This window comes from Lentzea flava, from assembly GCF_014648475.1.
Classification (GTDB): domain Bacteria; phylum Actinomycetota; class Actinomycetes; order Mycobacteriales; family Pseudonocardiaceae; genus Lentzea; species Lentzea flava.
The window spans coordinates 1-108,979 of sequence record NZ_BMRE01000019.1 but is presented as its reverse complement, the minus strand read 5'-3'; the positions used below and the strand labels follow the sequence as shown (position 1 = coordinate 108,979).

General features: G+C 66.7%; 131 protein-coding genes, 2 tRNA genes and 3 pseudogenes (1 of these 136 cut by a window edge). 59 read left to right on the top strand and 77 right to left on the bottom strand.

From position 1 onward, the window contains the following. Nucleotides 1-67, bottom strand: the 5' end (the start) of a protein-coding gene (locus IEZ09_RS22465; protein ID WP_189255699.1) for an NsdA family TPR-like regulatory protein. Its footprint begins 1,112 nt before the window's first position; only the first 67 of its 1,179 coding nucleotides appear in the window; it begins with the start codon at nt 65-67; the stop codon falls past the left edge of the window. Between the two features lie 147 nt (nt 68-214). Further along, a complete protein-coding gene (locus IEZ09_RS22460; RefSeq protein WP_189255698.1) occupies nt 215-613 on the bottom strand; it encodes a helix-turn-helix domain-containing protein in 399 nt (132 codons plus the stop codon). Between the two features lie 152 nt (nt 614-765). Between IEZ09_RS22460 and IEZ09_RS22455 the strand changes: the two genes are divergently transcribed. The 5 genes from IEZ09_RS22455 to IEZ09_RS22435 are packed head-to-tail and all read left to right on the top strand — an operon-like array spanning nt 766 to nt 4,693. Further along, nucleotides 766-1,047, top strand: coding sequence for a helix-turn-helix domain-containing protein (locus IEZ09_RS22455; RefSeq protein ID WP_189255737.1), 282 nt, complete (start codon nt 766-768; stop codon nt 1,045-1,047). Next, complete coding sequence (locus tag IEZ09_RS22450; RefSeq protein WP_189255697.1) at nt 1,044-1,382, top strand: WhiB family transcriptional regulator; 339 nt, start codon at nt 1,044-1,046, stop codon at nt 1,380-1,382. The genes IEZ09_RS22455 and IEZ09_RS22450 overlap by 4 nt, the downstream gene beginning before the upstream one ends. Next, nucleotides 1,379-1,708 (top strand): hypothetical protein, encoded by a 330-nt coding sequence (locus IEZ09_RS22445; RefSeq protein ID WP_189255696.1) that lies wholly within the window; start codon nt 1,379-1,381, stop codon nt 1,706-1,708. Before IEZ09_RS22450 ends, IEZ09_RS22445 begins: the two co-directional genes overlap by 4 nt. Then, the gene (locus tag IEZ09_RS22440; RefSeq protein ID WP_229812837.1) at nt 1,705-2,532 is read left to right on the top strand and encodes a hypothetical protein; all 828 of its coding nucleotides are present in this window, start codon (nt 1,705-1,707) and stop codon (nt 2,530-2,532) included. The genes IEZ09_RS22445 and IEZ09_RS22440 overlap by 4 nt, the downstream gene beginning before the upstream one ends. Next, nucleotides 2,525-4,693: an FtsK/SpoIIIE domain-containing protein gene (locus IEZ09_RS22435; protein ID WP_189255695.1), complete on the top strand. Its 2,169-nt coding sequence runs from the start codon at nt 2,525-2,527 to the stop codon at nt 4,691-4,693. The genes IEZ09_RS22440 and IEZ09_RS22435 overlap by 8 nt, the downstream gene beginning before the upstream one ends. A gap of 211 nt (nt 4,694-4,904) precedes the next feature. Here IEZ09_RS22435 and IEZ09_RS22430 read toward each other — a convergent pair whose 3' ends face one another. From IEZ09_RS22430 to IEZ09_RS22420, 3 genes are all read right to left on the bottom strand, one after another. Then, nucleotides 4,905-5,162 carry a hypothetical protein gene (locus tag IEZ09_RS22430; RefSeq protein ID WP_189255694.1) on the bottom strand — a complete coding sequence of 86 codons (258 nt, stop codon included), beginning with the start codon at nt 5,160-5,162 and terminating at the stop codon, nt 4,905-4,907. 212 nt (nt 5,163-5,374) lie between these two features. After that, the gene (locus IEZ09_RS22425; protein ID WP_189255693.1) at nt 5,375-5,632 is read right to left on the bottom strand and encodes a hypothetical protein; all 258 of its coding nucleotides are present in this window, start codon (nt 5,630-5,632) and stop codon (nt 5,375-5,377) included. Continuing rightward, nucleotides 5,629-5,961: a hypothetical protein gene (locus IEZ09_RS22420; protein ID WP_189255692.1), complete on the bottom strand. Its 333-nt coding sequence runs from the start codon at nt 5,959-5,961 to the stop codon at nt 5,629-5,631. Before IEZ09_RS22420 ends, IEZ09_RS22425 begins: the two co-directional genes overlap by 4 nt. A 50-nt stretch (nt 5,962-6,011) precedes the next feature. Here IEZ09_RS22420 and IEZ09_RS22415 point away from each other — a divergent pair, with 50 nt between their 5' ends. Next, nucleotides 6,012-7,274 (top strand): NsdA family TPR-like regulatory protein, encoded by a 1,263-nt coding sequence (locus IEZ09_RS22415; RefSeq protein ID WP_189255691.1) that lies wholly within the window; start codon nt 6,012-6,014, stop codon nt 7,272-7,274. On the opposite strand, the gene IEZ09_RS22410 is transcribed toward IEZ09_RS22415, so the two are convergent. Further along, entirely contained in the window at nt 7,249-8,823 is a 1,575-nt protein-coding gene (locus IEZ09_RS22410) for a tyrosine-type recombinase/integrase (protein WP_189255690.1), read from the bottom strand. The genes IEZ09_RS22415 and IEZ09_RS22410 overlap by 26 nt on opposite strands. Before the next feature lie 136 nt (nt 8,824-8,959). Next, nucleotides 8,960-9,035: transfer RNA gene (locus tag IEZ09_RS22405), tRNA-Arg, on the bottom strand. Nucleotides 9,036-9,186: 151 nt separating this feature from the next. On the opposite strand from IEZ09_RS22405, the gene IEZ09_RS22400 reads away from it, so the two are divergent. After that, nucleotides 9,187-10,023 carry a hypothetical protein gene (locus IEZ09_RS22400; RefSeq protein ID WP_189255689.1) on the top strand — a complete coding sequence of 279 codons (837 nt, stop codon included), beginning with the start codon at nt 9,187-9,189 and terminating at the stop codon, nt 10,021-10,023. A gap of 10 nt (nt 10,024-10,033) precedes the next feature. Further along, nucleotides 10,034-10,771, top strand: coding sequence for an FkbM family methyltransferase (locus IEZ09_RS22395; RefSeq protein ID WP_229812836.1), 738 nt, complete (start codon nt 10,034-10,036; stop codon nt 10,769-10,771). A 64-nt stretch (nt 10,772-10,835) separates the two neighbouring features. Here IEZ09_RS22395 and IEZ09_RS22390 read toward each other — a convergent pair whose 3' ends face one another. Then, entirely contained in the window at nt 10,836-14,030 is a 3,195-nt protein-coding gene (locus IEZ09_RS22390) for a penicillin acylase family protein (RefSeq protein ID WP_189255688.1), read from the bottom strand. Between the two features lie 440 nt (nt 14,031-14,470). Between IEZ09_RS22390 and IEZ09_RS22385 the strand changes: the two genes are divergently transcribed. After that, the gene (locus IEZ09_RS22385; protein WP_109631945.1) at nt 14,471-15,118 is read left to right on the top strand and encodes a response regulator; all 648 of its coding nucleotides are present in this window, start codon (nt 14,471-14,473) and stop codon (nt 15,116-15,118) included. Between the two features lie 55 nt (nt 15,119-15,173). Here IEZ09_RS22385 and IEZ09_RS47495 read toward each other — a convergent pair whose 3' ends face one another. Continuing rightward, on the bottom strand, nt 15,174-16,673 hold the full coding sequence (locus tag IEZ09_RS47495; protein ID WP_189255687.1) for a tetratricopeptide repeat-containing diguanylate cyclase: 1,500 nt from the start codon (nt 16,671-16,673) through the stop codon (nt 15,174-15,176). Nucleotides 16,674-16,717: 44 nt separating this feature from the next. After that, nucleotides 16,718-17,350 carry a 5,6-dimethylbenzimidazole synthase gene (gene bluB, locus IEZ09_RS22375; RefSeq protein ID WP_189255686.1) on the bottom strand — a complete coding sequence of 211 codons (633 nt, stop codon included), beginning with the start codon at nt 17,348-17,350 and terminating at the stop codon, nt 16,718-16,720. An 84-nt stretch (nt 17,351-17,434) separates the two neighbouring features. On the opposite strand from bluB, the gene IEZ09_RS22370 reads away from it, so the two are divergent. Then, entirely contained in the window at nt 17,435-17,791 is a 357-nt protein-coding gene (locus tag IEZ09_RS22370; protein WP_189255685.1) for a hypothetical protein, read from the top strand. Here the strand turns inward: IEZ09_RS22370 and rpsR are convergent. From rpsR to rpmB, 4 genes are read right to left on the bottom strand one after another with little or no spacing between them, the layout of a single operon-like run. Beyond that, complete coding sequence (rpsR, locus tag IEZ09_RS22365; protein WP_189255684.1) at nt 17,739-17,972, bottom strand: 30S ribosomal protein S18; 234 nt, start codon at nt 17,970-17,972, stop codon at nt 17,739-17,741. The two genes, IEZ09_RS22370 and rpsR, sit on opposite strands and share 53 nt — an antisense overlap. Beyond that, on the bottom strand, nt 17,972-18,265 hold the full coding sequence (rpsN, locus tag IEZ09_RS22360; protein ID WP_189255683.1) for a 30S ribosomal protein S14: 294 nt from the start codon (nt 18,263-18,265) through the stop codon (nt 17,972-17,974). The genes rpsR and rpsN overlap by 1 nt, the downstream gene beginning before the upstream one ends. 1 nt (nt 18,266) lies before the next feature. Then, a complete protein-coding gene (rpmG, locus tag IEZ09_RS22355) occupies nt 18,267-18,434 on the bottom strand; it encodes a 50S ribosomal protein L33 (protein ID WP_189255682.1) in 168 nt (55 codons plus the stop codon). Continuing rightward, on the bottom strand, nt 18,434-18,664 hold the full coding sequence (gene rpmB / locus IEZ09_RS22350) for a 50S ribosomal protein L28 (RefSeq protein ID WP_239566680.1): 231 nt from the start codon (nt 18,662-18,664) through the stop codon (nt 18,434-18,436). Before rpmB ends, rpmG begins: the two co-directional genes overlap by 1 nt. Before the next feature lie 64 nt (nt 18,665-18,728). On the opposite strand from rpmB, the gene IEZ09_RS22345 reads away from it, so the two are divergent. The 3 genes from IEZ09_RS22345 to rpmF are packed head-to-tail and all read left to right on the top strand — an operon-like array spanning nt 18,729 to nt 20,022. After that, nucleotides 18,729-19,613, top strand: coding sequence for a GTP-binding protein (locus IEZ09_RS22345; protein WP_189255680.1), 885 nt, complete (start codon nt 18,729-18,731; stop codon nt 19,611-19,613). Next, nucleotides 19,610-19,861 carry a type B 50S ribosomal protein L31 gene (locus IEZ09_RS22340; protein WP_086666239.1) on the top strand — a complete coding sequence of 84 codons (252 nt, stop codon included), beginning with the start codon at nt 19,610-19,612 and terminating at the stop codon, nt 19,859-19,861. Before IEZ09_RS22345 ends, IEZ09_RS22340 begins: the two co-directional genes overlap by 4 nt. After that, entirely contained in the window at nt 19,861-20,022 is a 162-nt protein-coding gene (rpmF, locus tag IEZ09_RS22335; protein WP_071812574.1) for a 50S ribosomal protein L32, read from the top strand. Before IEZ09_RS22340 ends, rpmF begins: the two co-directional genes overlap by 1 nt. A 6-nt stretch (nt 20,023-20,028) precedes the next feature. Here the strand turns inward: rpmF and IEZ09_RS22330 are convergent, their stop codons facing one another. Continuing rightward, complete coding sequence (locus IEZ09_RS22330) at nt 20,029-20,682, bottom strand: histidine phosphatase family protein (protein ID WP_189255679.1); 654 nt, start codon at nt 20,680-20,682, stop codon at nt 20,029-20,031. A 74-nt stretch (nt 20,683-20,756) separates the two neighbouring features. Between IEZ09_RS22330 and IEZ09_RS22325 the strand changes: the two genes are divergently transcribed. From IEZ09_RS22325 to lepB, 9 genes are all read left to right on the top strand, one after another. Then, nucleotides 20,757-21,077, top strand: coding sequence for an EthD family reductase (locus IEZ09_RS22325; protein WP_189255678.1), 321 nt, complete (start codon nt 20,757-20,759; stop codon nt 21,075-21,077). Beyond that, the gene (locus IEZ09_RS22320; protein WP_189255677.1) at nt 21,074-21,889 is read left to right on the top strand and encodes a 3-hydroxyacyl-CoA dehydrogenase family protein; all 816 of its coding nucleotides are present in this window, start codon (nt 21,074-21,076) and stop codon (nt 21,887-21,889) included. Before IEZ09_RS22325 ends, IEZ09_RS22320 begins: the two co-directional genes overlap by 4 nt. A 10-nt stretch (nt 21,890-21,899) precedes the next feature. Then, nucleotides 21,900-23,060 carry a GNAT family N-acetyltransferase gene (locus tag IEZ09_RS22315; RefSeq protein WP_189255676.1) on the top strand — a complete coding sequence of 387 codons (1,161 nt, stop codon included), beginning with the start codon at nt 21,900-21,902 and terminating at the stop codon, nt 23,058-23,060. Next, the gene (locus tag IEZ09_RS22310) at nt 23,060-23,845 is read left to right on the top strand and encodes an SAM-dependent methyltransferase (protein ID WP_189255675.1); all 786 of its coding nucleotides are present in this window, start codon (nt 23,060-23,062) and stop codon (nt 23,843-23,845) included. The genes IEZ09_RS22315 and IEZ09_RS22310 overlap by 1 nt, the downstream gene beginning before the upstream one ends. Before the next feature lie 37 nt (nt 23,846-23,882). Continuing rightward, on the top strand, nt 23,883-24,860 hold the full coding sequence (locus IEZ09_RS22305; protein WP_229812835.1) for a nucleotidyltransferase domain-containing protein: 978 nt from the start codon (nt 23,883-23,885) through the stop codon (nt 24,858-24,860). Between the two features lie 19 nt (nt 24,861-24,879). Beyond that, the gene (locus tag IEZ09_RS22300) at nt 24,880-25,491 is read left to right on the top strand and encodes a trimeric intracellular cation channel family protein (RefSeq protein ID WP_189255674.1); all 612 of its coding nucleotides are present in this window, start codon (nt 24,880-24,882) and stop codon (nt 25,489-25,491) included. A gap of 69 nt (nt 25,492-25,560) precedes the next feature. Further along, on the top strand, nt 25,561-26,259 hold the full coding sequence (locus IEZ09_RS22295) for a response regulator transcription factor (RefSeq protein WP_189255673.1): 699 nt from the start codon (nt 25,561-25,563) through the stop codon (nt 26,257-26,259). A 2-nt stretch (nt 26,260-26,261) separates the two neighbouring features. Next, nucleotides 26,262-27,647: a sensor histidine kinase gene (locus IEZ09_RS22290; protein ID WP_189255733.1), complete on the top strand. Its 1,386-nt coding sequence runs from the start codon at nt 26,262-26,264 to the stop codon at nt 27,645-27,647. A 10-nt stretch (nt 27,648-27,657) separates the two neighbouring features. Then, nucleotides 27,658-28,464, top strand: coding sequence for a signal peptidase I (gene lepB / locus IEZ09_RS22285; RefSeq protein WP_189255740.1), 807 nt, complete (start codon nt 27,658-27,660; stop codon nt 28,462-28,464). A 71-nt stretch (nt 28,465-28,535) separates the two neighbouring features. Here lepB and IEZ09_RS22280 read toward each other — a convergent pair whose 3' ends face one another. The 3 genes from IEZ09_RS22280 to IEZ09_RS22270 are packed head-to-tail and all read right to left on the bottom strand — an operon-like array spanning nt 28,536 to nt 31,701. Then, nucleotides 28,536-29,444, bottom strand: a complete 909-nt coding sequence (locus tag IEZ09_RS22280) for a carbohydrate ABC transporter permease (protein WP_229812834.1) — start codon at nt 29,442-29,444, stop codon at nt 28,536-28,538. After that, nucleotides 29,441-30,397: a carbohydrate ABC transporter permease gene (locus IEZ09_RS22275; RefSeq protein WP_229812833.1), complete on the bottom strand. Its 957-nt coding sequence runs from the start codon at nt 30,395-30,397 to the stop codon at nt 29,441-29,443. Before IEZ09_RS22275 ends, IEZ09_RS22280 begins: the two co-directional genes overlap by 4 nt. Continuing rightward, a complete protein-coding gene (locus tag IEZ09_RS22270) occupies nt 30,394-31,701 on the bottom strand; it encodes an ABC transporter substrate-binding protein (RefSeq protein ID WP_189255672.1) in 1,308 nt (435 codons plus the stop codon). The genes IEZ09_RS22275 and IEZ09_RS22270 overlap by 4 nt, the downstream gene beginning before the upstream one ends. A gap of 240 nt (nt 31,702-31,941) precedes the next feature. Between IEZ09_RS22270 and IEZ09_RS22265 the strand changes: the two genes are divergently transcribed. The 8 genes from IEZ09_RS22265 to IEZ09_RS22230 all read left to right on the top strand — a co-directional run bounded on the left by IEZ09_RS22265 (nt 31,942) and on the right by IEZ09_RS22230 (nt 39,810). Further along, complete coding sequence (locus tag IEZ09_RS22265) at nt 31,942-33,939, top strand: beta-galactosidase (protein ID WP_229812832.1); 1,998 nt, start codon at nt 31,942-31,944, stop codon at nt 33,937-33,939. Nucleotide 33,940: 1 nt separating this feature from the next. Continuing rightward, a complete protein-coding gene (locus IEZ09_RS22260) occupies nt 33,941-34,738 on the top strand; it encodes a DeoR/GlpR family DNA-binding transcription regulator (RefSeq protein ID WP_189255671.1) in 798 nt (265 codons plus the stop codon). Then, nucleotides 34,735-35,820, top strand: coding sequence for a galactose-1-phosphate uridylyltransferase (gene galT, locus IEZ09_RS22255; protein ID WP_189255670.1), 1,086 nt, complete (start codon nt 34,735-34,737; stop codon nt 35,818-35,820). Before IEZ09_RS22260 ends, galT begins: the two co-directional genes overlap by 4 nt. A 74-nt stretch (nt 35,821-35,894) precedes the next feature. Next, nucleotides 35,895-37,397 (top strand): S1C family serine protease, encoded by a 1,503-nt coding sequence (locus IEZ09_RS22250; RefSeq protein WP_189255669.1) that lies wholly within the window; start codon nt 35,895-35,897, stop codon nt 37,395-37,397. A gap of 167 nt (nt 37,398-37,564) precedes the next feature. Further along, a complete protein-coding gene (locus tag IEZ09_RS22245; RefSeq protein WP_189255668.1) occupies nt 37,565-38,251 on the top strand; it encodes a response regulator transcription factor in 687 nt (228 codons plus the stop codon). Next, on the top strand, nt 38,236-39,135 hold the full coding sequence (locus tag IEZ09_RS22240) for a sensor histidine kinase (RefSeq protein WP_189255667.1): 900 nt from the start codon (nt 38,236-38,238) through the stop codon (nt 39,133-39,135). Before IEZ09_RS22245 ends, IEZ09_RS22240 begins: the two co-directional genes overlap by 16 nt. A gap of 5 nt (nt 39,136-39,140) precedes the next feature. Next, the gene (locus IEZ09_RS22235; protein ID WP_045311897.1) at nt 39,141-39,641 is read left to right on the top strand and encodes a MogA/MoaB family molybdenum cofactor biosynthesis protein; all 501 of its coding nucleotides are present in this window, start codon (nt 39,141-39,143) and stop codon (nt 39,639-39,641) included. Further along, nucleotides 39,628-39,810: a hypothetical protein gene (locus IEZ09_RS22230; RefSeq protein WP_189255666.1), complete on the top strand. Its 183-nt coding sequence runs from the start codon at nt 39,628-39,630 to the stop codon at nt 39,808-39,810. The genes IEZ09_RS22235 and IEZ09_RS22230 overlap by 14 nt, the downstream gene beginning before the upstream one ends. Nucleotides 39,811-39,984: 174 nt before the next feature. Here the strand turns inward: IEZ09_RS22230 and mscL are convergent, their stop codons facing one another. The 4 genes from mscL to IEZ09_RS22210 all read right to left on the bottom strand — a co-directional run bounded on the left by mscL (nt 39,985) and on the right by IEZ09_RS22210 (nt 42,008). Beyond that, on the bottom strand, nt 39,985-40,431 hold the full coding sequence (gene mscL, locus IEZ09_RS22225; RefSeq protein WP_189255665.1) for a large-conductance mechanosensitive channel protein MscL: 447 nt from the start codon (nt 40,429-40,431) through the stop codon (nt 39,985-39,987). Next, the gene (locus IEZ09_RS22220; RefSeq protein ID WP_189255664.1) at nt 40,431-40,985 is read right to left on the bottom strand and encodes an SAF domain-containing protein; all 555 of its coding nucleotides are present in this window, start codon (nt 40,983-40,985) and stop codon (nt 40,431-40,433) included. The genes mscL and IEZ09_RS22220 overlap by 1 nt, the downstream gene beginning before the upstream one ends. Before the next feature lie 71 nt (nt 40,986-41,056). Further along, nucleotides 41,057-41,347, bottom strand: coding sequence for an FmdB family zinc ribbon protein (locus IEZ09_RS22215; RefSeq protein WP_189255663.1), 291 nt, complete (start codon nt 41,345-41,347; stop codon nt 41,057-41,059). A gap of 94 nt (nt 41,348-41,441) precedes the next feature. Continuing rightward, nucleotides 41,442-42,008 carry a 5-formyltetrahydrofolate cyclo-ligase gene (locus tag IEZ09_RS22210; RefSeq protein WP_189255662.1) on the bottom strand — a complete coding sequence of 189 codons (567 nt, stop codon included), beginning with the start codon at nt 42,006-42,008 and terminating at the stop codon, nt 41,442-41,444. 38 nt (nt 42,009-42,046) lie between these two features. Here IEZ09_RS22210 and IEZ09_RS22205 point away from each other — a divergent pair, with 38 nt between their 5' ends. The 5 genes from IEZ09_RS22205 to IEZ09_RS22185 all read left to right on the top strand — a co-directional run bounded on the left by IEZ09_RS22205 (nt 42,047) and on the right by IEZ09_RS22185 (nt 45,844). Next, complete coding sequence (locus IEZ09_RS22205; RefSeq protein ID WP_189255661.1) at nt 42,047-42,931, top strand: UTP--glucose-1-phosphate uridylyltransferase; 885 nt, start codon at nt 42,047-42,049, stop codon at nt 42,929-42,931. Between the two features lie 30 nt (nt 42,932-42,961). Beyond that, complete coding sequence (gene glp / locus IEZ09_RS22200) at nt 42,962-44,185, top strand: molybdotransferase-like divisome protein Glp (RefSeq protein WP_189255660.1); 1,224 nt, start codon at nt 42,962-42,964, stop codon at nt 44,183-44,185. Continuing rightward, a complete protein-coding gene (locus IEZ09_RS22195; RefSeq protein ID WP_189255659.1) occupies nt 44,182-44,835 on the top strand; it encodes a GNAT family N-acetyltransferase in 654 nt (217 codons plus the stop codon). The genes glp and IEZ09_RS22195 overlap by 4 nt, the downstream gene beginning before the upstream one ends. Before the next feature lie 155 nt (nt 44,836-44,990). After that, entirely contained in the window at nt 44,991-45,713 is a 723-nt protein-coding gene (sepX, locus tag IEZ09_RS22190) for a divisome protein SepX/GlpR (protein ID WP_189255658.1), read from the top strand. 58 nt (nt 45,714-45,771) lie between these two features. Then, a tRNA-Ala gene (locus IEZ09_RS22185) sits at nt 45,772-45,844 on the top strand. Between the two features lie 75 nt (nt 45,845-45,919). Here the strand turns inward: IEZ09_RS22185 and IEZ09_RS22180 are convergent. From IEZ09_RS22180 to IEZ09_RS22125, 12 genes are all read right to left on the bottom strand, one after another. Next, a complete protein-coding gene (locus IEZ09_RS22180) occupies nt 45,920-47,146 on the bottom strand; it encodes a site-specific integrase (protein WP_189255657.1) in 1,227 nt (408 codons plus the stop codon). Nucleotide 47,147: 1 nt separating this feature from the next. After that, nucleotides 47,148-47,336, bottom strand: a complete 189-nt coding sequence (locus IEZ09_RS22175) for a helix-turn-helix transcriptional regulator (RefSeq protein WP_189255656.1) — start codon at nt 47,334-47,336, stop codon at nt 47,148-47,150. Then, on the bottom strand, nt 47,333-48,673 hold the full coding sequence (locus tag IEZ09_RS22170; protein ID WP_229812831.1) for a replication initiator: 1,341 nt from the start codon (nt 48,671-48,673) through the stop codon (nt 47,333-47,335). Before IEZ09_RS22170 ends, IEZ09_RS22175 begins: the two co-directional genes overlap by 4 nt. Before the next feature lie 86 nt (nt 48,674-48,759). Further along, complete coding sequence (locus IEZ09_RS22165; protein WP_229812830.1) at nt 48,760-49,551, bottom strand: hypothetical protein; 792 nt, start codon at nt 49,549-49,551, stop codon at nt 48,760-48,762. A 9-nt stretch (nt 49,552-49,560) separates the two neighbouring features. Continuing rightward, nucleotides 49,561-49,746: a hypothetical protein gene (locus IEZ09_RS22160; protein ID WP_189255655.1), complete on the bottom strand. Its 186-nt coding sequence runs from the start codon at nt 49,744-49,746 to the stop codon at nt 49,561-49,563. Then, a complete protein-coding gene (locus tag IEZ09_RS22155) occupies nt 49,746-50,066 on the bottom strand; it encodes a WhiB family transcriptional regulator (protein WP_189255654.1) in 321 nt (106 codons plus the stop codon). The genes IEZ09_RS22160 and IEZ09_RS22155 overlap by 1 nt, the downstream gene beginning before the upstream one ends. Next, nucleotides 50,063-50,530, bottom strand: a complete 468-nt coding sequence (locus IEZ09_RS22150; RefSeq protein ID WP_189255653.1) for a hypothetical protein — start codon at nt 50,528-50,530, stop codon at nt 50,063-50,065. The genes IEZ09_RS22155 and IEZ09_RS22150 overlap by 4 nt, the downstream gene beginning before the upstream one ends. Before the next feature lie 56 nt (nt 50,531-50,586). Beyond that, nucleotides 50,587-51,951, bottom strand: a complete 1,365-nt coding sequence (locus IEZ09_RS22145; protein ID WP_189255652.1) for an FtsK/SpoIIIE domain-containing protein — start codon at nt 51,949-51,951, stop codon at nt 50,587-50,589. 80 nt (nt 51,952-52,031) lie between these two features. Continuing rightward, nucleotides 52,032-52,172: a hypothetical protein gene (locus IEZ09_RS22140; RefSeq protein ID WP_229812829.1), complete on the bottom strand. Its 141-nt coding sequence runs from the start codon at nt 52,170-52,172 to the stop codon at nt 52,032-52,034. A 49-nt stretch (nt 52,173-52,221) separates the two neighbouring features. Continuing rightward, nucleotides 52,222-52,473 (bottom strand): hypothetical protein, encoded by a 252-nt coding sequence (locus tag IEZ09_RS22135; RefSeq protein WP_229812828.1) that lies wholly within the window; start codon nt 52,471-52,473, stop codon nt 52,222-52,224. An 11-nt stretch (nt 52,474-52,484) separates the two neighbouring features. Then, nucleotides 52,485-52,697, bottom strand: a complete 213-nt coding sequence (locus IEZ09_RS22130; RefSeq protein ID WP_189255650.1) for a hypothetical protein — start codon at nt 52,695-52,697, stop codon at nt 52,485-52,487. Nucleotides 52,698-52,892: 195 nt separating this feature from the next. Continuing rightward, nucleotides 52,893-53,282 (bottom strand): hypothetical protein, encoded by a 390-nt coding sequence (locus IEZ09_RS22125; RefSeq protein WP_189255649.1) that lies wholly within the window; start codon nt 53,280-53,282, stop codon nt 52,893-52,895. Between the two features lie 117 nt (nt 53,283-53,399). Here IEZ09_RS22125 and IEZ09_RS22120 point away from each other — a divergent pair, with 117 nt between their 5' ends. The 3 genes and pseudogenes from IEZ09_RS22120 (at nt 53,400) to IEZ09_RS46640 (ending at nt 55,368) form a co-directional block, all read left to right on the top strand. Beyond that, entirely contained in the window at nt 53,400-53,768 is a 369-nt protein-coding gene (locus tag IEZ09_RS22120; RefSeq protein ID WP_189255648.1) for a GntR family transcriptional regulator, read from the top strand. 225 nt (nt 53,769-53,993) lie between these two features. Continuing rightward, nucleotides 53,994-54,140, top strand: a pseudogene (locus IEZ09_RS48300) (hypothetical protein); the annotation flags it as partial. A gap of 169 nt (nt 54,141-54,309) precedes the next feature. Continuing rightward, complete coding sequence (locus IEZ09_RS46640) at nt 54,310-55,368, top strand: NsdA family TPR-like regulatory protein (RefSeq protein WP_502255047.1); 1,059 nt, start codon at nt 54,310-54,312, stop codon at nt 55,366-55,368. Here IEZ09_RS46640 and IEZ09_RS22110 read toward each other — a convergent pair. The 5 genes from IEZ09_RS22110 to IEZ09_RS22090 form a co-directional block, all read right to left on the bottom strand. Next, entirely contained in the window at nt 55,365-56,282 is a 918-nt protein-coding gene (locus IEZ09_RS22110; protein WP_229812825.1) for an aminoglycoside phosphotransferase family protein, read from the bottom strand. The genes IEZ09_RS46640 and IEZ09_RS22110 overlap by 4 nt on opposite strands. A gap of 115 nt (nt 56,283-56,397) precedes the next feature. Then, on the bottom strand, nt 56,398-57,231 hold the full coding sequence (locus tag IEZ09_RS22105; protein ID WP_189255647.1) for a helix-turn-helix domain-containing protein: 834 nt from the start codon (nt 57,229-57,231) through the stop codon (nt 56,398-56,400). 20 nt (nt 57,232-57,251) lie between these two features. Further along, nucleotides 57,252-58,103 (bottom strand): Scr1 family TA system antitoxin-like transcriptional regulator, encoded by an 852-nt coding sequence (locus IEZ09_RS22100; RefSeq protein WP_268247640.1) that lies wholly within the window; start codon nt 58,101-58,103, stop codon nt 57,252-57,254. A 20-nt stretch (nt 58,104-58,123) separates the two neighbouring features. Then, nucleotides 58,124-58,408: a hypothetical protein gene (locus IEZ09_RS22095; protein WP_189255645.1), complete on the bottom strand. Its 285-nt coding sequence runs from the start codon at nt 58,406-58,408 to the stop codon at nt 58,124-58,126. 122 nt (nt 58,409-58,530) lie between these two features. Then, nucleotides 58,531-59,733: a helix-turn-helix domain-containing protein gene (locus tag IEZ09_RS22090; RefSeq protein ID WP_189255644.1), complete on the bottom strand. Its 1,203-nt coding sequence runs from the start codon at nt 59,731-59,733 to the stop codon at nt 58,531-58,533. Between the two features lie 78 nt (nt 59,734-59,811). Between IEZ09_RS22090 and IEZ09_RS22085 the strand changes: the two genes are divergently transcribed. Further along, on the top strand, nt 59,812-60,519 hold the full coding sequence (locus IEZ09_RS22085; RefSeq protein WP_189255643.1) for an HAD family hydrolase: 708 nt from the start codon (nt 59,812-59,814) through the stop codon (nt 60,517-60,519). Between the two features lie 347 nt (nt 60,520-60,866). Here IEZ09_RS22085 and IEZ09_RS22080 read toward each other — a convergent pair whose 3' ends face one another. Then, the gene (locus IEZ09_RS22080) at nt 60,867-61,175 is read right to left on the bottom strand and encodes a hypothetical protein (protein WP_189255642.1); all 309 of its coding nucleotides are present in this window, start codon (nt 61,173-61,175) and stop codon (nt 60,867-60,869) included. Nucleotides 61,176-61,526: 351 nt separating this feature from the next. Here IEZ09_RS22080 and IEZ09_RS22075 point away from each other — a divergent pair, with 351 nt between their 5' ends. Beyond that, complete coding sequence (locus IEZ09_RS22075; RefSeq protein WP_189255641.1) at nt 61,527-62,114, top strand: Uma2 family endonuclease; 588 nt, start codon at nt 61,527-61,529, stop codon at nt 62,112-62,114. A 172-nt stretch (nt 62,115-62,286) separates the two neighbouring features. Here the strand turns inward: IEZ09_RS22075 and IEZ09_RS22070 are convergent, their stop codons facing one another. The 6 genes from IEZ09_RS22070 to IEZ09_RS46635 all read right to left on the bottom strand — a co-directional run bounded on the left by IEZ09_RS22070 (nt 62,287) and on the right by IEZ09_RS46635 (nt 67,914). Continuing rightward, entirely contained in the window at nt 62,287-64,038 is a 1,752-nt protein-coding gene (locus IEZ09_RS22070; RefSeq protein WP_229812824.1) for a recombinase family protein, read from the bottom strand. Nucleotides 64,039-64,223: 185 nt separating this feature from the next. Beyond that, the gene (locus tag IEZ09_RS22065) at nt 64,224-64,472 is read right to left on the bottom strand and encodes a hypothetical protein (RefSeq protein ID WP_189255640.1); all 249 of its coding nucleotides are present in this window, start codon (nt 64,470-64,472) and stop codon (nt 64,224-64,226) included. Nucleotides 64,473-65,077: 605 nt separating this feature from the next. Further along, nucleotides 65,078-66,286, bottom strand: coding sequence for a replication-relaxation family protein (locus IEZ09_RS22060; RefSeq protein WP_229812823.1), 1,209 nt, complete (start codon nt 66,284-66,286; stop codon nt 65,078-65,080). After that, the gene (locus tag IEZ09_RS22055; RefSeq protein WP_189255639.1) at nt 66,271-66,447 is read right to left on the bottom strand and encodes a hypothetical protein; all 177 of its coding nucleotides are present in this window, start codon (nt 66,445-66,447) and stop codon (nt 66,271-66,273) included. Before IEZ09_RS22055 ends, IEZ09_RS22060 begins: the two co-directional genes overlap by 16 nt. A 412-nt stretch (nt 66,448-66,859) precedes the next feature. Then, nucleotides 66,860-67,687 carry an ATP-binding protein gene (locus IEZ09_RS22050; protein ID WP_189255638.1) on the bottom strand — a complete coding sequence of 276 codons (828 nt, stop codon included), beginning with the start codon at nt 67,685-67,687 and terminating at the stop codon, nt 66,860-66,862. Beyond that, nucleotides 67,684-67,914, bottom strand: a complete 231-nt coding sequence (locus IEZ09_RS46635) for a hypothetical protein (RefSeq protein ID WP_229812822.1) — start codon at nt 67,912-67,914, stop codon at nt 67,684-67,686. Before IEZ09_RS46635 ends, IEZ09_RS22050 begins: the two co-directional genes overlap by 4 nt. 18 nt (nt 67,915-67,932) lie before the next feature. Here IEZ09_RS46635 and IEZ09_RS46630 point away from each other — a divergent pair, with 18 nt between their 5' ends. Both IEZ09_RS46630 and IEZ09_RS48295 read left to right on the top strand, forming a co-directional pair. Next, a complete protein-coding gene (locus IEZ09_RS46630) occupies nt 67,933-68,181 on the top strand; it encodes a hypothetical protein (protein ID WP_229812821.1) in 249 nt (82 codons plus the stop codon). Between the two features lie 10 nt (nt 68,182-68,191). Continuing rightward, a complete protein-coding gene (locus tag IEZ09_RS48295; protein ID WP_229812820.1) occupies nt 68,192-68,689 on the top strand; it encodes a hypothetical protein in 498 nt (165 codons plus the stop codon). Nucleotides 68,690-69,831: 1,142 nt separating this feature from the next. Here the strand turns inward: IEZ09_RS48295 and IEZ09_RS22040 are convergent. Further along, complete coding sequence (locus IEZ09_RS22040) at nt 69,832-70,227, bottom strand: hypothetical protein (protein ID WP_189255637.1); 396 nt, start codon at nt 70,225-70,227, stop codon at nt 69,832-69,834. Nucleotides 70,228-70,375: 148 nt separating this feature from the next. Between IEZ09_RS22040 and IEZ09_RS22035 the strand changes: the two genes are divergently transcribed. From IEZ09_RS22035 to IEZ09_RS21985, 11 genes are all read left to right on the top strand, one after another. Next, a complete protein-coding gene (locus IEZ09_RS22035; protein WP_189255636.1) occupies nt 70,376-71,152 on the top strand; it encodes an ESX secretion-associated protein EspG in 777 nt (258 codons plus the stop codon). A 99-nt stretch (nt 71,153-71,251) separates the two neighbouring features. Beyond that, entirely contained in the window at nt 71,252-71,656 is a 405-nt protein-coding gene (locus IEZ09_RS22030; protein ID WP_189255635.1) for a hypothetical protein, read from the top strand. 20 nt (nt 71,657-71,676) lie between these two features. Further along, a complete protein-coding gene (locus IEZ09_RS22025) occupies nt 71,677-72,234 on the top strand; it encodes a DUF3558 domain-containing protein (RefSeq protein ID WP_189255634.1) in 558 nt (185 codons plus the stop codon). A 32-nt stretch (nt 72,235-72,266) separates the two neighbouring features. Further along, nucleotides 72,267-73,727: a hypothetical protein gene (locus IEZ09_RS22020; RefSeq protein ID WP_189255633.1), complete on the top strand. Its 1,461-nt coding sequence runs from the start codon at nt 72,267-72,269 to the stop codon at nt 73,725-73,727. A gap of 124 nt (nt 73,728-73,851) precedes the next feature. Continuing rightward, a complete protein-coding gene (locus IEZ09_RS22015; protein WP_189255632.1) occupies nt 73,852-74,382 on the top strand; it encodes a YbaB/EbfC family nucleoid-associated protein in 531 nt (176 codons plus the stop codon). Continuing rightward, nucleotides 74,379-74,681 carry a type VII secretion target gene (locus IEZ09_RS22010; protein WP_189255631.1) on the top strand — a complete coding sequence of 101 codons (303 nt, stop codon included), beginning with the start codon at nt 74,379-74,381 and terminating at the stop codon, nt 74,679-74,681. Before IEZ09_RS22015 ends, IEZ09_RS22010 begins: the two co-directional genes overlap by 4 nt. Beyond that, nucleotides 74,678-75,772, top strand: coding sequence for a WXG100-like domain-containing protein (locus IEZ09_RS22005; RefSeq protein ID WP_189255630.1), 1,095 nt, complete (start codon nt 74,678-74,680; stop codon nt 75,770-75,772). Before IEZ09_RS22010 ends, IEZ09_RS22005 begins: the two co-directional genes overlap by 4 nt. Next, nucleotides 75,769-76,686 carry a DUF6346 domain-containing protein gene (locus IEZ09_RS22000; protein ID WP_189255629.1) on the top strand — a complete coding sequence of 306 codons (918 nt, stop codon included), beginning with the start codon at nt 75,769-75,771 and terminating at the stop codon, nt 76,684-76,686. The genes IEZ09_RS22005 and IEZ09_RS22000 overlap by 4 nt, the downstream gene beginning before the upstream one ends. A 92-nt stretch (nt 76,687-76,778) precedes the next feature. Continuing rightward, nucleotides 76,779-77,411 carry a hypothetical protein gene (locus IEZ09_RS21995; RefSeq protein WP_189255628.1) on the top strand — a complete coding sequence of 211 codons (633 nt, stop codon included), beginning with the start codon at nt 76,779-76,781 and terminating at the stop codon, nt 77,409-77,411. Between the two features lie 182 nt (nt 77,412-77,593). Next, a complete protein-coding gene (locus tag IEZ09_RS21990) occupies nt 77,594-78,040 on the top strand; it encodes a hypothetical protein (RefSeq protein WP_189255627.1) in 447 nt (148 codons plus the stop codon). 88 nt (nt 78,041-78,128) lie between these two features. Next, nucleotides 78,129-78,626: a hypothetical protein gene (locus tag IEZ09_RS21985; RefSeq protein WP_229812819.1), complete on the top strand. Its 498-nt coding sequence runs from the start codon at nt 78,129-78,131 to the stop codon at nt 78,624-78,626. An 11-nt stretch (nt 78,627-78,637) separates the two neighbouring features. On the opposite strand, the gene IEZ09_RS21980 is transcribed toward IEZ09_RS21985, so the two are convergent. The 6 genes from IEZ09_RS21980 to IEZ09_RS21955 are packed head-to-tail and all read right to left on the bottom strand — an operon-like array spanning nt 78,638 to nt 81,965. Further along, a complete protein-coding gene (locus IEZ09_RS21980) occupies nt 78,638-79,540 on the bottom strand; it encodes a DUF5753 domain-containing protein (protein ID WP_189255625.1) in 903 nt (300 codons plus the stop codon). Between the two features lie 2 nt (nt 79,541-79,542). Further along, nucleotides 79,543-80,502 carry a Scr1 family TA system antitoxin-like transcriptional regulator gene (locus tag IEZ09_RS21975; protein ID WP_189255624.1) on the bottom strand — a complete coding sequence of 320 codons (960 nt, stop codon included), beginning with the start codon at nt 80,500-80,502 and terminating at the stop codon, nt 79,543-79,545. Nucleotides 80,503-80,538: 36 nt separating this feature from the next. After that, nucleotides 80,539-80,841, bottom strand: coding sequence for an HC3 family zinc finger protein (locus IEZ09_RS47945; protein WP_189255623.1), 303 nt, complete (start codon nt 80,839-80,841; stop codon nt 80,539-80,541). A gap of 4 nt (nt 80,842-80,845) precedes the next feature. Continuing rightward, nucleotides 80,846-81,301, bottom strand: a complete 456-nt coding sequence (locus tag IEZ09_RS21965; protein ID WP_189255622.1) for a hypothetical protein — start codon at nt 81,299-81,301, stop codon at nt 80,846-80,848. Between the two features lie 2 nt (nt 81,302-81,303). Next, nucleotides 81,304-81,654 (bottom strand): hypothetical protein, encoded by a 351-nt coding sequence (locus IEZ09_RS21960; protein WP_189255621.1) that lies wholly within the window; start codon nt 81,652-81,654, stop codon nt 81,304-81,306. Continuing rightward, nucleotides 81,651-81,965: a hypothetical protein gene (locus IEZ09_RS21955; protein WP_189255620.1), complete on the bottom strand. Its 315-nt coding sequence runs from the start codon at nt 81,963-81,965 to the stop codon at nt 81,651-81,653. Before IEZ09_RS21955 ends, IEZ09_RS21960 begins: the two co-directional genes overlap by 4 nt. Before the next feature lie 310 nt (nt 81,966-82,275). Between IEZ09_RS21955 and IEZ09_RS21950 the strand changes: the two genes are divergently transcribed. From IEZ09_RS21950 to IEZ09_RS21940, 3 genes are all read left to right on the top strand, one after another. Beyond that, nucleotides 82,276-83,118, top strand: coding sequence for a DUF5753 domain-containing protein (locus IEZ09_RS21950; protein WP_189255619.1), 843 nt, complete (start codon nt 82,276-82,278; stop codon nt 83,116-83,118). A 12-nt stretch (nt 83,119-83,130) separates the two neighbouring features. Then, nucleotides 83,131-83,349, top strand: a complete 219-nt coding sequence (locus IEZ09_RS21945) for a DUF397 domain-containing protein (protein ID WP_189255618.1) — start codon at nt 83,131-83,133, stop codon at nt 83,347-83,349. Between the two features lie 117 nt (nt 83,350-83,466). Further along, the gene (locus tag IEZ09_RS21940) at nt 83,467-83,811 is read left to right on the top strand and encodes a hypothetical protein (protein WP_229812818.1); all 345 of its coding nucleotides are present in this window, start codon (nt 83,467-83,469) and stop codon (nt 83,809-83,811) included. A gap of 7 nt (nt 83,812-83,818) precedes the next feature. Here the strand turns inward: IEZ09_RS21940 and IEZ09_RS21935 are convergent, their stop codons facing one another. The 5 genes from IEZ09_RS21935 to IEZ09_RS21915 form a co-directional block, all read right to left on the bottom strand. Further along, nucleotides 83,819-84,283 (bottom strand): NUDIX domain-containing protein, encoded by a 465-nt coding sequence (locus tag IEZ09_RS21935; RefSeq protein WP_189255617.1) that lies wholly within the window; start codon nt 84,281-84,283, stop codon nt 83,819-83,821. Nucleotides 84,284-84,378: 95 nt separating this feature from the next. Further along, nucleotides 84,379-87,597: a type I restriction endonuclease subunit R gene (locus tag IEZ09_RS21930; RefSeq protein WP_189255616.1), complete on the bottom strand. Its 3,219-nt coding sequence runs from the start codon at nt 87,595-87,597 to the stop codon at nt 84,379-84,381. Further along, complete coding sequence (locus IEZ09_RS21925) at nt 87,597-88,811, bottom strand: restriction endonuclease subunit S (protein ID WP_268247639.1); 1,215 nt, start codon at nt 88,809-88,811, stop codon at nt 87,597-87,599. The genes IEZ09_RS21930 and IEZ09_RS21925 overlap by 1 nt, the downstream gene beginning before the upstream one ends. Before the next feature lies 1 nt (nt 88,812). Continuing rightward, nucleotides 88,813-90,396, bottom strand: a complete 1,584-nt coding sequence (locus IEZ09_RS21920; RefSeq protein ID WP_229812816.1) for a class I SAM-dependent DNA methyltransferase — start codon at nt 90,394-90,396, stop codon at nt 88,813-88,815. A gap of 56 nt (nt 90,397-90,452) precedes the next feature. Then, nucleotides 90,453-92,321 (bottom strand): helix-turn-helix transcriptional regulator, encoded by a 1,869-nt coding sequence (locus tag IEZ09_RS21915; protein ID WP_229812815.1) that lies wholly within the window; start codon nt 92,319-92,321, stop codon nt 90,453-90,455. 205 nt (nt 92,322-92,526) lie between these two features. Between IEZ09_RS21915 and IEZ09_RS21910 the strand changes: the two genes are divergently transcribed. Beyond that, a complete protein-coding gene (locus IEZ09_RS21910) occupies nt 92,527-93,951 on the top strand; it encodes a Fis family transcriptional regulator (RefSeq protein WP_189255613.1) in 1,425 nt (474 codons plus the stop codon). A 101-nt stretch (nt 93,952-94,052) separates the two neighbouring features. Further along, a complete protein-coding gene (locus tag IEZ09_RS21905) occupies nt 94,053-94,550 on the top strand; it encodes a DUF6933 domain-containing protein (RefSeq protein WP_189255612.1) in 498 nt (165 codons plus the stop codon). A 34-nt stretch (nt 94,551-94,584) separates the two neighbouring features. Here IEZ09_RS21905 and IEZ09_RS21900 read toward each other — a convergent pair. From IEZ09_RS21900 to IEZ09_RS21885, 5 genes and pseudogenes are all read right to left on the bottom strand, one after another. Continuing rightward, nucleotides 94,585-95,302 (bottom strand): annotated as a pseudogene (locus tag IEZ09_RS21900) (DUF2637 domain-containing protein). Continuing rightward, nucleotides 95,299-95,499, bottom strand: a complete 201-nt coding sequence (locus IEZ09_RS21895; protein WP_189255611.1) for a hypothetical protein — start codon at nt 95,497-95,499, stop codon at nt 95,299-95,301. The pseudogene IEZ09_RS21900 and the gene IEZ09_RS21895 overlap by 4 nt, the downstream one beginning before the upstream one ends. Beyond that, nucleotides 95,496-96,326, bottom strand: coding sequence for a recombinase zinc ribbon domain-containing protein (locus tag IEZ09_RS47490; protein WP_268247641.1), 831 nt, complete (start codon nt 96,324-96,326; stop codon nt 95,496-95,498). Before IEZ09_RS47490 ends, IEZ09_RS21895 begins: the two co-directional genes overlap by 4 nt. Before the next feature lie 57 nt (nt 96,327-96,383). Next, nucleotides 96,384-97,037: pseudogene (locus tag IEZ09_RS47485) on the bottom strand (recombinase family protein); the annotation flags it as partial. Between the two features lie 287 nt (nt 97,038-97,324). Continuing rightward, nucleotides 97,325-97,480 (bottom strand): hypothetical protein, encoded by a 156-nt coding sequence (locus IEZ09_RS21885; protein WP_189255609.1) that lies wholly within the window; start codon nt 97,478-97,480, stop codon nt 97,325-97,327. Between the two features lie 167 nt (nt 97,481-97,647). Here IEZ09_RS21885 and IEZ09_RS21880 point away from each other — a divergent pair, with 167 nt between their 5' ends. Continuing rightward, nucleotides 97,648-97,950 carry a hypothetical protein gene (locus IEZ09_RS21880; RefSeq protein WP_189255608.1) on the top strand — a complete coding sequence of 101 codons (303 nt, stop codon included), beginning with the start codon at nt 97,648-97,650 and terminating at the stop codon, nt 97,948-97,950. A 64-nt stretch (nt 97,951-98,014) separates the two neighbouring features. Here IEZ09_RS21880 and IEZ09_RS21875 read toward each other — a convergent pair whose 3' ends face one another. The 14 genes from IEZ09_RS21875 to IEZ09_RS21810 all read right to left on the bottom strand — a co-directional run bounded on the left by IEZ09_RS21875 (nt 98,015) and on the right by IEZ09_RS21810 (nt 108,153). Further along, nucleotides 98,015-98,551 (bottom strand): hypothetical protein, encoded by a 537-nt coding sequence (locus tag IEZ09_RS21875; RefSeq protein WP_189255607.1) that lies wholly within the window; start codon nt 98,549-98,551, stop codon nt 98,015-98,017. A 96-nt stretch (nt 98,552-98,647) separates the two neighbouring features. Further along, nucleotides 98,648-99,397: a peptidoglycan-binding domain-containing protein gene (locus IEZ09_RS21870; RefSeq protein WP_189255606.1), complete on the bottom strand. Its 750-nt coding sequence runs from the start codon at nt 99,395-99,397 to the stop codon at nt 98,648-98,650. Nucleotides 99,398-99,471: 74 nt separating this feature from the next. Then, nucleotides 99,472-99,765 (bottom strand): hypothetical protein, encoded by a 294-nt coding sequence (locus tag IEZ09_RS21865; RefSeq protein ID WP_189255605.1) that lies wholly within the window; start codon nt 99,763-99,765, stop codon nt 99,472-99,474. 648 nt (nt 99,766-100,413) lie between these two features. Next, nucleotides 100,414-102,633: a hypothetical protein gene (locus IEZ09_RS21860; protein WP_189255604.1), complete on the bottom strand. Its 2,220-nt coding sequence runs from the start codon at nt 102,631-102,633 to the stop codon at nt 100,414-100,416. Continuing rightward, nucleotides 102,611-103,177, bottom strand: a complete 567-nt coding sequence (locus IEZ09_RS21855; RefSeq protein WP_189255603.1) for a hypothetical protein — start codon at nt 103,175-103,177, stop codon at nt 102,611-102,613. Before IEZ09_RS21855 ends, IEZ09_RS21860 begins: the two co-directional genes overlap by 23 nt. Beyond that, entirely contained in the window at nt 103,132-103,869 is a 738-nt protein-coding gene (locus tag IEZ09_RS21850) for a hypothetical protein (RefSeq protein WP_189255602.1), read from the bottom strand. Before IEZ09_RS21850 ends, IEZ09_RS21855 begins: the two co-directional genes overlap by 46 nt. Beyond that, complete coding sequence (locus IEZ09_RS21845) at nt 103,866-104,858, bottom strand: hypothetical protein (protein WP_189255601.1); 993 nt, start codon at nt 104,856-104,858, stop codon at nt 103,866-103,868. Before IEZ09_RS21845 ends, IEZ09_RS21850 begins: the two co-directional genes overlap by 4 nt. A gap of 130 nt (nt 104,859-104,988) precedes the next feature. After that, nucleotides 104,989-105,228, bottom strand: coding sequence for a hypothetical protein (locus IEZ09_RS21840; RefSeq protein WP_189255600.1), 240 nt, complete (start codon nt 105,226-105,228; stop codon nt 104,989-104,991). Between the two features lie 99 nt (nt 105,229-105,327). After that, entirely contained in the window at nt 105,328-105,609 is a 282-nt protein-coding gene (locus tag IEZ09_RS21835) for a hypothetical protein (RefSeq protein WP_189255599.1), read from the bottom strand. A gap of 149 nt (nt 105,610-105,758) precedes the next feature. Further along, nucleotides 105,759-106,256, bottom strand: coding sequence for a phage tail tube protein (locus IEZ09_RS21830; RefSeq protein WP_189255598.1), 498 nt, complete (start codon nt 106,254-106,256; stop codon nt 105,759-105,761). A 93-nt stretch (nt 106,257-106,349) separates the two neighbouring features. Beyond that, nucleotides 106,350-106,781 (bottom strand): hypothetical protein, encoded by a 432-nt coding sequence (locus IEZ09_RS21825; protein ID WP_189255597.1) that lies wholly within the window; start codon nt 106,779-106,781, stop codon nt 106,350-106,352. After that, nucleotides 106,778-107,098 (bottom strand): hypothetical protein, encoded by a 321-nt coding sequence (locus IEZ09_RS21820; RefSeq protein ID WP_189255596.1) that lies wholly within the window; start codon nt 107,096-107,098, stop codon nt 106,778-106,780. Before IEZ09_RS21820 ends, IEZ09_RS21825 begins: the two co-directional genes overlap by 4 nt. A gap of 3 nt (nt 107,099-107,101) precedes the next feature. Next, entirely contained in the window at nt 107,102-107,284 is a 183-nt protein-coding gene (locus IEZ09_RS21815; RefSeq protein ID WP_189255595.1) for a hypothetical protein, read from the bottom strand. Nucleotides 107,285-107,610: 326 nt separating this feature from the next. Then, nucleotides 107,611-108,153 (bottom strand): hypothetical protein, encoded by a 543-nt coding sequence (locus IEZ09_RS21810; protein WP_189255594.1) that lies wholly within the window; start codon nt 108,151-108,153, stop codon nt 107,611-107,613. Between the last annotated feature and the right edge of the window lie 826 nt (nt 108,154-108,979).

Sequence of the window (108,979 nt, the reverse complement as noted above, 5' to 3'; positions counted from 1 at the left end):
GCCCTAGCTCCTCCCGGACCCCTTGCAGCTTCGTCAGTGGCGGGTCTCCGCGCTTCCGTTTCGCCATCTTCGTTGCTTCCCCCGACCTCTTTGAGCTGGGCACCTAACTCGACCTAACAGGGTCTGTGTTAGCTCCAAGCAATTATTTCGACCCCCCTTTCGGCGGTCTGCTGTTGCCATGACAGCGACACAGAAACCACCGAGCGGGACGGACTTACTCGTCCTTCCTTCGCGAGTTCTTACGGGCTTTGCTCGCAGACTCGTCAAGGCGGCTGGTGAGCGCTCCTACTTGAGCGCGGAGGCCGCGAAGTTCGCGAATGACCGTGTTCAGCAACGGGACCAATGGATCCTCGGCCGGTTGGTCAGTCGGATCGGTCGCCGGTGGAGTCTTCCTTTGCAACACCGCAATGAGATGTTGCGGGTGCCATTCGAGCGCGATGGACAGCGCTTCGAGGGTGCGCGGGTTTCGCCGTCGCTGGATTCGTCCCTGTTGGATCTCGCGAACGATCGCGAGCGAAACGCCGGATCTCTCGGCAAGTTCCTTCTGCTTCATAGCCAGCTCGCCAGCGCGGGCATTGATTGCCTCCGCGACTGCCGACCAGTCCTCTTCCACGTACGCCTCCGTGCTCCGCCTCAGCGCTGACGTTAGCGCGCAGATCGCACTTCAAACGATCAAAGCGCTGACATCAGCGGCAATCTGAGGTGAATTGACGCCAATGTCAGCGCCTTCGAAGAAGAAATCACTCTTTGAAAGGCACCCACGCCATGAGTGCAACAAGTGATGCGGGAAGTAACCCGCCGCTGTTCTACACAGTCTCGGAAGCAGCACGAATGTTCCGGGTCGACGCCCAGACGGTGTACCGGGCGATCCACGATGACGCCTTCCCCGCCGTGCGACTGCGTACCCGGTACGTCATTCCCGCACGGGCGGTCGAGGAACTGATCCAGCGGGCCGCCGATTCGGGCGGTGTGGTCGACATCGCGGAGATGGTCGCGGAGCGGCGTGCCGCTCGCGAATTCGAGCAGAAGTCCGGGGGTGCGTGGTGAGCCCGGAGGACTACTACGAGGTGGTGGCGGCCGAGCTCGACCGCTACGCGAAGGTGCCGGACGAGGTCCTGCTGGAGATCGTGACGCGGGACGGTGCGTGCATGTGGCTTCGGGCCAACGAGGACGGCCCCGAGTGGGAAGACGAGGAGATCACCGACAGGGATGCGGCCGCGCGGTTGTGCGCGGACTGCCCGATCCGGGGCGTGTGCTTGGAACTGGAGTTGCGCACGGCCGGTGAGAACACCGTTGGCGTGTGGGGCGGGCTGTCGCAGGAAGACCGCCGCCAGGTGTTCCAGGCGTGGCGTGCTCGCCGTGAAGGTGGTGAGACGTCATGACGATCAACCTGACGCCAACGCAGATCCTTGCGGCTATCGGTGTGGTCGTGGTGCTGGTGTGGGTCTGGCGGGCCAGTGTCCGACGGGCGAAGGCCACGGCGAACGCGGCTCGTGCCGGGGCACGGTTGCTCTCGCTCACTGGGCGGGTGTTGCTGATGACCGGGGCCATCGTGGGCGTGCAGTGGGTAGTGATCACGCACCGGGGCGACACCGTGGTGTTGCTCGTGGTGCTGGGCCTGCCCGCGCTCTTTGCGGCGTACACGCTGACGAAGGCACTCACGATCACGACGCACGACAGCCCGCGTGGTCGAGGTGATCGGCGATGAGGACGCTGGAAAGGGTTAGGGAAGGGGTGGCCGCCTTCGGGCGGCCACCCGCCGCCCCGGCGGCCGCGAGGCTGGCCGCTGATGCGGCGGAGGCGGCCGAGCTGCGGGTGTACGCGACGCACCCGGACGTGATCGCGTTGCGGGTCGAGCGGGTGCGCGCTCAGGTGGACCGGTTGTGCTGGTCCGGGATCGTGCTTGGTCTCGGGTTCACCATGACCAACGTCCAGAGCTTTGCGGCGGCGGGTACGGCGGTGTGGTCGTTGCCGTGGCTGGCGGCGTGGTTGCTCGATCCCACGGTGTCGCTGGTGTTGCTGGCGATTCTGCGGGCGGAGCAGGTGACCGCGCGGTACCGGGTGCGCACGGGTCCGTGGACGAGGCGGGCGAAGTGGTTCACGCTCGCCGCCACGTACGTCATGAACACCTGGCACTCGTGGGTGGCCGGTTCGGTCTCGGGTGTGGTGCTGCACTCGGTTCCGCCGCTGGTGGTGTTCGTCGCGGCGGAGGCGGTCACGGACCTGCGAGACAAGCTGACAGAGGCTGTTGCGGCAGCGTTCACAGAGGCCTCGGAACGGCCTGTGGAGGTCACCGCGGAGTTGCTCCCGGCGACCGTTCACAAACCTGCAAAACCCAGGCAGCACAACAAGAACACGCGACGAAGGGTGTCGTTTGAGGACTACCTGAGGGTGGCGCGTGAAGCCTGGTCGCCTGGTGTCGTGGTGAGCCCTGTGTGGGTCCGTGGTGTCACTGGTTGCTCGCGTGGGCTGTCGTCCCGGTTGGCGGCGACGCTGGCGGCCGAAGTGGACGGCGGAGGCGATCATGTCTGATCAAGATCAACTCCGTGCCGGCCGAGATGTTGATCTTCCTGTCCGGCAGGTGGTCGAGGCCGAGTTCGTGAACGACGCACCACCCGTGCCGCGTCCGTCGTGGCGTCAGCAGTTCATGAACGCGTGGCGGCGTTCACCGCGCGTGCCGTTGTGGGCGAAGGACCGCGTTCACGCGGTGCAGGCCGCGAAGGATGTCACCGTGACCGTCGTGCGTTCACCGTTCCGGTTCCTCGGGGCGGTGGTGCGCGGTCTGGTGGTCGCGGTGCGGTGGTGGCGGTCTTGGGTGACGGTGCGGGACTACCGCGAGGCGGCCGAGCAGTCGGAGAAGCTTGCCGACAAGTTCGCCGACATCCGCGCACTAACGCTGTTCCGGTGGAAGGTCACTGGCGCCACGGTCGCCGCCGTGGCGGTCGCGGGCATGGTCGGCTGGTTGCTCTACGGGCCGCGTGCTCTGTGGCTCGCCGTGGCGGTCGTGGCGGTGGCGCTGGCGGTGCTCGGTCGCCGCCGCGATGGCAGCCCCGGACGGCGGGCAGTGCTCGCCGGGCCGCGCACGTTGACGTGGACGATGGACCCTCAGGTGCTCGTGGACGCGTTCCGGGACGCCAAGCTCATCGGGAAGGACGAGACGCTGCGCCTGGTCCACCGCGCCACTCGCCAAGGCGAAGGCTGGGCGGTCACGGTCGACCTTCCCGCCACACGCAAGGCGGTCGACGTCGTGAAGAACCGGGACGCACTGGCGTCCGCCCTAGCGGTCGACGAGATTCAGCTCAGCGTGGAGCGCGTCCGGGGCAACGGCGGTCACGCTGGACGCGTAGCGATGTGGGTAGCTGATGAGGACCCCTACAGTGCCCCGCCGATCCGGACACCGCTGCTGATGGTCGAGCGGTGGGACGCGTGGCGGCCGGTGCCGTTCGGCACCGACGCCCGCGCCCGCCGAATCGACCTGCCGTTGGTGTGGACGTCGGTGCTGATCGGCGCAATCCCCAGGCAGGGCAAGACAATGGCCGAACGGCTGGCAGCCGCGGGAATGATCTTGGACCCGTATGTGCGGCTCTATGTCGCGGACTTCAAGAACGGGAAGGACTGGAAGGCCGCCGAACAGGTCGCCCATCGGTTCATGGCGGGAGATGACTCCGAGTACGTGCTGAGGTTCGTGGATTGGCTCGTGGAGCTGGTCGCGGATGTGCAGGCGCGCTACCGGCGGATGCAGGACCTGGACGACGTCACATGTCCGGAGTCGAAGGTGACCCCGGCGATGTCACGAGACGTCGCACTGGGGATGCCGATCACCGCGCTGGTGGTGGACGAGGTGCAGATCCCGTTGGAAGACAGGACACCTGTGGAGGTCCAGGGAAAGAAGATGACCGCAGGGGAGTACTGCGGAGAGTTGTTGATGTGGCTGGCGAAGAAGGCCCCGGCGGCCGGGGTGATCCTCGTACTGGCGACGCAGCGGCCGGACGGCAAGACGATCCCGTCCGGCTTGCGGGCGGTGCTCGGGTCGCGGTTCGCGTTGCGGGTGATGGACTGGCGCGACAGCAACATCATCCTCGGCGAGCAGATGAACACCCGAGGCTACGACTCAAGCCGTCTCCTACCCTCTCACAAGGGCGTCGGCATCCTGCGCCCTGATGGCGAAACCCAGGCCGGTGCAGACGTGCTGGCGCTGACGGTGCGCACGTTCTACATGCCCAACGAGGACTGGCGGGAGATCTGCCAACGCGGACGGGCGTTGCGCGAGGCGGAAGGCACGCTCACCGGACACGCGGCCGGACAAGAGGCACAGCCGGTGCTCGACCACGCGGCCGTGGCGAAGGCCATCGGCGGCGGCGCACCCGCACCCGCCGATGCCGAACGCGTCGACGAGATCGAGATCGAGATCGAGCTACCGGAACCGCTGGCGTCCGTTGTGGACTACCTCAACGAGGACGGGCGTGACTTCGTACCGTCAGCCGAGCTTGCCGACGCTCTCGGGGTCGAGCTCACCGCGTTCGGCCGTGACATGGCCAAGCTCGGTTGCGGCTCGACCCGTGACCGGGTACCCACCGACGACGGCGTGAAGCAGGTACGCGGCTACGCCGTCGCCGACATCCGCACGGCGGCCGAGCGGCACCGCGACGCGGCCGTGATCGAGGGCGAGGTGATCGACCATGACGACCGCTGACCCGTCACAACCCGTCCCAGCGGACCCGTCACCCGTCACACCCCCCGGTGGCAGGCAAACCCGGTCCTCACCAGCGGAAACGGGTCACCGTGACGGGTGTGACGTGTGACGGATAACCCGTCACAACCACGGAAAACGGCCGTGTGCCGCACCATCTCGATACAGGCGCGGCACACGGCCGACCCGTCACTACGTGGATCGTGCGCTGACGTCACGGCATTTGTTCTTCAAGTGCCGTGCCGCCGCCGAGCACTTCCGCCTCGGCAAGGTAGAGGCGTCCGAGATCTATGAGCAGCGTGCCCAGTTCGTTGTAGTGCTTGGCCCGCTCCGGGTCCGGAAGCAGACCGCAGGTGCGCATCAGGCTCCGTGCAAGCGTGTCACTGAAATGAGGATGAGTCTTCACGACCTCTCGGGCCAACCGCTCCAGCGAAACGCGGAGCAAGTCCTCAGTCAGGATTTCCGCAGCCACAACAGCATCTCCATCTCTTCCTCGCGCCGACCCCAGTGAGGCTGAGGCCACTTCTCTTACGTCACAACGCATCCCCAACGCCTCCCCGCTTGGCGAAACGGGAGCCGTGATGGTGCGATGAGAGATGCCGACGCGGCGACGCGAGCCGCGTCGGCTCTCCCTGACCAACCTCGGACGGGGGTGAGACGGAGCCCCAGAGGCTGGTGGCTATGTCACGACGGCAACCGCTTCGGGAGTCCAACGACCTGCTCGGCCTGGTTCTCGGCAGCATCAACGATCGTCGGCTGTGCTGACTGCTTGCGGTCTTCAGCGTGGTTGATCAGAAGCTTTCCGAGCCCGAGCAGGATCTCGCCGAACTCCTGCTGTCGCTCGGGTGTCAGGGTGCCCATGACGAAGTCGAACAGCACGTTGGGCATGAGTTTGGAGATCTTCCCGAACTGGGTGATCAGGTCTGTGTCGTCGAGCGTCACGCGGTAACCCCTCCCGCAAGCCGTGACTCGTCAAGCCTGTGCTTGCCGACCGATACGGGCGATCGGATGGCGGGCAACTCCTGAGTGTCCGCAGTGCGTGCCGTCGGTAAGGGGATGGGAACGTCATCCTGCGGCCCGTGTCGGCGCTCCAGGTCGTCGAGTGCGTCCTGAACGTCCGCGCGCGTCCACGTGGCCTCCTGAGCGGCGTTCACGGCCTCCTCGGCAGCCTCCCGCGCCTGTCTGACGTACTTGCGGCCGAGTACCACCGTGTATGCGGGCGGCAGCAGCAGCCACACCACGAACAGCACGATCCCGGTTGCGTCCCACACCACTGTCCACCGCCCTTCCTGACGTTCCAACCGCAGACATCAGCGTCTCCGTGAGCGCGTTGGGTGTAAATGACCTGGCTGCGACCTCTGGCGACATTTCGCGACCTATACTGATCGGCGCTGACATCAGTGAGACGGAAGGTCAGCCGATGAGTTCGAGCGATGAGCGGCGGCAGCCACAGACGTTGTTCGGTGAGTTGCTGCGCCAGCGGCGGCAAACGGCCGAAGAGTTCAGGGATGAGGCAATGCGGTTCGCGCGTGAGCGCGGGTCGAGCGCGACGATCAGCGCGCGACACGTCCAACGCCTTGCTTCTGGCCGTCGCGCGGATGGCCGACCCCTTGGATTGCCTCAGCCGCCGCTACGCCGACTGCTTGAAGACATGCTGAGCGTGCCAATTGAGCGCCTTCTTGAGCCTGTGCCGGAAACAGCGCCTGCCGTCGCAGATCAGGATCTCGGATTGCAGGCTCGGCTAGCCGCCGGACGGAATCTTGATTTGGAGACCGTCGACCTTCTGCGGCAAAAGCTCGACATCACACGGGTGATTGACCGTCGGCTTGGGGCGTCGGCATTGCTTGGCGAGCTTCGCGCGCAGATAGACCAGATGGAACAAGCAAAGCGTCACGTACTCAATCAATCGGTTCGTTCGAGCTTGGCTGAAGTGATCGTTGACGCGTCGGCGTTGGCTGGGTGGCAATCGCTCGATCAAGGTTTCGTAAGTGAATCGTGGGACCACTATGACACCGCGCAGACGGCAGCGAGGGAAGCGCGTTCGCCCGCGCTTGAAGCCTATGCCTGTGCAGGGCAGGCCGTTGTATTGCTGGACATCGGGGAAGTGGCCGCGGCCGTCGAGTTGACGGAGTATGCGCGCTCTATCGCCAAGGGGAAAGTCCCCAGCCTCCTACTTTCGTGGCTGACTGCGGGCTACGGCGAGGCTTGTGCGGCGAGCAGGGAGCATCAAAAGTGCATGCGTGCGTTCGATGAAGCGCTACGCATCATGCCTGCTGACATTGACAACTCAGAGACGCCGTACCTCGTGTTCGATTCAACTCATTTGGCGCGCTGGCGTGGCAGTGCGCTTGCTCGACTAGGGGCACGAGAGGCAATCGATGTGCTATCCGAGGTGCTGAATAAGCTTGATCCAACGTTCGCGCGTGCGGAGACCGCGCTGAGGGTCGACCTCGTTCAGGTGTTCACCGCGACAGGCGGGAAAGATGAGGCAACCGCACACGCTAAGCGTGCGCGGTTGCTCGCGACACAGATACGTTCTGAGAGGCAGCGGAAGCGGCTTACTTCGTTGCTCGCTTCCGGCTGATGCTGACGACATCGGCAATGTCCGGGGCTTCGTCAGGGCCGAGAACGATGGCACGTTTACCGCGACTGACTTTGATGAGTCCGGCTGCTTTGAGTTCGGAAACCGCGCGGTGCGCGGTCCCGGCTTTAACGCCGTATCGCGCCTGAAGCTCGATGTTCGTCGGGATCGGGTCACCTGGCTTAAGGGCGCCGCAAGCGATTGCGCCTCGAAGATCGACGAAAATCTGCTGGTAGGGAGCATCATCCGCTGATGGCAGCGTGGTTGTGACAGTGTTCGTGTCCGATACCTGAATCGGAGGTTTGGGCATCCGTGTGGTGAAGTTTCCCGCCGCCCGCTGATCGGCCTCCGAGACCCAGGCGGAGTAAACGCGCAGTGTCGTTGCACCTCCGCCGCCGTGGCCCAGGCGTCCAGCAACTGTACGAACGTCAACGCCAGCGGAGATCAGTTCTGTTGCCGAGTAGTGGCGCAGCTCGTGAATGTTCATGTCCCAGCCAAGACGCTTGCACATGCGCCGGTATCGTCGGGTGACGGTATTCGGCTTGAGCCACGTACTGTGATCCGCAGACGATGAGAAGACGCGGCCGTTCTTCTTGAGCTTTGCTCCGAACTTCGCGGCTTCTGATTGCCGATGTTCGATGTACACGCGCAGCAGAGACACGGTCTCGGGATCGAGCGCGATTCGACGTTGTTGGTGAGTCTTTGTGTCCTCTTCCCACGTTTCGGTGCCGTCTTGCCCGATGGCTGTATTGATCGGAAGAACAGCGTTGTCGAGGTCGAGAAGGTCGAGCCGAAGCGCGCATAGCTCGCCGCGTCGCGCTCCCGTCGTCATCGCGACCCAGATGAGCATTCCCCAGGAGATGTCTTTGAACGCCTCATTGACGATCGCGGCTGCCTGCTCCGGGGTTGGCGGACTCGGGTTTGGCTTGACGGGCTTTGGTGCCTCTGCCTGACCGATGGGGTTCACCTTGATCCAGCCCCATTTGAATGCCCGCTTGAGTGCGCCACTGAGGCAGAAGTGGACCTGGCGGATCGAACTCTTTCCCAAGGGCCTGCACTTCACGTGCGGCTTGCATCCTCGCTTTTCGCAGTCATGCTCACCCTTGGCCCTGTGTTCGAGGATCTTCTTGCCGCCACAGTGAAACCTGCATGTGCGCAGAATGGTGTAAAACGAGTCGATTAGCTCGCCGTCCAGCTTGCCTACCTGCTCGGTGCCGATGAGTGGCCGGATGTGGTTGTCAATGTATCCCTCGTAGCCCTTGCGGGTGCTGCGCTTGACGTCGAGCCGTTCGAGGTACTTGTCCATCAGTTGGTTGACGGTTGCTTTGGTTTTCGGGTTTCGTTGTTCGTTGATGTCGTTGATTATTCGCGTGCGTTCGTCTTCGGCTTCCTTCTGGGCCTTCGGTCCTTTCGGGATGGTTTTCGTGATGACGTGCTCGCGGCCGGTCAGGGGGTCGATACCGGCGTACACCCGGATCCTCAGCGAGCCGCTGGGGAGGGTGTCGATGCTGCCGCGTACGCGCTGCTTGTCGCCTGCCTTGCGAGTGCCCATGACCGGAACGTACGCCCGTTCATGTCATGAGTCATGTCACACGAGGGAGGGAAGATCGTCTTCAGTGCTCGCTGAAGCGAAGAGCCTCTGACCTGTTTTGGCAGGTCAGAGGCTCTTTCGATCACCCGGCGAAAGGTGGTGCCCCAGGCAGGATTCGAACCTGCGACACACGGTTTAGGAAACCGATGCTCTATCCCCTGAGCTACTAGGGCTGGCACCAGCAGTCTAGCGGGGTGCCGCCACCGAGTTGACCAGCGCCCCCGCTCACGCACCGTGAGGGGCCAGATGACCTCCCTGCGGCCGTTGGGGGGAAGTGAGGCAGGCCACCTTCTGCCGTGGGGAATCGTCAGGTAGGGAGCGGGCGTGAGCAGACCCTGGCCCGACTTCCGTCCTGGACCGCTTGGCGCCATCAAGGCTTGGTGGCGGCGGCGGGTGCCTCGGCGTGCCGAGGACTTCACCTTCGTGCCGCCGGCCAGCAGTCATCAGCAGGAGTTCGAGACGCCCTTGCCCAGTGCGGTGTACGGGCTGGACTTTCAGGTCAAGTTGACGATCGTGTGGCGGTTGGACTTGGCCACCGGGTTGCGGCACAACTCGCCGCGGAGTGCTGCCATCCACCACGTTTTGCAGCGGGCCAAGGAGATCAGCGGCAAGGCGATGTTGGTGCACCATGCGGCGTTGCAGCATCAGCTCGGCGATGAGCTGGCCACTGAGCGGCAGGTGCCTGGGACGCATGTGTGGGCGCGGGCCGAGCAGGTCAAGGTCAGCGTTGACGACGAGGATCTGGAGATGGCTCGGAAGCACATCGAGCTGTTGCGGAACTCCACGTTCAAGCTGGCCGAGCGGGATGTCGAGCGGGCTGAGATCCGGTATCTCCGGGACGAGGTGTTGACGGACGTTGGCACGGCGACGATTTGGTGGCTGCAGCGCAACGGGTACCAGGTCGAGGAGGCTGTGAAGCTGTCGGGGCACCTCGCTGAGCTCGTGCAGATCGCGCAGCGGGAGCCGGCCACGCACTGGGCCGAGTCGTTGGTCAGCAGTGTGGAGAAGGCCCTGCCTGAGCTGGAGGACCGGCATCGGCGGGATTTGCGGCAGCATCTGGCCAAGGCGCTCAGTGTTTACGGCGGGTCGCGGGTGGCGGCTGAGTTCGCTGATCAGATCGGGTTGCCTGCGGGCGAACAGCACACCAACGGGCACGTCTAGGCTGGTTCGGGTGTTGACCGAACTTCGCAGTGCCGCGGTGGTTGCCGGGTTGCGGGCGCTTGCCCGGCTGACGCCCTATGCCGAGCCGGAGCTGATCGGGCTCCGGAAGATCGTCAAGGCTGGTGACGTCTGTGTTGACGTCGGGGCGGCTTTGGGGCTCTACACGGTCACGTTGTCCAGGCTCGTTGGTCCACAGGGGACTGTGCACAGCGTTGAGCCGCTGGTGTTCGCGCATCCGGCGCTGTCGTACCTGTTGCGGCCTCGGGAGGGGCGCAACATCAGGCGGCACTCGGTTGCTCTGGGGGCGCAGGAGCAGGGGCGCGAGGTCATGAGCGTGCCGGTGCGACACGGGAGTCCTGTCACCGGGCGGTCGTTCCTCACCGCGGGGGCCAACGGGCTGGGGTCCAACGAGGAGTTCGACGAGCACCTCGACGTGGTGGTCAAGACGGACACGCTCGATCATTTTGTCGAGGTCAACGGGATCTCGCGGCTCGACTTCGTCAAGGCGGACGTCGAGGGGGCCGAGCTGCGGGTGCTCGAGGGCGCGAAGGAGACCATCGAGCGGTTCAAGCCCGCGTTTCTGCTGGAGATCGAGGAACGGCACGTCGAGCGGTTCGGGTACCGGGCCGGGGACGTGGCGGACTTCCTGACCGAGCGCGGGTATCGGATGAGCACGTGGCACGGCGGTGAGTGGGTGCCGGCGAACCGCATCGGCGAGTCCACCAGGAACTACCTGTTCCGGGTGTGAAAGGCCCGAGAAAAGTAGAGGACGCCGACCCCTGGGGGTGGATCGGCGTCCTCATCTCGAAGGTCTACAAGCTGTAGACCTCAAGCTCGTACAGGGAGTATCCGTAACGCGTGGCCCGTTGGGTACCCGTCATTCGGAGGTATCTCGCGTCCTGTGCCGTGAACGCTACGACATCATCGCCGCCGTCGCCAGCACTTGTGGCGAAAACGTTCCGCCAGGTGGTTCCGTCATTGGAAAGTTCGATGCGGTACCCGCTGGCGTAGGCCGATTCCCAGTGCAACACTGCGCGACCGATCCGTTGCACAGAGCCAAGATCTACCTGGATCCATTGGTTGTCGCTCCAGTCGCTCGCCCAGCGGGTCGACGGGTTTCCGTCCAGCACGTGTGCCGGCGGGAGGTTGTTCCAGCCGGTTTCGTGGGACGACGCGGTGGCGACGCCGCGTGCTGCCAGGTTGGTGATGTTCTGGCTTCTGCGGGACGGGAACTGCACGACCTGCTGGAAGGTCGGGCGGTTCTGCCAGTGGATCTTGTCCTGGGTGATGCCGCCCATGGCGCGGTGGATGATCGTGTCGGCGCACCACTGGTCGCCTGCCGTGCAGTCCGCGTCGCCGGGGTAGACCTGGTTGGCGGGCTTGGCTGCTGCCTGCGTCAGCGAGGTGACCAGGGCGGTCCGGCAGCCGGACAACGTGCCGCCGCCGCAGTAGGTCTGCGGGAAGGCGCCCTGGACCGGGTCGCCCAGGACCTTGCGCAGGTCCTTGTCCACGTAGCCCCACCAGCCGTACTGGAACGAGGAACCCTTGTGCGGTGCGGCGCCGTGCGTGTCGGACGGGGCCTCGTCCACCTGCTGGGCGCTCACCAGGGCGTTGTACAGATCATTGCCCAGTGATGTTTTGAACTGCGCCTCGACCAGGAGCGGCCACCACGCATCAAGGATCCTGATCGCGTCGGCGTGGGCGTAGGTCTTGCTGCCCTTCGCGGTTTCCTTCCGCAACGAGCCGGAGCGCTGCCAGTCCTTCAGCTTCTGCACGACCGGTGCGAGCGTTGCGTCCAGAGGTGCCGACTCGAGCACGCGCAGCAGTTCCGGCAGCACCTCCTGGGCGCGCAGGTCGGCCACCGCGGCCTCGGCCATCACGCGGGTCAGCGAGGCACGCGTGACCTTCTGGCCGGAGGCGATCAGGGCCTTGACCCGGACGTCCAGCAGGTCACCGCGGTGCACGGCGCTGTGGCCGAAGCCGCCGAAGGTGAAGTCCTTCGCCTGCTTGTTGTTCCACGAGATGTAATAGTCCTGGTTGATCGAGTTCGGGTGGCCCTCGAACGGCATGTACGACGCGACGTTCTCGTTGCCGTCCCAGCCGACCCACTCGTACTCGGCGCGCCCCCACGTCGGCAGGTTCGGGTCCACAGTGGACCGTCGCACCGGGTTGAGGCCCGAGTTGAAGTACGCCGCGTCGCGCGAGTCCACGTAGAACCAGTTGAAGGCGTAGCCGATCTTGTTGGCCGCGCGCTGGAAGTCCGCGGCCGAACGGATCGCGGACGGGTCGTTGAGCTCCTGGAAGCCGATGATCGAGTCGACCTCGTGCATGTACGTCGAGCGCAGCGTCGTGTACGCCACGACCTTGCCGCCGACCGTCGCGCGGCTCGTCACCAGGCCGTACTTGGTCCGCCACATCACCAACGTGTAGGAGCCCGCCGGGGTGCCGTCGGCCACCGTCGGCTTCCACGCGTTCTTGCGCTCCAGGCGTTCCATCGGCAGGCAGGCGCCGTGGAACAGGTAGGAGGTGGAAGCCTTCGTCGCCGGCGAACCGTCGGGGTTGCACAGCTCCACGGCGTACGTGTCGATGATGTCCTGCGCCGACGAGGTCGCGCTCCACGAGTAGTCGACACCGCGGCCGAGCTGCACGTACATCGAGACGCCCGCGAACGAGACACCGCGCGAGCGAATGCCGGGACCGTTGAGCTCCTGCAACAACAACAGCTGCGGCGCGAAGTAACCGGTCTGCGGTCCCCACACGGCGACCGGGTTGCCGGAGTCGGTGTGCGCACCGGACACGGCCAGAGCGTTGGACATGCCGTGCTTCTTGTTCAGCAGGTCGGCAGGCAGAACGCCGTCGGAGAAGATCCCGGAAGCCTTCGCCAGGTCACCGGAAGCGGGCACGGCGACGGAAGCACCGGTGCCGCCCACCTCGTCGTAGACCATGCGCTCTGGCGTGATGCTGCCGGAGTCCGGCAGAGCCACGCCCTGAGGAGAAGCGGGAGAGGCGCCGTACGGGAACGACTGTCCGTTGTGGAGGGTCAGCACGGCCTCGGGGTCGTTCTGCGCCCGGAAGGCCTGCCACACCTGCTCGCCGACGGCAGCGCCGTACTTGTTCTGCGCGGCCAGCTTCACCAGCGCCGACTGCACCTCGCCGCCACCGCCGGCACCGAACAGGCCGCCGACGACCGAGGCGATCGCCACCATGTCCGTCGCCTTGAACGGCTGGATGTCGTTCCAGTTCGTGATCGAGTCCGCGTGCCCGGTCAGCACGTACTCGCCGGGGAAGTTCCGCGCCGCCACGGACTGCGTGATGTAGGCGTTGATCCCGGAGATGTAGTCGTTGACGTCGGCCAACGCCTGACGCCCCCGCTCGCCGTTCTTCGCCGCCGCGGTGTCGATCTGCTTCTGCAGGTCGGCCTCGGTGTACGGGATCTGGTTGTAGAAGCTCTGCTCCAGCGCCCGGTTCGACGGCGCGCCACCGGCGAAACCGGAGAGCTGCCCGCGGCCGAGGTGGCGGAACAGATCCATCAGCCACAGGCGGTCCTGCGCGGCGGCGAACCCGGCGCCGAACATCGTGCCGGACCTCGTCGTGCCGGTGATGTGCGGCATGCCGATCTTCTTGTCCCGCACGATGGTCACGTCCGAGCGCGGCTTGATCGTGCTCTCGACCTGGTCGGACGGCACACCGAACGAGGCGTCGTTGAAGAAGTTCGTCAGCTGGTCGTTCGTGAGGCCGCTGTAACCGGAGACCAGGGCGTCGTACTTTCCGAGCTGGTCGGCCGAGTGCGCGGGCCTGGTGCCGAACGCCTTGTGCCCGAGGATCTCGGCCAGGGTCGCGTTGCCGTTGTTGCCGGGCGGCACGATGTCGCCGCACTGGCCGAGGCAGTAGTCGTCGGCGGCGAACGCGACGGTCCGCGTCTCGGCGTGCGCCGACGGAACGATCATGAGGGAGGCGGTGACGGCGGCGGTGGCCAACAGGGACGTCACCGGATTGGCTCTCCGCATGGCGCGAAGCTCCTCTCCGAGGAGTGCAGGGATGTTGTGACGCAGGTTACTTTCCAGTAGTCCTATCGCGAAAGACCTTCGCGTTTGCTGTAGCGGTCCTGTGACTTCTGTATCGATCCTGAAGAGATCCAGAAGTCCATATGGGAAGAAACGATGGGCAGTTTCCGATTCTGCGGTCCGTATCCGTGTTTCTGGTACGACATTCCACTCAGTGGGATTTCGATGTTTGGTCACTCAGGGTCTCGATGATGCCCCCTAAGCCCTGGTGGCATGCCTACGCAGCGAAGTCGGCGCGCAATTCCGGTAACTGTGAACGTCGCTCGCCATCTCGAAAAACCGTTACCACATGATGAGATAACTGAGAATTAACGTGACCTTCGACTTGCGTACGCGAAGATCACGAACATGAGGGAGCACGGAACGCCAATGCGGGAGGCGTCGTGATCAAGGTTCTGCTGGCCGACGACGAGGACCTCGTCCGTTCCGGCCTTCGCATGATCCTGAGCAGCGTCGGGGACATCGAAGTCGTCGCCGAATGCGATGACGGACACCTGGTGGCCGACCTGGCCCGCCAGCACCGTCCTCACGTGGTCCTGCTCGACATCCGGATGCGCACCTCGGACGGGCTCGTGGCACTGCGGAGGCTGCGGACCCTGCCCGACCCACCACGGGTCTGCATCCTGACCACGTTCGACGTCGACGAATACGTTTCGGAAGCCTTGAGACTCGGTGCGGCGGGCTTCCTGCTCAAGGACACCGAACCGGAACAGCTCGTCAAGGCCGTGCGCGACCTGGCGCGCGGTGGTGCGGTTCTCGACCCTGGTGTGGCGGCACGGGTCCTCGCGGCCGTTGCGGACGGCGAGCGGATGGCCGAGCCGGCACGCAGGCTCCTCGCGAGTCTGTCCGAACGCGAGCGCGAGGTGCTCGTGCTGATCGGCCAGGGCATGTCCAACGCGGAGATCGGCGGCACCCTGCACCTGTCGGAGGCGACGGTGAAGGGCTACGTCTCGTCGGTGCTCGGCAAGATCGGCGCGGTCAACCGCGTGCAGGCCGCCCTGGTGGCCTACCGCGGCGGCCTGATCGCTTGACGATGAAGGGCTCCTTCATCCACCTGACGTGGATGAAGGAGCCCTTCATCGAGAACTAGTTGCCCGAGACGATCTCGGGGATCTCGTCCACCGAGGGCTCGACCTCCACGCGGTTGCGGCCGTGGCGCTTGGCGCGGTACAGCGCCATGTCCGCGGCCGCGAACAGCTGGTCCAGTTTGGCCGGTCCCGCCGCGACACCGATGCTCACCGTCGGGCGGCGGACCGAGCCGAGCACCATCGTCCAGTCGTGGCCGTCGACGGCCGCGCGGATCCGCTCGGCCACGTTCGGGCCCACGTCCATGTTCGGCCCGGTGTCCCCGAGCAGCACCACGAACTCGTCACCCGCCCAGCGCGCCACCAGGTCGTCGGCCCGGCATTCCCGCCGCAGCAACGCCGCGATCTCGCGCAACGCCGCATCGCCTGCTGCGTGGCCCGCGTCGTCGTTCACGCCCTTGAACCAGTCCACGTCGACCAGCACCAACCACGGCACCCGGCCGCGCGCCGCCGTCGACTCGAGCAACGCCTGCGCCGCGCGTTCCAGCCCGAGCCGGTTCGCGAGGCCCGTCAACGGATCCCGCGCCGCCGCCTCCTGCGCGGCCACCGCGAGCCGTTGCGCCTGAACGGCCACCCGGCGCTGTTCCAAGGCCTGGCCGAGGCCTTCCTGCAACGTCTCGGTGGCCGTGCGCGACGCCGCCATCGACCGGCGCAACGCCTCGGCTTCTCCCACCGCGTCACCCAGCTCGTGACAGATGTCCGCCAGCTCCGTGGAGAACCGCAGCAGCAGTGACGTGTCGTTGATGCGTTCCGCGTTGCACACGGCGCGGGACGCGAGCGTGCGCGCCTCGTCGAGGTCGCCCTGCTCACGCCGGACGACGGCGAGCACCCAGTTGCCGACCGAGATGCCCCACAGGTCGTTCGCGTCCAACGACAACCGCAGCGTCTCGGCGCCCGTCTCCTCCGCCTTCTCCAACTGGCCGACACCGGCCAGTGAACGGCCATAGGCACCCATGAGCGCCCGGCGCATGACCTCTTCCTTGACCAGCCCCAAGCCTTCTTCGAGGTACGCCAGCGCTTCCTCGAAGATCGCCGGCGCCGCCGCGGGAGGCCCGGAGCAGGCGCGGAAGTTCAGCGAACCACCGAGCCGCTGCAGGCAGTGCGCCAGCGTGTCGGTGTTGCCGGCGCGGCGAGCGACCTGCACCGAAAGCCGCAGCATGTCGAGCGCGGCCCGGCGGTTGCCGATGCCCTCCATGAGATAGCCGAGCGAGCCCATCGTCTGCGCCACGGCAGGGCTGTCGGCCCGGTCGGCGTCGAGGTCGGTCCAGCCCTCGGCAGCCAGTTCCAGGGCGAGTGGAATACGCCCGAGCCGCCACGCCATGACGGCGCGGTTCACCAGCACCGCCGACCGGACCCAGCGGTCCGCGCCGGGGGACACCTTGGTGACCACCTCGTCGAAAAGACTGTTCGCCTCCGGCAAGCGGCCAGCGTTGAGCAACGCGCGGACCTCCCGGTCCAGCCGCGGAATCTGGCCCGCTACCAGCGGATCACGCTGCTCCACTCGTTCATCGACTCCGTTCCGACTCGCCGAGCGGCCTGCACAGGCTACCGGGACGGTCGCGCCCCGTACCGATCGTGGTGCAGGACGTCATCGAGGGGTAGTCGGTTGCGCCAACCGTGACGTTCCAGATCGGGCGTGTCGGGCAGGGATCGGACCGGTCCCACGCACAGCCACGCCACCGGACGGACCCTCGTGGGGATGTCCAGCAGGCGGCGCAGCACATCTTCCCGATAAAAGCTCACCCACCCAACCCCGAGGCCCTCCTCGGTCGCGGCGAGCCACAGGTTCTGGATGGCCAGACACACGGAGTAGAGGCCGGCGTCCGCGATCGCGTGCCTGCCGAGCACCGCGGGCGAGCCACGGTCGGGGTCGTAGGTGACGACGATGCCGAGAGACGACTCCATGACTCCCTCGACCTTGATCCGGGAGAACACCTCGGCCCGTTCCTGATCCAGCTGAGCCGCGAAGACCGTGCGTTCGGCCTGAACGTGGTCGCGGAAAGCGCGCCGAATCGATTCATCACGCACCAGCACGAAGTCCCACGGCTGGGAAAGGCCGACGCTCGGCGCCGCGTGGGCCGCCGTCAACACACGTCGCAGCACGTCTGAAGGGATTTCCGCACCGGTGAACTCGGCACGCGTGTCCCTGCGCCGGTGCACTACTTCGTACAGGTTCATTCGTGCGATCGTGCCTCACTCGAAAGCACCAACTTCACGCTGGAGAGGTGGCGCTGATCTCATCTGAGGCGATAGACCGATCGGATGCGAAGAATGCGAGGTGGTTACGGCTCCGCGCTCGGATTCGGCGGCGGAGTCGGCGTGACCACGTTCACCGGTGCCTGGCCGCTGCTGGCCCTCGTCCTGCTCGCCGCCGTCGTCGTGATCGTGTCGCTGCGCACGACGCTCGTCGGCGCGGGCTTGGCCGCACTGCAGTGCTGGGGCCTCTACGCGACCTTCTTGGTCGGTGTTCGTGGTGACCTGACGGTCGACGAACACACGACCTGGGTGCTCGCGTTGCTGGTGCAGCTCGCCGTGCTGGCCTTCCTGGCCAGCACGGCGGTCCGCGTCATCGCCCTTGTGACGGGTACGGCAGCAGGGCCATCTCCCGTGCGTTCTTGATCGCGGTGGCGACCTGGCGCTGCTGTTGCGGCGTCAGGCCGGTCACCCGGCGGGACCGGATCTTGCCCCGGTCCGAGATGAACTTGCGGAGCAGCGTGACGTCCTTCCAGTCGACGACGGTCACGCCTTCCTTCGTGAGCAGGTTCTGCCTGCGCTTCACCGGCCTCTTGCTGTCGCGCATCACCAGCTCGCCTTCGAGACGCCGGGAAGTTCGCCCCTGTGGGCCATTTCCCGCAGGCGGATCCGGGACAGTCCGAACGCGCGGTTGAACGCACGCGGCCGTCCGTCCACGGCGTCGCGGTTGCGCAACCGGGTGGGCGACGCGTCCCGCGGCAGCTTCTGCAGGCCGCGCAACGCTTCTTCGCGCGTCTCCGGGTGCCGCAGCATTTCCTTCAACTGCGCACGACGTTCCGCATAACGCGCGACGACCTCGCGGCGGCGCTTGTCCGCGGCGATCTTCGACTTCTTCGCCACGTCAGCGCTCCTCTCGGAAGTCGACGTGCTTGCGCGCCACCGGGTCGTACTTGCGCAGCACCAGCCGGTCCGGGTCGTTGCGGCGGTTCTTGCGGGTCACGTAGGTGTAGCCGGTGCCGGCGGTCGACCTCATCTTGATGATCGGGCGGACGTCGTTCCCCTTGGCCATCAGACCTTCACCCCCTGCGCGCGCAGCCGGGCCACGACGGCCTCGATGCCGAGCTTGTCGACCGTCTTGATGGCCTTTGTGGACAGCGTCAGCGTCACGAACCGGTTCAGCGACGGCACCCAGTACCGCTTGCGCTGGACGTTCGGGTTCCACCGGCGCCGCGTCTTGCGTTGCGAGTGCGAGACGCGGTTGCCGAAGCCCGGCTCACGGCCGGTCAGCTGGCAGCGCATGCGCACCTCCTCAGATGTTGAGCAGCGTTTGAAACGACATTCGTTTTCAACTACGGTAGCCTACATGGAAACCGTTGTCGTTATGGTGGCGGGGCTGGTCGAGCACGACGTCGCCGTGCGGGTGTGGCGGGACCGGCCCGGTTCGGTCCTGGTGCGACACGTCGCGACGCAGACGTGCGTGCGGCGCTGGGTCGACGGCATCGCGACCGAGGTCGAGCTGCTGCACAACTGCGTGTCCTGCACCGTGCGCGAGGACCTGCGGGAACTGCTCGGCACGTTCGCGGGGCACACGGTCGTGCTGCACCTCGACCCGTTGCTGGAGCCGGACGTGGTGCGCCGCGACCTCGGCGTCGACGTGGAGTGCGTGATCACCGTGCTCGACGCGGAGACGTGGCTGGACGACGCGCTCGGCGACGCCTCGATGGTCAGCGACGGGCGCACCGTCGCGCAGGTCGTCGTCGCGCAGGCCGAAGCGGCGGATGTTCTTGTGCTGCAAGGAGATGCGGACGAACGGACGCTGGCCGTGCTCGACCGGCTGGCTCCCGGTGCCCACCGCTGCACGCCCGACACGGTGGTGGTGCGCAGGAGCAAGCGTCCGCGGATGATCCCGCTCACGCCCGAGTGCGGTGTCTCGACGGCGGTTTTCACGGCGGACCGGCCGTTCCACCCGGCACGGCTGAACGAAGCGCTCGACACGCTGCTCGACGGCACGGTGGTGCGCTCGCGCGGCCGGCTCTGGGTCGCGGACGAGCCGGACATCGCGCTGCACCTGGAATCGGCGGGTGGCGGGATGCACGTCGGCGAGGGCGGCCCGCGCGACGGCAGGACCACCCAGATCGTGGCGATCACGGTGGGAGAGCCGGACGACATCACCGCGGCGTTCGCAGGCGCGCTGCTGACCGACGACGAACTGTCCTTCGTGGACTCGATTCGAAAGTTGAAGATATGAAGCCCGGCATCCACCCCGACTACCACCCGGTGGTCTTCCAGGACGCGTCCACCGGCAAGACGTTCCTGACCCGCTCGACGGCGACGTCGTCGCGCACGATCGAGTGGGAGGACGGCAACTCCTACCCGCTGCTGGTCGTCGACATCACCGCCGACTCGCACCCGTTCTGGACGGGCACGCAACGGCTCGTCGACACCGCGGGCCGGGTCGAGAAGTTCAACCGCCGCTACGGAAAGCGAGAGCGCTGATGGCCGTCCCCAAGCGCAAGACGTCGCGCTCGAACACCCGCCACCGCCGCTCGCAGTGGAAGGCCACCGCGCCGGACCTCGTGCGCGTGAGGACGTTGGACGGCAAGGAGCTTCTGGTTCCGCGCAGGTTGGTCGCCGCCTACAAGCGCGGGCTCCTCTGAGTGCGGTCACCGCACCTCTGGGAGCTGGACCGTCCCGTCCGGTGAGTCGCGCCACTGGTCGAAGGGGCGGTCCAGCTTCCATCCCGTGCCGTCGTGGTCGAGCACGCGGTTCTCGCACGTGTCCACGTTGGACAGCGACTCGAACAGGTCGATGCTCCAGCCGAACAACCTGCGGCACAGCAACCTGATCGTCAGACCGTGCGACACGACCAGCACGGTCTTCGGGTGCTGATCGTCCTTGAGCAGCCGCACTTCCAACCCGTCCAGGAACGCCGCCAGCCGGTCGTCCACGTCCGCGCCGGACTCGCCGTTGGGCAGCCGGAAGAAGAAGTGCCCGAACGCGTGCCGCTGGTGCTTGAGCATCTCCTGCTGCACCGGGTCCTGGAGGTTGCCCCAGTCCTGCTCGCGCACCCGCGGCTCGGTCACGACGCGCTCGGTGGAGATGCCGAGCAGCTCGAACGTCCGGCGCGTCCGCTTGTACGGCGACACGTAGGCCGCGACCGGCCCCTCGCCGATGAGCTCCTTGATCGTGGCGCCGGCCGCCCGAGCCTGCTGTTCGCCCAGCTCGGTCAGCGGGAGGGCGTGGTCGGGGATGCGGCAGTAGGCGAGCTCGTCGACGTTGCCGAGGCTCTGGCCGTGGCGCAGCAGGATGATCCGCACTCCTCCATCGTGCCCCAGCCGGGCGTTCCGCCCGGGCGTTACAGTGCTGGGCGAGTCGAGGAGGATGCCGTCACATGATCAAGTACATCGCGCTGTACAAGAAGCCCGCCGACCCCGAGGGCTTCGACGAGAAGTACTTCGGCACGCACCTGCCGATCATCGACTCGGTGCCGGGACTCGTGCGCGCCGAGGTCGCCAAGGTGCAGCGGGTGTTCCTGGCCGGGTTCCTGGGCGACACCGAGCCGTACCTGATCGCCGAGCTGTACTTCGAGTCGGCCGAATCGATGAAGGCCGCCGTCAAGACGCCCGAGTGGGCCTCGTCCGGCGCCAACCTCACCGAGATCGGTGGCATGGAGCTCGTCGCGATGTTCAGCGCCGAGGTGATCGAGTCGTGAAGGCCGTCGTCATCGGCGGCGGCACGATGGGTGCGGGCATCGTCCACGTCCTGCTCGCCCACGGCCACGAAGTCACCCTCTCGGAAGCCGACGCCGAACGCGCCGAACAGGGCAGGCTCGCCGTCAAGCGCTCGCTCGACAAGGCGCAGGAGAAGGGCAAGCTCGCCGACGCCGAGGCGGTGTTCGCGAACCTGAGCACCGGTGAGCTGCCGGCGGACGCGGAACTCGTCGTCGAGGCGGTGCCGGAGAACGTGCCGCTCAAGCAGAAGGTCCTCGGTTTCGCCGCCGAGAAGTGCCCGAACGCGATCCTCGCGACCAACACGTCGTCGCTGTCGATCGCGGAGATCGCCGCGGCACTGCCCGGCGAACGCGTGCTGGGCATGCACTTCTTCAACCCCGTCCCGGTGCAGCAGCTCGTCGAGCTCGTGCACCACGACGGCGTCGACCCCGCGAACGTGGCCAAGGCGCGAACCTGGGCCCAACAGTGGGGGAAGACCGTCATCGAGGTGCGGGACGCGCCGGGCTTCGCGACCTCGCGCCTCGGTGTGGCCGTGGGCATGGAAGCGATCAGGATGCTGGAGGAGGGCGTCGCCTCTGCGGCGGACATCGACACCGGCATGAAGCTCGGCTACCGCTGGCCGATGGGGCCGCTGGAGCTCACCGACCTGGTCGGACTCGACGTCCGGCTGGCGATCGCCGAGCACCTCGCGGCGCAACTGGGGCCCCGGTTCGAGCCGCCGCAGCTGCTGCGCGACAAAGTCGCACGTGGAGAGCTGGGCAAGAAGACGGGTCAGGGCTTCTTTTCCTGGTAGATAGTTGTCCGTGCACATCCGGGAGTACACCGAGGACGACCTCGACGCGGTTTTCCGCCTGCGCAAGCTCGCGTTCAACGCGTCCGAACGGCCGGAACGACTGGCCCGGCCGGGCACCCGCGGGCTGGTCGCGGAACTCGACGGCAAGGTCGCCGGAGTGCTCGGCATCGGCGAGTACGCGCAGTTCTACGGCGGCGTCGCGGTCCCCATGGGCGGGATCGGCGGCGTCGCCGTCGACGGTGCCACGCGTGGCCGTGGCGTCGCGGCCGCGTTGCTCGACGCCGCCCTGCCCGTGATGAGAGAGCACGGCCAGTCCATCTCCGTGCTCTACGCGACCGTGCCCACGCTGTACCGGAAACGCGGCTGGGAGCGCGCCGGGCTCTTCGAGTGGGTCGAGCTGCCGATGGACCGGGTGCTGGCCGCTCCGCGACCCACCGAGTTCCTGCCGTCGCGCCCGGCAGAAGAGAGTGATCTTCCCGCCCTGCACGACTGCTACCTCGAGGTCGCGCGGACGATCGACGGCATGGCCGACCGGCGCCCGCCGCGGATCGACCTCGCGAAGGTCCTCGAACTGGACCTGGTGAGCGTGCTGCCCGGTCCGAACGGCCTGCGCGGGTACCTGACGGCGCAGCGCGAGTCCAGCGATCGCGACATGGGCGGTCTCGAGGTGTACGACCTGATCGGTGTCGACGCCGAGGCCCAGCTGAACCTGCTCGCGTCGCTCAAGTCGTGGGAGGGCACGCTCGAGGCGATCAACCTGCGGATCACCGACCCGGCGACGCTCAACCTGCTCGGTGCGACCCCGATGCGGTACCCGGTGCGGACCTCGACCTGGATGCTGCGCGTCGTCGACCTGCCGGCCGCGGTGGCCGCCCGCGGCTGGCCGCGCCTCGCGAACGCCGCGGTGGACCTGGAGATCATCGACGAGCACGCGCCGTGGCACGCGGGTACGCGGCGCATCGTCGCCGAGGACGGCACCGTGCGCGTCGAACCCGGTGGCACCGGCGCGGTCAGGATGCACGCGCGGGCGCTGGGGCCGTGGTTCTCCGGCGCGCAGAACACGCATGCGTTGCGGCGCGCGGGTTTGCTGGAGGGCGACCCGACCGACGCGGCGGTGCTCGATCAGCTCGTCGGCGCGTCCGGCGTCCCGCGGCTCGCGGACTTCTTCTGATGACCGACGTCTACCACGAGGTCATGCGCACGATCTGGGACCACAACCTGCACTTCGGTCTCTGGACCTCCGAAGAGGACGAGTCCTCGAACCGCGTCGCCGCCGAACGCATGACCGCGCTGCACATCGACAAACTCGGTGCCCGGCACGGCTGGCGGGTCCTCGACGTGGGCCGTCGCGTCGGCACCTCCGCGTTCCGCTTGGCGGAGGCCTCACACGCGGACATCGTGTCGGTGTCGCCGTGCGCGGAACACGTCCGCCTCGCCAACGTCCGCGCGGAGGCGTTGTTCGTCGACGACCAGGTCCGGTTCGTGCACGGAGATCCGCACGCGATGCCGTTCTGCGCCGACACGTTCGACGGCGCGTGGGGCGTGGAGACGTTGCCGCACCTGGGGGATCGGGTCGGCGTCCTGCGCGAGCTGGCGCGCGTGGTGAAGCCGTCCGGTGTGGTCGTGGTGTCCGACTTCGTGCAGCGGCGGCCCGTGCCGAAGGAGGTGCTGGACGAGTTGCAGCCTGCCCTGACGACCTACGACATCGACGAGCTGCCGACGTTCGCCGGATACCCGAAGTTGTTGGCCGCGGCGGGTTTGCACGTCGTGGAACTGCTGGACCTGACCGCGGAGAGCCGCAAGACCCTGCTGCGCATGCGGGACGGGGCACAGCGGCACTACGACGCTCTTGTTGCCGCGCACGGAGAAGAGGCGCGGCAGTACCTCGACCAGCTGTTGTCGCCCGTTGCGCTGCAGCCGTCACTGGGCTACGTGCTGGCGGTCGCGCGAGTCTGAGTTCGTCCGCGCGGCTCCGCCAAGTAACAATGGAGCCATGTCGGGGGACGACGTGAGGCACGCCTACGGCGACAACATGGGTTGGCGTCTGAAGGGCTACGCGAAGCGGCGCAGCGGACCACCGGTCAGCGTGCGGGAGATCTCCCGCGCGCAGTTCCTCGAGATCCGGCCGCTGTTCGACGCCGAGGACAACCCGTGGCTCGTCGACCTGCACGAGGTCGGCCCGGACATCTGGCACCGCGTGGAACAGGTGCTCGGCCCGCTCGACCCCGGCCAGGACTACTACGTCACCGGGTATCCGCTGGACTGGGACAAGGACCCGGTGCAGGTCGCCCGCGACCTGATCGACGAACGGTATCCGCTCGCGACGGCGGCGTTCCTCGGCGGCAGCGTCGCGGCCGGGAACTACACGGCGAACTCCGACCTCGACATCATCGTGATCGTCGACGACCTGCCCTGCGCGTTCCGCGAGACGCTGGAGCACCGCGGCTGGCCCGTGGAGCTGTTCTGTCACACGATCGAGTCGTTCCAGGACTTCGTGGCCCGCGACATCCAGGACCGGCGCCCTCCGCTGCTGCACATGTGTGCCGAGGGGTTCCTCATGCTCGACGCCGACGGCACAGGGCAGCGCATGCGAGCCGAGGCGCGCGCTCTGCTGGACATCGGCCCGCCGATCCCGACCGCCACGGAGCTGGAAGACCGCCGGTACGGCGCGACCGACCTGCTCGAGGACCTGATCGGCGCGCGGGACGACGACGAGCGGCTGTTCGTCGCCGCCAGGCTGCTGACCTGCGCGGGTGAGCTGGCGCTGGTCGTGCAGAACAAGTGGCTGGGACACGGCAAGTGGTTGTTGCGCCGGCTCCGCGAGGCGAAGGCCGACGAGCTCGTGGACGCGTACCGGGCGCTGGTCCGGGGCGAGGGCGCCGAGTGGTTCATCGAGGTCGTGGAGCACGTTCTGACGTCGGCGGGTGGGCGCATGGAGGTCGGTTACCGCCGGGAGGCGTCGCCCCGATAGGGCCGTAGTCTTCCTGTTCGTGCTGCTCATCGTCCTGGAACTGATCGGGATCGCCGTGTTCGCCGCGTCCGGTGCGGTGGCTGCCGTGCGGGCCCGTCTGGACGTGTTCGGCGTGATCGTCCTCGCGCTCACCACGGCGTTGGGCGGCGGCATCATCCGCGACGTGCTGCTGGGCGTGCACCCGCCGACGAGCCTGCGGAACTGGCCGTACCTCCTGGTCGCCGGCGGTACGGGGCTGATCGTCTTCTGGTTCCACCCGCAGGTCGCGAAGCTCCGCCGGTCGGTGCTGCTGCTGGATGCCGTGGGCCTCGGCCTGTTCGTCACGTCCGGCACCACCACCGCGTTGGCCCTCGGTGCCACTCCGTACGCGGCGTGCCTCATCGGGATGACGACGGGCATCGGCGGTGGCGCGGTCCGTGACCTGCTCCTGCGAGAAATTCCACTGGTCCTCAGGAGAGAGATCTACGCCGTGGCGGCGCTGGCCGGCGCTGTCGTCGTCGCGGTGGGTGAGTGGATCAAGGTGCCGAAAGACCTGGTCGCGCTGATCGGTGCGTCAACAATCATCACCATCAGCCTGATTGCGCTGTGGCGGAAGTGGAACGCACCGGTCGCTCGGGGCCTCGAAGGTTAACGCCGAACTCACACCCGCAGTTGAGGACCTTCTCAGGCGCCTCTCAGGACCCTCAGCAACACTGCCCCTATGCGCATCCTCGTTGTCGACGACGATCGGGCGGTCAGGGAGTCACTCCGCCGGTCGCTCCAGTTCAACGGCTACCAGGTCGAGACCGCCGGAGACGGCATGCAGGCCCTGGAGTCCGTGAACGCGGCCAGGCCGGACGCCATGGTGCTCGACGTGATGATGCCGCGGCTGGACGGGCTGGAGGTGTGCCGGCGGCTTCGCAGCACCGGCGACGACCTGCCGATCCTCGTGCTGACCGCGCGGGACGCCGTGAGCGACCGCGTGTCCGGGCTGGACGCCGGGGCCGACGACTACCTGCCCAAGCCGTTCGCGCTGGAGGAGCTGCTGGCCCGGCTGCGCGCCCTGCTGCGCCGTGCCGCGCAGGACAACGACGCCGCCACGCAGCAGTCCGCGGCCGTGCTCAAGTTCGCCGACCTGGAGCTGGACCCGTCCACCAGGGACGTCCGCCGCGGCGACCGCTCCATCAGCCTCACCCGCACCGAGTTCGCGCTGCTCGAGCTCCTGCTGGCGCACCCGCGCCAGGTGCTGACCCGCAGCCGCATCCTGGAGGACGTGTGGGGGTACGACTTCCCGACCTCGGGCAACGCACTCGAGGTCTACGTGGGCTACCTGCGTCGCAAGACGGAGGCCGAGGGGGAGCCGAGGCTGATCCACACGGTGCGCGGGGTGGGCTATGTCCTCCGGGAGACGCCTCCGTGATCATCGTCGAACCCCAGGGACGGCTGCAGAGGGCGTCGCTGCGGGCTCGGGTCACCTGGCTCGCGGCGTTCTGCGTCGCAGGAGCCGTCGCGTTGGTCTCGTTCGGCGCGTACATGATCGTCCGCAAGAGCGTGTACGACGCGCTCGACGAGGGCCTGCGCTCGCGTGCCGTCACGGTCGCGACCGGCTTCAAGGTCACCTCACCTGACGAGGTCCAGAACTACCCGGCGGCGTTCCTCGCCGCCGGTGACGTGAAGATGGGCCTGCTGCAGGCCAACACCGGGAAGATCCTCTACCCGAAGACCGGCGAGCCGCCGCCCGTGGTCGAGGAGGCCTGGGAGGTCGCGCAGGGCGAGCGTCCCGAGTACATCTGGACCGACCACAAGACCGAGACGCGGGTGATCGCCGTCCGGTACGGGTCGGAGCAGGCGATCGTCATCGCGCAGTCGATGCAGCCGCAGCGAACGACGCTGGCCAAGCTCAGCGTGGTCCTGCTGCTCATCGGCGGTGCGGGCGTGCTGCTCGCGGCCATCGCGGGCACGGCGGTGGCGCGCACCGGTCTGCGTCCGGTGCAACGGCTCACCGAGGCCACCGAACGCGTCGCGAACACCGGTGACCTGACGCCGATCCCGGTGTCGGGCGACGACGAGCTCGCGCGGCTGACGCACAGCTTCAACGCGATGCTCGGCGCCGTCGCCGAATCCCAGGAACGGCAACGCCGCCTGGTCGCCGACGCGGGCCACGAGCTGCGCACGCCGCTGACGTCGATGCGCACCAACCTGGAACTCCTGTTGGCATCGGAACGTCCGGATTCGCCCACGTTGTCCGAAGAGGACAAGCGGGAGATCCAGTCCGACGTGCGCGCCCAGCTCGACGAGCTGACCACGCTGATCGGTGACCTGGTCGAACTCGCCCGCGAGGACGCGCCCCAGGTGGTGCACGAACCCGTCGACCTCGTCGAGGTGGTAGAACGGGCGTTGGACCGCGCGCGTCGCCGCGCCTCGAACGACGTCACGTTCGACGTGCAGCTGCAACCGTGGACACTTCTGGGTGATTCCAGTGCTCTCGAGCGCGCGGTGCTGAACCTCCTCGACAACGCGGTGAAGTTCAGCCCGTCGGGCTCAGCGGTGCGGCTGACCCTGCGTCAGGTGGGCGACGGCAGCGCCGTGGTGGAGGTGGCGGACGCGGGCCCAGGCATCGCGGATGCCGATCTACCTCACGTTTTCGAGCGGTTCTACCGCTCGTCCGAGGCGAGGACCCTTCCGGGTTCCGGCCTGGGACTCGCCATCGTGAAGCAGGTGGCACAACGGCACGGCGGCACGGCCACCGCGGGCAGAGCGCCCGAGGGCGGTGCCCTGTTCACGTTGCGCCTACCCGGACGTCCGTAAGGTGGGGCGTGTGAGTCATCGCGTGAACGACGATTCTTCGTCGACCTGGGAGACGACGCCTCCCGCCGGAGACGGTCCTGCGCGCTCCTCGTCGTACTCGTACGACGACGACCCGGCGCCGAGGTTCTCCAAGAAGAAGGCGAAGAAGAAGCAGCCGTTCTGGAAAGAGCTGCTGGTCATCTTCAGCGTGGCGCTGCTGCTGACCGTCGTCATCCAGACGTTCATCGCGCGTGTGTTCGTCATCCCGTCGGCCTCGATGGAGACGACCCTGCACGGCTGCACGGGCTGCGTGAACGACAAGGTGCTGGTCGAGAAGATCACGTACCTGTTCCGCGACCCCCAGCCGGGCGACGTGATCGTCTTCCGCGGCCCGCCGAACTGGACGGGCGGCAAGCAGCCCCCGAACTTCGTCACGGGCACGCTGCAGGACCTGGGCTCGATGGTGAACCTGTCCGAGCCCAGCGGCACGGACTTCATCAAGCGCGTCATCGCGGTCGGCGGCCAGACCGTCGAGTGCTGCGACGACCAGGGCCGCGTGCTGGTCGACGGCAAGCCGCTGGACGAGCCGTACCTGAACTTCGGTGGCGGGCCGCGGCAGCAGGACTCGTTCGAGAAGGTCACCGTGCCCGCGGGCAAGCTGTGGGTGATGGGCGACAACCGCAACAACTCGTCGGACTCGCGCAAGCACGGCGACCCGACGCCTGCCGACGGCGCGATCCCGATCGACAACGTCGTGGGCAAGGCCCGCGTGATCGTCATCCCGGTGGGCCGCTGGGGCACGATCTCCGACTACAACCCGCAAACGGGCGGCAAGTAGCCCCCTCGCTCGAACGATGAAGGGCTCCTTCATCCACCTCACGTGGATGAAGGAGCCCTTCATCGTTCGAATCAGCCCTTCGTGGAGCCCAGGGTCAGGCCGCCGACGAACTGGCGCTGGAGCACGAAGAACACCACCAGGGTGGGCAGTGCGACCAGCAGTGAGCCCGCCGCGATCAGGTTGTTGTCGGTGAAGAACGTGCCCTTGAGGTTCTGCAACGCCGACGTGACCGGCATCTTGTCGCCGTCCTGGATCAGCACCAACGCCCAGAGGAAGTCGTTGTAGATCCAGGTGAACTCCAGCGTCGCCAGCGCGGCCAGCACTGGCCGGCACAGCGGCAACGTCAGCTGCCAGTACTGACGGAACACCGACGCGCCGTCCACGCGTGCGGCCTCGGTCAGCTCGTACGGGATCGTCTTCATGTAGTTCGACAGCACGAACGTGCAGAAGCCGGACTGGAAGGCGATGTGGATCAGGATCACGCCGAGCTGCGAGTCGATCAGCGAGCCGCTCGCGCTGATCCACTCCGGCACCTCGATCAGCCGGTACAGGCGCCACAGCGGGGTCACGATCACCTGCTGCGGCAGCAGGTTGCCCGCGGTGAAGATCATGAGGAGCGCGAGGTTGAACTTGAAGCTGAACCGGGACACGCCGAACGCCACCATCGAGCTGAGCAGCAGCGTCACCACCAGCGCCGGGATGGTGATCAGGAACGTGTTCCAGTAGAAGTGCGGCAGGTCGCCGATCTCCCACGCCTTGGCGAAGTTCTCGAAGGTGAGCGACTTCGCGACGGAGAAGTAGCCGTTGACCGAAGTGTCGTCGTACGTGCGCAGCGACGCGTAGACCGCCCACAGCAGCGGTGCCAGGGTCATGAGGCACGTCAGGATCAGGAAGGCGTGCAACGCGATCCGTGCCGGGGTCACGGTTCGCTTGTTCTTCACGGGAGTCGGCGCAGAAGGCCGTTCGAGCGTGGCCGTCACGTCCGGTTCTCCTTGCTGAACGTCTGGTACAGGTACGGGATGATGACGCCGAGCGAGATCGTCAGCAGGATCACGGCCACGGCGGAACCACGGCCGATGCGCGAGGCCTCACCGATGATGTTGTCCGTCACCAGCACCGACAACAGCTCCAAGCCGTTGCGTCCCTTGTTGATGACGTAGACGATGTCGAACGCGCGCAGCGCCTCGATCACCGTCACGACCGCCACCACGATGTTGACCGGCTTCATCACGGGGAACGTGACGCGGAAGAACGTCTGCACAGCAGAGGCGCCGTCCAGTGCCGCCGCTTCCTTCAGCGCCGGGTCCACCGACTTCAGGCCGGCCAAGTAGAGCAGCATGATGTAGCCGGTGTGCCGCCACGCGGCCGCGACGAGCACCGAGTAGAGGTTGATGTCGGAGTCGCCGATCCAGTCGACGGGCTTGTCGCTCAGGCCCAGCACCGCGTTCAGGAGGCCGCCGTCGGGCGTGTAGATCAGCTGCCAGATGAAGCCGATCAACGCGAGCGACAGCACCATCGGCATGTACAGCGCGCTCTGGTAGATCCGGCTGAACCTCAGCTCGCGGTCGAGCAGCACGGCCAGCAGCAGGCCAGCGCAGGTCGGCACGACGAGCAGGAACGCCAGCCAGATCAGGTTGTGCTGCACCGCCGGCCAGAACCGCGGGTACTCGGTGAAGATCTCGACGTAGTTGTCGACGCCGATCCACTCGATGTCCTCAAACCCGCCGATGCCGTTCCATCTGCTGAACGACAACGCGATCGAGCCCAGCGTCGGGATCCACACGAACAGCACGTGCACGATCGTGGGGATGCCGAGCATGAGCCCCAGCACCAGTTTGTCCGTGCCGGCCAGCGCCGTGGCACGCTTTCCACGCCGACGAGGCGGCGGCCCCTCTGGGGCCACCGCCTTCGGCTTCTCCTGCAGTGCGGTCACTTGAAGATGTTCTTCGCCTGGTCGGCCATGCCCTTGAGCACGGAGTCGATGTCGTCGGGGTTCTTGATGAACGAGATGAGGCCGTTGGTGGCCGCCTCGCTCGCGAAGCCGGGGTCCGTGTCGCGGTCGAGGAACTGCGTGATGTGCTTCGCGTTCTTGATGGTGTCCGCGACCTTCTTCTGCAGCGGGCTGTAGCTGGAGGTGTCCGCCTGCTGGTTGGTCGCGACCGCGGTCGGGTCGGCCTTCAGGTAGGTGAGCTGCGGCTCGGGGCTCGCCAGGTACTCGAGCAGCTTCAGCGCACCGTCCTTGTTCGCCGGCTTCTTGGCCATCATGTAGCCGTCGATCGGCGCCTCGACCGTGTCGATGCCGTGCTCGGGGTTGATCTCCGGGAACGGGAAGAAGTCCAGGTCGGCCTTGTCCGCGTCGGGGAACTGCTGGCCCACGAACGCGCCCAGCAGGTACATGCCGGACTTCTTCTGCTGCAACGTCTGCGCGGCTTCCTGCCACTCGCGGCCGAGCGCGTTCTCCTGGTGGAACGGCAGCAGCCGCTTCCAGGTGTCGAACACGTCCTTGACGCGCTTGTCCTGCCAGCTCTCCTTGCCGGCCAGCAGGTCGACGTGGAACTGGTAGCCGTTCGTGCGGAAGTTCAGCTGGTCGAACGTGCCCATGAGGGGCCAGCCCTGCTTCCCGGCGAACGCGATCGGGATCAGGCCGTCGGCCTTCATCTTCGTCGCGAGCGCGATGAGCTGGTCGAGGGTCTTCGGGACCTCGTAACCCTTCTCCTGCCACACGCTCTTGCGGTAGAACATGCCCCACGCGTACTGCGTGAACGGCACGAAGTACTGCTTCTTGTCCGAGCCCGTGGACGCCTGCTTGAGCGCGTCGGAGTAGTTGCCGCCGATCTTGCCCCACAGGTCGCTCAGGTCGCCCGTGAGTCCCTGGTCGGCGAAGAACCGCATGCGGTACCCGGCGAACCAGGCGAGCACGTCGTCCGGCTTGCCCTGCAGGTAGTTGTTGATCTGCTCCTGGTACTGCTCGTGCTGCTTGGTGTTGATCGTGACGGTCAGGCCGCCGGAGTTCTTCTCGAACGCCTTGACCGCCGCCGTGATCGCGTCCTTCGGCACCTGGTCGGACAGGTTGTTGCCGAAGGTGACGACCTTGGAGTCACCGCCGGAGCTCGAGCCACCGCCGCACGCGGCGAGACCGCCGGTCGCGGCGACGCCGGCACCGGCCAGCATGATCCGCAACATCGCGCGCCTGCCGAAGTGCGGTAACGGAGTGGAACCAGGCGTGTACCGAACCATCATCGCTCCTACAGGTGACACTCGCTCGTGCGAACCGAACAGGACTCAAACAAAGTTGCGCACAATGTGGTCCCAGGCACACATCCTGTCAAGCCCCGTTACGCAGCTGTTAAACCCGTGCACAGCCGGTTTCTAGCACGATCCCGGTACTTGTGCCGGTCAACCGCCGAACAGACCTAAACGCGAAGTTGTGTTTGCTTGTGTTGACGTTGGGGGTTGTTGTCGGCCACGCTTGCCGCCGTGACGACTTGGCCAACAGGCATGCCGGGGCTCGGCTGGGGTGCTGACTACAACCCCGAGCAGTGGCCAGAACACGTGTGGGCCGAGGACGTCGAGCTCATGCGCCGCGCCGGCGTGAACCTGGTCAGCGTCGGGATCTTCAGCTGGGCGAAGATCGAGGTCAGCAAGGGCGAGTACCGGTTCGACTGGCTCGACCGGGTGCTCGACCTGCTGCACGCCGGTGGCATCCGCGTCGACCTCGCGACCGCGACCGCCGCGCCCCCGCCGTGGCTGACCTCGCAGTATCCCGAGATGCTGCCCGTCCGTGCCGACGGTGTGCGGCTCTCGCACGGCTCCCGGCAGGCCTACTGCCCGTCGTCGCCGATCTACCGCGACCGGGCGACCGCGTTGGCCGCGGAGATGGCCTCGCACTACAAGGATCACCCCGCGCTGGCCGCCTGGCACGTCGGCAACGAGTACGGCTGCCACGTGTCGCGCTGCTACTGCGACACCTGCGCCGAGTCGTTCCGCGAGTGGCTCGCCGCCCGTTACACGCTCGACCAGCTCAACGACGCGTGGTCCACGGCGTTCTGGAGCCAGGGCTACACCGACTTCGCCCAGATCCTGCCGCCGCGCGTGACGCCGACGTTCTCGAACCCAGGCCACGTGCTCGACTACGACCGGTTCAGCGACGACGCGCTGCTCGAGCAGTACAAGGCCGAGCGCGACGTCCTGCGGATGATCACGCCGGACGTGCCGATCACCACGAACTTCATGGCGAACTGGACCTTCGGCAACCTGGACTACTGGAAGTGGGCGCGCGAGGTCGACTTCGTCTCGAACGACCACTACACCGAGGCGGAGGCTCCCGACCGGCACATCGAGCTCGCGATGTCCGCCGACCTGGTGCGCGGTCTCGCCGGCGGCAAGCCGTGGCTGCTGATGGAGCACTCGACGTCCGCGGTGAACTGGCAGCGGCGCAACATCGCCAAGCTGCCGGGGGAGCTGCGGCGGCACTCGTTCCAGCACATCGCTCGCGGCGCGGACGGCACGTTGTTCTTCCAGTGGCGGCAGTCGCGCGGTGGCGGCGAGCGCTACCACTCGGCGATGGTGCCGCACGCCGGCGCGGACACCAAGGTGTATCGCGAGGTCTGCGAGGTCGGCACCGAGTACGCGAAGCTGCGCGACGTCATGGGATCCACTGTGGACGCTTCCGTCGCTGTTCTGTTCGACTTCCAGTCCGGCTGGGCACTGCGGCAGGACTCCCACCCGACCAACGACTTCGACTACTACCGGCACGTCCTCGGCTACTACAAGGCGCTGTGGGAAGCCGGGGTGACGGTCGACTTCGTCGCGCCCGGCACGAACCTGTCGGCGTACTCGATGGTCGTGGTGCCGGCGTTCTACACCGTGTCCGACGCGCACGCCGCGGTGATCGCGGACTACGTGGCGGGCGGCGGTCATGTCGTGGTCACGTACTTGTCCGGTGTTGCCGACGAGTACACGCGAGTGCGACTCGGTGGTTACCCAGGTGCGTTCCGCGACGTTCTCGGCGTGTGGTCGGAGGAGTTCTTCCCGCTGCGGCAGGACGAAACCGTGTCGTTGGATGAAGGTTCAACCGTTTCGTTGTGGACGGAACACCTGCACGTCAAGACCGCTGACATCGTTGCCTCCTATGTCGACGGGCCGTTGCCGGGCGTACCCGCCGTGACGCGCAACGCGTTCGGCAACGGTGTCGCGTGGTACGTGGCGTGCGATCTCGATGAGAGCGGTCTCCGCCGAACGGTGGAAAACGCGCTTTCCGGTGCGGGCGTTGCGGTGCCGCCCAAAATGATGGAACACAGCGGGATCGAGCTTGTCCGGCGCAAGGGCGACGTATCGTGGCTCTTCGCCGTCAACCACACCGACACCGACGCGCAGATCGAGGCGTCCGGTGTCGACGTGTTGTCCGGCACGCAGGTCTCCGGACGCCTCACCGTGCGAGCCGGGGACGTCGTCGTCCTCAGGGAAGAGGTGTGAGGTGCTCGCACGTCAACGGCAAGCGGTGATCCTGGAAGAGGTCCGGCGGACCGGCGCGGTGCGCGTGAGCGACCTGGTCGTCCGGCTCGGCGTCTCGGACATGACCGTGCGCCGCGACCTCGACGTGCTCGCCTCCCGCGGCCTGGTGGAAAAGGTTTACGGCGGTGCGACGTCCGTCGTCGGCCGCTCGACCGACGAGCCCGGGTTCGAGGCCAAGTCCGTCCGGCAGCTGCCGGAGAAGGAAGCGATCGCCGCGGTGGCGGCGGGCCTGGTGCGTCCCGGCACGGCCATCGGGCTGTCCGCCGGCACGACGACGTGGACGCTGGCGCGGTTCCTCGACGACATCCCTGACCTGACGGTCGTCACGAACTCGATCCGCGTCGCGGACGTGCTGCAGCAGAGCGGGCGCACCGACCGCACGGTGGTGCTGACCGGTGGGGTGCGCACGCCGTCCGACGCGCTGGTGGGCCCCGTGGCCGTGCAGGCCTTGCGGTCGCTGCACCTCGACGTGGTGTTCCTGGGCGTGCACGGCATGGCCGAGCGCTCCGGCTTCACCACCCCGAACCTCAACGAGAGTGAAACGGACCGCGCGCTCGTCGACGCCGCCGGGCGAGTGGTCGTGGTCGCGGACCACACGAAGTGGGGCACCGTGGGCATTTCCACGATCGCCGACCTCGACGAGGCGCACGTGCTGGTGACCGACGAGGGTCTGCCGGACGACGCACGCGCGATCCTCGCCGAGCAGGTGGGCGAGTTGGTGTTGGCGCATGTACCAGGAAGCGGCGAGGAGTTGGCGTGAGGCGTACCGCGGGAAAGCTGGCGGACGGCCGGGAGATCATCTACTTCGACGACAGCGCTGAGGCGCCACCGCGAACCGCGGTGGACACGCGGGATCTTCCCGTGACACAGCCGATGTCCGAAGTGCGGCTGGACCCGTTGACCCGCGAATGGGTGGCCATGGCCGCTCATCGTCAGACGAGAACGTACAAACCGCCGGCGGATCTGTGTCCGCTGTGCCCGTCGACTCCCGGCAGGCCCACGGAGATCCCCGAGGCCGACTACGACGTCGTCGTCTTCGAGAACCGGTTCCCCTCGCTGGCGCAGAACGTTCTCGACGTTCCATCCACTGTGGATGGTGAGCCGCTGTTCGCGCGTGCGCCGGGACGCGGGCGTTGCGAGGTCGTGTGCTTCACCTCCGACCATCAGAAGTCCTTCGGGGAGCTCTCGGAGTCGCGCGTGCGGACGGTCGTCGACGCGTGGGCGGACCGCGTCGAGTTCCTGTCCGGACTCCCTGGTGTGGAACAGGTCTTCCCGTTCGAGAACCGCGGCGAAGAGATCGGCGTGACGCTCTCGCACCCGCACGGCCAGATCTACGCGTACCCCTTCGTGACGCCGCGGACCGAGCGGATGCTGGAGGCGGCGCTGGAGTACTACGCGGCGCACGGCCGGCCGTTGTTCGGTGATGTGCTGGAGGCCGAGCTGCGCGCGGGTGCGCGCGTGGTGGAGGAGTCCGCGCACTGGGTGGCCTTCGTGCCGGCCGCCGCGCGCTGGCCCGTCGAGGTCGTGCTGGCGCCTCGGCGGCAGATTGCGGACCTAGCCGGTCTGTCCTCTGTGGAGCGTGACGACTTCGCTTCGCTGTACCTGAAGGTGTTGCACCGGCTGGACGCGCTGTACAACCGGCCGCTGCCGTACATCGCGGCCTGGCACCAGGCACCGGTGAACGTCGGCCGCGAGGAGCTGTGGCTGCACCTGCAGGTCTTCTCCGTGCTGCGGACCGCGGACAAGCTGAAGTACCTCGCCGGCTCCGAGTCCGGCGAAGCGGTGTGGATCAACGACGTGACCCCGGAGCAGATCGCGGAGCGCCTGCGCACCGCGCTCTGACCGCGCTGTGAACCCTCACAGACCTCCAAGGCTGGTTTAAGGGTTCTCTCAGGACGGGCCGCGAGACTATGGCCATGACCGAGAGCAACGAGCCAGCGAAGCAGCCGGAACAGCCCCACTCCGCGCCGCCGCCTGCCGGTCAGACCGACTCCGGCGCGCGGGAGCAGGGCCCGCAGCTGCCGGATCCCGGCCAGCCGGATCCTTTGCAGGGGGGATCCGGCCAGGCTGGGGCCTACCAGGCCCCTTCCGGCGAACCAGCCGGCCTTGGCAGCGTCCCTGCCTCCTTCACTTCGGCCCAGCCGCAGGTGCCCTCACCTGACGCGGGCCAGGCGCAGCTCGGCGGGTCCGGACCCGGCCAGCAGCTTCCGCCCTCAGGGTCCGGCCAACTTCCCCCGGGTCACCCCCTCGGCCTGGGGGCCACCACCGCCCAGTTCGGCGCGGAACCGCCGTCGACGGGTCAGTACTACCTCCCGCCCGGCTACCAGCCGCCGCCCGTGCCAGGGCGCCCCAAGGGCCGCGGCAAGGTCGTGGCAGGCGTCGCCGCCCTCGTGCTGCTCGTCGGCGGCCTCTCCGGAGGCATCGGCGGCTACTTGGGCTACACGTACGCCAACGACTCGACCGCGGTCAGCTCGCTCGACACCCCGCGTCCTGCCTCGCAGACCAGCAACGCCCCGGCGGGCTCGGTCGAGGACGTGGCGAACAGGCTGCTGCCGTCCGTCGTCCAGATCCAGGTAGTGACGCGGACCGGCGCCGGCGAGGGCTCTGGCTTCATCATCTCGAGCAACGGCCAGATCGTGACGAACAACCACGTCATCGAGGGCGCCGCGAACGGTGGCAACATCAAGGTCGTCTTCCAGGACGGCAAGACGGCCACCGCCAAGATCCTCGGCCGCGACCCGAGCTCCGACATCGCGGTCATCCAGGCGGACGGCGTCTCCGGCCTGCCCGTCGTGCAGCTGGGCAACTCCGGCGACCTGAAGATCGGCCAGGGCGTCGTCGCGATCGGCTCGCCGTTCGAGCTCTCCGGCACCGTGACGTCCGGCATCGTCAGCTCGCTGAACCGCCCGGTCTCGGCCGGCGGCGACGCCCGCAACTCGCAGGCGACGGTGCTGAACGCGATCCAGACCGACGCCGCGATCAACCCCGGCAACTCCGGCGGCCCGCTGGTCAACATGCAGGGCCAGGTCGTCGGCATCAACTCCGCGATCTACAGCCCGAACTCTGGCAACGGCCAGGCGGGTTCCGTCGGCATCGGCTTCGCGATCCCGATGGACCAGGCCCGCCGCACGATCGACGAGATCGTGAAGACCGGCAAGGCCAAGCAGACCGTGCTGGGCGTGAAGGTCGAGTCGACCGAGCAGGGCGCCAAGATCTCGGAGGTCACGCCGGGCGGTGCCGCGGAGAAGGCCGGGCTCAAGGCCGGTGACGTGATCACCAAGTTCGGGGACCGCCGCATCGACGAGTCGGACACGCTGGTCGCCGCGGTCCGGTCCAGGGCTCCCGGCGACAAGGTCACCATCACGCTGTCCGACGGCAAGACCGTGGAAGCCACCCTCGACGGCGTCGAGGTGGGATAGGTCGGGGGGACGGCCGGTTCTGGCATCCGCCGCCCGCCAGAACCGGTCGCCACGACCCCCTGAAGGGGCCGCATCCGTGGGCACCTGCCCCGCACACGGATGCGGCCCCTTCTTACGTGCTGATGACGTTCCGGGCCTGCTGGGCGTTCGTGGCCTAGCGTGGTGACGTGGTGGAACGGGTGCTGGTCGTCGACGACGACACGACGGTGCGGGACGTGGTGCGCCGCTACCTCGAACACGCCGGGTACGAGGTCGAGCTGGCCGGGGACGGGGAGCAGGCGCTGCGGTCGATGGTCGCGCACGAGCCGGACATCGTCGTGCTGGACCTGATGCTGCCCGGCATCGACGGGCTCGAGGTGTGCCGGCGGATCCGGCAGCGCGGCAGCACGCCGGTCGTGATGCTGACGGCGCTGGGCGAGGAGGAGGACCGCATCGCAGGGCTGCAGATCGGCGCGGACGACTACGTCACGAAGCCGTTCAGCCCGCGCGAGCTCGCGTTGCGGGTGTCGTCGGTGCTGCGGCGGGCTTCTCGCACCTACGAGCCGCGGGTGGTGCGGGACGGCGACCTCGTGCTCGACGTGGCCGCGCACACCGCGACTCTGGACGGCGTGCCGCTGCAGCTGACCACCCGTGAGTTCGATCTGCTGGCGTTCTTCATCGCGAACGCGGGCCGTGCGTTCGGCCGGACCGAGCTGCTGGAGCGGGTGTGGGGCTGGCAGTTCGGGGACCAGTCGACCGTGACCGTCCACGTGCGACGGTTGCGCGAGAAGATCGAGAAGGATCCCGCGAAACCGATGCGGTTGAGCACTGTCTGGGGCGTCGGCTACAGGTACGACAGATGTTCGATCGATTGAGCAAGGTGTCGCTGACCAGCGCGATGACCGTCATGGTGATCGTGCCGGTAGTGGCGACCATCGGTGGCGTGCTCGTGGTCAGCGGGTTCATGTTCACCCCGATGCTCACGGCCGCTTTGACGGTCTGCGCGCTGGTCGGCGTGGTCACCGTGCCGTTCTCGATCATGCTCGGGCGGGCGATCGCGCGACGCACCATGTGGGAGCGGGAGGCGGAGGCGGCGCGGCGGCAGCTGGTGGCGTGGATCAGTCACGACCTGCGCACGCCGTTGGCCGGCATCCGGGCGATGACCGAGGCGCTGGAGGACGGGATCGTCTCCGAGCCGGGTGAGGTCGCCGTCTACGCGAAGCAGATCGCGCAGGAGGCCGACCACCTGTCGAAGCTCGTGGACGACCTGTTCGAGCTGTCGCGGATCACGGCGGGGGCGCTGAACCTGACGCTGCACGACGTGCGGCTGGCCGACGTGGTCAGCGACGTGGTCGCCGCGTCCCGTCCGGTGGCTCAGCTCAAGGGCGTCGAGTTGCGTGCGGACGCTCGTGAATGGCCGGTCGTGCGCGGGTCTGATCCGGAACTGATGCGTGTCGTGCGCAACCTTGTGTCCAACGCCATTCGGCACACACCCGAGGGCGGCGGAGTGGCCGTCCAGGTCGATGTGGACGGAGGCGAAGCGGTGGTGCGCGTGGACGACGCGTGCGGCGGCATACCCGATGACGTGCTGCCACACGTGTTCGACGTGGGCTTCCGCGGCAGCGCCGCCCGCAATCCGACCGGCGCCGGACTGGGCCTCTCGATCGCGCGCGGCCTGGTCGACGCGCACGACGGCAGGATCAGCGCGCAGAACCACGGTCCTGGCTGCCGCTTCGAAGTCAGACTCCCGCTACGGTGATCGGTATGGAACGCAGCGCGCAGCGCCTTGGCCGCGCTTTGGTCGTGATCGTGGACGACCGGGTGGCGCACGGCGAGCAGGACGACAACTCCGGCCCTCTCGTCACCGAACTGCTCGAAGAAGCGGGCTTCATCGTCGACGGCACAGTCGCGGTCGAGGGTGAGGTGGTCGACATCCGGGCCGCGCTCAACACGGCCGTCATCGGTGGCGTCGACCTCGTGGTCACCGTCGGCGGCACCGGTGTGTCGCCGCGCGACGTCACCCCCGACGCCACGCAGGGCGTGCTCGACCGTCCCATCCACGGCATCGCCGAGGCACTCCGCGCCTCCGGTCTCGCCGCGGGCGCGGTCGACGCGGGCATCTCGCGCGGCCTCGTGGGCGTCTCCGGCAGCACGCTCGTCGTGAACCTCGCGGGCTCGCGCTCCGCGGTCCGCGACGGCATGGCAACCCTGTCGGCGTTGGTGCCCTACGTGATCGAACAGCTGAGCGGCCTTGACGAAGAGTGATTCACCGCAGCCGGCCGACGACGACGCCGCTCGCAGGCGTCGTCGCCGGTTGGCTGAGGTTTTCGGCGACGTGCTGCCCGAGACCACGTCGGACGAGCGCGGCGCGGCTCCGGCGGAGGACCGCGACGCCTGGTACGAGGAGAACAGGCCGCCTCACCACGGGGGTTAGGCCGAAGCGCCGCGTGCGGGTCGCGACGACCGGGTGACGGCTTCGCTGGTGCTTGCTGAATGCAGCGTGCCGGCCTGATCAGCCTGGGTGACGAGAGCCTGCGGCTCTGAGTACCGGGGCAGGGCAAGGCGCGCGGTGCCAACCGCTCACGACGCGCGCCTCGTCCCGGTCGGGTCAGATCTTCGGGCTGCGCACGTCGGTCGACTGCGTGACCGTCTGGTGGTTCTGGTGGTTCTGCTGCGCGGCCAGCAGGTCGCGGATCTCCTTCAACAGCTCGACATCCGTGGGCTCCGCCGGGCCCGGCTCCTCGCCCTTCTTGCGGCGTTCCTGGATCTTCTTGATCGGCAGGACGAGCACGAAGTACACGACCGCCGCCACGATCAGGAAGTTGATCGCGGCGTTGATCACGTTGCTGAAGTCGAGGTACGTCTCCTCCTTGTTCTCTCGGAGGTAGAAGCCGAGGCCCTTGGTCTCAGCGCTGCCCAGTGAGGCGATGAGCGGCTTGATCAGGCTCGTGGTGAACGCGGTGACGATCGCGGTGAACGCCGTGCCGATGACCACGGCCACGGCCAGGTCGACGACGTTTCCGCGCATCAGGAAGTCCTTGAATCCCTTCAGCATCAGCGGAGAGTAACGGCTAATGCATGATCCAGTGACATCGCGGCCACGCGAGTTGCATTAAGTCTCGGCAACGTGAGCACAACGACTTGTCCGCGTGTCTCGCGCACGGACGCGTTCTCCGCGAGCACTTCCGCCGACGGCGACACCACGTCGACCCGGTCGCCCATCCGCACCACGCCCGCAAGGCCCTGGTCAGCCACCCGCACGGCGACCGAAGCGAGATCGTCCGACGCACGCGCGAGATCGAAGTCGGTCAGCGGAACGCCCTCGCGCGCCGCGCTGCCGAGCGTTTTGCCCACCATCGCGTCGACATCCGAGAACGACCCGGAAACCGGAGCGGCCAGCGACACCAGCCGGACGTCGCCCGACGACAGCGACTGACCGGCCGGCAGATCTCGTGAGGCGACGACCGCCGGATGCCCCACGTCGGGCCAGAAGGTCAGCGGAAGAGCCAGCAAAGCCAGCCCCAGAGCCAGAAACCGCCGCCACACAACAGAAGGACGGCGGCGCAGCAACGAGCGGACCTTGTCGAAACCGGTGCTGGAAAGAGTCATGCCCCCGACGGTAGGGCCGTCGGGGGCACGGAAACCGGGCTCAGGCGCAAGTTGTGGACAACTCGCGATCTTCAGCTCGCCGCGGCCGCCGGAGCGCTGCTCGCGGGCTTGGAGTCCGAGGAGGACGACGACGAAGACGTCGACGAGGAGGACGCCGTGGACGACGCCGTGCTCTTGGACGAACCCGACCGGCTGTCCGTGCGGTAGAACCCGCTGCCCTTGAAGACGACCCCGACGGCGCCGAAGAGCTTGCGCAGCTTGCCAGAGCACTCCGGGCACTCGGTGAGGGAGGCGTCGCTGAACGACTGCACAGCCTCGAACCGGTGCTCACACGCGGTGCAGGCGTACTGGTACGTAGGCACTGTGTTCGCTCCTAGATCTGGCACTCGACCGTTGTGAGTGCCAACACGATTTTGCGACAGGACCTTCCCGGAGCGCAAACACCACAGGTCAACGTCACAGCCACCGCAGGCCCACCGAGGGCGTCAGCACCCCGTTCATCCGCACGTCGTGCGCCTCCGCGGGCACCTCGTCGAGCACCTCGCTGTCCCGCACGACAGCCACCAGAGGCGCTTTGACCAGCGGCAACGACCGGTCGTAGTGCCCCTGGCCCTTCCCGAGCCGCACCCCGTCCACCGACACCGCCAGCGCGGGCACCAGCACCAGCGCGGCTCCAGCGATCGCCGAGGGGCCGAGCCGCGGCCCGGAGGGTTCGAGCAGCCGGAAGGCCGCGGGGACCAGCCCGGACGGTCCGGTGTGGACGGCCCAGTCCAGCGGCGAGTCGCCCGTCACGATCGGCAGCAGCACCCGGCACCGCAGTCCGTCGAGCCACGACGCGTCACCGGGCTCCGATCCGACCGGCAGGAACGCGCACACCGTCTGATCAGCCCGAACGTCCAGAGCCGCCACGTGCGCGGCCAGCGCCGCCGCCTCGGCAGCGCGAACGTCGGGTGGCACGGCGCGTCGCGCGGCCAGCAACCGTGAACGCAGTGTGGCCTTCCGGTCACGAAGATCGGACGTCATGGTGGGTATCCCTCGGTATGTCGTTAGCATCGCAGCCCATGAGCAGCGCCTTCCACACCGCCATCGTGCCCGCGGCCGGTCTCGGCACCCGTTTCCTCCCCACGACCAAGGCCGTGCCGAAGGAGTTGCTGCCGCTGGTCGACACCCCTGCCATCGAGTACGTGGCCAGGGAAGCGGCCGAGGCGGGAGCGACGAAGCTGGTCATCGTCACCTCGCCGGAGAAGGCGTCGGTCGCGAACTACTTCGACGCGAACCCCGAGCTCGAGCAGACGCTGGCCGACCGCGGCAAGTCCGACCTCGTGGAGAAGATCCAGCGCGCGCCCCGGCTGATCAAGGCCGAGACCGCGATCCAGGCGGAGGCCCTGGGCCTCGGCCACGCCGTCGGTTGCGCGGAAGGCAACCTGACCGGCGACGACGAGGCCGTCGCGGTGCTCCTGCCGGACGACATCATCCTGCCCACCGACGCGCTCAAGAAGATGGCGGAGGTCCGCGAGGAGAAGGGCGGCAGCGTCCTGCTGGCGTTCGACATCCCGCGCGAGCAGATCTCCGCGTACGGCGTGTTCGACGTCCGCGACACCGGCAACGACGACGTCAAGCAGGTCGTCGGCATGGTCGAGAAGCCCAAGCCGGAGGACGCGCCGTCGACGTTCGCCGCCGCCGGGCGCTACCTGCTCGACCGCGCCATCTTCGACGCCCTCAAGCGCATCACGCCTGGTGCGGGTGGTGAACTGCAGCTCACCGACGCCATCGCACTGCTGATCAACGAGGGGCACCCGGTGCACGTCGTCGTGCACCGCGGCGGGCGACACGATCTCGGCAATCCCGCAGGATTCCTGCGTGCTGCGGTTGACTTCGCACTCAAGACCAAGGAGTACGGGCCCGACCTGCGCGAGTGGTTGCGGGAACGCCTCGGCAACTCCTGATCGACACCTTCTGGGCGCGAGGACCAACACATGAGGTCAGTGGACGAGCAGCTCGCCAGGGTGATCGCGGCCGCGGTGCGGCCCGCACCCGTGCGCGTGGCGATCTCCGAGTCGCAGGGCCTGCTCTGCGCCGAGGAGGTCGTGGCGGAACGCGCGTTGCCCGGCTTCGACCAGGCCGCGGTGGACGGCTACGCGGTGCGCAGCGTCGACGTGTCCGGCGCGAACGCGAACCCGGTGCAGCTGCCGGTCGTGGGCGAGATCCCGGCCGGCTCCCGGCAGCCGCGCCGGCTGCAGCCCGGCCAGGCGGTGCGGGTCGCGACGGGCGCGCCGCTGCCCACGCTCGCCGACGCGGTCGTGCCGCTCGGCTACACCGACGGCCACCACGCCAAGGTGACGATCAACCGCAGCGTGCCGTCCGCCGGGTTCGTCCGCCGCACCGGCGAGGACGTGCAGACAGGCGACGTGGCCGTGCGCCGCGGCGCGTCCATCGGTGCTGCTCAGGTGGGCCTGCTGGCCGCCGTCGGACGCAACAAGGTGCTCGTCCACCCGCGCCCGCGGGTGTCTGTGATCTCGCTCGGCGAGGAGCTCGTCGACGTCGACCGCACGCCCGGCCAGGGCCAGGTCTACGACGTGAACTCGTACGCGCTGGCCGCCGCCGCCCGTGACGCGGGGGCCGAGGTCAGCCGGGTCGGCATCATGTCCGCCGACCCGCGCCGGCTGCGCGAGGTCGTCGAGGGCAGGCTGCTGCTCTCCGAGATCGTCGTCATCGCCGGTGGCGTGGGCGGCACCATCGGCGACGAGGTCAAGGCCGCGCTGGCGGAGCTCGGCGACATGGACGTCACCCGCATCGCCATGCACCCCGGCTCCGCGCAGGGCTTCGGCAGGCTCGGACCGGACGCCGTGCCGACGTTCCTGCTGCCCGCGAACCCGATGAGCGCGCTCGTGGTGTTCGAGGTGCTGGTCAGGCCGCTGATCAGGGCCGCGCTCGGCAAGAAGAACCCGTACCGCCGCGCGGTCAGCGCTCGCCTGCTGTCGCCGCTCCAGTCGACGAAGGGCCGCCGCGGCTTCCTGCGCGGCCAGCTGCTGCGCGACGCGGACAACGGCGAGTACCTGGTGCAGCCGCTCGGCACGTCGGGGGCACACCTGCTCGCGTCACTGGCGGAGGCCAACTGCCTGATCATGGTCGACGAGGACGTCACTGAGGTCTCCGTCGGTGAAGAGGTGCTGGTCAGCTTCCTAGCGCAGCGTGGATGAGCGTTTTCGCCGATCTCGGTAGACACCCCGGCTGGCCGGTCCGGCTGGGGCCCATCGAGGTGCGCGCGGGAACCGTGGTCCTGCGCGGGCCGCGGCTCTTCGACGGAGGCAAGTGGTCGCGGCTGCGCATCCGCGACCGCGACTACCTGGAGAAATGGGAACCCACCGCCCCCGAGGGCTGGGACGAGCGCAACGCGACGCTCTCCTGGCCAGCCCAGTGGTCGTCGCTGCGTGCGATGGCCCGGCGCGGCACCACGTTGCCGTTCATGATCCTCGTGGACGGCGAGGTGGCCGGTCAGATCACCGTCGGCAACATCGTGCGCGGCTCGCTGCTGTCGGCCTGGATCGGCTACTGGGTGGCCGCTGATCGGGCGGGCGGCGGCGTCGCAACGGCCGCCGTGGCGTTGCTCACGGATCACGCCTTCCGCGAGGCTGGTCTGCACAGGCTCGAAGCGACGGTCCGCCCAGAGAACGCCGCCTCGATCCGCGTGCTCACGAAATCCGGCTACCGCGAGGAAGGCCTCTTCAAGCGTTATCTGGATGTTGCCGGCCAGTGGCGCGACCACCTCTGCTTCGCGCTGACGGTCGAAGAGGTCCCGGATGGCCTAGTGCGCCGTTTGGTCGCACGCGGAGAAGCCCGTCTTCCCTGACGCCTGCTTCCGTTCGTCCTAATCACTTCACCCAAAAGTGGGTGATACACCACACTTTGGTACGCACCGCGCTCGGCGAGCCTCCGACACTGGTGTGACTGTTGTGACTAGCGTGGTGACAGCACCACGCGTGGGCCGGGGGAGGTGAACGGGGAATGCCGAGTTCGCTGATCATCGTTGCGCTGGTCGTGGCGTGGCTGGTCGTCCTCGTCCCCATGATGGCCCGCAAGCGCCAGGAGAGTGCGCGCAGCGTGGGGGAGGAGTACGACGCCATGCCAGACGCCGAGTACGACGACATCCACGACATCGACGACGACTACTTCGACGAGGAGGAGTACGTCGAACGCCCGTTCCGGCGCGGCCGCGGCGGCTACGACCCGGAGACCGCGGCACTCGTGGCCCAGGCCAAGTACGCGTTCCGGCGCAGAGTCGTGGCGTTCCTGCTGGTCGCCGCCGTCGTGACGGGCGTAGTGGCCGGGGTGTTCTACCAGCCGCTCTGGTACGGCCACGCCGGAGTCGACGTCCTGCTCGTGGGCTACCTGACCTACCTGCGCCGCCAGGTGCGGATCGAGGAGGAGATCCGCGCCCGCCGGCTCGCCCGTCTGCAGCAGGTGCGTCGCCGGCGCGCGACGGCTCCGCAGCCGCAGCAGCTCGCCGAGGTCCCGGTGCCCGCCGCCGCTCCTGCCGTCGAGGAGGCCGAGACCACCCAGGTCGAGGTCGTCGCCGTCGAGGAGAAGCCGGCGCTTCCGCCGTTGCCGCGCTACGAGCACCACGTGCGTCCGGGCACGATCCCGGTCGACTCCGACGACGAAGACCCGGTGTTCGTCGAGCTGGAGGGACTGGAGTCGCTGCGGTACCGGGGTGCTGTCGGGGCTTAGGAGGGGGTGGTGAAAACACCCCTCCAACCCCTGCTATAGTTCTCTCGTAACACCGCAAGGGGCTGTAGCACAGTTGGTAGCGCGTCTCGTTCGCATCGAGAAGGTCAGGGGTTCGATTCCCCTCAGCTCCACAGCACGTCAAAGGCCGTCCACTTTGGAGTGGACGGCCTTTGTCGTTGCCGGTACAGCAGCGAAGTGCAGCAGTGCTACTGATCGAGACTCTCACCAAGCCGCTTGAGCGCGTCCCGCGTCTTCTGCGAGGACGCTTGCGCGTAGATCTCCATCGTCACGGAGAACTCGGCATGCCGCAGGATCGCCATGATCACGCGCGGGTGCACGTCGAGGTCGACCAGCAGCGTTCCGCAGGACCGGCGTCCGTCGTGGACCGTGATCTTGCGAACCCCGGAGCGGGCGACTCGGTTGTCCCAGGACCTGTTGAAGTTCCGGGGATCGATCGGCAGCCCGAACTTGGTCGTGAAGACCAGGTCCGACTTGTGCCAGGCGGTGTCCGCCTCTTTCCGGTCGGCGAGCTGTTGCCGTCGCCGCTGCTCAAGCGCCGCTACGACGATCGACGGCAGCGGCAGCGTGTCGTCTGACGCGTCCGTCTTCGTTTCGCGGTGCAGCAGCTGCTTGCTTGCCCGTTGGAGCTGGTGAGTCACCGCCAACTCGCCGTGGTCGAAGTCGAGCGCGCCCCAGGTGAGCCCGAGGATTTCGCCCTTGCGCAGGCCGAGCACCAGGGCGAGCACGTAGCCCGCGTACATGGGGTCGCGAGCATCCCGCGCCGACTCCAGGAACCTCCGCGCCTCATCGCTGGTCCACGCCGTCCGTTTACGCTTGCGCACCTTCGGCAAGGTGACCAGCTCCGCGACGTTCCGTGTGATCAGCTCTTCACGGATGGCGTGGTTCAGCGCCGATCGCAGGCAGGCGCGGATGTCGGAGATGGTCCGGGCCGAGGGAGCTTCCCCGCAGCACGAGCGCTTGCCCAGCGCACAGCAACGCCGCCGTTTCTGTGGCCGTCGTTCGTCCTTGCCCTGTGCGCAGCACTGGCACACCGAGGGAATCGCGTTGATCCACTTCTGGACGTCCCGCAGCTTGAGCTTGTCCAGGCGGTCATCGCCCAACGTCGGGTTGATGTAGAGCCGGACGAACAGCTCATAGTTGACGTAGGTGAGGGGTGCTCTGTTCGGCTTGATCACGTCGTTCAGCCAGTAGTGCAGGTACTCCCGGAGGCGCGGCACCGAGGTGGCTACGGGGCCGTTCTTGGCTGCCTGGTGAAGCTTGATCCATTTCTCGTGGACCACTTCCCTTGTTGGGCCGTAGACGTACTTGCGTTTCTTCTCGCCGGACGGGGTCGTGACCCAGACGTAGGCGGCGAACCCGTTGCGGTGTGGGTAGATCGAGCCTTCACCGTTTGCTCGTGCGCTACTCGCCATGTCAGGCCGCCTCCTCGATGCGACGAGCGATGTACTCGTCCACCCACTCAGGCAGCACGCGCCGGTTGCCGCCGTCCTTGATGGACTTGATCTGTCCGGAGGCAACAAGCAGTTTCGTCTTGGAGAGGCCGTAGCCGAGCATCGCGGCTACCTCGCGGACCGTGTGCCACTTCGGCTTGATGTGGTTCATGCTGCTACCTCCTGTTCGTACTTGCGCAGGCGTTGCGCGCGGACTCGTTCGACGATTCCTGCGGCGAGTTCGCGTTCGGCGTCGTTGTCGTAGCCCGACCCGGCGTACTGCCAGTCGTTGACGACGATCACGGCGTCCGGGTCGAGTTCGAGGCGTTCGAACATTTCGAGCGTGCGGAACGTTCGGCGTTCCTCGCGGATGGCGCGGAACGTGGTGCTGTAGTGCTTGGACTTGGTGAGGAAGTGGCCGCGGAAGCCGAGCATGTGCGCCCACTTGCGAAGGTTGAGTTCCTCGAAGTCGGCCAGGCCGCCGAGGTCCCACGCGGTCTGCACCATCCGTCGGTGGTGCTCGGAGATGTGCAGGACGTCGATGTCCAGTTGGGAGCGGATCGGCCGGTCTGCGGTGTCGCGGGCGCCGGTGCCCTTGGTGGCGTACTTGGCGACGTAGCCCGCCAGCCGGGCCTCGCTGATCTCGCCGGACTCGTCCTCGACCTGGGAGGCGTTGGACGGGCGGATGCTCTTGGTGTCGACCTGTTCGCCCCAGACGAGGCGCAGCGCCGAGCCGTCCGGCCGGATGGCGTCGATCCCGACCGAGCGAGCCGCGGACTTGATGCAGTCGCCGAGGAGTTCGGCCGTGGCCCAGGCCGGGGTGGGGTCGTGTGGCCCGTCCGGTCCGTCGACGCGCACGACGGCATGGAAGTGGACCAGGCCCCGCCGCTGATACTCGGCGACCTTGGCATACGACAGGCGTGCGTGGTGCTTGAACTCGGAGACTTTCAGGCCGGCCGCGCGGGCGAGCTTGCGGCGCAGGGCGATGGTGAAGCGGTGCCACAGCTTGCCCGCGTGTGCCTGCCAGAGCACCGCGCCGGTGTAGTCGTAGGTGCCGGGGTCGACGGCACCGCCGAGGCGGGGATCGTCGCCGTGGTGCCATTCCCCGCAGCCCGTACAGGGCCGGACCTTGCCGGTAGCGGCGATCGGTCGGTTGTGGACCGGGCCGAACGACGGTGCGGTGAGCGTGGCGAACACCCGAGGCTTCTCGGACACCGACTCGGGAACGCCCTTGGAGCCACCGGCGAGCCCGGCGTGCATCAGGTGGTAGGCGTCGGCGGCGTAGCGGTCGGAGCAGGCCGGGCAGACCGACTCACGGCGGTTGCCGCACGGGACCATGATGTCTCCGCCGATGTGCTCGATGACGCCGCCGTGAAGGTCTTGGAGCTGGAAGGCGCCGGAGAGCCGGATGGGGGCGGCGCATCCGCCGATGGCGGTGACCCGGTCGCGCCAGTCGCGGAAGTCGGCGGCCTTGACGCGTGCGGTGATGCGGTCTTCCAGAGTGAGCACGGATGGCCCTCCTTCCGTTGCGGGGAAACGAAAAAGGCGGGGCATGACCGGTGTTCTGGTCATGCCCCGCGTGGTGGATGAGGGTGTCAGGCGGCGAGTTGCGCGGCGATGCGAGCGGCGTACTCCTCGGGCACGTTCAGCGCGTCCTGGACGTCCTGTGCGGTGAGCGCGCGGCCTTGAGCGCGGACCTCGTTCGCTTTGGCCTCCAGCGCGCCTTGCAGGTGCCCAGGCAGCCGCAGACCGGTTCGAGCAGGCGCAGCCGGGGTGACACCGCCCTGCGGTGCGGGAGTGGCCGGAGGAACGATCTCGGCGGCCTTGTCGCGTGCGGCGTTGCAGCGCTGCTGAATGACGGGCATGACTTCGGCGAGCAGGAACACCACGAGCGGGATCACCAGGTGTAGGAACACCATCCCGGCGTTGACCTTGCCGTCCGGTGGCCGCAGCGACGACCACACGTTGGTGACCAGCGTGGCGCCGAGCAGCACCCGCTTGAGCCACACCACCGGCCCATCATCGACGGCCAGGCCCTGAGAGAGCATCTGTGCTTCCCAGCGCAGGAGCGTGATCAGGATTCCGGCGAAGGCCGGTTCCACCAGCCACGCACCCCACCACATCGGATCAGACGGCCCCAGGTGACCGGCGAGAAAGGCTTGCACGCCGGTCGCGGTGAACCCGAGCCCGCAGGCCATGAAGCACCACATCGAGCGGGTGACCGAGACCCGGAACCGGTCCGCCCGCACAGCCGCCAGCAACGGGTTCGCGGCGAGCTGGTGAATGTCCTGCGCTTCATCGAGCTGAGCCCGCAGGCGCCGCACGGTCCGGGTCTCGCGCGGCTGCTCCGGCTCGTTGTCGTTGCTGTGCTTGGCTTTTCGCAGCACCGGGGTCACCTACTCCCCGTGTGCGGTCTTGAGCAGCAGCCACCCGAGCCACAGCAGTTCGGCGGTGAGCACCAGGCATCCGACGATGCCGAACAGCAGGTACATGCACAGCAGCGACGCGGCGGCGGCGAACACGATCTGAGCGATACGCGTGATGCTGCGCAGGCGGACAGGAACGGCGAGTACGAGCTTCATCAGGCCACGTCCTTCACGGAGTTGGTGGGGTAGTGGATGCGGCGGCGCTCGGCACCCGTGAGGCCGCCGACGACACCGAAGGTGTTGGCCCGGAACCGCGCGGGTCCGTTCGCTTCCCAGTCGAGTTGGTCTCTGCGGCACTCGTCGAGCACGGGGCAGGTGGCGCAGATGGCCTTGGCGGCGGCGATGCGTCGGGCGTTGTGGAACAGGTCCGGATCCGAGTCGGCGCAGGCGGCTCGCTCACGCCAGGCCGGAGGCTCCCCGCCGAGGCCGAACAGGACCCGCACGAGGACGCGGTAGCCGTACGGTTCGCCGGTCATGCCGCCACCGCCAACCGGGCAGCCGAGGCGCGACGCGCGGCCTTCACGACCAGGGCGACCTCATCGAAGGTGACCTGTTCCGGGTTGTGCAGGCTCAGGCGGAAGACACCGGCGAGCGTGGCCGTCGACCTACAAGAGGTGATCGCGCCGCCCAGCTCGGTCACCGTGCCGGATGCCGTCAGGCCGAGCTTGACTCCCGAGCGCGTGCGTCCGGTGGCGGCAACGATGAGAGTTCCCGCGGCTTTCAGGGTCCAGGTCAGCTCGACCCCGTGCAGCGAGGCCGCCCAGACCAGCAGGCAGGCGAGGCGGTCCGGTGCGGTGCCGGAGGTGAACTCGGCGTGCACCGAGCCGGACGGCGTGGAGATAACCAGGCGGTCCGGCCGGGGCAGGCCGAGGGTGCGGATGTGGCCGCGAACGGAGCGGAGCAGGCCGTCCAGACGGCGAGGAGCAGTGTTCTCGGGCATGACAAGACCTCCACGATGAGTGGCGAAAAGTGTTGGAGTGAAAGGGAAAGAGCGGGTCAGGCGATGGAACGGATCGAACCGGTCTGTCCGTCGCGGACGAACTCCACGAGTTCGCGGACGTTCTCGTCCGTGGTGTAGGCCGCGCGGACCCGGCGGGGAGCGCGTGAGCGGGCGTCGATGCGGTAGCCGATGCCGGCCGTTTCGGGGATGGCGGGGATCTGGTCGGCGATCGCGCCCCGAGCCCGTGCGTCCTCACCCAGCACCATGTCCGGGTGCGTCGGCGACGTGGTGCGCAGGCAGATCCGGTTGGGGAACAGGTCCCGGATGTCCAGCACGTCCTTGGACGGCTCCTGGATGTAGGCGTCCAGCACGTGACCGGTCGCCCGCCCCATCGAGGTGCCCCGAGCCAGCAGGCCCGTGATCTGTCGGGCGTACTCGGGCCGGTAGGCCACCAGCGACCCGATCTCGTCGACGATCAGCAGGTTGACCGGGTACTCACGCGACGGCTCGACCGAGCGGACACCGGCCCGCTGCATCCGCTTCTGGGTGCGCTCCATGTCCGCCACCCAGGCCTCGATCAGCTCCAGGCACTCCCCGGCGTCATCGGCGTACCGGTTCTCCGTGATCGCCTTCACGGCTGCGAACTCCAGGTACTTCGGGTCACAGATCCACACGCGGACGATGCCGTCCCGGATCAGCGGAGCCATCGAACGCAGCTTGGCGAACGCCAGCGAGTTCTTGCCCGACCCGGTCGCACCGGCCGACAGGGTGTGCGTCCCGATGACCGGTTCGGTCCAGTCGCCGCCGAACTCGTCCTCACCCAGCAGCACCGCCCGCAGGTCGACGTCCTCGGCGTTCTCCGGCATGTCCGGAGCCGGGATGACGTGGGTGAACGGTTCGTCACGCTGCACGATCAACGCGACGTAGCCGGGCTTGAGCGGTTCGACCGCGACCCGTTCGGCCTTCATCGCATGCGCCAGCTCTTCGGTCTGCTTCTCGAAGTGCCGCGGTGACTGACCAGCCGCCAGCTTCACCAGGACCGTATCGATGGACGGCGAGTAGGACCGGACCCGCACCACACGCGGGTACATCGTGTACTGCTTGCGGCGGTGCTCGGTCGTGAGCTTGTGCACGTCCATCAGGTCCCGCCAGTGCCGCCCGGCGTAGGTGCCGAACCAGCGCCGACTGAATGCCCTCAGCGCCGGAGCCGCGACCGTGTCGAACGAGTCCGGGTGACCCCGGTACCAAATCCCGGTAGCCGCTGTGGCGCCGCCGAGCACGTAGCCCGTGGTGGTCGGGCCGAGCGTGCACGCACTCGCGGTGATCGCCGACGTGCCGAGTAGCCATTCGGGGTTGCGGGCGAGCCAGATCGCGGCCCGGAACTCCGCGCCCTTGGTGCGTTTGCTGGTGCTCTTGCTCATGTGTTGAACTCCCTGGTGGAAAGGCGGCGGCCGACCCTCGAACGTGTCGAAGATCGGCCGCTGCGTTGATTGAAATGGATTTACTTGTGCGGCAGCTGACCGCGTGCGTAGGACGTCTCCGTGGTCAACCGACTGACCGAACGCACGAACCGGCGGCGCAGATCCGTGAAACCCTCACGACGGACCGGAATACCGTCCATCGCGTTACGAAGCTGCTTCATCGCCTGGTCCAGGTCAGAAATCGCGTTGTCGATCTGATGAGACATCCGGTCAGGCTCCCCACTCTTTCGCCTTCAACTCGGCTTCGTACTCCTTGGCTTTGTCCCGGAGGGCACTGAGGTCGTTCCGGGCCGTCGACAGCATCCCCTTGAGTTCGTCCGGGGTCGCGACCCGCCAGCCGCCCGGCTTACCCGGCTTCTCGCTCATCTTGTTGATGAGCTTTTCCAGCGGCACGAGCAGTTCTTCCACGAAGTCCATCGCGCCCACGAACGTGCCGTAGCGGTCCTGAGCGCGTTCGGTCAACAGATCTTTGATCAACTGGCCAGCCTTTCCGTCCTTGTGTCGCCTACGTAGATGAAGCGGTACAGCGCCTGCTGCAACTCCAGGTGATCCCGCCAGCTCCGGCCGATCTGCGGGAAACCGTGCCTCGCGAACACTTCGCCGACCTCGTGAACGAACCCGAACGTGAAGCGCGGGTCATCACCGTCCGGTTCGGCCGGTTCGATCGGATACGAGCGCTCATCCATGCCGAAACTCCTTTCGAGAGGCACGGCAAACCCAGGAACAAGATTCGTACCTGGATTCACCGAAACTCCCGGAGCACGCGAAATGCTCCGGATTTAGGCATGGTTCGACTCACTGTGGAATTCTCAAAGAACAAATTCGAGTGCCCTGGCCCGACTCGAAACGGGCTACCGGCCTACCGGGCAGGGCTCGCGGAACTACGCCGCAGGAGCCGACACGATCCGTGCCGCAGGGGTAAGACCGTCTGCCTTGAACCACAGACCGGAGGCGGTGATCTTCCCGTCCTCACCGCGCATCTCGTAGGTGTTGATCACAGGGTTGATCAGCTCCACGTAGTCACCCTCCTCGAACCCCTCACCGGGATCACGCGGCAGATTGACCTTGATCTCCTCGCCCTTGGCCTTACGGCGGCCCTCGGCCGGGCGGGGCTTCGCGAACAGCACCACCACGAACTGCTCCTCGTTCGTGACGCGGTCCACCACCGGCACCAGCCGCCCGCCGTCGATCTCCTTCATCTTCACGCAGGGCGCTTCGGTGATCATGAGCTTGTAGTGGGACAGGATCACGGGGATGTCGTTCAGAGCCATGTCGTATCTCCAATGTCGCGCGACTGATACATACCAATATAGAGCAGTATGGATCGGATGGGATAGTCCAATCGGGTGATCTGTAGCAGTGTGGGTCAGTGAAGTTAGGCTGACGCTGTGAGCAACCAGTCAGGACTTGCCGCGTGGCAACGCGTCGCCGAGGCGATCAAGACGGACATCCGGGCTGGTGTGCTCGAAGTCGGCGCGCGCCTTCCCGGTCACCGCAAACTCGCCGAGCAACACGGCGTGGCTCTTGGAACCGCACAGAAGGCGGTGCAAGAGCTGGAGACCGAGGGATGGGTGGTCGCCCGCCCCGCAGTCGGCGTGTTCGTCAAGGAACCTCCGACCGAGAACGGCGGCCCGGTCACCATCGAGACGATCGTTCGCCAGCTCGACCAGCTTCAGGCGGCGGTCTTGCATCTGGCTGAGCGTGTCGAACAACTCGAAGCCGCCGACGAGACTCGATCTGCTCCACCCTCGCAGTGATGGCCTTCACGACCCTGTGCAACTGGTGGAGCCTCTGGCTGACGAATTCCAGATCGCTTGGCGTTGTGTTCATGTAGACATAGAACGCCAGGTGAAGGGGTGCTTTGCAGTGTGCTCAAGGGGGTGCATTCGTGCACGGAGGGGGTGCACGGGGGTGCTCGCAGCAGTAGGCGTGGTGATCAGTTGAACGGGAACAGCGAACCGAACAAGCTTCTAGCTGCGGTGATGGCAGAAGCCGAGATGAGCAACAAGGGCCTTGCCGCACGAGTGCGGGAACTCGCCCAACGCGATGGTCAGACCATCTCGGCTGATCACGTGTCGGTCCGTCGTTGGCTCGATGGAACCCGACCGAAGGCAGCGACACAGAACTACATCGCGCTCGCTCTTGGCGCCAAGCTCGGTCGGCGCGTCGACTTGGCGGAGATCGGCTTCAACGGCGGTCTTCAGTCCGTCGGTCCTGATGCGACACAGCATGGCGCGGACTACCCGCCGAACGCCGACGCCGCTATTGACCTGATGAGCCAGCTCACTGCGGCTGACCTTGAAGACCAGCCCGCCTTGGTGCGCTCGCAGTGGGCGCAAGACGCCACGCCCAACATCATCACCGGCTACATGTTCGCCGACTCGTTGCACGTGGTCGACGGGGACGAGCTGCGCCGAGGCGGGGGGAGCCGCCGCAGCGGCCATCCGCGCAACAGCGGCAAACCTGATGGACCTCGACTTCCGGTACGGAGGCGGACACGTCCGGAAGATGCTGCTCTTCTACTTCAAGTCCGAGATCGTGCCGCTGCTCCAAGGCAACCACACCGAAGCCGAACGGCGCGACCTGTTCAGCGCAGCCGCGGAAGTCGCGCAGCTCCTCGGCTGGAGCGCCTACGACGCCGGCCGCCACGGCGCTGCTCAGCGGTACTTCGTTCAAGGACTGCGTCTGGCGCGCGAGGCTCATGACCACGTCCTCGGCGGACGTTTGCTCGCCAACCTCAGCCACCAGGCGAACTACCTCGGCCGCTTCAACGACGCCGTCCAGTTCGCACGTGCGGCGCAGAGTTCGACGTTGGGCAAGGCGACGCCCGCTGTCACGTCGATGTTCCTCGCGATGGAGGCTCGAGCGTTGGCCAGCAGTGGCCACACGCGCGAGTTCGCCCGCGTGATGCACCAGGCCGAACGGTTCTTCGAGCAGTGCATCCCCGACGACGAGCCAGCGTGGATCAGCTACTTCAACGCGGAGGAGTTGGCCGGCGAAGCGGCCCACTGCTTCCGTGATCTCCGTCAGCCCGAGAAGGCGCGGCTCTACGCGGCCCAGGCGATTGCGCCCGAGGACACGCCACCACGAACACGCGCCTTCATCGGCATGGTCTCGGCCGCCGGAGCGCTCACGAACGGAGACCTGGAGGAAGCCGTAGACCTCGCGGTCAACGCCGTAGACCTCGCCGGACCACTGCAATCCAACAGGTACGTGCGCTATCTGACTGACTTTCACGCGCAGCTGGCCCAGACGCACGCCAACGACCATCGAACGCGCCTGTTCGTCGAGACAGTCATGCGCCACTATCCCGAGATCGATCTCGGGACGGCCTCATTGTTGACCAGGGTTGCCTAGAACGGACGCCACGGCTGGTCTGTGCGTCCCGAGCGCATCGTCTCAATGCGAGTGGCGTACTCGGCGGCTATCTCAGGGGACTCGTCGACGTTCTGCATGATCCAGGTGGTCATCTTGATCTCGTGCGTGGCCTGCAGGACCTTGAAGCCGTCCCACCGCGTCACGTCGTGGCCGTAGGCCTCGCAGAACTGGTGGTACTCGCGAGCCGTCCACCACCCGGCAGACAGGTACTCGGTCGCCGTCATGGCCAGGTCCCACTCGGGCTGACCCCACGAGAAGCGCTCGAAGTCGATCAGGATGGCGGCACCGTCACTGATCATCAGGTTCTGGACGTGCGCATCTCCGTGCGTCGCGGTCGGTTCGAGCGGGAACTCAAGCTCGTTGATCGCTTCCCTGAGTTCGACGACCCTGCTCAACAGAAAGTGTTTGTCCGAGTCCGGGACGCGGGCTGACGCGATCCGCGGCTCAACGCGCGCAAGGATGTCTTGCTCGGGTAGCTCGAAGGACGTCGGGGGCGGCGTCCAGTGCACCTTGAGGAGCAGGCGCCCCAAGTCGCCGACGTCGCCGCGTCCGCCGTTGCGACCGTCGATGTAGCGCCAGAACGTTGCTGGGTACCCGGAGATCGAGATCGGTTGAGCAACGTCGTACAACCGCGCGGCGGGTACGCCGTTCTCTTGCAGCCAGTTCGCAACCGCAACTTCCTTGACCGCGTCGTCCCAGTGGTCGCGACTCCGCGCGATACGCACAACAGCGGATGAATTCGGTAGATGAAACAGGGCGTTTTCACCCAATCGCATCAAGCGTGCATCGGTTGAGTCAATTCCTGTGTGGGCGGAGGCCTCCTTGAGCACCGCAGCCGCCAGGCGCGAGCTGAATGGCCCGTCCGGGATGTCCGCTTCAACCACGTTGTGCACCCTGCCCACGCTAGAGGTCCAGTATTGGGTCTGCCAGGTCTAGTTGCCCCCCATGGGGGTGTGGCTGAACCTGTGCCTGCTCAAGCACGGCTCAGCGCGCGGACGCAACCGATTGCTAACTTGCTGCGGCCTTGATGACCGCCGCGTACTTGTCTGCGAGCGATCGACTGAGAAGGTCCCTCGATTCCGCGTTGCTCAGAGCAACGTCGCTCAGTGTCGCCAGGACCGTCCGGCATCGAGATATTGCCGCGTCATCGTGTATGAAGACGTCGGCAAGGTCGCACTCGACAACCACCGTTGTGGGAAACTTATCCCTCTCATAGACCACGAAGCCGGTCGAAGTTGGTATGTCGTTGTCGTCAGGAACGATTCGGAGCGCCCACGACAACTGTTTGAGCAGTTCGAGCTGGTCCATGGTTGCGCGGTCATCGCCGAGGTGCGCAGTTAGGGTCCGCTCCGAGACATAAAACACGCAGTCCGGACGTATCGGCGATCGCAAAATGCGCTGACGTTCCCGCAGAGATTCGAGGGCGAGCCGGATCTGTTCCGGAGTTGCCCCACGCTGTTGGAGTACGTGCGTCGCGTAATCCTCGGTTCGCAGCAAATCCGGTAGCGTTGCTTTGCTGTAGCCCATGATGGCAGTTGCTTCGCGTTCGGCAAACATGATCGTGCTGAAGTTGTGTGCCCGCTGAGCGTAGTACGGCGCGAAGGCGTTCCTATACCGATCGAAGAACTCGTCGATGCAGTCGAGATCTCTTCCGCACGCTGTCAGATACTGTGCCAGATCTTTCTCTGTCGGCCGCACCTTGCCGCGCTCGATGTTGGATACCTTGCTCGGATCCCAACCGAGTTGTGCGGCGAATTCTGCTCCCTTGGCGAACTTCTTGCGAAGGTGCCGCAGTTCGTCGCCGAGTTCGCGGCTCTGTGGAGTAAGCGGGATTCGATCCATGACGCCAGCCGTTCTAATTCTCAACGGGACAGGTCAAATGCTAGGGAGCTGGCTACCTCTGCTATCAGCTCCACGGACAGGGTTGGGGTGAGTGCGCTCCGCTGCAATGCCTTGAAGCTCTGTTGAACCAGCTGGCAAACGGCCGGGTCCTCGATATACCGGCCGCTGCCGGAACGTTCGATGTAAACCACGTCATCATGCTGCCGATGAGGAAAGGTGAGATGCATGTAGGAGCTTTCGAGGCGGGCGTCGAGACAGAATTCACGTTCTATGACCTGAACCTTGAAGTGCTCGATTTCCGACAGGTGCACCAGCTGAACGAGTGCGGCGTTCGTGATCGTCGGATTACCGACCACCCGGCGTACCGCATCTTCGGTAACCAGCACTTCCACTGTCATGCTGCTGCCCTTGGTGGAGGCAAGGCGGCGGATCCAGCCAGCGTGCCGCTCAGCAGTGCTTGCCGGACTGTCGCCCGGATAGGTTGGGCATCCCAGTGTCGTTGCTGAAATCCTGTACTCGGGTGTGTGAACGAATCGCGGGAGCATGTCAGTGCCAAGCGCGTAGAGCGTCACGGCTTCTAGATAAGACTTGTCGACATCCTCTGGTGCGTTGAGACGTTGCTTGCTTTCGCCACTCGCGCGCTCGTTGGACGCGTATTCGGCTCGCCTGACCTCTCGCTTCCACGTGTCGTTTGGAAGTTCGTAAATACGCCCAAGAATCATGATGTCAAGCGGATCGAGCGGCTTTATCCCGTTCTCGATCAGGCTAAGGGTGGCTACCGAGAATCCCGAAGTCTCGCAAGCCTTGGCCAGGCTCATGCCAGCCTCGTTTCGCCACGTCCGCAGGGTGCGTCCAATCGACCTTTCGGTCATTGATGGACGAAAAGTTTCGTTCACCGTGGTTCCGAATCGTCGGCAGACGCTTTATGCGGCTGCTTGGAGGCATCGTCTACCCGCTTTGCCAGGCCGTTTTCTGTACCCCGGTCTATCGGTGGCCCAGACAGACCGCGCTTTTCGGCTCTGTGGGAAAGGATCTCGCCGAGCGTGATGAGGATCTGGCCGAACTCGTACTCCTTCTCCGGCGAGAGAGTGCCCATGATGAAGTCGAATGCGACGCCGGGCATGAGCTCAGAGATTTTCTTGAGCCCTGCGGCCAGTTCGACATCCTCGGGCGTCACGGCGCGCACTCCTCCACGCAGACAGCTGGTGGCGCACGAAAGGGGGCGCCAGCCGCGACGCTAGGTCGACTACGCGGCGGTAACCCGAGCTGTCAGCTAGGCCCGCCTAGGAGCGCTGCTGTTCAGAGAGGTGCGCCGACCCGCGTGGCCAGCCGCGCGGCTTCCGTCGCGACAGACCGCCGTGCCCGCTGGACGAGCGTTTCCAACAGGCGGTGTGCAGCTGGCCGGTGCTTCAGGTCTTCCGGTGCTTCACGCTCGGTCGCGGACAACATGACCAGCGCGCTGCCGTAGTCCCGGCGCTGAACCTGCCCCTTGGCCTGGTCGAGGAGAAACGCGACGCGGCGCTCGATCGAGGGCGAGCGGTCATGATCGATGCGTTCGGCCAGCCGAAGGCCGTCCGCAGCCGCGCCGGCCTCTACCTCAATGCTGACGGCGTGCATCGCAACGTTCGTAGGACCGAACACCGTCCACAGCGTGTTGCGTTCGCCAGTCCGCTGCGCCAACGGCTCGACTGCTTGCACACGCTCCCTTGCCCGCCAAACGTCACCGCAGCGAGCAGCTGCGATGGAACCGACGAGCAGGAGCGCACCGCGGAGCGCCACGGCGTCCAGGTCATCCGTCCGTGGAGAAAGCGACTCGGCCGCGTGCATGGCCACGTCTTCCGCGCCTTGAGCTTCGCCGTCGGCAAGCAGGACCTGAGCCAGGTTCCACTGGGCCATGGCCAACCGCAGCGGGTCGTCCGCGTTCTCTCCGGCACGAATCGCCCGGTCCGCAGCGAGCAGTGAAACATCCACCCTGCCAAGCCTCTTGGCGACGCTGCGCAGCAACGCGTACAGATCGGCCGCGCACCGCTGAACCTCTCGCCGTTCAGCCGCGGCGACGTACGCACCGCCGCGCAAAGCTCGCTCGGTCTGGATGACGAGCTCGGGAAGCTCCGGGGCAAGCTGGCTGTATCGCGTGGCCGATGTCTGCCAGGTTTGCCACGCGCTCAAGACGTTGCGGCGCAACACTTTCACGTCGACAGCAGCGCCATCCGATCCCAACGGCCTGGTGAACGCCCGGTACAACGCATCGCCCGCCGAATCTGACCGAGCCGAAGCCTTGCGCTTTGTCGAAGAGTGCAACAACTCGTCGGCCGACACGCCCAGCACGTCGGCCAGCTGCTTCAGCACCGTGACTGTGGGGAGCTTGAGCCCGCGTTCGATCTGGTAGAGGTAGTCAGGCGTGATGCCCGCCAGCCCGGCAATCACGGTCTTCGGCATCCGCGAGGCGAGGCAACGCAGACGCACTCGTTCGCCGATCATGACTGCCAGCTGTTCGTCCATCCCCACCCCTGGGAAGCGTTGACCTGCACCGATGCTACGCCCCAGCACGAGACCTCGATCGGGTGACAGACTCGCTACATGATCGCGCCGAACGAGCCTCGCCAGCTCGTACTCTGGGACATCGACCACACGCTCCTTCAGTCGCGCGGCATGGGGCGCGAGATGTACGAGCGGGCGTTCCCGGCAGCGTTCGGCCGGTCTTTCCAGCAACTGGCCGACGTGAGCGGCAGAACCGAGCTGGACATCATCGCTGAAACCCTGAAGTTGCACGGCATCGAACCGGACGATGCTGCAACACGGAAGCTCGCGGATGCTCTGGCTCACAGCTACGACGCCGGTCGTGAGGAGTTCGCAGCGCGAGGCCGAGTGTTGCCAGGAGCGCGGGAAGCGTTGGCCGCGTTGGCGGCTGACCCGGCAATCCATCAGGGTGTGCTGACCGGGAATCTGCGAGCAGTTGCGCACATCAAGTTGGCAGCATTCGGGTTGGACCGGTTCCTTGACCTGGAGGCCAGCGCCTACGGCGACGACCACGCCGACAGGCCCGAGTTGGTGACGATCGCCCGGGAACGCGCGAGTCAACGTATCGGCGCGCCCGTCGATACCAACCACACTGTGCTCATCGGTGACACGCCACGTGATGTAGCAGCCGGGCTGACGGCGGGTGTACGAGTGATCGCAGTGGCAACCGGACGTAGCAGTGTTGACGAGCTTCAGGCCGCCGGAGCCGACAAGGTGTTGCCGGATCTGACAGACGCGGTGCTTCTTCGGCACTTGATCAACTTCTAGCCGCGGCAGCGGTGTTCAGAGTTTCTTTTCTTCATCAAGGCGGCCCCCACAGGGAACCGCAAAGGAGAAGGCAGCCGCGGAGAGCATCATCCCGACACGCCATGATCAACCGCGGCCAGCGGCACCGCGTCAAGACTGGGAAGCGTGTCTTGACCCGGCACCGCTGTCCGCAAGATCGGCTTCGTGTCGGGATGATGCCCGAGGAGCGAAAGCGCTCAGGTTGGGACGAGCGCCAAGTGGCCGACTTGGCCGAGCTGGTCTTGGCGCTCGACTGCCGCGCCTATGGACAGCTCAATGTCTTGAGGGCGTCAACCAGCCCACAGGCTTGCGCTCGACTCTGCGAAGGATCAGCCAGAAGCGGTTGACGGCGTCGGAGATGGCGTTGAGCTCGAAGTACCGGACGGGGCTTGGCCGACACTCTCACCAGGAACCGGCTTTGGCTTGCCAGACACACACGAGTCCACGAAGAACTGTTGGATCTGTTCGTTCCACTCGGCGGTCTGGCCGCCCACTCCCGTGACGTCCGGCCGGTCGCCCATGTTCTTCAGACCCGCGAATGCGGCTTTGCATCGCTCCTCATCGATCTTTGCGTCCTGGCTCTTGAGCAGCTCGTGAGTCTCGGCTCCCTGCTGTGCGACCTTGCGCAAGTAACTCATGCGCTCCTCGTAGGTGGCCGGCGAGCAACCAGACGTGAACAGCGCAACGCAGGCACACACAGCGGTAACAGCGGTCATACGCATGAATGCGGACAGTAGCGGGTGACCGGTTCAGGATCGTTCCGCCCGTTGGGGTCGATAAGGCGACCTGACACAACGGCCTGACCTTGGCGAACATGATCGAACGACGCTGTGCGACCCGCTAATAGGGCTTGACCTGCGGTGACTACCAACGAGGCGGCCTAACCGTCAACACAGAACCACGTGCCGATGCTAGTGTGTGCGTGTCAGCAGGAACGCTTGACAGCTTTGCTATGCACACGTGCCGGTCGGATAAGGTGAGGTGAGCGCGTGACAGCTGCAAGCGATCTCGCGCATCCCATCGGTCCACACACTGTTGAGGAATGGCGCACCGCCGAGCACCCGGATGACGGGTCAAGGCTTGAGCTGATCTGGGGTTACTACCACGTGTCTCCGCCGCCGGGTGGCCCTCACCAGTTTGCCTCAGGTGCGCTCTATCGAGCCCTGTGGCAGGCAGTCGAGGGCAACGATCGGTTGCACGCTGTCAGCGGCGTAGGGGTGGAGATCTCTACGGCCATCCGGACCGCGTTGATACCTGACGTTGCACTCCTCAACACCCTGCCGACGACCACGAGTTTTCCCGCTTCAGCGCTGATACTCGCGGTGGAGGTCTGGTCTCCGGGCAACAGTGCGCATGAACGCGAAACCAAGGTCGCCGGGTATGCGACCGCCGGTGTTCCTTACCTCTGGACCGTCGACCTCCACGCCATTCGCCGGACTGCGACGCTGCGCGCCTACGAGCTGGTCGGTGGCGTCTATCGCGAGCGCACACCGGTGCCGCTCTCTGGCGACGACATGCGGGTTGCGCTGCCGGGTCCCGTCGAGGTCTCCATCGACTTGGCCACGCTCGTTCCGTGATGGTTCATCGTCGAGTCGGGACGAGCGCTGAAGTGGCCGGCCTGGTCGAGCTGGGCACGGCGCTCGGCTGCCGCGCCTATGGACAGCTCAACGCCTTGACGGCGTCGACCAGCCCACAGGCTTGCCCTCGAACCACGTCGGTGCGGTTGCTGCTTACAGGCGTATTGCCTGGTCAGAGGGCCGCAGTACAGCAGCAAAGTACAGCAACCGCATCGGCCAGAGACGACCGCGAGCGACCTCCGTCGACCCTCTGACCTCGACAAAAACCACGATCGACCAGCCCGCCGATAGTTCGCATCGAGAAGGTCAGGGGTTCGATTCCCCTCAGCTCCACCAAGTTAGTCATTGTGCGAACCACTCCGTTCGGGGCCGTATCCGCTGCTTGAGCGGGTGCGGCCTCGTCGCTGTTGCGGGGTTGGGGGATGCGGAAGACCGGGATGAGCCGGTCGGGTCCGGTGATGGTGACCTTCTCGACCATGGCTTCGACTAGGGCCTTGGTCTGGTTGTGGGTGCCGTCGGCGATGATCTCGGCGATCTGGTCGGCCACCGCTGCCAGGGTAGCGGGCTCCGGCATGGTGGGCTCGTCGTCCAGCGTCAGGGTCAGTTCGTCGCGGCGGACGCGGAGTTGCTTGCTCTTGGCACGGAGTTCGGTGAGCCGGCCGGCGACCAGCTCTTGGTTGATGGTGCCGCGTTCGAACGCGGTCAGGTAGCGGTCGATGGCCGTTCCGGTCTTGGTCAGCTCGTTGTCGACGGCGGTGAGTTCGGCGTGCCGGTCAGCGTGCGCTGCCTGGTGTTGCTTCTGTTCGTGGGTGATGGCATCGGCGATGAGGTCGTGGCGGGTGCGGTAGAAGGTGGTCAGCGCGTTCAGGACGGCCGTGTCCACGGCGTCGGCGTTGAGGCGTGTGAAGTCGCATTTGCTGGCGTCGTAGCGGGCGAGGTTCCAGCAGGTGTAGTAGCGGTAGGTGCGGTTGCGGCCGGTGGCGCGGGTGCCGATCATGGCTTTGCCGCACTTCGGGCAGCGTAGGCGGCCGGTGAGGACGTAGTCGGAGCCGGAGGCGGCGCGGTGGGCGTGGGATTCGCCGCGGGCGTCGAGGATGGCTTGGGCTTGTTCCCAGATGGTGAGGTCGATGATGGGTGCGTGGGTGTTGGTCACGGTGGTCTCCCGGAACGTCAGTTCGCCGAGGTAGACGCGGTTGTTGAGGGCGCGGAGGACTTGGTAGCCGGACCATTTGCCGCCGCAGCTGGTGCGGTGGCCCCGGTCGTTGAGCAGTGTGGCGATGGCTCGGGAGCCGAGCCGGTCTCTGGTGTAGGAGTCGAAGATCAGGCGCACGATCACGGCCTCGTGCTCGTCGATGACGAGGGTGTGGGTGGTCTTGTCGACTTGGTAGCCGTAGGGGCGCCTGCCGCCTTTCCATTTTCCTTTGGCGTGTTTGCGTTCCATGCCGGCGATGACGCGGTCGATGATGGTGTCGCGTTCGAACTGGGCGAACATGCCGAGCATCTGCACGAGCATGCGGCCCATCGGGGTGGAGGTGTCGAACGGCTCGGTCGCGGACCGGAACACCACCCCGGCGGTGTCGAGTTCGTCGAGCAGCATGACCATGTCCCGCAGGTTGCGGGAGAACCGGTCCACCCGGTACACGAGCAGTACGTCGATCAACCCGGCACGAGCAGCAGCCAGGGCGCGGTGCAAGCCGGGCCGTTCGGTGGTGGCTCCGGAGGCGTCGTCGGGGAAGCGTGCGACGAGCCGCCAGCCGGGCTGGGAGTCGATGTAAGCGTGCAGGCGCGTGTCCTGTGCCTCGATCGAGTAGGGCTGGTGCTCGTCGTCGGTGGAGCGCCGCACGTAGATCCCCACTCGAACGTCGTCACCGAGTGTGGTCATCGCGGCTTTCTTGGTGCGTTGCGCGGTCGCGGATCGCGCCATTGTCCGACTCCCTGAGTTCGGTATTCCGCGCGCCCTGTAGTGGCGGTCTTCTGGCCACTACAGGGCGACTGTGCGGCTACTAGATCACTACTAGCGTGGACTTAAAACCGCAGCTCACAGGCGGTGTCCATAGTGGTTCCATTGTCCCTCGCCGCATGCGGAAAGGGGAAGTGGAATTCGGGTGATTATGCGGTTTTTTCGTGGCCCTCCGTGGTGTTTTTGTGGTTGTTTCGCCACTGCGTGATGAGGGTGGCGAGGGTGGTGACGGCGAGGTCGTACTGCTGGGCGGTCATCGGTTCGGTGTCGATCCGCTCCACCCGCCAGGTGTCCCGTATGGATGCTCGCGTGGGGCGGAGCGGGAGCATGGTGGCGTCCTGGCCGCCGTCGCCCTGTTCGTGGTCGTGTCCGGTGTGGCCGGGTGTGTGCTGGGGCATGGTGCACCTCGGTGCCCGCGAGCCCGCGCAAGGGCGGGAGGTCGCGGGCGGCTGTCAGCGGTCACTGGGCAACCGTCGATCAGCAGGACCCGCCTGGCTCCCTGGTCACCAGCACCCCCGAAGCCTCCACGCAGGAGGGGTGGTGGGTGATGGCCGCGCCACTACGCGCGATTCGAGAACCAGCCAGATCTGAACTGCTCCAACCATTGTGCCGCTTCGACTCCCCGACTGCCGTAGCACCCGCCGGGGCCAGCGATCACCGGTCGACTGGACTCTTCCCACTGTCCACGCGAGACTTCCGGCGAGACCGCCGCCGAGACCACGAGACCCGGTGCGAGACTTCCTGTCTCGCTGGTCTCGCCGTGGTCTCGATGTCTCGTCTCGGCGTGTCCCCGTGTCCCGGCGTGGTCTCGCCAGGTGCGAGACCACAGTGGACAGCTCGACGTACAACGGGTCCAGATTCTCCGTGCTGCGCAAGAGACGACGCCCAAGCCTGCGAACCCGGCACGGCCGTCGTCGCTGTCGTTCTCACGGGGTCACGTCATCGTCGGCCACCTCCTCAGGGGTAGACGGAAGCGTGCGGGAACCCTGTGCGGGAGCGGGGTTCAGGCGACCCAGCGCGGCCGTTGCCCGCCCGGCCGAGCCGGCTCTGCCGGCGCGCGGTACACGTCGTCATCGTCCGCGTCGTCGTAGAGCGTCACGTCGTCGAGGTCGTCATCGTCATCCGCATAGCCCGCCGGGGTGGCCGGTTCGGGCCGGGGTGTGTTGATGCGGCGCGACATCTCCCGGTCGTCGGGGTCGAACGCCGCCTCGTTGAGCGGCTGGTCGGTGTCCGAAGCGCCGTGCTCGACAGAGGGGCCACGCCGCGGCAGCTCGACCAACCTGTACCGGCGCGGCACGCGGTCACCGCCCTGCGGCGTCCACAAGCCCCACACCGGCCCCGCCGGGCCGTCGGCGTGGCCGAAGGTGTCGCCGTCGCGGGCAGCGGTGGCGATCACGAAACCAGGATCTCCGCCGGCGAGGGCGCGGCGCAGCGCCGCCCGCAGTGCGATCTCCCGTCTGCTGGAGTGCACCGAGAACAGCAGCACGCCGAAGGCGTCGGTCGGGAAGGCGGCGTAGTCGTCGATCTTGCCCGTGACCTTCGTCAGGGACTCGGTGCCGGTGTCGTGTTCGAGGAAGAACCGCACCGTCCGGCCGTGCTCCTCCCAGCAGCCGTAGCCGTCCGGGCGCAGCCGGGTGTCCCGGCCACCGCCCAGGTACTTCCAGAAGAACTCGGTGCAGCGGCGTTCGGACCACCACTGCGTCAGCCCGTCAACCTCGCCCTCGCGGCCTGCCTCGCGCAGCCGGGCGGGGTTGCGGTGAGCGGCCAGCATGCAGAAGAAGTCGTTCACACCAAGCTGGTGATCCAGCTTCGGCCACAACGCCAGTCGTTCCAGGCTCTCGGTGTACGCCTTCGGCGCGGGCGGCTTCTCCGCGCGCTGTGCGGCGATCAACCGCGTGCCGAGGTAGCCCAGCGCGTAACGCGTCTGGCTCGTCCCGCCACGCAGATAGGACTCGCGGAACGCGAACACCACACCCAGCTCCCGCAGCTGCCGCAGCCGATCCTGCGCACGGCGCACCGACAGAAACTCGATCGCGGCGATCTGGTTCGTGGTCAGCACCTTGTGCTCGGCCAGCAACACCAGCAGCCGCCGGTCCCGGTCGACCAGCCGGAACCACAGACCCGCGTCCGGTTCCCCGGCCCGCCGGCCGCCGCGCCCCGCGCGGCCCCGATGTGTGGATGGGTGAGGATCACTCCTCAGTCGGCCATCCACCCGCTCCCGCCGATACCATCGCTGACCAGCAGGTTTATTAGCAGTCGCCTCGGCGGGTGGGGTGGCGGATTCAGAACGCTGAGGCTGTGCCGATCCAGACGCGGAACCAAACGCCAGCCCATCCGCGCCGACCACACCACGACCACCAGCACGGTCAGCACCGTCCACCATGATCACCACCGCCTTCCACCCGGAGCGGCCAGAATCTCCCTGGCAACCCTCAACTCCGGATTTCGGACCCGTTTTTGACCACGGCAACCAGCATGTGATCCAACCATTATTTTGCTGTGACTTGCGTGGCTCTGGCGAACGGTGATCATGTTCGGGCGTCCCTTCCGGCTTCGGGCACACTCGTGCACCACTCAACTGCCGATTTCCTGCACGATTTCGGACACGCGTCGTGCCATTTGAGGCCCATTCGTCACCGCAGCTGTTCGCCGGGCGCCGAGGGGGCCGCCTCGGCTCAGTGTCGCTTTCCGCGCTCATGGGACCACCGTTTGCCAGGAGCTAGGGACCGTCTCGGGCCGGTGGTCGCAGGCCGTGTGTTGATGGTGGTCCTGTCGGTGAAAATGGTCAATCGCGGGTGTCGTCGTGCCGGTGGGCGAGGGCGGCGAGGGTGGGCTTCTGGCGTTGCCGGTAGCTCTCGCCCTCGACGACGAGTTCGAAGGCTGCGGACTGGAAGCGGTCAATGGCGGACTGGGCCAGTAGCGGGTCGGCCATCATGGCGAGGATCTCCGGCGGCTCGCGGTTGGACGTGACGATGGTAGAGGCCTGCTGGTGGCGTTCCACGATCAGCTGGTAGAAGTCGTTGGTCTGCACCGCGTCCAGCGGGTGCAGGGCGAGGTCGTCGAGGATGAGCAGTTCGACGCGGTGCAGTTTGCGCATCTCGTCGTCGTAGGTGTGGTCGAGCCTGGCGGCCTTGAGGCGTTTGAACAGTTTGTCGGCGCGTTCGAGATGCACGGAGTAGCGGCGGCGGGTCGCGGCGTGGCCCAAAGCGTTGGCGAGGAAGGTTTTCCCGACGCCGACCGGTCCCATGATGAGCACGTTGTAGGAGTCCAGGACGAACCGCAGAGAGGTCAGCTCGGTCCAGAGCTGCCGGTCGTAGGTGACCTTGGTCGAGGTGTCCCAGGCGTCGAGGTGCATGCCGGGGTCCAGATGCGTGGTCTTGGCGCGCAGCTGGGCGGACTGGCGATCGCGGCGGGTGATCTCGTCAGTGAGCAGCATTTCGAGGAAGTCGTGGTGGGGCAGGTGCTCGGCGCGGGCCAGGGCGAGCCGTTCGGGCAGGGTGTCGAGCAGCTTGCCGAGCTTGAGGCGCCGCAGCAGCGCCTTGAGCTCGGCCGAGACCTCGATGGGCTTGGCCGCGGCGACGCGGGCCGTGGTGCGGGCGGTGCGGGTGGTCATGAGGGCCTCCTGATGGTGAAGTCCTTGCTGTCACGGACAAATCGGGTTGGGGTGCTCACCGGGGCGACGGGCGGTTCGGCGGGCTGGCCGTCCAGGCCGCGGGCGAGCATGCGGTCGATCAGGCCGACGTTGACCGCCTCGGCCTCCAGGGCGCGACGGCAGGCCTCGTCCACCAGTTCGGCGCCGTGCCGGCGGACCAAGCCGAGCAACCGATAGACCTGGCGCATTTTGGTCCAGGGCAAGGGATGTTCCAGCAGCGCCGCGGCATAGGCGGCGATGTGATCGCCATAGCCCGCGGCGCGGCGGTGCAGCGCGTCGAGGTCGCGCAGGGCGTAGGTGGTCAGCTCGCCAGGCAGGTCGGCCGGGTCGGTGCGCCGCCGCCCAGGCTCCTGGTGCGGATGGACTTTGATCAGCTGACCGCGCCAGTAGAGCTTGACCGTCGTGCCGTCCGCGCGAGCCAGAATCCGTTGCCCGACAAGCTCTCCAGGCGGTGAAGATCAGCCCGTGGGCGACCCGGCGCCGCCCGGCGGCCGGGTCCGGGACCAGGCCGAGCCGGCCGAAGTCGACCTGGACCTCCTGGCCCGGCTTGCCGTCGGCCACCCGCACCGTCGCCTGCCGGCGGCCGAAACCCAGTTCTGCCACCGCATACCGGTGCAGCGTCCGATACGGCACCACCACCCCGCGCCGCCCCAGCAGCATATGGATCTTGGCCAGCGTCAGGTCCTGCTTCAGCCACGTCTGCAGCTGCTCGCGCTGCGCGGCGATCGCCTCCCACGACGCCCCGGTGCCCCGCGGCCGGTCCGGGCGGACCACGGCCACCACCGCCCCGAGCAGATCCTCGGTCAGCTGGCCGTCACCGCCCTCGCGGGCCACCCCGGCCGCCTGCGCGGCCTGCACGTAACGGCGGACGGTCTTGCGGTCCAGCCCGGCCAGCCGGGTCACCTCGCGCAGCGAGTGCCCCGCCAGCCACAACCGCAAAACCTCCTTGATCTCGATCACTGAAACCTCCCGATACGCCATCCGACCAGCACAAAGGCCAGGCGACCGGGAGCCGGGAGGCCACGCGGACACGTCCGGGTGGTCCCATCAGTGGCAAACCCCTGATCAGGGTGGTCCCATGCTCATGGCAAACGAGCGCTCAGGTGGTCCCATGCTCGTGGCGGGCGACAGGCTCAGATTGAACGGCCACGGCCAGATGTTGGAGGGCCCACGTCCGTACGTGCGTCCGACGCGAATGGGCAGAGGCCGGTCTGGCGTGATGATCAATCATGGGTAGATCGCGTGATGACATGGCGTCTCCACCTCCACGGTGCGCGGGGATACGTCGTGTTCGCCGGGCAGCCGTCCGTGCGACGGGTGCGCCTCGCTGCGGACAGCCCCGCACGGTCTCGGTGGCGCGGGCATGGCGGCGGCGGCGCGGTGGGTCGGCGGACGAACACGAACGATCAAGAGCGCGGCTGGATCCGGCGGGGTCTCCACGGTCATTGAGGAGGGCCGGTCCAAGTCGGCCGGGACATGAACTCCTCTACCGCGTCTGGCACCAGCCCACCGAGGGCTGGTGCCGCGTTCCCGCGCCTACCGTGGCGCTCCGCGTCACCGGGACACTCGACTCCGAGCGCCCCTACAGTGGGGGCCGCCCGGCCGGTCCAACGGCGACACCTACCTTGTGATCACTTGCCGCGCGCGGTACACTCCTCTCGGCGGAACCTGCACATCAAGCGATTCAAGCTAGGACCTTTCAAGGTAGCCTGGAATCGGAGCAGTGTTCAATAGCCCATTCGGGTGAATGCTTCCGTGGCTGCCTGCTCGACGTCGTCGCCGCAGCAGGCGACGGGCCACCCGATCTCGATACCGTCCCCGACATAGACCTGCCGCTGTTCGACACCGTGGCTGCGTTCCTCGACGCGCGCCTGGACGACGAAGCGCCAACCCCACCGGCCGCTACGCCACCCGCGCCGAGGCGTTCAAAGACATCCAGGCCAAGGTCCGCCTCATGAACCGCGCCTACGACGCGCGCGACCTCGCCGAGGTCTACGACACCCACCCCGACTACCAGCACCACTGGCGCCCCGAAGGCGAAGAAGCCCCGTGGTAGCACGGTGAGAGCCGGACGAGTTCGGCGCGTCCGGGTTCTCGCCCGCCTGTCAATCGGTGCTGTGATCCTGTCGCCGTTGTGACAGCTTGTCGCGGTAGTCGCTGGTCAGGCCGTTGAAGTAGACGGCGGCATCGACGTCATGGCGCGCGATGGCGTGGGCCGCCTCGGCGTGCAGGCTGAACAGCATCGCGTGGTCGAGCCATTTTTCGCCCGCCTGTTCGCCGTGCTGTTCGTGCATCACGTCGGTGATCAGGTGTCCGAAGTCCTCCAGCTGGGGTGCCAGTTCCGCGAAGAACTGGCGTGACCGCGAGCCGAACAGGCTCACACGGTCCAGGTACTCCAGCGCCGCCTGGCGTTCCTCGGCGGGCAGCGCGTCCAGCTCGGCGCGTTGCTCGGCGGTGAGGCCGAGTTCGTCGAGTTCGGGTGGCTCGCGCTGGTCGCTCATGCCGTCAGTCTGCCCAGCCGGTCGCTGGTTGGTGCGATCTTCGCGGGAATGTCGCTGGTAACGCTCTGCTGATCGGTGTTCGACTGGCAGTATGTCGCCCGGTCACGCACCGTGGAGAGCCGGTGCACAGGCAAGGGGTGGTCACAGGGTGTCGGGGGAGATCGTCTGTTCATTCGCGGCGCTGGACGTGCTCGGCGAGGCGTTGCGGATCACTGTGCGGAGGTTCCCGTTCGCCATCCCGCACCACGGCGCTACGCGGGAAGACCGGATCCGGCTGGTCGAGGCAGTGCATCAGGACCTTGTCGCCCGCGGGCTGGTCCGCGGCGGAGAGTTCGTGCCGGAGCTGGTGGAGGCGTTGCACGTGTTCGCCCGAGGGCACCTGATGGTCGCGCTGGTGGGCACCGCCGGGGATACCCAGCCCACAGCACTGGCCGTGACCGATGACCGCACGGGCGTGGTGGCCGAGCAGCGCGGCGAGACGATCGCCTTCCAGCTGTGCCAGCCCGACGCGATCGTGCCCGGTCTGGTGCGCCTGCTGCCCCCAATGCGTTCCGGTCCAGGCGTCTCGGTCACCGTGACCGACACCTCGGCACCAGCACGACGGCGGCTGGAGGAGGACTTCTCCGAAATGACGTTCCGCACCCAGGTGAAGGCCACCGGTCCCTCGCCGGCCGGGCAGCGGGCCGCGGCCGAGGACATCCTGCGCCGTCCACGCCTGGGTGCTGGGTACTTCTCGGTCTCCGCGCGTGGCCGCAACGGACGTGAAAACGAACTCGGAACGATCAACTACCTCGACACCGACGCCGGGCGGTACGCGGTGATCCCCACCACCGGCCACGACGGACGGCAGGCGGCCACCTACACGCCTGCTGACCAGGCTGCACTCGGTCGGCACCTGAACCGGATCATTGACTCGCACCGGTAGCGACCAGGAGCCGGCGGCCTGTCTGGTGCGTCGGATCCAGGGACACGGCTGCGACTAGTTGTTACCGTTGGACGACGCAGCGTAGAGAGGGGAGCGGCGATGCCTGAGGCATTCTTCGCCGGGATGAAGGGCATCAGCGACTCGGTGGCCGCCTTCTCGGCCTCGGTCGCCGACGGTGTCGGTGTCAACGAACACGGCGGCCAGGCCCTGATCAAGGCCATCGACAAGATGTACGACGGCATCACTCGAGCTCTCGGAAGGTCGGACATCATAAGCCAGCAGCCGCCGTTGGGGACGACCCCGGCCGCGCAGGTGTACAAGCCGTATTTGGCGACGATCGCAACCGATCCAGTGCAGGGCTTCATCGCCGCTGCGAAGAAGTTCCAGAAGGAACTTGAGCAGATGCGCGCCGATGTGGAGAAGGCGATGGCCGCGTATCAGGCGACCGACGAAGACGCTAAGCAAGGCATCACCAAGGCCGGTGGCCCCACCCTTTCCGCCTGACCGACCAGGGATACGAACTCGTGAACTCTCGGATCGTCCTGACCAGCCTGGCTACCGCCACACTGGTCGCCATCACCGCGTGCACCGGATCGACCGCCGGTGACCCCAAGCCCACACCTGACACCAGCAGCCCCACCTCCAGCGAGGACAGCCGCAGTTCGACCAGTTCGCCGACCTCGACCAAGGCAAGCGGCTCTCTCGCGGACACCGACCCGTGCGGCCTGCTCACCAAGAGCGAAGCGGAACAGGTGCTGGGTCCTCTGAAGGAAGAACCCAAGCCACAGAAGATCGGTTCCTCACGTGGCTGCGAGTTTGCTCCTAATCGCGTCTTTCTCTCGGTGGGTATCCGGACGGATGTTGGGCTGGCGGGTGTTCAAGCGACAGGTGGTGAGATCAAGGACATCAAGGTCGGCGGCCACCAAGCGAAGCAGCTGCTAGGTGCAGGCGGCAGTTGCATCGTCGCCGTTGGGGTCACGTCGTCGTCGCGGGTTGACATCACGCTCAACGCAGGCTCGTCGACCGATCCGTGTCCGCCTGCGTTGAAGATCGCTGAGCTGGTCGAGCCGAAACTGCCGTAGCGGGCTGTTGCCAGGGAGAGGGGTTGCGGGGGATGAACGAGGGAGCGCTAGGAAGACCGTCCGATGTGTACTCGCGCTACGGCGTGCAGCGCCATGCCGAGGTGCAGACCGGAGAGCAGGTCCAGGAACGGGTCACGGCCGAGGTCCAGGGCCTGTACGGGCCGTTCCTCGGGATGGTGATGCAGATAGTCGAGGCGCCGCACCGGGTTAACGACGTACTGGACGCGCAGGCGGCACAGCTCAAGCAGCAGGTGCTGACGCGTTCTGCTCCTACACAGCCGGACGCCCACTACATCGGCATCCCACACCAGCAGCTGCACGAATCGGTCAACAACGGCGTCGATCCTGGCGCGATTGGCGAGATCGCCGACGTGTGGACGCAGATCGGCAATGAGCTGGCCACGTTCAACGACGAGGTCGCCACGGCGATCGGCAGCAGCGAGGTCAACTGGACCGGCAAGGCTGGCGACGGTGCCCGGCAGGCGCTGGCCAACATGGGCAACCGCGCCGGCGAGACCGGCACCGCCGCGCAGCTGGCGGGGACCTTGTTCACGCAGCAGTCGCGGGCGCTGAGCGACGCGAAGAACAACGTGCCGCCACCGCCCTCGCAGCCCTTCAGTGCGGCGGAGTCGCGGGAGCGGCTGATGTCGATCACCGACCCGATCCAGTTCGTGCAGCAGGCGGCAGCAGACCAGGCGGCGTTCCAGAAGCAGCAGGCCGATCACGAGCAGGCCGCGCGGGCGGTGGAGACCTACGACCGCACGGTCGCGCAGACCGCCGCGGCCCAGCCCGCCTTCGCGCCCGAGCCCCCGGCACCGCCGAAGGAACCGGGTGATCCCGGCAGGCCGCCGATCGCGCCGAATCCCGGTTTCACCGGTCAGGGCAACACGCCTCCCCCGCGAGTCGGCAACGACACCACCACCACGTCCTGGACGGCGCCGCAGACGACGGGCAACAACACCACGAACACCAGCGGTCTCAACAACAATCTCGGCGGCAACGGGCCGAACCTGGGCAACCAGGGCGGCAACAACCAGCTGGGCGGCAACAACAACCTCAACCTCGGCGGCCCGCCATCCGGCCCGAACTCCGGTTCCAGGAGCACCCAGGGCGGTCCTGGTGCCCGAGCCGGCGCCGGATCGGCTGGCCGCGGCGGCATCGGCGGCTCGGGTGGTACGGGTGGTGGACGACTCCCTGGCGGCAGTGCTGGCCTCGGTAATCCCACTGCTGCCAAGGGTTTCGGTCCTGGCGGGTCAGCGGGCGTCATGCCCGGAGGCGAGAGCGCGACAGGGCGTGGTGGCGCGGCTGTTAGCGGTGCTGCCGGACGTGGTGGCGCCGGTGGCGGCGCGATGGGTGGCATGGGAGCGGGTGCCGCCAAAGGCCAGGGCGGCGAGGACATCGAGCGGACGACGCCGTCGTATCTGCTTGAGCCAGATCCGGACGAGATCTTCGGTAACGACACGCTCGTAGCTCCTCCAGTGCTCGGTGAATGAAGCCGTCGCCAGCGCTCATGGTCTGGCGCAGCCGTCGGCTGAAGCGCCACCGTCCGGCCGCATCCACAGCGGAGCCAATGGTGGCGTTGGTTGAGAAGAACAACGAGAAGGACCAAGTGGGCTGATGACTGACCCGGATCAGATCCTCAATCAGTACGAGGGCAAGCTGGCTGAGGCTCAGCGCAGGAGCGAGGCGCTTCGCGAGAGCTTGGCGAACCTGCGTGTCATGGAACGCAGCGTGGACGGCCAGATCGTCGTGACGGTCAACGATGCCGGCAACCTCGTGGATCTGAAGCTGGGCAACGCGTTGCAGCGCAGGGACGGCGACAGTGTGGCTCAGGAAGTCCTGCGCGTGGTGCAGGCGGCACAGAGCCGAGTCGCCGCAGCGGTACAGGAGGCCATGTCGCCGATGCTGGGCGCCGACTCCGAGGCGATGCACTTCATGATGGACAAACTGCGCAGCGCCCAGCCGCCACCTCCCTCGCAGTATGTGCCAGGAGGCGGCGGGTACGGCGGCGGGCCACCGCGGCTCGGCGCTATCGAGGACGACGCGCCACCTCCTCCGCCCCCTCCACCGGTGCCACCTCGCCCGCAGCGGCCACGGCCACCTCAGGACGACGACGATGACTTCAGCAACAAGGGATTCCTGCGATGACCTACCGGATCGATCTTGTTGAGATGCAGGCCCACGCGACGAAGCTCAACAACGTCGGCCAGCAGGTGAACTACGCGTTGAGCGCAGCGCAGGTCGTGTCCAACATGGGGGCGTTCGGCAAGCTCGGCTTCCCGCTTGCGGCTCTCTGCACCGCCGCGCAGAACGCCGCGATGGATACCATGCGCCAGGCAGTTGACGCCTCAGTCGACCACGTCAAGCGGTTCGACGGGTGGCGCAAGCACATCGAGGAGCACGAGCAGGCGCAGTCCGACATCTTCGACGGGATGCACGACCGATGACCACGATGGGACCGGCGCCCGCGCCAGGCGAGAACTACCTCGTGAACACCGGCGAGGAGACGCCGTTCACCGAGGGCATGGGGATTTTCCACGACGCCACCGAGACGGTGAAGGGCTTCTCGAGCGGCAACTGGGCCGAAGGGCTGATCAACGCGGGCGCGACGGTGGCCGGCGTGGCGGGTGTTCTCGCCGACCCGTTGGCCGCGTTGTTCAGCGCGGGGTTCGGGTGGCTGGTCGAGCACGTCTGGTTCCTCAAGGAGCCGCTGGACTGGCTCATCGGTGACCAGGAAGCCCTGGACGGCATGGCGAAGACCTGGGAGTCCGTGTCCAAGTACCTGGAGGACACCTCGGACGACCTCAGGAACTGGGTCAAGAACGACACCACCGGATGGACCGGCAAGGACAGCGATCAGTACCGGGCGTTCGGCGCCGATCGCGCCGACACCTACGCCGGGGTTGCGACCGCCGCCGGAGGGATCGCCAGCCTCGTCCGGACGTGCAAGATCGTGCTCAAGGTCGTCCGCGACATCGTGCGCGACATCATCTCCGAAGCAATCGGCAAACTGATTTCGATCTGCCTTCGGTGGGCGCCCGCCGTCGCAGCGGCGGGCGCGGGCATCGCGGGGGCGATCGCTGAGTGCGTGCCCGTCGCGGTCAAGTGGGCGAATAAGGCTCTGGAGGCGTGCCGCAGGCTCACGAAGGCGTTCGGCAACGCCGGCAAGCTGTTCGGGAAGCTCGACAACATTCTGGTCAACGCCAAGACCGCGCTGTCCAAGAGCGGCGACGACTTCGTCAACGTCCTCAAGAAGGGCATCGACGCGGACATCCGGCGGAGCATGGCCGACTTCTCCGTCACCGGCATGGCCAAGGACGCGCTGGGTGAGGCCAAGAAGGTCGCGGTCGACGGCTTCAAGACCGCGCCCGCGGAGTCGTTGCCCAAACTGGGGATCGAGGCGACCAAGGAGTCCACCAAGTTCCGCGACTGGGAAGACGAAGGCAAAGACGGCGGTGGCTGGCGGACATGGCGAGACCTGCGAGCAGAAGAAGTGAAGAAGCAGGAGGAGAAACGCAAGGAAGCCAACGGCGGATGAAAGCCGTCCGCGTCCTGCACAAGATCGTCGCGTTCCTGGTCATCCCCGTCCTCGGGTACCTGCTCGGCGCGACGATCTTCAACTACTTCTCGGACAAGGTCGAGACCGAAGACCTGAGCGACGCCAGCCACATCATCGTCGCCACCTCGTGCGACCGGCATGGCCCGGTGACGCTGCGCGGCTTCGGCTGGGTGTACGAGTGCCAGGCCACGGTCACGAACAAGGTCAACGGCAACGTCGTGACCACGACCGCGAGGGGATTCCTCCGTCCAGAGCTGATCGGCAAGCAGGTGGCGGGAGAAGGATTCAACCGCGGTGACCTGTATCCAGTACGCCCGTACGCGGGGTGGGGCATGGTCCTGCTCCTGCCATTCGGCGTTCTCTGGTTCTACGTGTACATCGCGGTGGCCTGGCCGCTGTTGCCCGAGCGGCGCAAGTCCCGCCGTAAGCCGGTGCGCTACCAACGTCCTGACAAACCAACGGAACCCGATCGCACGGTTCGCGTCTTCGCCGGGCGACGCCGGGTATGGCTGTTCTTCGTCTTCCTGCTCGGGTGCGCCGGTGTCTTCGCATACAACTCGTCGGCGTTCCAGGACGACGCCGTTGCGACAGGTGCAGCGCTCGTGTCCTGGGCAGTGGTCATCCTTGTGACCGCCAACGTCGCCTGGCGGCTGGTGCGGGGGCCGATGATCGCGATCTCCCCCGACGGCCTGGAGTGGCGCGGTGCGAAGCTCAGCTGGGCCGAGATTCAGGAAGTGCGGCTGACTCGCCGCCACGCACTGTTCATCCAGCCTCGCAACGGTGAGGCCGTGAAGATCGGTGGATTCGGCACTGAGGAGGCCACCCGCATCCACGTGGCCATGGGTCATTTCAGCCAGGCGACGTACGCCCGCGAGGACACCAGCCGCACATGAACTCGGACTTGTCCGCCGCAGACCAGCACGCGACCGGGCCTGGGCGAGGAATCCGATCCGGAAGAGGACCTGTGGAAGGGGCTGGGGTCGCGGTGAACCGATCCGCTGGGATCGTGGGCGTGGCAGTGCTCGCGTTGAGTGCGGCGGCGTGCGCCGGCGGCGACGCGGTAAGCGGCAGGCCCGAGGGCATCTCCATCACGCCACCGACCTCCGCCACGTCGCCCGCGCCCGCCCGCGCCAAGTACACGGCGCTGCCGACCTGCCGGCAGGTGACGCAGAGGGTACCGGGGCTGCCGCCGTTCCGGTCCGGCAACGAGGACCCCTCGGTGTCCGACATGCTGACCGGATGTGAGTTCCAGCGCATCCCGGACTGGCCGCGTGTGAACCTGAAGGTGTCGGCGTGGCGAGACGAGAAGAGCGACATCTCGGGGCCTGCCGGTCCAGGCCGCGGCGCGCTCAAGGCCCGTGAGGTGTACGACGTGACGTCCAAGCCTGGCGCTGATCCGGCCGACGACGGTGCAGCCGACGACGTGACGGTGGGCGAGAAGGCGAAGTGGCTGACACCGAAGGACAGGGACAGCTGCACGCTGATGATCCTCGACGTCAACGCCGTGCTGATTCTCGACAACAAACCCGCGGACAAGCCAGCACCCCGGTCCGAGGAGTGCCGGGGGCCACTGCGTGAACTCGCGAAGTCGTTCTACGGCGCGGTCCAGACGCCGTGAGCGCCAAGAAGGCCCGGCTGAAGGCGTTTCCGAGCTGGGTGTCCAAGCCGCTGGGGTACCGAGCAGAGCGCCATCCGCCAGAAGGTTCGCGACCTGGGATTGAAGTGAACCATGCCCAATTTCGGTGATCTGTCGGACGCGAGTCTGCGCGACGGCGACGGTTCCGATCGGCGACCCGGCTCGTGAGCTATCCGATCTTCATTCCGCCGTCCGAGCCGGAGCCGCGCTGGGTGTGGGTCTCCGCGCGACGAACCATGGAGATCCGCTCGGTCGGCAGACGACTCGGTGTCAGCCTTCTGCTCTGCGCCCTGCTGGCCACTGCACTGGTCGTGGTGCTGACCCTGAAGCTGGTCGGCACGGACCAGTGGAAGGGCTGGGGCGCGGCCGGAGTCGCAGGACTCGTTTACGTGGGGTTCCCAGTGATGTCGTCGCTCAGTGTGTGGGTAAGCTCGCTGGACTACGTCGAGGGCGAGTACCTCAACGCGGTCGGTGCTCAGATGACCCGCCGCGTGTTGGGCGTGGCGTGGGGATTCTCGATCTTCCTGACCCTGCCGACGCTGGTCGTCTTCATCGAAGCCGCTACTCGACTCCCGCTCCCGCTGGCTATCCTCCCCCGGTGCTGGCGGTAGTACCGGTCACCATCACCGGGATCGCCTTCTTCAAGGGACGTAAGCTGTTTCGCGACCCGTCGAAGCCAGGCGGGGCAGCTGCCCGGTGATGCTTCCCCGCAAGCAGAAGTGGCCCGTCTACGCCGTCGTGGTGCTCACCATCGTGGTGCTCGCCGGGGCCATGCTCCGGCTCCTGCTCAGCGGCGGTGAGCAGGAACAGCAGCAGTCACTGGACGAACGGCTCCGGTCCGTGTGCGAGCGCGATCCCGCACCCGCGGAGGTTCGTGCGCTCGTCGGGGACGTCGTCGGCCGGTATCAGGACGGCAAGGGATGCAGCTGGCGTGAGGGTGCGGCGAGCCGCCAGCTCGTGGCACGTCACGTGTCGATGTCGCTGGACCAGTGGACCCGATCGCTGGGACGCACCGACCTGACCACACGCATTCCCAAGGGCGTGGACATCAAGGTCGTGCGCAGCTCGGCGCACTGCACCGCGGCGTTCGACAACACCGCGGGCGGGATCGTCGAGGTCGAGACCCCAACGGAACTGGACCCCGACTGCTGGAAGACCGCTGCTGCGGCGGCTCCGATCGCCGACGCGATTCGCTGACCGCCGATCGTCTAAGCAGGCGGCGGAAACGGCTCGGTCGACCGCGTTTCCATCGTGGCTGCCTTGTCACGAGCAGGCTGCAAGGCCTCGTACAGACGCGTGATCAACGCGGTTGACTCGGCCTCGTCCAGGCTTTGCTCCTTGAGCGCGCGAACGACGGTCTCATAGCCGTTGATCGCGTCCTTCGCCTCGGCGAGAAGGCTGGAGTTCTCGGTCTGCACCCACACCAGCGACTCGTACTTGGCGAAGGTCAGCTGGGTGAACGGCCCAGCGAGTCCGGCGTGTGCGCCGTGTACGGCGGGCACGATCCGGATCGTGACGTTCGGCCGGTTCGCCATGAACAACAAGTGCAGCAGCTGCCCGAGATGTACCTCGGCGCCGCCGACTCGCAGGTGCAACGCGAACTCGTGGATGAAGTACATGCACTTCACGTTGCGGCGGACCGAGGCCTGCATCGCGAGCTGCGCCTGCACCCGCTCGGTCAGCTCGTCGGCCGGCGCGGTCGAGGATGCGCGTAGGACCTCGCGCAGGTAGTCGGTGGACTGCAGGAACAGTGGCACCAGGTGCGTGTGCCAGCTGATCAGCGTCGTGGCCACCTTCAGGTGTTCGACGACCGTGCGCAACCGGATGGGCGAGCACCTGCCGTGCTGCTGCCACCAGCCCCGGATGTGTGTCTCGCCGTAGAGCGACAGCAGGTGGGCGACTTCCTCGGCGTTGACGCGGCAGACACCCAGCAGCACGGCGACCTCGAGCTGGGTGGCGCCGCCTTTGCCGTTCACCATGTTGGAGACCTTGGCCTCGTCCCAGTCCACGATGTCGGCAGCAGCGCGCGCGGTCAGGTCCGCACCTGCGATGGCTGCTCGTAGGCCGGCTCCGAACTCGCGCCCACGCGCGGTGGAGATCCGCTTCGGCACGGCTACCTCCCTGCCCGATCGGCAACCAGCTGCAGGAGCCGCTGTTGCTCTCCGGAGTGGTTGCCTGGCAAGGGATCCCGTAGGCGTAGCGACGCGTTGCTGAGTCGGCGTGTGGACTCCTGCTCGGATCGGAGAACGCCGTCGAGTGCGACCAGTGCGCATTCGTACGGCTCGCGTTCGGCCGCGGACTCGAGCCAGGTGCCCCCGCCGTGCAGAGTGCGCAGGAGGACGACGTCATCGAACCGCTTCTCGACGAACCGCATCATCGTGAACGAGGCGCCTTGGCCGAAGCACGGCCCCGCGTCACTGTCCACGACGCGGAACTCGAATCCCGGCAGTTCGTTCAGCTCCTCCAGGCGCTCCAGCTGGTCCGCCATCACCCGCGCGCCACCGACGCTGCCGTTGAGCATCGACTCGGGCACGATCAGCCGCACACGCAGCCGTCGCGGGCTGCCGGGTCGCGCGGCGTCCTTGGCGTCCATCCCCAGGCGTTTGAGCACCTCATGCTGCGACGCGAGGTCAAGCTCGTTCGCAGCGGCCCCGGACTCCAGCAGGGCCGCGTGGTATGCGTCGACGCGCACCAGTTCAGGCAGCACGTCGTTCGCCACGATCACCAGTTCGCTCGCTTCGGCCATGACCTCCCACGGGGTCCACGTCAGCCGTGCCCACGCGTCACCGTTGATCCGGTCCCACATAGCAGGGTCGACAGCGCGCTGCGCCACGCGAACGCAGAGCTCGACTTCCTCGTCGGACGCGCCGCACGCGGCGCCGATCGCCACGACTTCGAGCGCAGACATGCGCACAACGGCCCTGCACAGTTGCGACAGCTTCGCTGGCGAGAAGCCGACCAGCTCACCCAGCTCCTTCAGAGACCAACCGCGTTTCGTCCGCCAGCCCAGCACGGTCCGGCTCAACGCCCGGACCTCCAGACTTGCTCTCCCGGCGACCAGATCCAGCGCCATGTGCCATCAACCCGTTCTTGATTCGTACTTCGAGGTTCACATTTGGTTGTGTCGGGCAGGCAAGGGCCGCTGCGTCAGACCTGTCCGCCGACGCCACTGCCGATCGCATTGCGGGCACTCGCGCCACAACCCGTCCGGGTACTTCGGCGGTGGTTTCTCCGGAACCACAACCTCAGCGCCGCACAGCGCCTTTCCGCATGCCCCAGGAGCCGCCAGCGCCCGTGGGATCGCATGTCTTGCGCCGAGGTACGGCAACCAGCGGAAGGGGCGGGGCGGCGTAAGACCGCTCGCCACAATGACTTTGCGCTCCGACGGTGTCGTTTCCGGTCGGGAGCACATGCGATCACCTCACCTGTAGGACCGCGTTCGCCACGGTCGTGAAGTCAGGAACCGGCACACCGGGCTCGGTGATCCACCGCAACCGGTGCGGCCCGAACCGGCTGGGCGGCAGATCGACACACCGCCCAGCCTGGACGTGATCGACGTCCTGTCCGGTCAGCTCCGGCAGGGGTGGTTTGGTGTGAGATCCGACGAGGAACACCCAGCGCACGCCGTGGTCGTCAGGCGACTCGAACAGCGGCACCGAAACCCCCAGTGCGGCCCGCACCCGTTCGCCGAGGTCCCGGGGCATATCCAGCGCGTCGATCCCGCTCCCGGACACCAGCCACACACCGGTGCGGAATACACCCACTGTCCATCCGTGCTCGTCCTGATAGGACTGTGCGGCGGCCTCGTGCTCGGTCTGCGGTCCCTCTCGGACGCCGATGCCGAGACGAATTGCGTTGTGGGGCAAGGACATGGTCACCTCACGATAGCGGGGAGAAGAAGACGAGGAGCCAGCCGCGACATCGGCGGCGGAAGCTCATCCAAGCCATCCAGGACATCGGCGAGCGCGCCCGCGGCCAGCCAGCACGCCCGAGGACAACCGCCGCCAACCATCGACTCGGCGAGGAACCGCCCGGCCTGGGCGTCGGTGTCCGACCGAACCCGCAGCACGTCAAGCCACTGGCCGTGACAGAACGAATAGATCAGCTCCACCAGCTCATGCGGAGGATCGGGCGACCGGACCGGATCGAAGGACCAGCCCCGCACCTGGTGCAGATGCCGCAGGCGCTGCATCTGCGTGACCGCGCCGAGATCGAGGGCGTTCACGGCCGCGGCCTCGTCAGGGCGTGACGGCCGTGGCCGGCGGGATGGAACAGGGCGATCTGGGCTTGCAGGAACACCCGGCACGGCACCCGTCGTCGTCGCCACCACCGGCCCGCGCAGCGGCACTGGCGGCAATGGCCGTTGTCATCCGGGGTGTGCCCGCCGAAAAGCGCGTCGAAGGCGTCAACGATCAACGGCAGCTCGCTGCGAGCGATGACCAGCGCGGCCTCGTCACCACCATCGGCGGCCACGTTCTTCACGGTCGCCAGGTAGCTCGTCACCCTGCGGTGCAGCTCGTCGAATACCACGTCCATCGCCCCTACACCCCTTCCGCCGAGCCTGGGTGCCCTCAGCGAGCACTTCTGTTTGGGCCAACGGGACGACCAGGGGAGACCGCTTCAACCGGTGGTTGTTCAACCCCAGGTTCGAAACGGTTGTCGGTCGTCCCGTTGGCTGCTGGGCCGGCCCGTAGTTCGGATCACTGACCAACCGGCCCGCGCACCGACCATAGAGGGAGCAATGCAATCTTTAGTGCGTCCAAACGGGTGAAACATTGCAATGCAATGTAAGTGCACCCGGTCGGGTGGCGGCATGCGCGATCAACCCTGCGGCACACTGCCCGCCATGACCGAAGACGAAGTCTCCGATCCCGTGATCGCACGTCTCCAGTGCGGTGAACTGGCGCGAACGTTGCGTGAGGCTGCGGGAATGGAGCCCGGCAAGGCGGACAAGGAACTCGCTGAGGCCGGCGGCTACGCGACGAAGCTCGCGAAGATCGAAGCAGGCACGATCGCGCCTGGGTCGACCGACGTCGACTGGATGATCAAGCGCTACCGCCCGACTCCGTCGGACGCAGATGAGCTGACGCGGCTCGCGACCATCGCGCGACGTCGGGCGAAGCCGGTGAAGACCGGGAAGGCAACGCAGCAGTACGTATCGCTGGAGCGGCGCGCGAACGCGATCCGCATGGTCTACAACGAGATCCCCGGCCTGCTGCAGACCCGCGAGTACGCGTACGCGGCGCTGTCCATGTCGCCCGTGGTCGTTGCGTCCGACGTCGCGGGGCTCGCCGAGGAACGCGCGGAGCGCGGCCAGCGGATCATCCGGCCGGACGGGCCGGACGTGTGGATCGTGCTCGGCGAAGACGCTCTTTACCGCTTCAGCGGCGGACCTGCCGTACTCCGAGCGCAGCACGAACATCTTCGCGCGGTCGCGCAGATGCCCAACGTCAGATTCCGCGTCTCGCTCCGGGCGGCCGGAAACATCCCGGCCCTGAGCTGCCCGTTCACACTGCTCGACGTCGAGCCCAACAAGAGGCTCGCGTTCGTGTCGTCACTGACGCGACCGGACTACATCAAGGCAACCGAACCGTACGTGGCGGCATTCGAGCAGGCGTGGGAACTCGCGGCGTCCGAGGACGAGTCAGTGGCGATACTGGAAGGCAGGATCACTGACCTCAACAGCTAGGAGCAACAGACCATGTGGACCAGGGCCACCGACCTGTCGGGTGTCCGGTGGCGCACGAGCAGCTACACCAACGGGGGCAGCGACCCTCAGTGCGTGGAACTAGCCTGTCTCGACGACGGCGGAGCCATCCGTGACAGCAAGAACCCGAGCGGACCAGCGCTGATCTTCCCAACGCGAGCCTTCCGGGCGTTCATCGCGTATGCGGGACACGGCGATTCTGACCGGGCCTGACTCCGCGGATAGGGGCATCTCGGGTAACCGGAATGCCCCGCTTCGTATCTGACAGCCCCCAGCGCCGTCGCCTGCCGATTCGCGCTCACTGACGGCTACCCACACCACCTGCGCGACGTGCTCGACGCACACGAGCAGGGCGAACACCTCGGCCACATCCGGCGCACCCTGATCGTCCAGGGCGACGTGCGCGAAACCCTCCCGCGCTACCTGACGGACAACCCTCACACCGTCATCGCACTGGCCTACTTCGACCTCGACCTCTACGAAACCACCCGCGACGCCATCGACGCCGTCCGGCCGTACCTCACCAAGGGCAGAGTGCTCGTCTTCTACGAACTCGCGCACGCCAAGTGGCCAGGAGAAACCGCAGCCCTGCGCGACACCCTCGGCACCGACCACGACTCGCTGCGCACGCTGCCCGGCCGCGCCACCCCGACGTACCTGCGGTGGGGCATGTAGCCGCAGGTCAGGCGGCTGCGCCCGCCTCGATCAGCAGAGCCTCCCGATTGGCCAGGATGAACTCCTTCAACGCGGTCGGCTTCAAGTCGATCGAAGCGAGATCGTCTCCCCGAAGGTCAACCCGGTCCAGGTCGTACCCGCCGCGTGACGGGTCGCTTAACTCCGGGCCGCTACGGGTCGACTCATCCAGGCCGACCAGCCGCGCCACAAAGAAGTGCTGCACAGCTACCCCACTGTCCGATGGCGAGCTGAACAGGAACACCTGCGACGCATCCGTGGCCTCGGCGCCCAGTTCCTCCGACAGCTCCCGGTACAGAGCCGCCTCCACCGAGGCGTCGGTGTCCTCGACACCGCCACCGGGCGCGGTCCAGTACGGCGCCTGCCCCGGCTTCGTGCGCTTGATCAACACCAACCGGCCGAGATCGTCGATAAGAATCGCCCGCGCTGCACGCCGTCCCACTGCCACCGTCATCTTCGACCGTTCGTCACGTTGGTGAGTCCTACGACTGGCAGTGCGGCCCGGTTACTCAGGGCCGCGCTTTGCCACTGCCTGCCACAGCGCGCGTCTCAGTCTGACGACGCGTTTGCTCGGGTGCCGTTGCCGTTCGAGACGTATCGGGGTGCCATCGCCTCCATCTGCTCGATCACGAGCCTGATGGCTTCGGGCTGCTTGTCCGGCGGGTACTTGTACTTCACGAGCAGCCGCTTGATCGACGATCGGAGCTTGGCCCGCACATCGTCCCGCACCGTCCAGTCGGTCTTGACGTCGCGTCGCATCACCGCCACCAGTTCGCGTGCGATCTGGGCAAGCACGTCGTCGCCCTGAAGTTCAACGGCGGACTCGTTGGTGCTGACCGCGTCGTAGAACGCCAACTCGTCATGGGACAGGGGCGGATCGAAGCGCTGGCCGCGGTTGCCCTCCGCGGCGACTTCCTTGGCCAGTTCGATGAGCTCAGCGATCACCTCAGCCGAGGTGAGCTGCTGGTTGGTGTACTTGCGCATCAGCTCGGCAATCCGCTCGGAGAATGCCCGTTGACGCACGAGGTTGTGCCGCGTGACGTGATCCGACTCCTCAACCAGCAGCGCGCGCAACGCTTCGATGGCGAGGTGCGGGTTCGACGCCGATTGGGCTTTGAGCTGGAACTCCGGTCCCAGGTCGGACAGCGAAGGCTTCGGCAAGCCGGCGGCGTCGTAGATGTCGATGATTTCACCGGACGCGGTGGAGGTGGCCACCAGCGCAGAGAGCATCCGCTGGATCTCCTCCGGCACGGGCTTGCCCTCGGCCTGCCGCTGTTGGGCGTCGAACTTGCCCATCCACACGCGGACTTCTTCGTAGAACCTCGCCGTGACGCGGAGGTGTTCGAGAGTCTGGTTGCCAGAACACAGCGCCCACGCACGGGCCAGTTGGTTGGCCAACTTCCGGAAGCGGTCGCCGAGCGTCTCCTCGCCTTCCGGCACCTGGTTACCGGGGGTGGTGGGTGAGCGCAGGTAGTTGGTAAGCCCGTAGGCGGCCTTGACCCAGCTCTTCGGACCTCCATCCAGCTTCGCCCGCCACGGGTAGCTGGCGCACAGCTCGTCGAGGGAGGCGATGAGCGTGGCGGTGAGGTCGACAGCCTCGTCAACGTGCTTGCCGACCGGCTTCTTGGCCCGGTCGGTGTCGGTGTACTCGGCGAGCGCCCTGCTCAAGTTGTCCGCCAGCGGCGCGTAGGCGACGAGCAGGCCGTCCGGCTTGCCGCGGAAGGTGCGGTTCACCCGCGCCAGGGTCTGCATCAGCAACGCACCCTTGAGAGGGCGGTCGAGGTACAGCGTGTGCAGCGGTGGCGCGTCGAAACCGGTGAGCATCATGTCCTTGACCAGGACGATCTGAAGCTCATCATCCGCGTCGCGGAGCCGCTTCTGGATGACCTTGTTCTGCCCGTCGCGCCGGACGTGCTTGGCCACCGGCATGACGTCCTGAGCCGAGCCGGAGTAGACGACCTTGATCACGCCCTTGTCGACGGCGTTGTTGTGCCAGTCCGGCTTGAGCTTGATGATCTCGTCGTAGAGGTGGGCGCAGATCTCTCGGGTCGCGCCGACGATGAACGCCTTGCCGGGAGAGCCGATGAACTTGCGCATCTGCTCCGAGCGGGTCTCCCAGTGCTGGACGATGTCGGCCGCCAACGCCTCCAGACGTGCGGGTGCCCCGTACACAGCGTTGATCACGGCGACGGACTTCTCGATCTTGGCGCGTTCCACCTCGTCAAGCCCAAGAGTGGCCTCGTCCGCGGCCCGGTCGAGGTCTTCTTCGCTGACGTCCTTGGTCAACCCGACCTTGATCAGGCGTGGCTCGAAGTAGACCGGGACGGTGGCGCCGTCATCGACCGCACGGGTGAGGTCGTAAATGTCGATGTAGTCACCGAACACCTCTCGGGTGTTGCGGTCGTCGAAGGAGATCGGTGTCCCGGTGAACGCGATCAGCGCGGCGTTGGGCAGGGCGTCCTTGAGGTGGCGGGCGTAGCCGTCGAGGTCGTCGTAGTGGCTGCGGTGGGCCTCGTCGGCGATGACGATGATGTTGCGGCGGTCCGACAGCAGCGGATGATCCAGTCCGGCGTCCTTCTCGGCCTTGCTGAGCCCGAACTTCTGGAGCGTGGTGAAGTAGATGCCGCCCGTCGCCCGGTTGGCCAGTTCCTCACGCAGTTCCGCGCGGGTCGTCACCTTGATCGGGGACTCGCTCAGCAGTCGGGATCGGTTGAACGCTTCGTACAGCTGCCCGTCCAGCTCCTTGCGGTCGGTCACGACGATGATGGTCGGGTTCTTGAGCTTGGGCTGCGCGGCCACCAGGTGGGCGTACAGCTCCATCTCCATCGACTTGCCCGACCCTTGGGTGTGCCACACGACCCCGGCCTTGCCGTTGCTCTCCACAGCGGCGACCGTCGACCCAACTGCTTTGGTGACCGCGAAGTACTGGTGCGGCTTGGCGATCCGCTTCGCGTACCCCTCAGCCCCACCGTCGAACGCGGTGAAGTTCCGCTGCAACTGGAGGAACCGCTCCGGGTTGAACACCCCCTCGATGAGAAACTCCAACTCGGTGCCGAGGTGCACGTCATCGAGCGGTTCGCCGAGCTTCACCGGCTTGCCGTCGTCATCGACGTTCCAGGGCGAGTAGTGGTTCAACGGAGTGAACGGCGTGCCATAGCGTGCGGTAATCCCGTCGCTGATCACGGTCACCACCGCGAACCGGAACGCCATCGGGAACTCACGCAGGTAGGTAGCCAACTGGGCATGCGCCGCGTCCAGATCCGCTTTGGCCGCACCCGCCTGCTTCAGCTCGAAGACCGCAACCGGCATACCGTTGAGATAGAGCACCACATCGAAGCGACGCTCGACCTCAGCGGTGCGGACGGTGACCTGGTTGACCGCGAGCAACTCGTTGTCGCCGACCTGGTGGCTGACCAACCGGATGGTTGGGTTCTGTTCGACGCCGTCGGTGTCGATGTAGCTGATCCCGCGGTAGCCCTGAGTGCAGATCTGGTGCAGCCGGTAGTTCTCGGCGATCGCGTCCTGTGAGGTCGGCTGGATGATCTCCGCAAGTGCCTGCTCCAGGTACTCCGCTGGCACCTGCGGGTTCAGCTCCCGCAGCTTGGCCAGCATCCGCCCAGGAAGCACGATGTCATCCCACGACGCCCTACCGTTCTCAGCGCCCGGCGCGATGGCGATCCCTGGAAGCGACTGCCACTCCTGCTCGGCGAGCGTCTCCAGCGCGACGCCCTCCCACTCGGCTTCACTGAACCCCGGCTGCCCCACCATCACACGACCCCCTCCACGATTTTTTCGACTTCCCGCACGCGGATCTTTCCGGACATCAGCAGGGGCAGCAGTTCGTCCCGCGTACGTCCGAGCCGCCTGCTTTCGGAGTGGGCGGCATGGATGATATCTAGGAGACTGCGTTGCAGCTCTCCTTGTTTACGCTGCTCGGTCCGGCTTGGTACGGGAACAGTGAGAGAGCGAATGTCGCGAAGGTTGATATACGGCGCCATGTCACTCTTGAACATTAGTTGCGACGCTTGGGTTTGAAGATCTGAGCTTCTAAACCAAGCAGCTAGATAACCGCGATCGAGAGCATCTTCGCTGAGTACGCGAAAGTAGCAAATCTGCGGGCTGTAGACGACAGTCTCGAGGTCGGGTGGCACAACTGCCACTCGCCCCACCGAACCTTTTGTAGTCATGACAATGTCGTTCGGGCGAGAGGCTTTCTGTCCGATTTGTCGAGCATAGGATTCCGATACGAAGTCGGTTCCTTCTGGAACGACACGTCCGTCTCGAATATCTCCTGCTCTCAGAATTCGGAATCCTGGCTGGCCGTGCTCAGCCTGCTTCGTTCGATACCCGTCTCCTTGTGCAAGAACGCCTCGATCTGCGAGTTCCCCGATGGTTATGGGGGTTCCGGCATCTCGCTGCAGGCTTGCGGCGAACAGCGCATCAGCGAGGCTTAGGGCGGTAACCGCTACTTGATCGTTTGCGGCGATCTTGTCGTCGAGCGCCCCTAAAACATCAGCAATTGCCTTTTGCTTGGAAAGGCTGGGTATCGCTATCTCCCATGCGGGCATTGTTGAGAGTCCAATCCGTGGCACTGTGGCGCCATGGATCGTGTTTGTGGCGATGGCCCGCTGGAAAGAGGGGCTAAGGTAGAAATAGAGAAGGAATCGCGGATCAACAACAGAGCGATCCGGTCGCAGGAGAGCCATACGGCGTCCCAGGCAAGCCGTTACTCCTTCGGGCATCAGTGCCGCTTCGCCGAGTCGAGTCTCATACGAGAACAAGAGGTCCCCCGCGCGAGGGGTGACCCTGCGTGTCCAGCGGACGAAGTCTTCTTCAGAAACGTGGTCTGACTCCGATAGGTCGAGGCGACCAGACTTGAGGCTAGCGATGTTAAGAAAGTATGGCCCATCGGACCGTCGCGTGGGAGTTGCATGTGGCCCATCGAATAGCCTGCCCAAGGCTCCAATGGTCGTGCGCTTCATTTCAAGCATCGAGTCGCTCCAACTGTCCGCGGACAACCTTCTCCAGCCGCGCGGACTCATCGAATGCGGTCAATAGTTCCTTGGAGAGTCGCTGGATCTTGTCGTCGATGGGTTCACCGTCGTCCTCGACTTCGACGGCGCCGACGTAGCGGCCTGGTGTGAGGGCGTAATCGGCGGCCTTGATGTCGGGGATGCCGACTGACTTGCAAAACCCAGGGGTGTCCTCGTAAGTCAGATGTTTCTGCGCGGCGGAGCGGGTACCGCGCCAGGCGTGGTAGGTGTCGGCGATCTTGGCGATGTCCTCGTTGGACAGGGCGCGTTCGGCACGGTCAACCATGTAGCCGAGTTCGCGGGCGTCGATGAAAAGCACCTGGCCGGATCGGTCGACCGCGCCGTGCTTGCCGGCGCGCTTGTCCTTGGCAAAGAACCAGACGCAGACTGGGATACCGGTGCTGCGGAACAGTTGTGTCGGGAGCGCCACCATGCAGGAGACGAGGTCGGCTTCGACGATCTGGGCGCGGATGGCGCCTTCACCGTTGGAGTTCGACGACATCGAGCCGTTCGCCATGACTACGCCAGCGCTGCCGCCGGGCGCGAGCTTGTACAGAATGTGCTGAATCCAGGCGTAGTTGGCGTTGTTGGCCGGCGGGACGCCGAACTTCCAGCGCGGGTCTTCGGTGTTGCGGGACCAGTGCTTGATGTTGAACGGCGGGTTGGCCATCACGTAGTCCATCTGGACGTCCGCGTGCTGGTCGCGGGCGAACGTGTCGCCCCACCTCGCCCCGAGGCCCTTGTTGTCGATACCGTGGATGGCGAGGTTCATCTTCGCCATCCGCCAGGTCTCCTCCAAGCTCTCCTGGCCGTAGATGGCGATGTCCTTCGGGTCGCCGTTGTGTTCGTAAATGAACTTCTCGGTCTGTACGAACATGCCGCCCGAGCCACAGCACGGGTCGTACACGCGCCCGCGCGCAGGCTCCAGCACTTCGACGATCACTCGGACGACGCTGGGCGGGGTGAAGAACTCGCCGCCGCGCTTGCCCTCCGAACGGGCGAAGTTGCCGAGGAAGTACTCATAGACCTCGCCCATGAGGTCGCGGGCGCGGTGCTCGCCCTGGCGGCTGAACTTGGTGCTGTTGAACAGGTCGATCAGCTCGCCGAGGCGGCGCTGGTCGATGTTGTCCTTGTTGTAGAGGCGCGGCAGTGTGCCCTGCAACGACGGGTTGGCCTTCATGACGAGATCCATCGCCTCGTCGATGAGCTGGCCGATGTTCTTGGCGGGTTCGGAGCCTTCGGCGGGCTTGCCCTTGGCGTACTGCGCGAGGTACTTCCAGCGGGCGGTGGGCGGCACGACAAAGACCCCATACCCCTGGTACTCCTCGGGGTCGTCGATCAGGTCAGCGATCTGCTCTTCGTCGTAGTCCTGTGCCGTCAGGTCGGCGCGGATGGCTTCGCGGCGTTCGTCGTAGGCGTCGGAGACGTACTTGAGGAACACCAGGCCGAGGATGACGTCCTTGTACTGGTTCGCGGACAGCGAGCCGCGGAGCCGGTCGGCGGCCTTCCAGAGGGTGTCCTTCAGCTCCTTCATCGTCGATGGTGCCGACGGTTCCTTCTTCGTGCGGGGAGGCATACTGCCTGTCCTTCCTACTGCGTTGTCCGCGTGGTGAGGGTCACCGCGCCGGCGGCGACTCCGTCGATCATGGCGGTGACGAGATCCCGGGTCGCGTCCAGGTGTCGCCGCAGTGTGGTCTCGTGGTTCACTGCGGCGAGAAGCACCTCTTCCAGCCCCTCCACCTCGAAGGTGTCGAGGATCGGCACGCTCCAGGTCTGCCACTCGGTGGGCTCGTTCGGCAGCCGGTTGATGATCGCCGCCACCGCGTGGGGGCCGATTCCTGCCTGCGAACTGATCCGAAGGATCTTCGACGGGGAAGCCACCAGCGATCCGCCGTGGTCGTCGACCGTCGCGATCGGGCGTGGCCGTTCTGCGAATACCACATCCCCCGGATCTGTTCGAACGGCGCGCGGGTATAGCCGCGCAGCATCGAACGGGTCGAGGCGTGCAGTGCCGTGTGGGTTGGTCGCGGACAGGACCGCAACGGACCCGGCAGGGTTGCCGTGACTGTGGTCGATCCGGCTGCCGCGGAGCACCCGCACGTGTCCCAGGTCTTTCAGTTCGCCCAATGACCGCCTGCGCAGCAGCATCGCGCCGGGGGCACGTTCGGCCAGGACGTCGAAAGGCTGGATCGGCTCGCTCGTCACCAGGGTGGCCGCATTGATGACGGCGAGGTGCCGCTCGATCTCCGTCGTCGCGAGCCGCAGTGCTCGCACCCCACGGGGCACGACGACGGTGCGGGCACTCAGGATCGGCGGGAGGTCGTGTGGGCGGAGGTAGCGGAAGGCACGACCTCGCATGGCGGCGAACGCGCCGGTCACGTCGGAGGCGAGGTCGCCCAGGTCCAGCTCGTCTCGGGTGAACGCGGCCAGGTCGGCGACCAGCGGCCGTTGCATGGACCCGCCGGTCGCGCAAACCCACAGGCCCAGCGCCTGCCGGTGCGCCTCACGCCACATTCCCCGAGGAAGGCGCAGCGCGACAGCGAGGCTCTCCGAGCGGAGAGTCTGCGCTCGGTGCCGCTCCTGCTGCCCCTGTAGCTCGTCGCACAGGACGCCAGCCGGGCCGATGATGATCGCGAGTTCACCCTCGCCGAGATCGAGCACGAGGTTGTCGACCAAATCAAGCAGCTCGTCGGCGGGCCTGCCGATGGTAGACAACACTCGGACGCCAGGGCCTGCCGCGTCGTCGACGGTCTCGATCTCGCGAATCACCGCCCTGCGTCTGATGTCCCGCAACTCCGGAGTGCCGCCGGGCACCACGAGATGGGTGAAGGTGTCGGCAAGCGCGAGCGTCACGCTCGACGCCGGGCCGACGTGCACGAGCGGCACGCCCTCGGGGTCGAGGTGGAGGGCGCAGGCTTCGGCGACGGCGTGGATGAGGTCGACGGCGTCGGAGGTGAGATCACGAGTGCCCAGCGTCCGCGCGGCCCTTCCTTGTTCCAGCCGGTCGAGTGCCTCGCGCGGGCCGTACGACGCCTCAACCAGGTCATCGATGAACCGCAGCGTGCAGACGGCCGGCACGGAAGCCTCCACCTCGCGGAACAGCACCCGGTCGTCGGGATCGACACCGCGCGCCAGGGTGATGCGGTTCTCCGCTGTCGTGTCCGCCAGTTCCTCCCCTGTCAATACTGCGAGGCAGAGCCACGTGACGAGTTCATCCAGGGGCACGTCATCGGGCACGCTCAACGCTGGTGCGTCGAGATTCGCCTCGGGGTTGTTACCTCGGCCAGTGCGCTCCAGCCACTCGACGACGTCTTCGCGGCGGAAGCGCTCCATCCCGCCCGAGACCTCGACAGGGGCGGGGAAAGGCACATGCAGACCGCGGACGCGCGGCCGGTTGCGCCACATGCTCACGACCGGACGACGGACACGAGCGAGATCCGCGACGTCCTGCAACGTCAACGTAGGCCCCCCACCTGCCACGACACACCTCCTCGGTCTATCCGCCGACTCACGACACAGAGAGTATCGAGAACGACCGACATCGCTCCTAGAAGAAGTGATAACCCCACTTATCCACGTTCGTATGCGACAACACCGCGCAGCTCGGCTCAACCTGTGTGGGCCCGCTGTCGATCATCGGCAGCGCTTCCCGCAGGAGAACGCGATGACCCAGCACATCAAGCACCCAGCCCACTTCGACAACAACGCCACAGCGGTCGTCATCGAGCGACTGACGATCCACGACCGCGAGGTCGCACGAGAGGCCCAGCGCTGGGTCTCCGGCGAGCGCGGCCCGCTCGTGGAGAACCTCGACACCCTCACGAGTGCCGACCTGACCAACTACGTCACCGAGGCCGTACGCATCGGCGCGCATGCACTGAGCGTGACCGGACAGGCCCAAGAAGCTCAGGCACTCGAACGACTGCTGAAGGACGTCGGAGACAAGACCGCCCAGTCCACCGCCCAGGCAGCCGAACTCACGGCGCGAGCAGTGAAGGAAGCGTCCGAAGCCGTCATGGCGGCGGCCCGTGACGCCAAGACGACCATCACCGACGCGGACACCCAGAGCCGCAAGGAGCTCACCACGGCGGTAATGACGGCGAAGCAGGACCTCAACACCGAGCTGCGCCGAATCTTCGCTGGTGAAAACCCTGAACTTGTCGAGCGCCTCCAGCCGGTGCTCGACAAGTTCAGCGCCGATCTCGACGCGAAGGTGAGCGCTGGAACAGCCGAGCTGCTGGCCAAGGCCGCTCGGCAGTTCGACCCGTCCGATCCGACTTCCCCGATGGCCAAGCATGCCGCCGAACTCACCGCCCAGCAGGAACAGCTCACCCAGCAATTGGCCAAGCAGCACGCCGAGTTGACGAGCAAGATCGAGGAGGTGTCGACCGTACTGCGTGTCCACGAGGCCACGACCGCCCTCGCCAAGGTGACGCCGATCAAGGGCGAGTCCTACGCCGGCTCGGTGCACACCGTGCTGGTGGGCATCGCCGCCGGTCTCGGCGACGACTACGCGGACACCAGCACGACCACGGGCCGCCTGCCCCGCTGCAAGAAGGGCGACGGTGTGCTGAGCCTGAACGACGGCGTCGCCCGCGTCGTCATCGAGATGACCGACTCGTCGCGCACCGGCTGGACCGACTACTTCGCCGAAGCCGAGCGCAACCGCGATGCCGTCGCCTCGCTGGGCCTCGTCCGCACCATCGACCAGAACGGCGGGCAGACCCTCCGTGTGATCGGCGCGCAGCGGCTTGTACTGGCTTTCGACCCCGACAACGACAGCCCCGATCTTCTGCGCACCGTGATCATGCTTCTGCGGACGACCGCTGTCGCGACGGCAAGCCGCAAGGGCGTTCACCAAGTCGCCACGGCCGAGGAGAAGATCGCCGAAGCACTCAACCACCTGGTGAAGATCGACTCGGTCAAGAAGCTGTCCGCCACGATCCAGAAGTCGGCGACGAAGATCGACAGTGAGTGCACCGCCCTGAACTCCGCCGTCCGGCGCCTGCTCGACGAAGCGCTTGTCGCACTGGCCGGTGCGACCGGTCCCGAGCTCGTCAGCACGGCCGAGTCTCACGGTGCCGCGTGATTCACGGTGAAGGGCGACGTTGCCGCAGTGCCTGGCAACGTCGCCCTCCTCTGTAGCCGGTGCCTGGTCTGTCGCAGTCGTAGGTGGGGGAGGATGGACGGGTGCTGATCGTGCGTGCGACCAAGAAACTGCTGCGTCTGGCGGGTCCGTCAATCGCGCGGGACGACGATCGGGGCACGACGTTGCTGGGTCCGTGGTATGCCACTGTCCTGTTCTGGCGGCCGCGGATCGTGCTGCTGGTCAACGAGACGACGTTGCTGCCCGTGCTACTGCCCTTGGCACCTACGGCGACCCTGAGCAGCAGGATCGCCGAGCAGATCAGCACGGCGCTGACCGTCCGCCAGGCTCCCGCCGCGTTCGTGGACCAGGAACGGCAGCACATGCAGACCGCCCAGCTCGGTGTTACCGCGAACCGCAGCGTGGTGGGCGTCATGACCGAGTTCACCCGCCTCGCCGAGATCCACCGCCACGACGATCCCACCGTGGACCTCGTCGAACTCGCGGTCCGGCTGGCTGCGACCCCTTGCAGCCCGCTGTACAGCAGAAACGTCAGCCCGGACCGCGAACTCGCTGCCACCTTGCAAGCGATCACTACCTGACACCGAACACGCCGCCAGGCAAGTTCGACAACATTCACTTGAGCTCGACGGCCCCGCCCACCGAGCCGGTGTGCTGATGATCAACCGCCGCGTCATCCGTGATGCGGCCCTGCCGCCGCCACTCACGCAGAAGGCGACGGCCGTAGTTGTTCGTTCCCGCGATCCGGTCCAACTCCGCGCCGGTCGGCGTGCGGCCCTTGGCCCGCTCGGTCACGTAGTACACCCACATCCGCTGCTCGGCCGTCGGCTCGGCCGACGACTGAGACTTGTCCGGGACCACCGCGAGACGCACCACCGGAGCCGTCTCGTCGCCGGTCTCGCCCGTCTCATTGGTCTCGTTGGCGATCTCGGCGCGGTGCCGTTTGAGCGCGCGGTTGAGCAACTCGACAGCCAGCAGCAGCGCCAGCGGTGGGCACGCCGCCACCGCCACGGCGAATACGTTCAGCTCCGGGGCCGCCGCCACGTTCGCGCAAAGCGAGAGGCAGATCCCGAACGCGAAGGACACCCAAGCCGCCCACCGGCCACCGGCCACCGTGGTCGGTCGTCTTCCACAACTCGACAGTGGCCGTGGTCAGGATGCCGTCCACGATCAACGGCCAGATCGCCGCCGTCGCCTCGTCGGCACCGAACCTCAAGGCGAACTCGCGGCCGTGCCGGTAAGAGGCGTATGCCGCGCCGAGCGCGACCAGCGCTGTGCACGCGCACTGCACCCACAGCGCGCGGTCCCTCCGAGTGATGGCCGTGGCGCTCACCGCCGCACACCTCCCGCCACACGCCGCGCGTCGGCCGGGCAGCAGCCGACGCAGGCGAACACCTGCGAGCCGGTCACCGACCGACCCACCGGCACATGCGGAACCCGGACACGGAAGTAGTCAACTCTGCACTCGACGCAGGCCAGCCCGTCGGCCTGCAACGGCGTCAACGCGGTGATGATCGTGTCGCCGTTCATCGGAAACCACCCGCCACCAGACGACGGGTGCCCACCGGGCGGATCGTGATCTCAGGCCCTTCGACCAGCACCGAGCGGTTCGTATGCTGATGCGTTAGGCCCACCAAAGAACTACATACACGAACACCCAGAGGGGCGGAGTCCGATATACCGGGCTCCGCCCCTTCGGTATTTGCGGCACCGGTGGATGCGGGTGTCTGGGGCACTCGGAAGACGGGGACCATGCGGCCCGGTCCGGTGATCTTGATCTTGACCAGGAAGGTCTCTACAACGGCCTTGCGTTGGTTGGGGTTGCCCGCCTTGATGATGGTGCGGATGTTGTGGTTGACCTGTTTGAGGGTGGCTGCGTCGGGCATGGTCGGATCGTTCTCCAGGTCCTCCAGGAGTTCGGCCTCGCGTGCTTGTAGTTGCTTCTGGGCGAGGCGGTGTCCGCGCATCCGTTCCTTGACGGTGTCGTCGTCGGCGTCGAAGGTGTCGGCCTCGAACGCGTCGAGGTACTTGTCGATCTTCGCGGTGACGGCGGTGAGTTTCGACCTGACGGTCTTGAGTTCGGCGGTGACCTTGTCGTGGCTGGACTCGTAGACCTTGCGGGCTGCATTGACGGCGTCACGAATGAGTTGGTGCTGGTTGCCGTAGAAGCTCGCCACGCAGTCGAGCACGGCTTGGTCGAGCGCGTCGGCGTTGATGCGTTCTAGGTCGCACGCGCTTACGCCGTACTTGAGGCGCTTGTTGCACGTGTAGTAGCGGTACGTCTTGGTCTTGCCGGTGGCCCTGGTGCCCACCATTGCCGTGCGGCACTTGGGGCAGGGCAGACGGCCGGTAGCCATGTAGTCCGAGCCGTTCGCGGCTCGGCGCGAGTGGCTGTCACCGCGTGCGTCCATGAGACGTTCGGCTTCGGCGAACTGGTCAGGCTTGATGATCTCGGGGTGGGCATCCAGGCTAATGATGTCGCGGTAGTGGATCTCGCCGAGGTAGACCCGGTTCTCCAGGATGGTGAGGATCCGTTTGAACGCCCAGAGTCCGCCGCTTCGGATGCGGTACCCACGTTCGTTGAGTTCGTTGGCGATCGACCGTGCGCCGATCCGGTCCTTTGTGTACAGGTCGAAGATCAGTCGGATGATGACGGCCTCGACCTCGTTCACGACCAGTCTGTGAGTGACCGGGTCGACCTGGTAGCCAGGCGGGGGCGGGCCGCCCTTCCAGCCTCCGGCTTCGGCCTTGCGTTCCATGCCCGCTGTGACGCGGTCCACGATCAGGTCCCGCTCGAACTGCGCGAACATCGACAGCAGCTGAAGCATCATGCGGCCGACCGGGGTCGAGGTGTCGAACGGCTCGGTTGCGGACCGGAACGCCACGCCGACGCTTTCCAGCTCGTCTAGCAGCGTCACGGTGTCGCGCAGGTTGCGGGAAAACCGGTCCACTCGGTACACGAGCAATACGTCGATCATGTTCGACTTGGCCCAGTGCATCGCTTGCTTGAGGCCGGGCCGATTGGTGTTCTTGCCTGACGCGTCGTCCTTGAATTCCTTGACGATCTTCCAGCCGGGCTGCGACTGGAGTAGGCGGTCAGCCGTGTGCCCTGCGCTTCGATGGTGTAAGGCTGGTTCTCGTCGTCCGTGCTGCGTCGCAGGTAGATGCCGACCTGCACGATGTCGAGGTTCATAGCGGCGGTACTGACTCTCTTTGTTCGCGTTCGCCTAGACAAAGAACTTCCCCCAAGTAGTCGCCGCGCGCCTGTTTCTGGGCGCGGTTTTCAGCAAGGCTCTGTCAATTCCGGCATTACTTTTGGCCATGTCCGGAATATAGCATTACCTCCGGTATTTAATTAGGCGCGGTTTTGCGTGGGGCGTTGTAATTCATTCCAGGTATTGATGAGTGTGGCGAGCGCGCTCACCGCGTCCTCGCGCTGCGCGTCGTCCAGGTCCTCGGTCTCGACGTGCTCGACCGTCCAGGCCTCAGGCTGGCGGGCTGCTGCGGTCATTCGTGGGCTTCCCCAGGTGCGAGCGCGGGAGCCCCAGACCAGCGAGGCCTGAGGGCTCCTCGCGTCGTGTGCGTCGGTTGGTGTCTGGATCGACGGCGCGCGTGTCTACAGCGGACGTGAAGTTGGGTGGGTAAGTTCGCGCGGCATGACAGCTCCCCCCTGAGTGGATGACTCAATGGGCACCGGTGGCGGGCCCGGTTGTCACCAGCGCGGCGGTCCTTGTGGCGCTTGCGTTCGGTGTCCGGGAGCAGTTCTGGCGTGCGGGAGATCGACGCCGAGCCCGTTGGCAGAACGCCAGAAGCGTGACTGGAAAACTCGCCGTGCTTGAAGAGGCGGGGCGTGTCAACGTTCAGCGCGTTGAAATCTGGAACGCGGGATCGCTCCCGATCCTGGACGTAGAGATGCGCATCATTGACGCGAACGGCAAGCGGTACTCGATCATGGACGACGACGGAGAACTGTGTGACTAGCTCTACCGTGCGGTGATCGCACAAGGCGAGGTGCACAGGCGAGAGAAGATCACGTGCATCGTCCCTAAAGATGGTGCCGTTGCCCTCGATGACCTGGTGCATCTCGTCGTGACGTGGAGAGATCCGTCTGACCGCTGGTGGACGTACTTTGCTCAGCCGCGTCGTTGGTTCGAGAGCAGATCGCGCCGCCGCGCGATTCGGATCGCTGAGAAGAAACCTCCGAAGGAGCGGCGGTCTTCACGACGTGGCGACGACGACCACTCGCTCCCCCAGGAGTGATTGCCCTATTCGGAGCGGTTGGTGCGAAGCGCCTCGAGTGGGCGGCCGGCGTTGTTGCGTGGGTCAGAGGTAGGAGTGACCTTGCTTCTCCGGTGAGCGCGACGCCGAACGCGCCGAGCAGTGCGAGGACCGCGGCCACGGTGTCGTTGATGGAGTCGGCCTGGCCGGTGGTGAGCAGACCGGAGCCGACCAGCCAGGAGACCAGCGCCGTGATCAGGCCGACCCAGGTCGCGACGGCGCGCAGCGGGCGGGGACGGGGTTCGAGCAAGGGGTATTCCTCCGTGGTGAGCTGGGTGTCGTCATGGCGTTCGAGCCACAGCACGGCGGCCCGGCTGCCCTTGATCAGTAGCCAGACGACGAGAGAGGGAGATGACCCAGTGCCCGCCGGGCGTGAGCTCGGCGGGCATCAGTTCGTGGGTCACGGACGGATGAGGTCGGCCCAGTCGTCCCGCCAGACCTCGCCCCAGCGGGTGGTCTTGTCGGCGCGAAAGGCGCGCTGCCAGGCGGCGACGGCGTCCTTGGTGGGCTGCTCGTAGATGCCGTCAGCCCAGCCGGGGTAGTTAGGTGCGAAGCCGAGGTGCTGCAACTCCTGCTGGATGAGGCGGACGTAGAACTGCTCGTCCTTGATGCCGCCCATCGACTCGGGCGCGCCGCCGTGGGACTCATTCGGGCCGGTGATCAGGCCGAAGTAGTGGTCGTCGGGCAGTGGGAACCGTGGCTTGGTCGGCGGCCGGGACGGCGGCGGCGTGCTGACCCCGCCGAGGATCGGCAGGTTCCACGCCCTGGGGTCGTCGCACAGCGGGGAGGCGACGACGGACAGGTGGAAGTGGGAGGTGTGGGGGTTGCTGCCGGTGTAGCGAACCCACTGCCACGGGTTGAACTGCGGCCGGGTGTCCATGATCAGCCCGTTGGCGATCACGTACTTAATCCTGGCGTCCTTCGATGCCTGGAGTTCGTCGGTGATGCGGTCAATGTCCACGCCGCTGGCGGGGGCGTGGGTGATGTCGATGGCGGTGACGATGCCGCCGTACCAGAGGTTGTGGCCGCTGTCCGTGCCCTGGTGGTTGGGGTCGCCGATGGTTCCATCGCTGGCCTTGTTGCGGCCGGGGAACTTGGCGTTGAACTGGTCTCGGAGGGTGAGCAAGCTGCGCGCTACGCGCCAGGCCATGTGTTCTCTTCCTGTTGGTGGGCAACAAAAAACGGCCGTCACCGGGCGGTGACGGCCGTTCGTTTTGGGGTGGGTTAGGTGTGGCGTCGCACGGCGGCGGCGATGTCCTCGGCCTGGCGGCGGCGGTCGCGCTCGTGGTCGAGTTCGGTTTCCAGTTCGGCAAGCCGTTGTTCGAGTTCGGCGACGCGAGCGCGCAGCGCGGTCATCTCGGTGGCGTGCGCGGTTTCGCGCGCTGCCAAGGCCTTGAGGTAGTCGGCGCGATCGGACCGATTGGAGGTCATCAGCCGGTGGTTCGCGGTGAGCAGGTAGCCCACGACGATCACGAGCGCTCCGGCAACGCCGAGCTGAGGAAGAAGGGAGGGGTCCACGTACCTCCCCTCGGTGCGTCGAGGTGGACGGATGCGGGACGCAACCGGGACCGGTGCTGTACCCTGAGGGAGCTGGCCCTGGTGGGGCGAGCCACACAACACAAAACACTTAAACGCAGACACTCAAACGGCTCAGAACTCAAAACGCGCATTCACTAAAAGCCACAAGTCATCACGCCACTTAGTCTTAAGACGCTCAGGCATTCGACACTCGGCACTCGCATCGCGCAGAACTCAAAGGCAGTCACTAAAAACATGTGCAAATCGCTGAAGAATCGCGTTCAAAATCTTGCGCTGGGCTGCTTCAAACCTGAGCTGAAGTGATCGTGCCCGGCTTACTACATCCACCATGACCAGCAGGTCACCGCAGCTCAGGGCGGGTTAGTGCCTGGAGTTCGCGTGTTTGAGCTTGTGGTGGTAGTTGGTCTCATGTTTCTGGCTGGGACCGGCGTATGGGCGTGGAGCGCATCCCTCCGTGATGGAAAGACCTCGTTGAGGGCTGGCTTCGATGTGGGGCAGGCGTCTGGCTCGTTTGAGCTGACCCGCGAATCCGAAGGCACCGCGCCATCAAATGAGGTCTCCGACCAGCCGACTCAGCAGCCGCGCATCGGCCGCGACAGCAGGGCGCGCAGGAGGAAGAACCGCTAATCACGGCACCCGGACGCCTTCGCGTGCGAGTTGCGCGCGGGCGTCCGGGTCGACGGCGGGGTCTGGGTTCAGGCCGGTGTCGGCGGGGACGCCGGGGCTGGTGGTGGCGCGCAGGGTGAGGAACTGGCGGATGCGTCCGGTGCCGTCGCCGCTGGTGCGGATGCCGATGACCCACGCCGAGGTGTCCAGGGCCGCGCCGACCTCGTCCACGACCCGCACGAGGTCGCCCAGCGTGATCCGCGGATCGGGCAGGATCTCGACGTCTCCGAGCACCGGAAGCGGTTGTGCAGCAACGGAGAGCAGGTAGTTGGCGATGCGTCCGGCGGTGTTGACGTTCTGAATCCACGGTGTAGCGGGGACTTGGTAGACCTGCGCGCCGTAGCGGGTGCGGCTGGTGATGTCGTAGCGCTGGGTGGACAACCTGGTGGGGCTACCGGAGGCGAGGCGCGGGGACCAGATCACCAGCGACGGAGTCCCGCTGGCGGTGGAGAGGTAGAGCGTCGAGCTGGTGAGGTTGCGGAAGGTCATCCGCAGGGTCGCGCCGTCGCGTTCGGTGGTCGACTCGACGAACCCGTTCACGGCGCCGCTGCCACTGCCGGTGGAGGTGGCGAACCGGACGCGGCTGCCCGTCGTCGGTTGGTTGCTGGCGTAGACGACCGTGGGCGGGGAGTCGTACTCGCTCACGTCGTAGTCGTAGGTGAACGTGCGCGTCTGGAACCCGAGCAGCGAGGGCACGAAGGTTTCGGTGAACCGCTCGGACGGTGTGCCGGGGGTGTAGGTCTGGTACGGGACGTCGATGGTGTTGCGGATCGAGTCGATCGCCTCGGACACCCGCAAAGACGCGATCTCCCGCGCCGAGGTCACTTTGATGATGGTCTGGCCGGGCGTGGTGAAGCGGGTGTTGTTGCGGTAGCGGAACACCCCGTAGGGGTCGAACTCGGCCGTGGCCTGTTCGGCCTGGGCCACGCTGGTGATCACATCCCACGCGGAGCTCTGCACGGGCGGAATCGCCCGCAACTCCGAGGTGACCTGGTCGAGCACCGCGCCACGGGTCCAGGTCTGGGTGAACTCCTCGCGCGTCATGCGGTTCTCGCGCAACGACACCTGCACGGCCTCGATCGGCAACGCCGAGGTGAGTTCCATGTAGTTGAGCTGCGACCAGCCGAGTTCGCGGAACGCGCCCATGTCGGTCTCGCGGTAGGTGTTGAACGCGGAGCCGGTGATGTAGTAGCGGGCAGAGGGTGTGCGGCCGTTCCAGGTCCAGTGCACGCCGATGTGGTAGAGGCCGTCGAACCGGATGTCCATCGCGGCGTCGCCCTTGACGGTGCCGCCGGTGCCGGTCGCGCCGATGTTCATCTGGTCGTCTTTGAAGTCGAACCAGTAGTAGATGTCGTTGATCTCGTTGTCCGCCTGGAACACCATCTTCAGCTCGACGCGGTTGCCCGAGGCCTGCAAGGTGGTGCGGTCCACCCAGAACTCGGTGAACAGGCCGCGCCCGCTCACGGTGGTGGGGGTGCGCGGGTCCCAGCGGACGGTGAAGGGTTGCGAGCCGGGAACGGCGGCCATCTCCCACGGTGCGCGGTCACGCCGGTAGGTCAGCGAGTTCGGGGTGTGGTCGCGGTAGAACCCGATGTCCGGGACGACGCCGCCGTGCATCGAGGCGTAGAGCGTGCAGTCCGCGCGCGGTGGTGGCGCGCTGTGAATGCCGCCCTCACGCAGCAGGTGGTCGACCACCCACGTGCCGGACGCGATCGGGTTGCCGTTCGCGGACAGGACGGCGGGCAGGCGGGCGGCGTCGCGCAGCTTCTCGGCGCCGTCGAGCGCCGAGACGGCCACGGTGCCGGTGCCGTTGTCGGCGGCCCGGTCGCGGACCTGGCCGCGAAAGCCGGGCAGGACCTCGCCCGTCAGGCCCCACCCGTGGGTGACGGACTGACCGGGCCTGGCGACGTCGCCCGTGTCGTGTGGGGCGTAAGGGGAGTAGAGCTGTGCGCCGGTCTTGTCGTCCTTGCCGGTGAGGGTCAGCCGGAGTTCGGCGGCGGCGCTGCCGTTGACCACGCGCATCGGCGCGGGCAGGTCGGTGTCGTAGGAGCGGTCGAGCGTCCACGATGTGGCTTGGTCGGTGAGGTCGCGGCCGGCGAGCCGGGTCAGGCTGGTGTTGGTGCGCTCGGCGTCAAGTAGGGCGGAGGTGAGTTTTCCGCTAGCGGGGAGTACGGTCGCCACGGATCAGCGCTAGCGCGGTGTTCACCACGCCCTGGATCAGCGCGAGCGCGCTGGAGATGATCTCCACGGCGTTGTGGAACGCGGGCTTCACGCCGTCGTTGATGAAGAACTTCAGCGCGGGAATCACGTAGTCCAGGAAGACACCGGCGAACCTGAGCAGCCCGGCGTTCCAGACGGTCATGATCCCGAGCGCCTGCGTGATCAGCGGGACCAGTTCGGTGAGCAGCGGCAGCAGCTCGGGCAGCAGCTCCGAGACGATGCGCAGCAGCAGCGGCGTCATCGGCAGCAAACCCTGCGACCAGAACTGAATCCATGCCTCGGCCAGCGGCGGAATCAGCGGAACGAGGTTGCGCAGCGCGTCGGCGAGGATCTTGCCCAGCAGCGTGCCGGTCTCGATCAACGACGGGGTAGCCGCCGACAGGTCCAGCGCCGTCACGAGCTGCCGGATCGACTCGACCAACACGGGCAGGACGGGCCGTGCCTGCTCCCAGGCGGCCATCAGGACGTCGGACCAGATCGTGGCCAGTATCGTGACCAGCGGCAACGCCGCTTCGATGGCCTGAACGAGCGCGCCGCCCAGCTCGGAAGCGATGGGGTCAGAGCCTCCAGCAGCGCCGACAAGGCGGGCACGGCCGTGCGCACCGCCTGAACCAGCAGACGGCCGATCGCAGCAACCAGCGGCTTGGCCGCGCGGGCCAGTTCGAGCAGGTCAGGGGTCAGTTCGCGGATGCCGTCGGCGAGCGCGCCGCCCACGAGCTCCTGCACGAGCTCGCCGACCACGGGTGCCAGCTCGGCGGCGATGCCCGAGACCGCGCCCAAGGCGGGGACCAAAACCGAGGCGAGCGCCTGCGCGGCGACCCCGGCCAGCGGGGCCAGCACGGCCAGGATTTCGGCGGCTGGTTTCGCTCCGGCGGCCAGCAGCGTGAACGCCTGCCCCAGGGACGCGCCGAGCTGCCCGACAGCAGGGACCGTGTCGGAAGCGAACGCGCGGCCCACGGCCTGAAGCAGCGTGAGCAAGCCGGAAGCAGCGGCATTGAGACCGCCGAAGAACTGTTGCAGCGCAACGGTTCCCTCCGCGCTGCGCAGGAACGCGAGCATGGAGCCGGTCAGCGCCGAAAGGGTGGCGAACAGGCTTGCGCCGTGGGTGTTCGCGGCGGACAGGACCGTGAACACGATCCGGCCCAGGTTCGCGATCGTGGTCAGGAAGTCGCCGACCGCCGACAGTCCGGCGCTCATCCACTCGCGCAGCTGCCCGGTCTCACGGGCACGGCTGACGAACTCAGCCAGACTCGTTGCGCCGTCAGCGAATCCGGACGCGAAGCCGGGAAGGATTCCGACCCGGCCGCCGCGAGATCACGGATGATCTGGAGCAGCGGCGCGGCCCCACCGGACAGCGCGCGGACGGACTGGCCGGTCTGGTCGAGGATCAGCTGGACGTCGTCGACCGTGCGGCCCTCGCGGGCGAACGCGGCGACGTTGCGGGCGGCGAGGTTGAAGCCTCCGGCGACCTCGGCCAGGCCGCCGCGCAGCACCGGCAAGTAGGTCCCGCCGAGCTGGTCGACTTCCTCACCGAGGCCGTCGAACAACTTCGTGCGGACATCGAGCTGCAGGCCGTCCAGTTGCGGCCGCAACGCGCGGACGGCGTCGGTGGTCTCCCGCATCGCTGGCGGGAAGTCCTTGACCGCCTTGGCGTAGTCCTCCGCGCTCTCGGCCTTGAACGCGTCCGACAGGCCCTCCACGCCGAGCTTGAGCGTGTTGACCGCGACGGCTGCGGCGATACCTACGGCCGGGAGCACCAGCAACGAACCCGACGCCGTGGCCGCCGCCGCACCGAGACCGCCGGTCAGGCTGATGGCCTGCGCCAGGGCACCGGCGAACGCCCCGTACTTCAGTGCGGCGGCGCCGACGGCGGCGGTGTTGCGGGTGATCTCAGTTGTGGTGCCGGTGATCGCGCGGTCGAGCTGGCCGAGCCCCGCCAGCGTGGTGGTGAACGACTGGTCCAGCACCGCCCGGAACTTGATCTCCTTGCGGCTCTGGCGTTCCCGTAGCGCGTTGGCTTCGCGTTCGGCGGGCAGAGTGTCGAGCTGGGCGAGCAGCCGCATGGCGGTCTGGTCGCTCTGGGCGGCGAGCTGCTGGAGCTGCGCGCGGGCCAGCGCGGTCTGGATCTGCGCGCCGAGGCTGATGTGGGGGTCGCCGCGCTCTTCCTCGTTGATGGCCCGCTTCACGGCGGAACCGAGGCCCACGAGGCTGGGCAGGATCTTGAGGTAGGCGTGTCCGACGAAGGTCAGCGGTGATCACCCGCCACGCATCCACAGCGCGATCTCGCGCAGGGACTTTGTCTCGGACTCCGCGGCCTCACCTCCTCCCGTGGCCGGGGCGGAGGTGGCGGGGGTCGAACGGTCCAGTCACGTCGGCGTCGGAAACCTTGTGCCCCAACGCGGCGGCGACCGTGGCCCACAGCAGCGTGACCCGGCGTTCCAGCGCGGCCAGCGCGAGATCCGCGCGAGTCCAGCCGGCGTCGGCCCCCGCTGTCCGCCAGACCGCCGAGTCTTCGGGCAGGTTGGCGACCAGCGCGCACACGCGGCGGTAGGACAAGCGGCCTCGGTAGAGGTCGAGAAGGTCGACCCCGTACCGCAACAGGGTCGGTTTCGAGGGCTTCGGCGGTGGTGTCGTCGGCCAGCAGGCGGCCGACGACTACGGGTTTCCCCGCCCCAGCTCCCGCATGATCGCCTTGGAGAAGTCGTCCGCGTCGCCGGTGGTCTTGGCCAGTTCGCAGAACGTCGCGTACTGGTCCTCACCGAGGATGAGCCGCAGAGCGGTCAGGGTGCGGCCCTGTTCCTCGGCCTCGATCGCGTCGAGCGGGTAGTCCTTCGGAGCGGGCAGCCCGAACCGCTTGCCTCGCCACATCACGGCCGAGCCCGGCTTTCCGGTGGCGTGGGTGTTGCCCGTCGCCTCGCGGCGCTGGCGCTGACTCAAGTCGTTGTCTCCTCAGGGTTTCAGTCGGACTTGCCGGATGCGGCGAGGGAGCCGCCGCCGGGGGTGGCCAGCAGGACGGCGGGGTCGTCGGTCAGCCATACGGCCAGCGTGGTGCCCGAGGCGGGGGAGAGGGCGGCGAAGGTGAGGCCTCAGCGGGCTTCCTGGGTGCGGGTCCACTGGGCGTCTGCGGTCTCGGAGACCTCGACGCGGGGGACGTAGAGCCGGTGGTGGTAGATCTCGGTGGCGCTGATCTGGTCGGTCCAGTCCACGCACAGCGCGCGCTCATCGCCCTTGGGGACGGCGCTGATCTCGGCGCGGTACTTCTTGGAGCCCTGCGCGGTTTCCGCGAAGGTCATGCCGCCGAAGTAGACGCCGAGCACCGCGCCCTTGGACTCCTGGAACACCGACGCCACAGTGAGTTCCTGGGAGGTGTAGATGTAGCGGGCCGGGGTGATCTGCTGCCAGTGCGTGGTGCCGGACTTCTCCACCGCACGCTTGATCGTGATCCCGTCCTCGATGGACAGGCCAAGGCCGGTCCAGGCGGCCGGAAGCGCGGTGGTCGAGTCGGGCGGTTCGGGCGTGCCGGGTGGGGCGAGGGACAGTTCCCCGGTGCCGGGGACACGGACGGGTGTGGGACGAAGAGCCAAGCGGGTGCCTCCGGAAATCGGGAGGGAGGCCCCGCGCGCTGGGTGAAGCGCCTCGAGTTACGGGGGCGGAGCCTCCGTAGCGGAACCATGGGGTCAGGGGCGGGCAGGGGTACGCACGCGGACGGCGACCGTGGCCATGGCCAGGGGCTTGCGGGTGTGCGGGTCGGGGGCGGCGATCGGTCCCACGATCGGCTCTGCGTCGAGCAGGCCGCGGGTACCGCGCAGGCTGCACAGCAGGGCGAGCGCCAGGCCGACCGCGGCCTTGGCGTCGTGGTCGGTGCGGTGCCAGCACGTCAGCCGCAGCACGACGCGTTGCACAGCGGGCCACCGCCAGGTGTGGCCCTCCTCGGTCAGGCGCAGCCACGGCAGCGACTGCGGCCCACCCTGGGGGCCGTGGCCGGTCTCGGTGCCCGCCTTGATCCCGGACAGCACAGGTTCGGGACGGGCGGCCAGCAGCGGACGCAGCAGGCCGAGCACGAGTTCCACCACGTCGACCGGAACGGGGATCGTGGCGGGGCCGGTCATGTGTCGTGGTGGGTGTCGAGGCCGTGCACGTTCAGGCCGAGTGCTTCGGCCGCGCGGGTGAGGACGCCGTGCGTGGCTTCCATGCCCATCCCGGCCGGGTGCTGCACCGCCACGGTGAACGCGACGCGGTCCGGGGCGGGGGCGTCCAGGACGTCGACGGGCAGCAGCTCGCCGGAGGTGACCCGGTGGCCTTGGGAGCGGGCGTTGGTGGCGACTTGTTCGGCGAGTTCCTTCACGTGCGCGGCGAGCGCCGGCGAGGTGCGCAGGAACTCGCCCATGCTGTCGGTGTCGACGCGGAAACCGCTGAAAGCCTTCATGGTTCAGCCCTCCACCTCGACGAGCCGCACCCAGAACCGGGTCCGGCCGAACGCGGGTTCCCACATCTCCGGCATGCCGTCGACGCGGAACATCCGGCCGCGCCACTCGACCTGTTCGCGCGGGCCGACCGGGGAGAACGTGAACAGCCGCCACCGCGTGATCACCGGCTGACGGCCGGTCTCCACGGGCTCAGTCGAGGTGTGCGGCTGCATGTAGCCCCGGATCTCACGGCGAGGCGCTCCAGACCCGTAATCGGGTGTGGGTGTGGGGTTGCCGTAGGGATCGGGTGTGTTAGTCGGTGTGACGACGGTGACCGCGTGCGGAAGCTGCAGCGGAGTTCACCTCCGTTGCTCAAGGTCTGCGCTGATCTGCTACATCGGAAGGGGGTCGCCAAAGTCTGTCTTTTGGTAGTTCAGGGTCAGACCGGTCGTCGCTGCAAACTGATCGACCAACGTCGTGCGGACTTCCACGACCACGTTGCGCAACCTGCACCCAACGTGTACTTGGGGAATCACGGCGCGTTGTGATCCCGTTCTGGCATCAAGGCGTTGTCAGGAAACCGGCCATGTAGACCGTCGCCCAGCGTCTTGATCAGTTTTGACTCAGTGCCGGTCCCGATGTTCTCCGGTCGGTAGCGGACGAGGTAGTTACGGAGGTCGATAAGAAGCGCTACAGGCTGATACGGCGATCGGCTTCGATCGAAGGGTTCGTGACCGCAGAACTTGAGTACCCAGTCGTACTTGTTCAATGTTCGCATTCTGTTGCTGTCGGTTGCCTCCCATAGCGCCGCCATTAGTTTCAGGCTTCCGGCGTCGAGTTGGCCGACATATGAGTGAAGCTCGTCGCTCGCGTCCTGGTAGACCTCATTGATCGCTGCTTCCAGGAACATCACCGATTCGGCGATGGCGCTGAGCACGAGCCCACGATGCCGGATACTGAAGTGGGAAGGAGGTTCCGCGTACTTACGTTCAAGTTCTTCAGCCGCCTCGGCGGCGTACCGAGCCGCGTAGAGATGATGCGTTGACAGATAGCTGCGCACACTGATGGTCGCCACCAGCGTGGACTCCGCGACCAGGCGTGCTGCACCCTGTTATCCGTGTTCGATTCAACGTCAGGCATGCGCCGACGGTAGCCCGGTGACAGACAGCCGCAACCGATTTCTACATCGCATGTCGACGACTAGGTAGTCCAGATAGAGAATGCCCGGCCGCTCGGGTTGGGGCGCAGCAGGTCAAGTTCGGTCTCGGTGAAGTACAGGCCGCCACCGTCGTGCGCGAGAGTCCGGGAGTGCCCGCCGATCGCCTCGTCTTTGAGTCCTTCCGGCGGGTGGCGAGTGCGCGCAGAACGGCAGCGCTCACCACCCCGACCGCCGTGGGCGGAGCCGGAACGGTCATCGATGGGACGAGGCTGCGCGCCATCGCAGAGGCGTCCGTGCACAGCACCGTGACGCGGGCGCGCTCGACCGGCGTGAACTGCTGCTCGGTGCGGGCCTGGACGTCGTCAGCGGTGGCGAGGGGAACGGGTGACGACACGGCATCACCCGCCCGCATGTCGACGACGGCAAGTCAGTCGCGGCACCGCGGTACGCGGCATATCCTGACCGGTTCGACTCCGTCGAGTTGAGAAAGTGTGCAGAGATGAGCTTGTGGACGCCGCCCGGTGCCGACCTCAGTGAGTTTGCCGCGCCCGAACCTGACCCGCGAATGGTCAGGTTCGGCGGAGGCTTCGACCAGGACGGCCAGCCTCGTCCGTTGACCTACCGTCGCCTCAAGGAATGCGCTGACTCGTGGGTCATCACGTCGGCCACGCCCGAAGGTCCAGCCCAATGCCGCTAAGTTAACGATCTTGGATGTGGCCGTCTGAGGTCGTGAAGTGGTTGA

Excerpts from the sequence above, each read along its gene's own strand:
- IEZ09_RS22455 (WP_189255737.1), top strand. The coding sequence starts at position 766 with ATGAGTGCAACAAGTGATGCGGGAAGTAACCCGCCGCTGTTCTACACA.
- IEZ09_RS22445 (WP_189255696.1), top strand. The coding sequence starts at position 1,379 with ATGACGATCAACCTGACGCCAACGCAGATCCTTGCGGCTATCGGTGTG.
- IEZ09_RS22440 (WP_229812837.1), top strand. The coding sequence starts at position 1,705 with ATGAGGACGCTGGAAAGGGTTAGGGAAGGGGTGGCCGCCTTCGGGCGG.
- IEZ09_RS22435 (WP_189255695.1), top strand. The coding sequence starts at position 2,525 with ATGTCTGATCAAGATCAACTCCGTGCCGGCCGAGATGTTGATCTTCCT.
- IEZ09_RS22410 (WP_189255690.1), bottom strand. The coding sequence starts at position 8,823 with ATGGGCACTCGCAAGGCAGGCGACAAGCAGCGCGTACGCGGCAGCATC.
- IEZ09_RS22390 (WP_189255688.1), bottom strand. The coding sequence starts at position 14,030 with ATGCGGAGAGCCAATCCGGTGACGTCCCTGTTGGCCACCGCCGCCGTC.
- bluB (WP_189255686.1), bottom strand. The coding sequence starts at position 17,350 with ATGAACCTGTACGAAGTAGTGCACCGGCGCAGGGACACGCGTGCCGAG.
- IEZ09_RS22370 (WP_189255685.1), top strand. The coding sequence starts at position 17,435 with ATGCGAAGAATGCGAGGTGGTTACGGCTCCGCGCTCGGATTCGGCGGC.
- rpsR (WP_189255684.1), bottom strand. The coding sequence starts at position 17,972 with ATGCGCGACAGCAAGAGGCCGGTGAAGCGCAGGCAGAACCTGCTCACG.
- rpmG (WP_189255682.1), bottom strand. The coding sequence starts at position 18,434 with ATGGCCAAGGGGAACGACGTCCGCCCGATCATCAAGATGAGGTCGACC.
- rpmB (WP_239566680.1), bottom strand. The coding sequence starts at position 18,664 with ATGCGCTGCCAGCTGACCGGCCGTGAGCCGGGCTTCGGCAACCGCGTC.
- IEZ09_RS22345 (WP_189255680.1), top strand. The coding sequence starts at position 18,729 with ATGGAAACCGTTGTCGTTATGGTGGCGGGGCTGGTCGAGCACGACGTC.
- IEZ09_RS22340 (WP_086666239.1), top strand. The coding sequence starts at position 19,610 with ATGAAGCCCGGCATCCACCCCGACTACCACCCGGTGGTCTTCCAGGAC.
- rpmF (WP_071812574.1), top strand. The coding sequence starts at position 19,861 with ATGGCCGTCCCCAAGCGCAAGACGTCGCGCTCGAACACCCGCCACCGC.
- IEZ09_RS22325 (WP_189255678.1), top strand. The coding sequence starts at position 20,757 with ATGATCAAGTACATCGCGCTGTACAAGAAGCCCGCCGACCCCGAGGGC.
- IEZ09_RS22310 (WP_189255675.1), top strand. The coding sequence starts at position 23,060 with ATGACCGACGTCTACCACGAGGTCATGCGCACGATCTGGGACCACAAC.
- IEZ09_RS22305 (WP_229812835.1), top strand. The coding sequence starts at position 23,883 with ATGTCGGGGGACGACGTGAGGCACGCCTACGGCGACAACATGGGTTGG.
- IEZ09_RS22295 (WP_189255673.1), top strand. The coding sequence starts at position 25,561 with ATGCGCATCCTCGTTGTCGACGACGATCGGGCGGTCAGGGAGTCACTC.
- IEZ09_RS22270 (WP_189255672.1), bottom strand. The coding sequence starts at position 31,701 with ATGGTTCGGTACACGCCTGGTTCCACTCCGTTACCGCACTTCGGCAGG.
- IEZ09_RS22250 (WP_189255669.1), top strand. The coding sequence starts at position 35,895 with ATGACCGAGAGCAACGAGCCAGCGAAGCAGCCGGAACAGCCCCACTCC.
- IEZ09_RS22240 (WP_189255667.1), top strand. The coding sequence starts at position 38,236 with ATGTTCGATCGATTGAGCAAGGTGTCGCTGACCAGCGCGATGACCGTC.
- IEZ09_RS22235 (WP_045311897.1), top strand. The coding sequence starts at position 39,141 with ATGGAACGCAGCGCGCAGCGCCTTGGCCGCGCTTTGGTCGTGATCGTG.
- mscL (WP_189255665.1), bottom strand. The coding sequence starts at position 40,431 with ATGCTGAAGGGATTCAAGGACTTCCTGATGCGCGGAAACGTCGTCGAC.
- IEZ09_RS22220 (WP_189255664.1), bottom strand. The coding sequence starts at position 40,985 with ATGACTCTTTCCAGCACCGGTTTCGACAAGGTCCGCTCGTTGCTGCGC.
- IEZ09_RS22210 (WP_189255662.1), bottom strand. The coding sequence starts at position 42,008 with ATGACGTCCGATCTTCGTGACCGGAAGGCCACACTGCGTTCACGGTTG.
- IEZ09_RS22205 (WP_189255661.1), top strand. The coding sequence starts at position 42,047 with ATGAGCAGCGCCTTCCACACCGCCATCGTGCCCGCGGCCGGTCTCGGC.
- glp (WP_189255660.1), top strand. The coding sequence starts at position 42,962 with ATGAGGTCAGTGGACGAGCAGCTCGCCAGGGTGATCGCGGCCGCGGTG.
- IEZ09_RS22195 (WP_189255659.1), top strand. The coding sequence starts at position 44,182 with ATGAGCGTTTTCGCCGATCTCGGTAGACACCCCGGCTGGCCGGTCCGG.
- sepX (WP_189255658.1), top strand. The coding sequence starts at position 44,991 with ATGCCGAGTTCGCTGATCATCGTTGCGCTGGTCGTGGCGTGGCTGGTC.
- IEZ09_RS22180 (WP_189255657.1), bottom strand. The coding sequence starts at position 47,146 with ATGGCGAGTAGCGCACGAGCAAACGGTGAAGGCTCGATCTACCCACAC.
- IEZ09_RS22175 (WP_189255656.1), bottom strand. The coding sequence starts at position 47,336 with ATGAACCACATCAAGCCGAAGTGGCACACGGTCCGCGAGGTAGCCGCG.
- IEZ09_RS22160 (WP_189255655.1), bottom strand. The coding sequence starts at position 49,746 with ATGAAGCTCGTACTCGCCGTTCCTGTCCGCCTGCGCAGCATCACGCGT.
- IEZ09_RS22155 (WP_189255654.1), bottom strand. The coding sequence starts at position 50,066 with ATGACCGGCGAACCGTACGGCTACCGCGTCCTCGTGCGGGTCCTGTTC.
- IEZ09_RS22150 (WP_189255653.1), bottom strand. The coding sequence starts at position 50,530 with ATGCCCGAGAACACTGCTCCTCGCCGTCTGGACGGCCTGCTCCGCTCC.
- IEZ09_RS22145 (WP_189255652.1), bottom strand. The coding sequence starts at position 51,951 with ATGAGCAAGAGCACCAGCAAACGCACCAAGGGCGCGGAGTTCCGGGCC.
- IEZ09_RS22140 (WP_229812829.1), bottom strand. The coding sequence starts at position 52,172 with ATGAAGCAGCTTCGTAACGCGATGGACGGTATTCCGGTCCGTCGTGAG.
- IEZ09_RS22130 (WP_189255650.1), bottom strand. The coding sequence starts at position 52,697 with ATGGATGAGCGCTCGTATCCGATCGAACCGGCCGAACCGGACGGTGAT.
- IEZ09_RS22125 (WP_189255649.1), bottom strand. The coding sequence starts at position 53,282 with ATGGCTCTGAACGACATCCCCGTGATCCTGTCCCACTACAAGCTCATG.
- IEZ09_RS22105 (WP_189255647.1), bottom strand. The coding sequence starts at position 57,231 with ATGGATCGAATCCCGCTTACTCCACAGAGCCGCGAACTCGGCGACGAA.
- IEZ09_RS22100 (WP_268247640.1), bottom strand. The coding sequence starts at position 58,103 with ATGACCGAAAGGTCGATTGGACGCACCCTGCGGACGTGGCGAAACGAG.
- IEZ09_RS22090 (WP_189255644.1), bottom strand. The coding sequence starts at position 59,733 with ATGGACGAACAGCTGGCAGTCATGATCGGCGAACGAGTGCGTCTGCGT.
- IEZ09_RS22085 (WP_189255643.1), top strand. The coding sequence starts at position 59,812 with ATGATCGCGCCGAACGAGCCTCGCCAGCTCGTACTCTGGGACATCGAC.
- IEZ09_RS22080 (WP_189255642.1), bottom strand. The coding sequence starts at position 61,175 with ATGAGTTACTTGCGCAAGGTCGCACAGCAGGGAGCCGAGACTCACGAG.
- IEZ09_RS22070 (WP_229812824.1), bottom strand. The coding sequence starts at position 64,038 with ATGGCGCGATCCGCGACCGCGCAACGCACCAAGAAAGCCGCGATGACC.
- IEZ09_RS22065 (WP_189255640.1), bottom strand. The coding sequence starts at position 64,472 with ATGCCCCAGCACACACCCGGCCACACCGGACACGACCACGAACAGGGC.
- IEZ09_RS22050 (WP_189255638.1), bottom strand. The coding sequence starts at position 67,687 with ATGACCACCCGCACCGCCCGCACCACGGCCCGCGTCGCCGCGGCCAAG.
- IEZ09_RS46635 (WP_229812822.1), bottom strand. The coding sequence starts at position 67,914 with ATGCGCCAGGTCTATCGGTTGCTCGGCTTGGTCCGCCGGCACGGCGCC.
- IEZ09_RS46630 (WP_229812821.1), top strand. The coding sequence starts at position 67,933 with ATGTTCCAGCAGCGCCGCGGCATAGGCGGCGATGTGATCGCCATAGCC.
- IEZ09_RS22040 (WP_189255637.1), bottom strand. The coding sequence starts at position 70,227 with ATGAGCGACCAGCGCGAGCCACCCGAACTCGACGAACTCGGCCTCACC.
- IEZ09_RS22030 (WP_189255635.1), top strand. The coding sequence starts at position 71,252 with ATGCCTGAGGCATTCTTCGCCGGGATGAAGGGCATCAGCGACTCGGTG.
- IEZ09_RS22020 (WP_189255633.1), top strand. The coding sequence starts at position 72,267 with ATGAACGAGGGAGCGCTAGGAAGACCGTCCGATGTGTACTCGCGCTAC.
- IEZ09_RS22015 (WP_189255632.1), top strand. The coding sequence starts at position 73,852 with ATGACTGACCCGGATCAGATCCTCAATCAGTACGAGGGCAAGCTGGCT.
- IEZ09_RS22010 (WP_189255631.1), top strand. The coding sequence starts at position 74,379 with ATGACCTACCGGATCGATCTTGTTGAGATGCAGGCCCACGCGACGAAG.
- IEZ09_RS22005 (WP_189255630.1), top strand. The coding sequence starts at position 74,678 with ATGACCACGATGGGACCGGCGCCCGCGCCAGGCGAGAACTACCTCGTG.
- IEZ09_RS22000 (WP_189255629.1), top strand. The coding sequence starts at position 75,769 with ATGAAAGCCGTCCGCGTCCTGCACAAGATCGTCGCGTTCCTGGTCATC.
- IEZ09_RS21985 (WP_229812819.1), top strand. The coding sequence starts at position 78,129 with ATGCTTCCCCGCAAGCAGAAGTGGCCCGTCTACGCCGTCGTGGTGCTC.
- IEZ09_RS21975 (WP_189255624.1), bottom strand. The coding sequence starts at position 80,502 with ATGGCGCTGGATCTGGTCGCCGGGAGAGCAAGTCTGGAGGTCCGGGCG.
- IEZ09_RS47945 (WP_189255623.1), bottom strand. The coding sequence starts at position 80,841 with ATGTGCTCCCGACCGGAAACGACACCGTCGGAGCGCAAAGTCATTGTG.
- IEZ09_RS21965 (WP_189255622.1), bottom strand. The coding sequence starts at position 81,301 with ATGTCCTTGCCCCACAACGCAATTCGTCTCGGCATCGGCGTCCGAGAG.
- IEZ09_RS21955 (WP_189255620.1), bottom strand. The coding sequence starts at position 81,965 with ATGGACGTGGTATTCGACGAGCTGCACCGCAGGGTGACGAGCTACCTG.
- IEZ09_RS21950 (WP_189255619.1), top strand. The coding sequence starts at position 82,276 with ATGACCGAAGACGAAGTCTCCGATCCCGTGATCGCACGTCTCCAGTGC.
- IEZ09_RS21945 (WP_189255618.1), top strand. The coding sequence starts at position 83,131 with ATGTGGACCAGGGCCACCGACCTGTCGGGTGTCCGGTGGCGCACGAGC.
- IEZ09_RS21935 (WP_189255617.1), bottom strand. The coding sequence starts at position 84,283 with ATGACGGTGGCAGTGGGACGGCGTGCAGCGCGGGCGATTCTTATCGAC.
- IEZ09_RS21930 (WP_189255616.1), bottom strand. The coding sequence starts at position 87,597 with ATGGTGGGGCAGCCGGGGTTCAGTGAAGCCGAGTGGGAGGGCGTCGCG.
- IEZ09_RS21925 (WP_268247639.1), bottom strand. The coding sequence starts at position 88,811 with ATGAAGCGCACGACCATTGGAGCCTTGGGCAGGCTATTCGATGGGCCA.
- IEZ09_RS21920 (WP_229812816.1), bottom strand. The coding sequence starts at position 90,396 with ATGAAGGAGCTGAAGGACACCCTCTGGAAGGCCGCCGACCGGCTCCGC.
- IEZ09_RS21910 (WP_189255613.1), top strand. The coding sequence starts at position 92,527 with ATGACCCAGCACATCAAGCACCCAGCCCACTTCGACAACAACGCCACA.
- IEZ09_RS21895 (WP_189255611.1), bottom strand. The coding sequence starts at position 95,499 with ATGAACGGCGACACGATCATCACCGCGTTGACGCCGTTGCAGGCCGAC.
- IEZ09_RS47490 (WP_268247641.1), bottom strand. The coding sequence starts at position 96,326 with ATGGCTACCGGCCGTCTGCCCTGCCCCAAGTGCCGCACGGCAATGGTG.
- IEZ09_RS21885 (WP_189255609.1), bottom strand. The coding sequence starts at position 97,480 with ATGACCGCAGCAGCCCGCCAGCCTGAGGCCTGGACGGTCGAGCACGTC.
- IEZ09_RS21880 (WP_189255608.1), top strand. The coding sequence starts at position 97,648 with ATGACTCAATGGGCACCGGTGGCGGGCCCGGTTGTCACCAGCGCGGCG.
- IEZ09_RS21870 (WP_189255606.1), bottom strand. The coding sequence starts at position 99,397 with ATGGCCTGGCGCGTAGCGCGCAGCTTGCTCACCCTCCGAGACCAGTTC.
- IEZ09_RS21850 (WP_189255602.1), bottom strand. The coding sequence starts at position 103,869 with ATGAGCGCCGGACTGTCGGCGGTCGGCGACTTCCTGACCACGATCGCG.
- IEZ09_RS21825 (WP_189255597.1), bottom strand. The coding sequence starts at position 106,781 with ATGACCGGCCCCGCCACGATCCCCGTTCCGGTCGACGTGGTGGAACTC.
- IEZ09_RS21820 (WP_189255596.1), bottom strand. The coding sequence starts at position 107,098 with ATGAAGGCTTTCAGCGGTTTCCGCGTCGACACCGACAGCATGGGCGAG.